The 115,343-nt window shown below is 42.1% G+C and carries 87 protein-coding genes and 2 pseudogenes (1 of these 89 running past the window's edge); 50 read left to right on the plus strand and 39 right to left on the minus strand.

Going from position 1 to position 115,343, the window contains the following annotated elements:
* Both JWR61_RS06050 and JWR61_RS06055 read left to right on the plus strand, forming a co-directional pair.
* Nucleotides 1-1,260, plus strand: partial view of an ADP-ribosylglycohydrolase family protein gene (locus JWR61_RS06050; RefSeq protein WP_301926939.1) — the 3' portion only. 276 nt of this gene lie to the left of the window's left edge; the window shows 1,260 of its 1,536 coding nt (coding positions 277-1,536); its start codon lies beyond the left edge, outside the window; the stop codon is at nt 1,258-1,260.
* A gap of 115 nt (nt 1,261-1,375) precedes the next feature.
* Nucleotides 1,376-4,111: a family 78 glycoside hydrolase catalytic domain gene (locus JWR61_RS06055; protein ID WP_301926940.1), complete on the plus strand. Its 2,736-nt coding sequence runs from the start codon at nt 1,376-1,378 to the stop codon at nt 4,109-4,111.
* A 514-nt stretch (nt 4,112-4,625) separates the two neighbouring features.
* On the opposite strand, the gene JWR61_RS06060 is transcribed toward JWR61_RS06055, so the two are convergent.
* From JWR61_RS06060 to JWR61_RS06120, 12 genes and pseudogenes are all read right to left on the minus strand, one after another.
* A complete protein-coding gene (locus JWR61_RS06060; RefSeq protein WP_301926941.1) occupies nt 4,626-6,470 on the minus strand; it encodes a PAS domain S-box protein in 1,845 nt (614 codons plus the stop codon).
* A 369-nt stretch (nt 6,471-6,839) separates the two neighbouring features.
* Nucleotides 6,840-7,244, minus strand: coding sequence for a cupin domain-containing protein (locus tag JWR61_RS06065; RefSeq protein ID WP_301926942.1), 405 nt, complete (start codon nt 7,242-7,244; stop codon nt 6,840-6,842).
* Between the two features lie 10 nt (nt 7,245-7,254).
* Complete coding sequence (locus JWR61_RS06070; protein ID WP_301926943.1) at nt 7,255-8,241, minus strand: aldo/keto reductase; 987 nt, start codon at nt 8,239-8,241, stop codon at nt 7,255-7,257.
* 133 nt (nt 8,242-8,374) lie between these two features.
* Nucleotides 8,375-8,758, minus strand: a complete 384-nt coding sequence (locus JWR61_RS06075; RefSeq protein ID WP_301926944.1) for a hypothetical protein — start codon at nt 8,756-8,758, stop codon at nt 8,375-8,377.
* 67 nt (nt 8,759-8,825) lie between these two features.
* Nucleotides 8,826-9,776 (minus strand): sugar phosphate isomerase/epimerase, encoded by a 951-nt coding sequence (locus tag JWR61_RS06080; protein ID WP_301926945.1) that lies wholly within the window; start codon nt 9,774-9,776, stop codon nt 8,826-8,828.
* 412 nt (nt 9,777-10,188) lie between these two features.
* Nucleotides 10,189-12,441: a xanthine dehydrogenase family protein molybdopterin-binding subunit gene (locus JWR61_RS06085; protein WP_301926946.1), complete on the minus strand. Its 2,253-nt coding sequence runs from the start codon at nt 12,439-12,441 to the stop codon at nt 10,189-10,191.
* Nucleotides 12,442-12,486: 45 nt separating this feature from the next.
* The gene (locus JWR61_RS06090; protein WP_301926947.1) at nt 12,487-12,945 is read right to left on the minus strand and encodes a (2Fe-2S)-binding protein; all 459 of its coding nucleotides are present in this window, start codon (nt 12,943-12,945) and stop codon (nt 12,487-12,489) included.
* A gap of 41 nt (nt 12,946-12,986) precedes the next feature.
* Nucleotides 12,987-13,394, minus strand: coding sequence for a cytochrome c (locus JWR61_RS06095; RefSeq protein WP_301926948.1), 408 nt, complete (start codon nt 13,392-13,394; stop codon nt 12,987-12,989).
* A gap of 142 nt (nt 13,395-13,536) precedes the next feature.
* On the minus strand, nt 13,537-13,773 hold the full coding sequence (locus tag JWR61_RS06100; protein ID WP_301926949.1) for a nuclear transport factor 2 family protein: 237 nt from the start codon (nt 13,771-13,773) through the stop codon (nt 13,537-13,539).
* Between the two features lie 173 nt (nt 13,774-13,946).
* Nucleotides 13,947-14,764: pseudogene (locus JWR61_RS28225) on the minus strand (aldo/keto reductase).
* 145 nt (nt 14,765-14,909) lie between these two features.
* A complete protein-coding gene (locus JWR61_RS06115) occupies nt 14,910-15,806 on the minus strand; it encodes an alpha/beta hydrolase (protein ID WP_301926952.1) in 897 nt (298 codons plus the stop codon).
* Between the two features lie 124 nt (nt 15,807-15,930).
* The gene (locus JWR61_RS06120; protein WP_301926953.1) at nt 15,931-16,260 is read right to left on the minus strand and encodes a carboxylesterase family protein; all 330 of its coding nucleotides are present in this window, start codon (nt 16,258-16,260) and stop codon (nt 15,931-15,933) included.
* 354 nt (nt 16,261-16,614) lie between these two features.
* Here JWR61_RS06120 and JWR61_RS28230 point away from each other — a divergent pair.
* Nucleotides 16,615-17,256 (plus strand): annotated as a pseudogene (locus JWR61_RS28230) (helix-turn-helix domain-containing protein); the annotation flags it as partial.
* Between the two features lie 77 nt (nt 17,257-17,333).
* Nucleotides 17,334-17,387, plus strand: a complete 54-nt coding sequence (locus JWR61_RS06125) for a hypothetical protein (protein ID WP_301927101.1) — start codon at nt 17,334-17,336, stop codon at nt 17,385-17,387.
* Between the two features lie 96 nt (nt 17,388-17,483).
* Here JWR61_RS06125 and JWR61_RS06130 read toward each other — a convergent pair whose 3' ends face one another.
* The gene (locus JWR61_RS06130) at nt 17,484-20,756 is read right to left on the minus strand and encodes a two-component regulator propeller domain-containing protein (protein WP_301926954.1); all 3,273 of its coding nucleotides are present in this window, start codon (nt 20,754-20,756) and stop codon (nt 17,484-17,486) included.
* 185 nt (nt 20,757-20,941) lie between these two features.
* Complete coding sequence (locus JWR61_RS06135; protein WP_301926955.1) at nt 20,942-22,381, minus strand: hybrid sensor histidine kinase/response regulator; 1,440 nt, start codon at nt 22,379-22,381, stop codon at nt 20,942-20,944.
* A 469-nt stretch (nt 22,382-22,850) separates the two neighbouring features.
* On the opposite strand from JWR61_RS06135, the gene JWR61_RS06140 reads away from it, so the two are divergent.
* The gene (locus tag JWR61_RS06140) at nt 22,851-23,186 is read left to right on the plus strand and encodes a response regulator (RefSeq protein WP_301926956.1); all 336 of its coding nucleotides are present in this window, start codon (nt 22,851-22,853) and stop codon (nt 23,184-23,186) included.
* A 142-nt stretch (nt 23,187-23,328) separates the two neighbouring features.
* On the opposite strand, the gene JWR61_RS06145 is transcribed toward JWR61_RS06140, so the two are convergent.
* The 7 genes from JWR61_RS06145 to JWR61_RS06175 form a co-directional block, all read right to left on the minus strand.
* Nucleotides 23,329-25,512 carry a catalase gene (locus JWR61_RS06145; RefSeq protein WP_301926957.1) on the minus strand — a complete coding sequence of 728 codons (2,184 nt, stop codon included), beginning with the start codon at nt 25,510-25,512 and terminating at the stop codon, nt 23,329-23,331.
* 305 nt (nt 25,513-25,817) lie between these two features.
* Nucleotides 25,818-25,982 carry a DUF1328 family protein gene (locus JWR61_RS06150; protein WP_290336657.1) on the minus strand — a complete coding sequence of 55 codons (165 nt, stop codon included), beginning with the start codon at nt 25,980-25,982 and terminating at the stop codon, nt 25,818-25,820.
* A 282-nt stretch (nt 25,983-26,264) separates the two neighbouring features.
* Nucleotides 26,265-26,876, minus strand: coding sequence for a DUF4142 domain-containing protein (locus JWR61_RS06155; protein ID WP_301926958.1), 612 nt, complete (start codon nt 26,874-26,876; stop codon nt 26,265-26,267).
* A gap of 249 nt (nt 26,877-27,125) precedes the next feature.
* Entirely contained in the window at nt 27,126-27,560 is a 435-nt protein-coding gene (locus tag JWR61_RS06160; protein ID WP_301926959.1) for a response regulator, read from the minus strand.
* Nucleotides 27,561-27,598: 38 nt separating this feature from the next.
* Nucleotides 27,599-29,503 carry a CHASE3 domain-containing protein gene (locus JWR61_RS06165; RefSeq protein WP_301926960.1) on the minus strand — a complete coding sequence of 635 codons (1,905 nt, stop codon included), beginning with the start codon at nt 29,501-29,503 and terminating at the stop codon, nt 27,599-27,601.
* Nucleotides 29,504-29,678: 175 nt separating this feature from the next.
* Nucleotides 29,679-31,136, minus strand: coding sequence for a SusD/RagB family nutrient-binding outer membrane lipoprotein (locus tag JWR61_RS06170; protein ID WP_301926961.1), 1,458 nt, complete (start codon nt 31,134-31,136; stop codon nt 29,679-29,681).
* Nucleotides 31,137-31,154: 18 nt separating this feature from the next.
* A complete protein-coding gene (locus JWR61_RS06175; protein WP_301926962.1) occupies nt 31,155-34,382 on the minus strand; it encodes a SusC/RagA family TonB-linked outer membrane protein in 3,228 nt (1,075 codons plus the stop codon).
* A gap of 2,073 nt (nt 34,383-36,455) precedes the next feature.
* Here JWR61_RS06175 and JWR61_RS06180 point away from each other — a divergent pair.
* The 14 genes from JWR61_RS06180 (at nt 36,456) to JWR61_RS06245 (ending at nt 52,769) form a co-directional block, all read left to right on the plus strand.
* Nucleotides 36,456-37,241, plus strand: a complete 786-nt coding sequence (locus tag JWR61_RS06180; protein WP_301926963.1) for an SDR family oxidoreductase — start codon at nt 36,456-36,458, stop codon at nt 37,239-37,241.
* 1,478 nt (nt 37,242-38,719) lie between these two features.
* The gene (locus JWR61_RS06185; protein WP_301926964.1) at nt 38,720-39,565 is read left to right on the plus strand and encodes a S9 family peptidase; all 846 of its coding nucleotides are present in this window, start codon (nt 38,720-38,722) and stop codon (nt 39,563-39,565) included.
* A gap of 120 nt (nt 39,566-39,685) precedes the next feature.
* Complete coding sequence (locus JWR61_RS06190; protein WP_301926965.1) at nt 39,686-40,408, plus strand: glucosamine-6-phosphate deaminase; 723 nt, start codon at nt 39,686-39,688, stop codon at nt 40,406-40,408.
* A 164-nt stretch (nt 40,409-40,572) separates the two neighbouring features.
* Nucleotides 40,573-41,589: a sugar kinase gene (locus tag JWR61_RS06195; protein ID WP_301926966.1), complete on the plus strand. Its 1,017-nt coding sequence runs from the start codon at nt 40,573-40,575 to the stop codon at nt 41,587-41,589.
* Nucleotides 41,582-42,256: a bifunctional 4-hydroxy-2-oxoglutarate aldolase/2-dehydro-3-deoxy-phosphogluconate aldolase gene (locus JWR61_RS06200; protein WP_301926967.1), complete on the plus strand. Its 675-nt coding sequence runs from the start codon at nt 41,582-41,584 to the stop codon at nt 42,254-42,256. The genes JWR61_RS06195 and JWR61_RS06200 overlap by 8 nt, the downstream gene beginning before the upstream one ends.
* Nucleotides 42,257-42,285: 29 nt before the next feature.
* Nucleotides 42,286-43,584: an MFS transporter gene (locus tag JWR61_RS06205; RefSeq protein ID WP_301926968.1), complete on the plus strand. Its 1,299-nt coding sequence runs from the start codon at nt 42,286-42,288 to the stop codon at nt 43,582-43,584.
* Between the two features lie 233 nt (nt 43,585-43,817).
* Entirely contained in the window at nt 43,818-45,050 is a 1,233-nt protein-coding gene (locus tag JWR61_RS06210; protein WP_301926969.1) for a DUF6786 family protein, read from the plus strand.
* A 6-nt stretch (nt 45,051-45,056) separates the two neighbouring features.
* Nucleotides 45,057-45,905, plus strand: coding sequence for a fumarylacetoacetate hydrolase family protein (locus JWR61_RS06215; RefSeq protein ID WP_301926970.1), 849 nt, complete (start codon nt 45,057-45,059; stop codon nt 45,903-45,905).
* 111 nt (nt 45,906-46,016) lie between these two features.
* Nucleotides 46,017-47,306 (plus strand): L-fucose:H+ symporter permease, encoded by a 1,290-nt coding sequence (fucP, locus tag JWR61_RS06220; protein ID WP_301926971.1) that lies wholly within the window; start codon nt 46,017-46,019, stop codon nt 47,304-47,306.
* Nucleotides 47,307-47,499: 193 nt separating this feature from the next.
* Complete coding sequence (locus tag JWR61_RS06225; RefSeq protein ID WP_301926972.1) at nt 47,500-48,660, plus strand: glycoside hydrolase family 172 protein; 1,161 nt, start codon at nt 47,500-47,502, stop codon at nt 48,658-48,660.
* A 49-nt stretch (nt 48,661-48,709) separates the two neighbouring features.
* Nucleotides 48,710-49,255 carry a GRAM domain-containing protein gene (locus JWR61_RS06230; protein WP_301926973.1) on the plus strand — a complete coding sequence of 182 codons (546 nt, stop codon included), beginning with the start codon at nt 48,710-48,712 and terminating at the stop codon, nt 49,253-49,255.
* Between the two features lie 308 nt (nt 49,256-49,563).
* Nucleotides 49,564-49,911, plus strand: coding sequence for a hypothetical protein (locus tag JWR61_RS06235; RefSeq protein WP_301926974.1), 348 nt, complete (start codon nt 49,564-49,566; stop codon nt 49,909-49,911).
* A 12-nt stretch (nt 49,912-49,923) separates the two neighbouring features.
* The gene (locus tag JWR61_RS06240; RefSeq protein ID WP_301926975.1) at nt 49,924-51,435 is read left to right on the plus strand and encodes an FAD-binding protein; all 1,512 of its coding nucleotides are present in this window, start codon (nt 49,924-49,926) and stop codon (nt 51,433-51,435) included.
* 44 nt (nt 51,436-51,479) lie between these two features.
* Nucleotides 51,480-52,769: a hypothetical protein gene (locus JWR61_RS06245; RefSeq protein WP_301926976.1), complete on the plus strand. Its 1,290-nt coding sequence runs from the start codon at nt 51,480-51,482 to the stop codon at nt 52,767-52,769.
* 144 nt (nt 52,770-52,913) lie between these two features.
* On the opposite strand, the gene JWR61_RS06250 is transcribed toward JWR61_RS06245, so the two are convergent.
* Nucleotides 52,914-53,210 (minus strand): hypothetical protein, encoded by a 297-nt coding sequence (locus JWR61_RS06250; RefSeq protein WP_301926977.1) that lies wholly within the window; start codon nt 53,208-53,210, stop codon nt 52,914-52,916.
* Nucleotides 53,211-53,825: 615 nt separating this feature from the next.
* Between JWR61_RS06250 and JWR61_RS06255 the strand changes: the two genes are divergently transcribed.
* Together JWR61_RS06255 and JWR61_RS06260 are read left to right on the plus strand one after the other, a co-directional pair.
* A complete protein-coding gene (locus tag JWR61_RS06255) occupies nt 53,826-54,776 on the plus strand; it encodes an MBL fold metallo-hydrolase (RefSeq protein WP_301926978.1) in 951 nt (316 codons plus the stop codon).
* 340 nt (nt 54,777-55,116) lie between these two features.
* Complete coding sequence (locus JWR61_RS06260; RefSeq protein ID WP_301926979.1) at nt 55,117-55,404, plus strand: hypothetical protein; 288 nt, start codon at nt 55,117-55,119, stop codon at nt 55,402-55,404.
* A 313-nt stretch (nt 55,405-55,717) separates the two neighbouring features.
* On the opposite strand, the gene JWR61_RS06265 is transcribed toward JWR61_RS06260, so the two are convergent.
* The 4 genes from JWR61_RS06265 to JWR61_RS06280 form a co-directional block, all read right to left on the minus strand.
* Nucleotides 55,718-56,626, minus strand: coding sequence for a hypothetical protein (locus tag JWR61_RS06265; protein WP_301926980.1), 909 nt, complete (start codon nt 56,624-56,626; stop codon nt 55,718-55,720).
* 14 nt (nt 56,627-56,640) lie between these two features.
* Nucleotides 56,641-56,970, minus strand: a complete 330-nt coding sequence (locus tag JWR61_RS06270; RefSeq protein ID WP_290336623.1) for a hypothetical protein — start codon at nt 56,968-56,970, stop codon at nt 56,641-56,643.
* Nucleotides 56,971-57,903: 933 nt separating this feature from the next.
* On the minus strand, nt 57,904-58,170 hold the full coding sequence (locus tag JWR61_RS06275) for a hypothetical protein (RefSeq protein WP_301926981.1): 267 nt from the start codon (nt 58,168-58,170) through the stop codon (nt 57,904-57,906).
* Between the two features lie 1,233 nt (nt 58,171-59,403).
* The gene (locus JWR61_RS06280; RefSeq protein ID WP_301926982.1) at nt 59,404-60,021 is read right to left on the minus strand and encodes a fibronectin type III domain-containing protein; all 618 of its coding nucleotides are present in this window, start codon (nt 60,019-60,021) and stop codon (nt 59,404-59,406) included.
* 863 nt (nt 60,022-60,884) lie between these two features.
* Here JWR61_RS06280 and JWR61_RS06285 point away from each other — a divergent pair.
* The 4 genes from JWR61_RS06285 to JWR61_RS06300 all read left to right on the plus strand — a co-directional run bounded on the left by JWR61_RS06285 (nt 60,885) and on the right by JWR61_RS06300 (nt 67,228).
* Nucleotides 60,885-63,749, plus strand: coding sequence for a DNA methyltransferase (locus JWR61_RS06285; RefSeq protein ID WP_301926983.1), 2,865 nt, complete (start codon nt 60,885-60,887; stop codon nt 63,747-63,749).
* Nucleotides 63,750-63,786: 37 nt separating this feature from the next.
* Complete coding sequence (locus tag JWR61_RS06290) at nt 63,787-64,353, plus strand: hypothetical protein (RefSeq protein ID WP_301926984.1); 567 nt, start codon at nt 63,787-63,789, stop codon at nt 64,351-64,353.
* Nucleotides 64,354-64,713: 360 nt separating this feature from the next.
* Nucleotides 64,714-65,733 carry a DUF5655 domain-containing protein gene (locus tag JWR61_RS06295; protein WP_301926985.1) on the plus strand — a complete coding sequence of 340 codons (1,020 nt, stop codon included), beginning with the start codon at nt 64,714-64,716 and terminating at the stop codon, nt 65,731-65,733.
* Between the two features lie 322 nt (nt 65,734-66,055).
* Entirely contained in the window at nt 66,056-67,228 is a 1,173-nt protein-coding gene (locus JWR61_RS06300) for a hypothetical protein (protein ID WP_301926986.1), read from the plus strand.
* Nucleotides 67,229-67,342: 114 nt separating this feature from the next.
* Here the strand turns inward: JWR61_RS06300 and JWR61_RS06305 are convergent, their stop codons facing one another.
* Nucleotides 67,343-68,527: a hypothetical protein gene (locus JWR61_RS06305; protein ID WP_301926987.1), complete on the minus strand. Its 1,185-nt coding sequence runs from the start codon at nt 68,525-68,527 to the stop codon at nt 67,343-67,345.
* Nucleotides 68,528-68,912: 385 nt separating this feature from the next.
* Between JWR61_RS06305 and JWR61_RS06310 the strand changes: the two genes are divergently transcribed.
* From JWR61_RS06310 to JWR61_RS06340, 7 genes are all read left to right on the plus strand, one after another.
* Nucleotides 68,913-70,496 carry a reverse transcriptase domain-containing protein gene (locus tag JWR61_RS06310; RefSeq protein ID WP_301926988.1) on the plus strand — a complete coding sequence of 528 codons (1,584 nt, stop codon included), beginning with the start codon at nt 68,913-68,915 and terminating at the stop codon, nt 70,494-70,496.
* A 232-nt stretch (nt 70,497-70,728) separates the two neighbouring features.
* The gene (locus JWR61_RS06315) at nt 70,729-71,805 is read left to right on the plus strand and encodes a PQQ-binding-like beta-propeller repeat protein (RefSeq protein ID WP_301926989.1); all 1,077 of its coding nucleotides are present in this window, start codon (nt 70,729-70,731) and stop codon (nt 71,803-71,805) included.
* Nucleotides 71,806-72,122: 317 nt separating this feature from the next.
* The gene (locus tag JWR61_RS06320; protein ID WP_301926990.1) at nt 72,123-72,839 is read left to right on the plus strand and encodes a YafY family protein; all 717 of its coding nucleotides are present in this window, start codon (nt 72,123-72,125) and stop codon (nt 72,837-72,839) included.
* A gap of 70 nt (nt 72,840-72,909) precedes the next feature.
* The gene (locus JWR61_RS06325; protein ID WP_301926991.1) at nt 72,910-73,314 is read left to right on the plus strand and encodes a VOC family protein; all 405 of its coding nucleotides are present in this window, start codon (nt 72,910-72,912) and stop codon (nt 73,312-73,314) included.
* 769 nt (nt 73,315-74,083) lie between these two features.
* Complete coding sequence (locus JWR61_RS06330; protein WP_301926992.1) at nt 74,084-74,470, plus strand: DUF805 domain-containing protein; 387 nt, start codon at nt 74,084-74,086, stop codon at nt 74,468-74,470.
* Nucleotides 74,471-74,687: 217 nt separating this feature from the next.
* Nucleotides 74,688-75,008 carry a hypothetical protein gene (locus tag JWR61_RS06335; RefSeq protein ID WP_301926993.1) on the plus strand — a complete coding sequence of 107 codons (321 nt, stop codon included), beginning with the start codon at nt 74,688-74,690 and terminating at the stop codon, nt 75,006-75,008.
* Between the two features lie 261 nt (nt 75,009-75,269).
* Entirely contained in the window at nt 75,270-75,485 is a 216-nt protein-coding gene (locus JWR61_RS06340) for a hypothetical protein (RefSeq protein WP_301926994.1), read from the plus strand.
* A gap of 1,258 nt (nt 75,486-76,743) precedes the next feature.
* On the opposite strand, the gene JWR61_RS06345 is transcribed toward JWR61_RS06340, so the two are convergent.
* Nucleotides 76,744-76,929 carry a hypothetical protein gene (locus JWR61_RS06345; protein WP_301926995.1) on the minus strand — a complete coding sequence of 62 codons (186 nt, stop codon included), beginning with the start codon at nt 76,927-76,929 and terminating at the stop codon, nt 76,744-76,746.
* A gap of 346 nt (nt 76,930-77,275) precedes the next feature.
* On the opposite strand from JWR61_RS06345, the gene JWR61_RS06350 reads away from it, so the two are divergent.
* The 3 genes from JWR61_RS06350 to JWR61_RS06360 all read left to right on the plus strand — a co-directional run bounded on the left by JWR61_RS06350 (nt 77,276) and on the right by JWR61_RS06360 (nt 79,252).
* Nucleotides 77,276-77,488: a hypothetical protein gene (locus JWR61_RS06350; RefSeq protein ID WP_301926996.1), complete on the plus strand. Its 213-nt coding sequence runs from the start codon at nt 77,276-77,278 to the stop codon at nt 77,486-77,488.
* 36 nt (nt 77,489-77,524) lie between these two features.
* Nucleotides 77,525-77,728, plus strand: a complete 204-nt coding sequence (locus tag JWR61_RS06355) for a hypothetical protein (protein WP_301926997.1) — start codon at nt 77,525-77,527, stop codon at nt 77,726-77,728.
* 891 nt (nt 77,729-78,619) lie between these two features.
* Complete coding sequence (locus JWR61_RS06360) at nt 78,620-79,252, plus strand: outer membrane beta-barrel protein (RefSeq protein ID WP_301926998.1); 633 nt, start codon at nt 78,620-78,622, stop codon at nt 79,250-79,252.
* Between the two features lie 300 nt (nt 79,253-79,552).
* On the opposite strand, the gene JWR61_RS06365 is transcribed toward JWR61_RS06360, so the two are convergent.
* From JWR61_RS06365 to JWR61_RS06380, 4 genes are all read right to left on the minus strand, one after another.
* Nucleotides 79,553-82,552 (minus strand): ELWxxDGT repeat protein, encoded by a 3,000-nt coding sequence (locus JWR61_RS06365; RefSeq protein ID WP_301926999.1) that lies wholly within the window; start codon nt 82,550-82,552, stop codon nt 79,553-79,555.
* 33 nt (nt 82,553-82,585) lie between these two features.
* A complete protein-coding gene (locus tag JWR61_RS06370; protein ID WP_301927000.1) occupies nt 82,586-82,966 on the minus strand; it encodes a DUF4907 domain-containing protein in 381 nt (126 codons plus the stop codon).
* 548 nt (nt 82,967-83,514) lie between these two features.
* Nucleotides 83,515-84,282 (minus strand): porin family protein, encoded by a 768-nt coding sequence (locus JWR61_RS06375; protein WP_301927001.1) that lies wholly within the window; start codon nt 84,280-84,282, stop codon nt 83,515-83,517.
* A 511-nt stretch (nt 84,283-84,793) separates the two neighbouring features.
* Complete coding sequence (locus JWR61_RS06380; protein WP_301927002.1) at nt 84,794-85,207, minus strand: TIGR03067 domain-containing protein; 414 nt, start codon at nt 85,205-85,207, stop codon at nt 84,794-84,796.
* 398 nt (nt 85,208-85,605) lie between these two features.
* On the opposite strand from JWR61_RS06380, the gene JWR61_RS06385 reads away from it, so the two are divergent.
* Entirely contained in the window at nt 85,606-88,104 is a 2,499-nt protein-coding gene (locus tag JWR61_RS06385; RefSeq protein WP_301927003.1) for a gliding motility-associated C-terminal domain-containing protein, read from the plus strand.
* 223 nt (nt 88,105-88,327) lie between these two features.
* Here the strand turns inward: JWR61_RS06385 and JWR61_RS06390 are convergent, their stop codons facing one another.
* Both JWR61_RS06390 and JWR61_RS06395 read right to left on the minus strand, forming a co-directional pair.
* On the minus strand, nt 88,328-88,891 hold the full coding sequence (locus tag JWR61_RS06390) for a hypothetical protein (protein ID WP_301927004.1): 564 nt from the start codon (nt 88,889-88,891) through the stop codon (nt 88,328-88,330).
* A 427-nt stretch (nt 88,892-89,318) separates the two neighbouring features.
* Nucleotides 89,319-90,449 (minus strand): FAD-binding domain-containing protein, encoded by a 1,131-nt coding sequence (locus JWR61_RS06395; RefSeq protein ID WP_301927005.1) that lies wholly within the window; start codon nt 90,447-90,449, stop codon nt 89,319-89,321.
* Between the two features lie 26 nt (nt 90,450-90,475).
* Between JWR61_RS06395 and JWR61_RS06400 the strand changes: the two genes are divergently transcribed.
* Nucleotides 90,476-90,706, plus strand: a complete 231-nt coding sequence (locus JWR61_RS06400; protein WP_301927006.1) for a hypothetical protein — start codon at nt 90,476-90,478, stop codon at nt 90,704-90,706.
* 4 nt (nt 90,707-90,710) lie between these two features.
* On the opposite strand, the gene JWR61_RS06405 is transcribed toward JWR61_RS06400, so the two are convergent.
* On the minus strand, nt 90,711-91,412 hold the full coding sequence (locus JWR61_RS06405) for a hypothetical protein (RefSeq protein WP_301927007.1): 702 nt from the start codon (nt 91,410-91,412) through the stop codon (nt 90,711-90,713).
* Between the two features lie 516 nt (nt 91,413-91,928).
* On the opposite strand from JWR61_RS06405, the gene JWR61_RS06410 reads away from it, so the two are divergent.
* From JWR61_RS06410 to JWR61_RS06420, 3 genes are all read left to right on the plus strand, one after another.
* Nucleotides 91,929-92,141 (plus strand): hypothetical protein, encoded by a 213-nt coding sequence (locus JWR61_RS06410; protein WP_301927008.1) that lies wholly within the window; start codon nt 91,929-91,931, stop codon nt 92,139-92,141.
* A gap of 36 nt (nt 92,142-92,177) precedes the next feature.
* Nucleotides 92,178-92,381: a hypothetical protein gene (locus JWR61_RS06415; protein WP_301927009.1), complete on the plus strand. Its 204-nt coding sequence runs from the start codon at nt 92,178-92,180 to the stop codon at nt 92,379-92,381.
* 342 nt (nt 92,382-92,723) lie between these two features.
* Complete coding sequence (locus JWR61_RS06420) at nt 92,724-92,885, plus strand: hypothetical protein (protein ID WP_301927010.1); 162 nt, start codon at nt 92,724-92,726, stop codon at nt 92,883-92,885.
* 128 nt (nt 92,886-93,013) lie between these two features.
* Here JWR61_RS06420 and JWR61_RS06425 read toward each other — a convergent pair whose 3' ends face one another.
* Nucleotides 93,014-95,056, minus strand: coding sequence for a multicopper oxidase domain-containing protein (locus tag JWR61_RS06425; RefSeq protein ID WP_301927011.1), 2,043 nt, complete (start codon nt 95,054-95,056; stop codon nt 93,014-93,016).
* 593 nt (nt 95,057-95,649) lie between these two features.
* Nucleotides 95,650-97,320, minus strand: a complete 1,671-nt coding sequence (locus tag JWR61_RS06430) for a gliding motility-associated C-terminal domain-containing protein (protein ID WP_301927012.1) — start codon at nt 97,318-97,320, stop codon at nt 95,650-95,652.
* A gap of 556 nt (nt 97,321-97,876) precedes the next feature.
* Between JWR61_RS06430 and JWR61_RS06435 the strand changes: the two genes are divergently transcribed.
* From JWR61_RS06435 to JWR61_RS06480, 10 genes are all read left to right on the plus strand, one after another.
* Complete coding sequence (locus tag JWR61_RS06435) at nt 97,877-98,641, plus strand: hypothetical protein (RefSeq protein WP_301927013.1); 765 nt, start codon at nt 97,877-97,879, stop codon at nt 98,639-98,641.
* Nucleotides 98,642-98,705: 64 nt separating this feature from the next.
* Nucleotides 98,706-101,537: a glycosyl hydrolase gene (locus JWR61_RS06440; RefSeq protein ID WP_301927014.1), complete on the plus strand. Its 2,832-nt coding sequence runs from the start codon at nt 98,706-98,708 to the stop codon at nt 101,535-101,537.
* Nucleotides 101,538-102,312: 775 nt separating this feature from the next.
* On the plus strand, nt 102,313-103,479 hold the full coding sequence (locus JWR61_RS06445) for a tetratricopeptide repeat protein (RefSeq protein WP_301927015.1): 1,167 nt from the start codon (nt 102,313-102,315) through the stop codon (nt 103,477-103,479).
* Between the two features lie 44 nt (nt 103,480-103,523).
* Nucleotides 103,524-104,027: a hypothetical protein gene (locus tag JWR61_RS06450; protein WP_301927016.1), complete on the plus strand. Its 504-nt coding sequence runs from the start codon at nt 103,524-103,526 to the stop codon at nt 104,025-104,027.
* A gap of 131 nt (nt 104,028-104,158) precedes the next feature.
* Entirely contained in the window at nt 104,159-104,308 is a 150-nt protein-coding gene (locus JWR61_RS06455) for a hypothetical protein (protein WP_301927017.1), read from the plus strand.
* Nucleotides 104,309-104,318: 10 nt separating this feature from the next.
* Nucleotides 104,319-108,380, plus strand: coding sequence for a right-handed parallel beta-helix repeat-containing protein (locus JWR61_RS06460; protein ID WP_301927018.1), 4,062 nt, complete (start codon nt 104,319-104,321; stop codon nt 108,378-108,380).
* Nucleotides 108,381-109,050: 670 nt separating this feature from the next.
* The gene (locus tag JWR61_RS06465) at nt 109,051-109,443 is read left to right on the plus strand and encodes a DUF302 domain-containing protein (RefSeq protein WP_301927019.1); all 393 of its coding nucleotides are present in this window, start codon (nt 109,051-109,053) and stop codon (nt 109,441-109,443) included.
* Between the two features lie 416 nt (nt 109,444-109,859).
* On the plus strand, nt 109,860-110,600 hold the full coding sequence (locus JWR61_RS06470) for an SDR family oxidoreductase (RefSeq protein ID WP_301927020.1): 741 nt from the start codon (nt 109,860-109,862) through the stop codon (nt 110,598-110,600).
* 523 nt (nt 110,601-111,123) lie between these two features.
* Nucleotides 111,124-111,720 carry a Crp/Fnr family transcriptional regulator gene (locus tag JWR61_RS06475; protein ID WP_301927021.1) on the plus strand — a complete coding sequence of 199 codons (597 nt, stop codon included), beginning with the start codon at nt 111,124-111,126 and terminating at the stop codon, nt 111,718-111,720.
* A 110-nt stretch (nt 111,721-111,830) separates the two neighbouring features.
* Entirely contained in the window at nt 111,831-113,108 is a 1,278-nt protein-coding gene (locus JWR61_RS06480; protein ID WP_301927022.1) for an SMP-30/gluconolactonase/LRE family protein, read from the plus strand.
* 306 nt (nt 113,109-113,414) lie between these two features.
* On the opposite strand, the gene JWR61_RS06485 is transcribed toward JWR61_RS06480, so the two are convergent.
* Together JWR61_RS06485 and JWR61_RS06490 are read right to left on the minus strand one after the other, a co-directional pair.
* Complete coding sequence (locus JWR61_RS06485; protein ID WP_301927023.1) at nt 113,415-114,089, minus strand: hypothetical protein; 675 nt, start codon at nt 114,087-114,089, stop codon at nt 113,415-113,417.
* A gap of 486 nt (nt 114,090-114,575) precedes the next feature.
* The gene (locus tag JWR61_RS06490) at nt 114,576-115,211 is read right to left on the minus strand and encodes a c-type cytochrome (RefSeq protein WP_301927024.1); all 636 of its coding nucleotides are present in this window, start codon (nt 115,209-115,211) and stop codon (nt 114,576-114,578) included.
* Nucleotides 115,212-115,343: the final 132 nt, after the last annotated feature.

Below are 115,343 nucleotides of genomic sequence, written 5' to 3' on the forward strand. Positions count from 1 at the left end.
ACTTTTGTTGATGTGTTTGAAAAGTACGGACTCGATGCGCCGGTAGATTCTTTTGCCAATGCCTTTGCCCACGCCGGTTATGCGTTGTGGCATGCCAACCAGGCCGGCCGCTATAATATCCTGCATGGCATGAAGGCGCCCATGTGCGGGCAATGGAAAAACAATCCGCATGCAGATTGTATTGACTACCAGATTGAGGCAGATTTTGCGGGCCTGATGAGTCCGGGTATGCCCAATACGGCTTCTGCTATCAGCGATAAAATTGGTCACATTATGAACTATGGCGATGGCTGGTATGGCGGTGTATTCGTTGGTGCGATGTATTCAATGGCATTTACTTCCAGCGACATTAATTATGTGGTGAGTGAGGCGTTAAAAACCATTCCAAAGCAAAGTGAATTTTACCAGTGCATCAACGATGTGATTGGCTGGCATAAAAAATATCCGGCAGACTGGAAGCAAACCTGGCTGGAAGTACAAAAGAAATGGGCCAATGATATCGGTTGCCCGGATGGTGTATTTGCACCGTTTAACATAGATGCCAAAGTGAATGCGGCTTATGTTGTGATGGGATTATTGTATGGCGAAAAAGATTTTACAAAAACGCTTGAAATAGCCACCCGCTGCGGACAGGATGCGGATTGCAATCCATCAACAGCCGGTGGAATTTTAGGCGCCATCATGGGGTATGATAAAATACCTGCTTATTGGAAAATGGGTTTAAAAGAAGCAGAGAACATTCCGTTTAAATACACTACCATGAGCCTGGATAATGTATATACCACCGGGTTAAAACACGCGTTGCAGAATATAGAAAGAAACGGCGGTAAAATAAATGGTGACAATATCAGCATCGTACTGCAATCACCGAAGCCGGTAAAGATGGAAAAATCTTTTGATGGTATTTACCCTGTCACAAAAATTCCGGTAAAATGGTCAGATGCTAAGGATGCACTGAACTTTGAATTTGAAGGAACGGGTTTTGTTTTAAAAGGAGAGACCGCTGCCTGGGCAAGCACAACAGATTTCGTTTTTTCTACCCAATTATTTATTGACGACAAGCTGGTGGAATCCCCGGAACTGCCCGCCAACTACACAACACGCCGTCATGAACTTTGCTGGAAATACGATCTTTCAAAAGGAAAACACAAAGTGCAGTTGAAAATAGTAAACCCGTCTAAGGAATTTAATTTTAATGCAGGTGAGGTAATAGTGTATTCTGATAAGCCTGTGAACGGATTGCTGGCTAATAAGAGATAAATGAGTGGTGAATGGTGAATGGTGAGTGGTGAATAGCCAGTAATGAGTTGAGAGTAATCCTCCCGTGCCTGGTCCTTAATTAATCTTTCAAATTTTGATGCATAAAATAAAGCAGTTGAAAAAAGTATTAACCCTCACAATCTTATGTTGTCTTTTTCTGATGAACAGCTTTGCAATACCTCTGCTACCAACCACACTTACCTGCGAATACATGGTCAACCCATTGGGGATTGATACAAAGACACCGCGGTTTAGCTGGACATTAAGCAGTGCAGAAAGAAATCAGTTGCAGTCCGCTTATGAAATTATTGTAAGCGATCAGATGCAGGAATTACAACAGGGCAAAGGCAATCAATGGACAACCGGGAAAATAATTTCAGCGCAAAGTATACAGCTGGAGTATGCCGGCAAGCCGCTGCAATCTTTTACAAAATATTACTGGCGTGTAAGAGTGGTCAACCAAAAAAATGAAGCATCGGGCTGGAGTGAAATCAATTCTTTTGAGACGGCCACGCTCAATGCAAATGACTGGACGGCCAAATGGATCAGTGATGATAGTAAGAACCCGGCGAAGGATGAAGACTATTACAAAGAAGACCGCATGCCATTGCTGAGAAAAGAATTTGCGGCCGGCAAAAAAATTGCCAGTGCCAGGTTGTACATCAGCGGGCTGGGTTATTATGAAGCATTTTTAAATGGTAAAAAGATCGGCGATCACGTGCTGGAACCTGGCTTTACTACTTATAAAAAGCAGGTGCTGTATTCGGTGTACGATGTTACAGCGATGCTGAAAAAAGGAAACAATGTAGCAGGCATCATGCTCGGCAGCGGCTGGTGGAACCCTCTGCCGCTGCGCATCTTCGGTCGATTCGATCTGCGTAAAATTCAGCAGACCGGCCGGCCATGCGTACTGGCAGAAATTCATATCACCTATACTGATGGTACAAAGCATACCATCAATACAGATGAGAGCTGGCAGACAGCGCCCGGCCCGGTGATACACAACAATGTGTACCTCGGTGAAAAGTATGATGCCAGGCTGGAACAAAAAAACTGGAATACCATTGGCGCTGGAAAGGCCGGCTGGAAAAATGCAAGTATTACTACAGGCCCTTCAGGCATAATAACAGCGCAAATAGCGCCGCCCATCAGGATTACAAAAATCATCCGGCCGGTAAAGATTAATGAACAGGGTAAGGATACTTTTATTGTTGACATGGGGCAGAATTTTGCAGGCGTTGCACGCATTAAAGTAAAGGGGCCAAAGGGAACCAAAATAACTATGCGGCTTGGCGAAGATGTGTGGCCGGACGGCAGATTGAATTTTATGACGGCCGTTGCAACTCAGCTAAAAAGCCCCGGAGCAGGCGGTCCCGGTTCGCCGGATATTGCCTGGCAGGAAGATGGTTATATTCTAAAAGGAAGCGGTACGGAAACCTGGCAACCACAATTTACATTTCATGGCTTTCGCTATGTGGAAATTACCGGCTGGCCGGGCAAACCAACATTGGCGGATATTGAAGGTCTGCGCATGAACAGCGATGTGGCACAGCAGGGCAATTTTAGTTGTTCCAACGAAATGTTTAACCAACTGCATAAAGTAATTCAGTGGACATTTCTCAGCAATATATTCAGTGTGCAATCTGATTGCCCGGCGAGGGAGAAGATGGGCTATGGCGCCGATATGGTGGTAAGCTCCAACGCATTTATTTACAACTACGGCATGGCGAATTTTTATACCAAGGCCGTAACCGATTTTGCCAATGAACAACAACCGGATGGCGGCATTACAGAGATAGCGCCCTTTACCGGTATTGCAGACAGGGGCTATGGCGGCGACTCCGGCCCGATGGGATGGGAGCTGGGTTATTCTTTTTTACAAAAGCAGTTGTATGATTTTTATGGAGATAAACAAGTCATCGAAAATAATTACCCGGCTTTTATGAAGCAAATGGAATTTCTGCAATCAAAAGCAAAAGACGATTTATTTTACTGGGACATTGGCGATCACGAAGCACTCGATACCAAACCTGATGCCTTCAGCGCTTCCTGTTTTTATTATCACCATGCAAAACTGGCCGAAGAGTTTGCCGGCATTTTACACAAGCAGGATGATTCGGTGAAATTTGCAAAGCTGGCCCGCAACATTAAAGAAGCCATCATCAGCAAATACAATGTGCGCAACACAGGCCGGTTTGACAATGCCACGCAAAGTGCCCAGACTATGGCGCTGTGGTATGGCCTGTCACCTGAAAAAGATTCGGCGCTGGCGGTGCTGATGAGCGAATATGCAAGGCACAACATGCATTTATCCACCGGCATATTTTCTACTAAAATGATGTTTGATGTATTAAGGGAAAACGACCGCAATGAGGTTGCCTATACCATCGCCAATCAAAAAACTTTTCCGGGCTGGGGCTTTATGCTGGCCAATGGCGCCACCACATTATGGGAAACCTGGGCGCCCACCGGCACCGTCTATTCGCAAAACCATCCTATGTTTGGCTCGGTAGATGAATGGTTTTACCGTTCCCTGGTGGGCATTAATCCTGCCGCACCCGGCTTTCAAAAAATTATTATCCATCCCCAACCTGCCAGCGACCTTACCTGGGCAAAGGGCAGCTACCAATGCATGTATGGCACTATCTTAAGTGACTGGGAAAAAAGCAGTAATGGCTTTGCATTGCATGCAGTAATACCGGTAAATACAACCGCATTGGTTTATGTACCCTGTAAAGAAAATGCAGTTGTGATGGAAGGTGCCGGTAAAGTAACTGTTGCACGTTACGAGCAGGGCTGTGCGGTGGTGCAAGTTGGTTCGGGTGAGTATTTTTTTAGGGTGGGGGAGTAAGTATGTAGAAATTTTTGATTCAATATATCCATTATAAAAAGTGTCGTTAGGTGTGAGCATACGCTGCGTGAGGCGCTTAAAGAAATGCTTAATTATTATAGAGTATTTTTAAAGAAATCTATCAATCTCAATCTGGCGCAGAACTCCTTTCCTGATGCCAGATGTTGCTAATGCAACAATATAGAATGTAGCTCAGTTCTTTTGTTCCCGGTCTTCAATTCAAAAACTTCTCAGGCGAAGTCTCTGCACAAGTTATTTTAGTCCTATAACCTGCCCTGACAGGTTGCAGGACTTGCCACCTGTCAGGGCAGGTTATTTGTTTACAACTCTTGCACTTTAGACGGGACAGCACTTTCATGATTTCGTCTAATAATATTTGTGTTTCCCTTCCCAATCTATGGCGAGTCCTTCCTAACTATTCTTTCTGATTGTTGGTTTAGGCTTTAAAGAGATATCGCCTGGAAACTTTAAAATTGGGCAAGAAGGGGAAACCAGAAACGGAAGAAAAGGCAACTTATATATTTCCCCCCACCGGCAAACTATCAAACCGGATATTTATTTTACAGCCCTGTCCAATGCCGGTATCAATGCATACCCTGCCCCCATATGCTTCGGCACGGTGCGTAATATTGTTAAGCCCAATGCCTCTTTTGGCCGTTTGTAAATCAAATCCTTTTCCGTTATCCGCTATTTCTACGGCTATTGAATTGTGATATTGGTGAAGTGTGATGCTGATTTTTGTAGCTGCCGCATGTTTTATGATATTACTGAATTGCTCCTGTACAATGCGATAAATATTGGTTTTCAAACTTTCGGGAATGGAGGCTTCGTTCAGTCTCAAATTTAATTGAACCTTGGCATTCCCTGACGGATAGCTTTTTGAAAGTACTTCAATGGATTCTTTTAAATTGTTATTACTGAGTGTAGGCGCAACAAGCGAAGCAGATAATTTCCTTATTTCCTCATGCGCCACACTTAGAATATCCAATGCCGTTTTAATAAATCCTTCGTTTTTGGCAGAGCTCGGTTTTACCTGCCGTATGTAAAGCCTTGACGCTGCCAGCAACTGGTTCACATTGTCATGTAATTCCATTCCAATTTGGGAACGGCTGCGTTCTTCCGCCTCAATAATTTCCTTTTGCCGGTTTAATTTTGACAGGTTTAATTCTTCTTCAATTTTCAGTTTATCTGTTATATCGGTGATGGTAATCAAATACACATTGTGGCCCCTGTAAGTCATGGGAGTGATAGTGGGTTCTACCTGAATGATGTCACCATTCTTCCTTTTATGGCTCCGTATCGACCGGTCACCTGCATAATTGTTAATCAATTGATTTTTTAGTTTTGCATGTTCGTCTTCCACACGGATGTCAAAAAGGGATAATTTCAGGAATTCAGCCCTTGAATATCCATACAGTTTAATAGCAGTTTTATTGACCTCTAAAAACCGCATCGTTTTTTTATCTACTATGCCAACTGCAAAAGGGCTGGTATTGAAAAGTGTTTTATAAAGATGCTCTGATTCCCGGAGCGAATGGTCTATTTTCTTTTTTTCGGTAATGTCCTGCACAGTACCAACGGCTCTTTTAAGATTTGCTTTTTTATCAAATTCAATCCGGGCTTCTTCGTTCACCCATTTTTCACCGCTTTTTGTTATAATCCGATGTTCAATATGATATCTCCCGGTTTTCAAAGCCTGTTCCCATTTTTTGTCTACCAAATTCCTATCGTCTGGATGAACCGCTTCCAGGAATTTATTATAAGTCATTTTCGTTCCGGGAGCTAATTCAAAAATATGATAAGTTTCGTCCGACCATTCCAACTGGTTATCTCCGGATACATCCAGGTACCAACTGCCTGTTTTAGCAACCCGTTGTGCGTCTTTCAATTGTTTTGTCCGCTTTAATATTTCGTGTTGAACCTGCAGCAGTCTTGCTTCATTTTCTTTTTGCGCCGTAATCAAATTGCGGATAGAGAGGTATTGAAAAACGGTTCCGTTTTGGTCAACGATAGGTGTAATGACAGTGTCAACCCAGTAGTAAGTTCCGTCTTTAGCTTTATTCTTTATTTCACCACGCCAGGCCTTGCCGGCGGCGATCATTTGCCACATGTTCCGGAAGAATTCTTTTTTGTGGTAACCACTGTTGATCAGCCGGTGATTTTGTCCCATCAGCTCTTCAGCGGTATATTTTGATACCCTGATAAACATCTCATTGACGTATGTAATGTCTCCATTTATATCAGTGATGGAGACAATGGCAGCTTCATTTACAGCGGCCTGGTAGGCCGACAGCATTTGTACCATGTCAGCAGGATGATTGCCCGGGGAAGGAGCTTTGCCCTTGTGGATTGATTTCATTTTGAATAAATACTTTACCTAAAGTAGGGCCAGGTAACAGTTTAAGGTATGATAGTGGACAGGTACAAAGATGATAAAAATCAATAGCATCTTTTAGTATTTGTCCTGCTTATTTTAAAAAGAAGCAGGACCGTATTTATCCATATGGAGGATGGCTGATTTAAAATAAAGCGAAATAGCTTAACTGCTATAACCGGTTTTGCGTGGAAGTAATTAAACTTGCTGACGATATAAAATAAGCGTTCAGATTGCATTTTATTTTCCGTAGAGGCGGTATTACCGGCAATTAAGATTGCCAATTTTTATTTTGGGATCCAATCATCTATTCCATACAGTAACCCGCGCAACGGTTGAGTAAGTGTCATGGATTTAGTGGACACTGTTATATTCCTCATCGGTCACCGGCGTTAACCAATTCACTGCAACGCCTGCTTTAATATTGGTGATGGCAATATGGATAAAATAGCTGTCCCTTGTCGCACCATGCCAGTGTTCAACGCCGGATGGAATTACCACTACATCGCCCGTTGCGAGCGGCCTCGCCGGATTTCCTTTTTCCTGGTAGAATCCTTTGCCGTTGGTCACCAGCAGAATTTGCCCGGCTGGATGAGTGTGCCAGTTGTTTCTGCAACCAGGTGCAAATTCTACATTTCCAATTGCATAACTGCCTGTTTCATCTTTCGGAACCAAGGTGTTCAGCCAGGCTGTGCCGGTAAAATATTGAGCAGGTGTTTTTTCACCTCTCGGGAAAATAGCGTTGTCATTTTCACTCATAAAAATTATTTTATAAGCCGGTGGATTTTTCCATGGCTTCGGTGTAACGGGTGCCTGTTATTTGTATTTGTACAGAAGCGGTTTCAATTTCCAGCAATTCTTCCTTTGTTAATTTAATGGAAGCTGCGCCATTATTTTCAGTTAGGCGATGTGGCTTTGTTGTTCCCGGAATGGGTACAATCCATGGCTTTTGCGCCAGTACCCAGGCCAATGCAATCTGGGCGGTAGTCGCATTTCTTTTGGCTGCAAACTGACCGAGTAAATCCAGTAACACTTTATTGGCAACACGTGCTTCTTCTGTATAACGTGGCAGCAGATTACGAATATCGCCTTCAGCAAATTGGGTAGTCTCATCTATTTTACCCGCTAAAAAACCTTTGCCCAGCGGACTGAATGCTACTAAACCTATACCCAATTCTTGTATCGTGGGAATGATCTCTTTTTCATGCTGTCTTGTCCATAGTGAGTATTCGCTTTGTAATGCTGTAACAGGCTGCACGGCGTGCGCACGGCGGATTGTGCTGGCACCTGCTTCTGACAAACCGAAGTGTTTTACCTTGCCTTCTTTAATCAAATCTTTCACCGTACCTGCCACATCTTCAATCGGTACATTGGGATCCACACGATGCTGGTACAACAAATCAATCGCATCTACCCGCAATCTTTTCAGTGATGCTTCCGTCACCTTACGGATATTTTCCGGGCGACTGTTTACACCAGCCATTTTTCCATCTACAATATTGAACCCGAATTTGGTGGCGATAATAACCTCACGCTTAAACGGCATCAGCGCTTCACCAACCAGTGCTTCATTTGTAAAAGGGCCATATACTTCAGCCGTATCGAAGAAGGTAACGCCCTGTTCAACGGCGGAACGGATCAGTGCAATCATGTCCGTTGTATCAGCCGCAGGTCCATAGCCAAAGCTCATGCCCATACAACCGAGGCCGATGGCGGAAACTTCCAGGCCGGTGCTACCCAATATTCTTTTTTTCATGTTGATTCGTTTAAATGAGAAAGCGAAGTTACACAGCCGAAGGCCATAACATCATACTGTAGCACTAAAAAAGCAGCCCTCTGCATCTTGTTACTGATTACAAAGGGCTGCTGTTTATCAAAAAAATCTGTTGTTATTTAGCTCCTTTCACCCGGTCGCCTTCCGCATCAAACATGCCCATCAGGCTGCCCGTTACATGGTCATCATCTTTCTTGTTCATCACCAGGTTTACATCATAACCCTGGGCGGAAAAATAAACGGTGACAGTTGTGTCTGCTAACTCAACCTTATCAAGTTTAGCGATTTCCTTTCCGGTACTATCCTGCACCGCACCAGTCAGCGAAGCATCTTTTTTGTCGAGTGTAAAAAACATTTTGGTATCACCCTGTGGCAGTGATTTTACGAGTACGTTCCATTTACCCTCAAAGTAGTCAGCGCCAGTTTTGGTTTGGGCACTTGCTCCAAAAGATAAAACCAATAATAGTATTGCAGTTAACGTTGCATGTAGCTTTTTCATTTTGTAGTTTTTAATATGCAGTTTGTAATGATGAAATTAAAATGTTGCTGATTATAATTTATAGCTATCAATACAATGTTTTCTTCAGATAGTTTAAACTATTGGTGACATTTTGAATCGGTTGCGGTGCGCCATCCTGCTCAACAAAATAATACTTCATGCCGGATTCTTTTGCATTGTCAAAAATGTGCTTGAAGTCAACAACGCCGGAACCTACTTCTGCAGGGTTCATCGTGGCTTTATCCAGGTCTTTTACATGCCACAGCGGGAAACGGCCGGGGTGCATTTTAAACAACGCTACAGGGTCCTGCTTTGCCTTGGTAGCCCAGGCAAGGTCCAGTTCCATCTTGACTAAATTCTTATCGGTGTTGGCAAGAATATAATCAAACGGGCGATGGCCTTCTACATCATCAAACTCGCTGGTGTGGTTGTGGTAGGCGAATTGTACACCTGCTTTTTTACAGGCTTCTCCCGCCTTGTTGAAAACATCCACCGCAGTTTTTATTTCATCCAAAGTACTTACTGGAATGCTGGAACACACCAGGTAACCAATGCCGCCTTCTGCTGCGGCATCCGCCAATTCCTGGTGATTTTCTTTCAGGTTAAGTGACTTGGGCATATTCTTCATCCGGTCCCATATTTTTTCCATCCTGGCAGAATCTGCTGCTGTCTTGGCCATTTTCATGAGCGATTCCATGGTAAAAGCCGCACCGCCTACGTGGGCTGAACGCCAGGTCATGCCGGCATCTTTTATCATGGCCGCCAGTTCTTTTGGTTTGTAGCCATAAAAATTCCCTTTTTGCGAACCGGCGCTTTCCAGTTCTTTATACCCGATAGCAGCCAGCTGTAGCAAAGTGCCTTTGGCATCTTTTGTCATCATATCACCGAGGGTATACAATTGAAGCCCGGGTGATGGAAATGCTTTTTTACCGGTCAGTATGCCTGCCGCGGCGGAACGTGCAAGCAGCAAACCTGCTGCCGCCATCGTACCTGATTGGATAAATTTTCGTCGTTGCATGAATCGTTATTTTTAAGTGTAGAAAATTGTTTGAATAAAGCCGGTAAGCACGTGTTGTGGTTGTTTAAAAGACGTTATAATCGTTGGATAAATATAAACCTTTTATCAGACTAAATAACTTCTGTAATCTTCAGCCAGCAAAAGAAATCAGGGCAATGTTTTCCCGGAGTATGCAAAAAAATCGTTTACAGATACGTTAAATAATTGTACGACCCCCAATACGTGTGTTGATTTAATCAACATTCGAAGCCACGAAAGGATTTAAAACTATTACAAGGGTGGTTGCTGTCTGGTAGATATTATGCGGAAAAATACAGTAACAAAAAGTCGCATAACAGTGCTCTGCAGCGGTGGAATATAAATTCAGTATGGTATGCTAAACAGCCTGGGAGATATTGTATTTTCAACCAGTTTATTTAGTGGCAAAATCCTTTGAAAAAGGCTGATTATAAAACCGTTTGCCCATGTTTTTATGCAGCGCATTTGCCACTGCACCAAATACCGGTGGAAAAGGCGGCTCTCCTAATCCCGTTGGATCAATGTTATTTTCTACAAAATGAACTTCGATTGTTTTTGGCGCCTCTTTCATCCGGATCATCCGGTAACGGTTGAAATTATTCTGCTCTGCAGCGCCGTCTTTATGTGTCAGACCACCGTACAACGCATTGCCTATTCCATCCACTACAGCGCCCTGTACCATGTTGATGGCTGCATCGGGGTTAATTACCACACCACAATCCAGTGCACTGAAAACCCGTTCCACATAGGGTTGTCCATCTTTCTTCACCATGTCTACCACATGTGCTGCATAAGAGTTATGGCAGAAATAAGCAGCTACGCCGCGGCTGTATTTTTTATTCTCTGGAGCATTCCATCCCGATTTTTCTTTTACCAGGTTTAATACACCTGCATACCGGTCAGCGTCGTATTCATTGTTTTTACCCACCGGGTTTTCTTTGCCCCGCTTTAATAATGCCAGCCTGAAATCTATTGGGTCTTTGCCTGCGAATTCAGCCAACTCATCCAGGAAAGATTGTTCGGACGCCGCATTGAAATTGGAGCCAGGTGCCCTGAATGCGCCAATGGTAATGTTGGAGGGTATTTCCCAGCCCTCTGCCAGGTAGTTGTCGACCGTACCGGCAGGAAACCTGTTTGGATGAACCGCATGTTCAGGAATACCACCGCCCTTTACATGAAAGGCGATTAAATTTTTATTGGCATCCAGCGCAGCACGGTAGGTAGCCATGTACATCGGGCGATAAATACCATACGTCATATCATCTTCGCGGCTGTACACCAGTTTGATGGGCGCTTTTACTTTTTTAGAAATCAGCGCTGCTTCTATCACATAATGTCCATATGCCCTCAGGCCAAAGCCTCCACCCATGCGGGTCATTTGTATTTCGATCTTGTCGGGGGGCAGATTTAAAATTTTTGATACCGTTGGTTCTATCCAGCCGGGTGCCTGGTGTGGTCCTACCAACAAGGCTTTCTCCTCTGTAACATGGGCGAAAAAATTCATTGGCTCCATACAGTTATGCGCCAGGAAGGGAGCAGTATAGGTGCGTTCTAAAATATGAGCTGCATTTTTAAAGGCAGTTTCCGGGTCGCCATCTCTTCGCAATTGTTTTGCTGGTTGCTTTGCAAGTGCCGTCATTTTAGCCAGCTGGGTGGTGGTACTTTCAAGCCCTGCTGGTATGGTAACTTCATTTTTGCCACGAAAGCCTGCGATGGTTTCTTTGCGTTCGGCGATTGGCTCCCAAATTACTTTTAGTTTTTTACGTGCATTCATCACTTCCCAGGTGGTGTTGCCCACTACTACCAGCAAATCATTAAATGTACGGGTATCAAAACCGGCCTGTTCAAAACCATCTTCGTACAGCTTCATGCTAAACACATCTTTGATGCCCGGCATTTTCAAAGTTTCCGTTGCGTCAAAAGATTTTAGTTTCATCCCGAATGCATGCGGATGCTCAATCATGGCTATCAGCATTCCCTCCTGTGTATGATCCATTCCAAACAGCGGTTTGCCGGTTACAATTTTCTGCCCTTCAACATTTTTCTTTGAGTTGCGCACGGTATTAAAACTCCTTATGTCTTTCAGCTTAACTCCTTTTGGTATAGCGATAGCGGAAGCCTTTGACGCGAAGGCGCCATACGTTCCCGACTTGCCGCTCTTCTCATGATACAACGTTCCCGCCTTGGTTGTAATTTCTTCTACCGGCACAGCCCAGGTTTGTGCAGCTGCCTGCATCAGCATATTCCGTGCTGCTGCTCCTGCTTCACGTAGCGGCTTCCAATACATTCGTACTGAATTGCTGCCGCCGGTAAATTGCGGTCCTAATTTCATGTTGTCATGCGGCCCCATTTCTACCATTATTTTTTGCCAGTCTACATCCAGCTCTTCCGCAATAATCATCGGCAGTGAGGTCATTACATTCTGACCAAACTCAGGGTTGGGATTCAAAATTTTTATGAGGTTATCCGGTGTAATTTTTATGTAGCCGGTCACTTCACTCCATTCTTCTGACCCATTCACCACAGTTGTTTTACCATCAAAGTTGAACTTTGCCAGCCCGCTAAAACTGATCATCAGTCCACCGCCTGCAAGTAAAGACGATTTTAGAAATGAACGCCTGCTATGGTTTGTTGTATTGTTTTCCATGTTGAAATGCTTTGAATTGTAGTTAGCGTATTTTACACAATAATTTTATTGCTGCTTTGCCGCAGACTGTATGGCTTCTCTGATGCGCACATAAGTACCACACCTGCAAACATTACCGCTCATCGCGGTATCAATCTGCGCCTCCGTTGGATGCGGATTTGCTTTTAACAACGCAGCCGCTGTCATAATCTGACCGGTCTGGCAGTAACCGCATTGCGCCACATCGTGCTCCAGCCATGCCTTTTGTACCGGATGATCGCCGTTTTCAGAAAGGCCTTCAATAGTGGTAATTTCTTTATTACCAACTGCAACTACCGGTAACTGGCAGGAGCGGACTGCCACTCCATTGAGGTGTACAGTGCAAGCGCCGCACATGGCAACGCCACAACCATATTTTGTACCCGGCATATCCAGGTGTTCTCTCAACACCCAAAGTATGGGTGTTGCAGGGTCTACATCAACCTGTTTGGTTTGCCCGTTAATTTTTAAGTTATAAACAGCCATTGTGTAAAATTTATTCGTTAAGCTAAAGTAAGTCGTTTTGTTTATTGTCTGAGCGCCTTTACCATTGCAGGTGTTACAGCAGCTGGTATTTTATTGCCCCAGCTGTTTTTACAATAATTCAGCACGTCAGCAATTTGCTCATCTGTCAAATAATCCTGGGCGGGCATGGCAATATTGTATTTTTTGCCATTCACTGTTATTTCTTCGGCTTGCCCTTTCAGTATAATATTGATCAGTGTTTTGTTTGGCTTTTTCATGTAAGCTGTTTTGGCCAGGGGAGGATTGACTTCAGCTATCCCTGTTCCATCTTCCATGTGACAATTCTGGCACTGCAATGCATATACTTCCTTTCCTCGCTTAATACTTTCGCTCAGATTCTGATTGGGCATTACACCTGCGGTAAAAACAATTGCAGATACCATTAAAGAGATCGTCATTTGTTTATTCATTGGTCTAAATTTAATCAATAATTTCTAGGGCAACACAGCTTATTATTTATTCATTTTAACCGGTCTGAGCAATTTTAAAAAAAGTGAGCGAGCCCATTTTCCATTTGCTCTTTTCTTTTATGTACACTTCAGTCACCATAAATCAGTGCACCACTTCATTTCCTCCCACCACAGCCAGCAGGTCAAGGTCGTTCAGCAGGGTGGCGGTGTTGCCAAAGATGTTTACTACCACAGAATATACTTCGGCTTTTTTATACCAGATACCGCCACTTTTGATGGTAGCCAGTTCCTGCGTTTTGCCCCAGCTTCCACCCATGTGTATAAACATGGATTTGTCATCAAAAAGCAAATTCAAAGAGTCTATATTTTTGTCTGACATCCACTGTCATTTTTGTTTGGAAAGGTTGATGACTTCTTGTTGCTCAGGTGTATTGTTGGTTGCCGTTTTTATTGATTCTGTGAGCGGCTGCTATGCATAAGATGACAGATCGCAGATAATGCCTACCAACAGACTAAGGATTTTTACTTTCATTTTTTTGTTTTAGTGATTGATTAATTATTCAACTTTCGTTCGCCTAAACATTTTACCATTGCCGGGTCACGGTGGTCAAAGAAGGCGCTTGCTTTTGTATCCAGTGTTTTAATCGCTTCCATATCCTCTGCACTTAATTCAAAATCGAATATATTGATGTTCTCTGCCATTCGTTCCTTACGCACCGATTTAGGAATCGCAACGACTGCCCTTTGCGTAAGCCAGCGCAGTACTATCTGTGCAATCGTCTTGTTGTATTTTTTACCGATGGAAGCCAGCAATTCGTTGTGGAACAAATTGTTTTTACCTTCCGCAAATGGCCCCCAGGATTCTATCTGTACATTGTTTTCTTGTAAAAACTTTTGTGTTTCGTTTTGCTGATGAAAAGGATGCGTTTCAACCTGGTTCACAGCAGGTACAATTTCGTTGTGAACGATTAAGTCCATTAACCTGTCTGGTTGAAAATTGCTAACACCGATGGCTCTTACTTTTCCTTCTTTGTACAGTTCCTCCATAGCTCTCCATTCGCCATACACGTCACCATACGGTTGATGAATAAGGTATAAATCCAGTAATCTAACTGCAGTTTTTTTAAAGAATTTTCAAAAGCTTTTTTTGTTCCTTCATACCCGCTGGATTGAATCCAGAGTTTTGTAGTAATGAATAATTCATCTCTTTTTACGCCACTGCTTTTGATTGCTTTTCCCACTGCCTCTTCGTTACCATAAGACTGGGCAGTATCAATCAGGCGATAGCCTGTTTCGATGGCGTCCATAATACTTCTTTCACATTCTCCCAGGTCTGTTACCTGGAAAACACCAAACCCCAAAATGGGCATTGCTACTCCGTTATTTAATTTTACTGTTTGCACGATGTATGTTTATTTGTTGCACAAAGTTCTTATTATTTAGCTGCTGCAATGGTATACCAATTACGGATTTATCTACCAATATTGCTGGTGGGCAATGCAATAAGCTGCTGCTTTACCTCAACTTTTCTTTCAGGAAAGCCATTACTTTATTTCTGATGTCATCGGCATCGAACATTACTCCAAAATGCGGTGCATCTTTTACGATGATCACTTCGTTTGGCACACCGGAGAGGCTTAACCAGGCGCTCAATAGTTTTGATTGTTTTGGAGATACGAGTTGATCTTTTTCTCCATGAATGATTAAGAATGGTGGATCATTTTTATCTACATAAGTCACCGGGCTGGCGGTCCTCGCTAAATCAGGACGGGCAAGCGGCGCTGCACCAATCAAAAGTCCTTCCGGTGATTTTGCATCATCCGCACCGGGAAAAAGTATCAATTCAGCAGGACCATAAAAATCTACCACGCCTTTGAAAGAAAAGGGCTTGGCTGCGCCGGCTATCGTAAATCCATGAACATTGTTATTGGCTGATAACCCCACCAATGAAGCCAGGTGGCCGCCGGCTGAAAAGCCCATCACGGCAAAACGGTTTTTATCAAAGCCGTATTTATCTGCATTCTCAAATAGAAATGAAACCGCCCGATTGCAGTCTTGTATTTGCGCCGGGAAAACTGCCTGCGTACTGAAGCGGTAATCGATAGAAGCCAGGGCAAAACCAGCGCCCACAATTTCCGCCACAGTTTTTTTCATGTAACCCATGTCGGCATATTTATCGTTGCTTAACCAGCCGCCACCATGAATAAAAATCACCAGCGGCAGTTTACCTTTTGCATTTGCCGGTAAGTAAATATCCAATAAATGTTTTTGCAGCGTGTCGCCGTTGTAAGGAATATTTCCCTTTAAAATTGTGCCCTGCGGAAATGCATCGATTACAGGATTTGTTTGAGCAAAGCAGCTGGTTGTAATAAAAATTACGCCGAGAACGACTTGAACAATTGTCTTTTTCATACCAAATTTTTTCTTACAATTTAATACTCTTCCGGATTCCGTTTATCATCTGCTCAATAAACTTTTGTGCGTACAATTACTATTCTGTTCTTTCCGTTTTCTTTCAATAAAAAAATTGGATGTTTTAATGTAAGTTTCCGGAAGTCACCGCTTTTTCAATTACGTCCAGTCTCGCCTTTTTGGGATCGGGTTTGGACGTCTTCGAGATAGAGTCAGCGCCCCGTGGAAAGCCCACCTGGGCGGCACTTGCGCCATATTGCGTGGCATCACGTACGCCCTTCCATGCAACAACTGGTTGTGGCGGGCGCCAGCGAAATTCACCCACCGGTGCCGCTGCATAAGGGATGCCTTTAAAACTGGACACTTCACCTGCCGTCACGCCACGCAAGTCGCCATTACTGGTATGAATGATAGGCCCATTGGCCGGGGTATTGGTTGCTGTTTGCTGGGCCATGCAAAGCAGGTGAAAAGGAGCAGCACTAAAGGGAATGACAATTTTTTCATCGTTAATTTTTATTTCGTTGGCAGTTTTATAAATGATGTTGTATTACGTAAAGGTCACTGCATTTTGCGGGCGGCATGGTATACCAATTGCGGTTTGTTCTACCAATATTGCTGATTTGGGGGATGCGCTGTAATGGGAGGATGGATAATGCGTTAATTTTATCAACATAAAACTTTGCATCATGAACGACCTGCGCCGTTTTGAAACCATCAATGATTACAACGCATTCAACAACAATGAAACGCGGCACCGCTGGTGAGCGTTGTGGATTTGTCGAAGGCGGATCCGCGGCAAGCCAGCAATATGTTTTTTGGTTTTTACACCGTGTTTTTAAAAGACGTAAAATGTGGCGACCTGCGTTATGGCAGGGCCAAATATGATTACCAGGAAGGCACGCTGGTGTTTATAGCACCGGGGCAAATTGTAAGCGTTGACAATACCGGCGAAACCTACCAGCCGAAAGGCTATGCATTGATCTTTCATGCGGACCTGATTCATGGTACAGCGCTTGGTCGGCATATACAGGACTATACTTTTTTTGGTTACCAGTCAAACGAAGCATTGCATTTATCCGAACGGGAGCGAAGGCTTATTTTAGATGGCTTCTCCAAAATTGAATACGAACTGGAACATGCCATTGACAACCATAGTAAGAAATTAATCGTGTCGAATATTGAACTGTTCCTGAACTATTGCAGCCGTTTTTATGAGCGCCAGTTTATTACCCGCGATATCGTGCACCAGGGCATTCTAGAAAGATTTGAAACCTTACTAAACGGATATTATCAGTCAGAAAAGCCGCAAACGATTGGCCTGCCATCTGTCGCCTATTGTGCCGGCGAACTCAATTTATCCCCGGGCTATTTTGGCGATTTAATAAAAAAAGAAACCGGCAAAACAGCGCAGGAGTATATACAGACCAAGGTGATTGATGTAGCTAAAGAAAGAATATTTGACCATAATAAATCCGTTAATCAAATTGCCTCCGAACTTGGATTTAAATATCCCAACATTTTGCCCGTTTGTTTAAACAACGTTCCGGCTGTACGCCAAATGAATATCGTCTTAGTAATTAATGAAGATTTATCTGCTGAAATACTCCCGCATTTCATCCAGTTCACGACAGTGATGAGATGAAGGGCAAGGAGGCAATAATAGAACAACTACCAAGGCTATGCGGCAGGCCTGGCATCAGGGATAGTGAAATAAAAAGTGCTGCCTTCTCCGGGTATACTCTCTACCCAAATTTTTCCATAGTGCAGTTCAACAATTTTTTTGCAGTGTGATAAACCGATACCGGAACCCTCGTATTCGGCCCGGGTATGTAAGCGTTGAAAAATATCAAATATCCTTTCGGTGTACTGGGCTTCTATGCCAATGCCATTGTCTCTAAATGCAAACTGCCAGTACTTTTGTGCTTTACTTACACTGATGGTTATATGTGGTACCATATTTTTCTTCCTGAATTTGATGGCATTCAGTATCAGGTTTTGAAACAGTATTTGCATCTCGAAAGCGTGACCATTAATAACGGGCAGTGTATCAGCCTCAATCACTGCATTGGTTTCAGTCACCGCAGCCATTATATCCTGCTTTACAGTCTTTAATATCTCATTGCAATTAATTCTTTCAAATTCTCTTTTTTCTCCTATCCTCGAAAAGTCCAGCAGGTCCGCTATCAGCACCCGCATTCTGTTTGATGCTTCAGAAAGAAAGGACAGGTATTTATCAGCTCTTTCATCTATTTTACCCTTGTACTGTTGCTGCAATAAATTTACAAAGCCGGTGGTAGTTCTCAGTGGCTCCTGCAAATCGTGTGAAGCTACGTAGGCAAATTGCTCCAGCTCTTTATTCTTCATGGTCAGGTCGTTGTTGGCAAGTACCAGTTGCATGGTTTTTTCATCTACCTGCTGTTGTAATTTTTCCTGTTGCTTTTTTATGGAGCTTACACGGTTTAAATACAACGCAACAATGCTGCCGCTAAGCACTACGAGGGCCAGTAGTTTAAACCACCAGGTTAAATAAAAAGGAGGTTTTATAAGCAGTTTAAGGGAAACAATTTTAGGCGACCATTTACCTTCATTGTTCAATCCTCTTACTTTAAAGGTGTATTCGCCCGGGTCAAGGTGGGTATAGGTAGCCAGCCTCTCTTTACCCGATTCGTTCCACTCCTTATCAAAACCTTCCAGCATGTAAGCGTATTTTTTTTTGTCTGAAGAAGTGTAATTCAGGGAGGCAAATTCAAAAGAAAAAACGGAGCTGGATGAGGGCAGTGTTATAAAATCTGTTTCAGTAATACTTTTTTTTAAAGGGGATTGCTGGCTTTCATTTGTGGCAATGGGCACTTTTTTATTAAAGATTTGAAAGTTGGTGATCAGCAGTGGGGGATCATAAGCTATGGTAGTGATACTATCGGGATTAAACTCGTTAAAGCCATTCACCCCGCCAAAGTACATCATACCGGTGTGGCTTCTACAAAATGCCTGTTCTTTAAATTCATCTGATTGCAACCCATCTGATACCTTATAGTTTGTAAATACCCTGCTAAATGGATTAAAGCGGCTTATCCCTTTGTTGGTACTAATCCAGTAATTCCGTTTATTATCTTCCAGTACAGCCAGGGTTAAATTTGCGGGCAAACCGTCTGCTACAGTTAGTAATGAAAAACGATTTGTTTTTTTATCATAGAGGTTTAAACCATTGCGGGTGCAAATCCAGAGCGTTCCATTCTGGTCCTCAAAAATAGAATACACATTATTATTGCTGATACTGTTTTTTGTATCATGGTGCAAAAAATGCCTGAAAGTGAGGGTCTGTTTATTGAACAGGTTCAAACCGCCGCCGTCCGTTGATATCCAGATATTACCATCGCGGTCCTGGAAAATGTTCTGAATATTTTCATTGGAAATGCCGTTCGGGTCGTTTGGATTATAAGGAAAATGGGTGAAGGTTTTACCATCCGCATTTAGCAAATTGAGTCCGCCGCCATAAGTACCTATCCAGATATTTTTATCCCTGTCTTCAAATATTTTCCATACGTTGTTGCTGCTGAGGCTGGTGGTATCCCCGGGGTTATGGATATAATGCCGGTATGTTTTTTTTACAGGGTTGTATACTGTTACTCCGGATGCCCAGCACCCCACCCAAATATTTTCTTTACTGTCTTCTGTAACAGAAATTACATAATCGCCGCAAATGCTTTGGCTGTTATCCCTGGCATGTTTAAAATAACTAAAATGACCGCTTTGGGCATCAAATAAATTTAACCCACCACCATCGGTACCAATCCAGATATTGAATTTGCTATCTTCAAAAATAGAAAGGACATTGTTATTGCTGAGGCTGTTTTTTTCCAACTTGTGTTTATAATGAAAAAAACTGCCTTTGTCACTATTAACCATATCAATTCCGCCTGAATAGTTGCCCAGCCACATATTTTTTTTTGCATCCCTGAAAAGGGCGTTGATAGAATTGTTGCTAATACTCCCCCCATCTACAGCGTCATTTTTGTATGTAATCATTGAGCCGCGTTCAAAATTTAAGAGGGATAGTCCGCCATTTTCTGTGCCTATCCACAGGTTTTTTTCATCGTCTTCACTAAAAGCGTACACGGCATTTGCCTGCAGGCTGTGTGGGTTGCTTTCATCTTTTTTGTAATGATGAAAAATACCTGTCTGGCGGTCGAAATAGTCCATGCCAGCACCGTCGGTGCCTATCCACAAACGTTTTTCACTGTCTTCAAACAGGGTGATGATATTATTGCCGGCAATGGATAAGGTGTTTTTTTCGTCGTGCAGATAATGAGTAAATGTCCTATTGTTTTTATTAAACAGGTTCACGCCTCCATTGAGGGTGGCTACCCATAGGTTATGCCGGGTATCTTCAAAAACGCATCTGATATAGTTGTCGGTGAGACTGGAGGTGTCACCGTTAATTTTTTTAAAATGTTCAATATGGTTCTGTTTGCGGTTCAGTAAGTCCAGACCGTTTACGGTACCTATCCACACATTTTCATTTTCATCTTCCCAAATACTATTTACATTGTCATCTGCTATACTGTTGCCGTTTTTTGCGTTGTGCCTGTATCTTATAAAACGTTCTTTATTGTGGTCATAAAGGCAAACACCCCCGCCCATAGTGGCTACCCAAAGGTCACCATTTTTACTTTTGGCTATACTTCTGATGTAATTGTTGCTGATACTGCTTGTGTCAGCAGGATCAGTTTTAAAAACAGTAAAGCGGTAACCGTCGTATTTATTTAAACCATCCGGTGTGCCGAACCACATAAAGCCACGATTGTCCTGTATAATAGCTTCTACATTATTTAATGAAAGTCCTTCCGAAGCACTGATATGGTCAAATTGTAAATGTTGATTTTGCGCATTGCTGCAAAAAAAGCAAAGTTGAAGCAAACAGAAGAAAAATAATCTTGAATTATGCGGCATTCGGCTATAGGATATTTACTGGTAAAACAAGGTTTAACTTCAATTACTGAATTGATTAGGTGAACCTGGAATTATTAAGGATGAAAGCAATGAAGAAAGCAATAAATCATGATAAACGTTGTAGAATTTACTTTATTGGGCTATAGAAAAAATTCTACAAATAAGGCTTAGACAAATTTCTGTCGCTATAGAGCAAAGTGTACCGTGAATAAAGTGCCCGCATTCAGTTGTGATTTTACATCTATTTTCGCGTTATGACTTTGAAGGATATTGAACGTGGTAGCCAACCCCAGGCCGATGCCATTTCTTTTGGAAGTAAAATAGGGTTCAAATAATTTGTCCTTATTTTCAGCACTGATGCCATAGCCATTGTCGCTGATCATTAAAATGGCCCTGTTATTTTGCACACTTGTGCTTATTTCTATTAAGCCCGTCGTATCCTCCACTGCTTCAATCGCATTTACAAGTATATTCAGAATAGCCATTTCCAGTTTTGCCGCATCAGCTTTCAGGACGGCGTCCTGCTGATCGAAGTGAAATTGTAAAGTGATATTGCGGAGCAGGAGTTTGTCTTGTACAGTAGCAACTACATTTCTAAGCAAGCTGTGAAGCGACACATCGTTTAAACTGATATCGGCAGGCCTCGAGCTTTGCAACAGCTCCGTTATAAGATCGTTAATACGCTGGCCGTTGCGTTGAATGATGTCAAGAAAAAAGTGAGTTTCCTCGTTATCAATGGTATCCAGTAAATTTTCTACCGCCAGTTTGATATTATTTAAAGGGTTTCTTACTTCATGAGCCAGGGTAAGTATAAAGCGGCCCGAAGCAGCCAGTTTCTCTGCGTGCAGACTTGATTTTTCCGCTTTTTTTAAATCGGTAATATCATGTATAATCCCCTGCAGGTAAGTATCTTCCTCACTGTCTACTTCCACAGAGGCAGATATCAGGCAGGTTTTAATTTCACCACCCGCAGTGATAAAGTCAGCTTCATAATTTTCAATTTCACCGTGTGTATGTACCGCGTTGAAAAAATAATCCATACCGCCTGGATCTTTTAAAAACGCAGTCAGTGGTCTGCCCTGGCAATCAGCAATACTGAAATCCAGGATATCTGTAACGGCATAGTTAATGTTGGTAATGGTTGTATCAGGTTTTGAAATGAACACAATATCTTTCGATTTTTCAAAAATGTTACGGTAGCGGCGTTCGTTTTCCTGGATAATCTGCAGGCTATGCAGGCGCTCCAGGCTATATCGCACAGTCCTTTCGAGTTTATCCGCATCCAGTTCTGCCTTTATCAGGTAATCAAAGGCGCCGGCCTTGGTAGCCTCTATATCTATATTATAATTGCCTTTACCGGTTAGTAAAATAAGGGGAGTAAGGATCTTTTTTGTTTTTACAGCTTTTATAAGATCAATACCGTTTTTTGCTCCCAGGCTGTAATCGCAAAAACAAATGGTGTAATTGTTCGCATACAATTCATCCAACGCATCGGCATAACGTTGTACCCATTTAATTTCAAACGTCCATACACGGATGTTTGAAAAATAGGTACTGATTAACAGAAAATCATCTTCATCATCTTCCACCACTAAAACTTTTACTAACTGCTGGCTGCTGTTCATATTTGGGGTAATTGAGATTGTATGCAGATCGGTGGACAAACTTATACCAATACCGTTTTCAGCTTTTGCAAAAATAGTGCCTTTGTAACTACAAACCAGACTGTGCAAATGTGTTTAAAAAAATAATTTGTGGTCCACACAAAAACGTTTGAAATGATCTGTTTACAAAAAGGCCGTTACCGGCGCCTGGTATTGACAAAGTAAACTCAGTAAACGCAACATGCTAATGGATGAATGACCGGGGCAATCGAATTGTTTATTTCCTACAAAAGGTTTCGTTGATTTGTCAGGCACTTCTCAAAATAAAATATTGGACTTTCCAACAGGTTCACTTAACAGTCCTGACTATTTTAATTAAACACAGGCCGATATCAGGGTAATAACTGTGCCATAGTTTACCAACAGCCCGAGGCAATGAAACCGCAGTCATGAATTAAATGAATGGCACAATGTTAGAAACATATAAGGTATGAAAAGAATACTAATCATTGATGACGAAAAAGACTTGTGCACCATAATAAAGCATTTTTTAATAAAGAAAAATTGTGACGTTGATATTGCACACAGCCTTAGCGAAGGCTATCATAAGCTGAGGCTCCGTAAACCTGATATACTGCTGCTGGATAATAACCTTCCAGATGGCAAGGGATGGTTAGCTGCCGTTGAAATAAAGCGAAAGTATCCCAATATCTCTATTACGCTGATAAGCGCCTACCGGGATAAAGCATTGTGCAATTATGATTTAAAGGAATTTAATATTCTCGAGAAGCCTGTTTCTTTGAGTAGTATTGAACAGTACATTTAAATACACTGGAAAAAATTGCCGGGTAAACAAGTACTCGAAAAACAAAATATTGTGGTATATCGACAAATGAATTTTGTGAAAAAAATAAAAAAGTTTATCCGGAGATAAACTTTTTTAAAAAAGAGGCATTTTAAAAAACTCGTTAAGCAGGCACCTTAACCTGGTTTTCCCTGTCCCAAAAACGGTGTTGGGCAATTGCCTTAATAAAAATATTGCTGTCTGCGGCACCGTCTGCGCCTATAACGATTCCCGTATTCATTCCATTGTCTTCAGGATCTTCTTCATTTAAACTATCGTAAAATGCAGTTTCTTCCAATACCTGCAGCGCATCCTTGTCGGCGGCAATGGCTTTGCAGTGCTTAAAGGCCTCGTTTAAAAAATGGATGGCATCGGGCTCTGCAGCCAGCGTTGCTACGCTATTGGTACCGCCGGGTACGTATACTGCATCATATAACACCGAAGCAGTGGTTAAAAAACTTTTCATGATGGGAAATTCAGTGTTATTGGCTGACTGGATGCTGCCTAATTTAGGTGCAATTAATTCTGCCACGGCTCCGGCCGCTTCCAGCGCATGCTGCATGTTCAGCAGTGCTTTTTCATCCACGTCATCTGCCACCAGGATGGCTATCTTCCTTGTAGCAACCGAATTTTTAGGGGTATGCTCCATACTCAGCGCATCCGACTTTTCGAGAGAGCTTTTTACCATTACCGGCTGATAATCTTCAGGATTTGCATCCGCGGGAAAGCTGCCATTCAGCAGCGCATCTTTGCCGGCAGAAGGGATAGAAAGACCAAGGTAAGTTGCTATTGGAGTAGCGAGGGCTTTATCAATGTACGACAGCAGCATCAATACTCTTTCCCTGATAGCTTTTGTTTCAACCTTACCCAGCTCAAATTTAAGCGCGTCGATAATGTGATTTTTTTCCGCCTCGCTCTGGCTGTTAAAGAATAAGGTCGCCTGGCTAAAATGGTCCAGGAAACTTTTACTGCGGCTGCGAATTTTTTGACTGTCAATTCTTTCAGGGTAGCTTGTAAAACCACCTTCCGCAGCTTTTGCCTGGAACGGACATCCGCCGCCCAAACTATTTGGCTCATAGCTTACGCGGCCTTTGTTAATTGTTTGGCGCATTTGCCCGTCCCGCTGGTTATTATGCACCGGGCTTAAGGGGCGGTTAATAGGCAGCTCCTGGAAATTATGGGTGCCCAGGCGGGACAATTGCGTGTCGATATAAGAAAATAACCTGCCTTGCAAAAGCGGGTCGTTGGTAATATCGATACCAGGTATTAAATGCGCAGGGCTAAATGCTACCTGCTCTGTTTCTGCAAAAAAGTTATCCGGGTTTTTATTGAGCGTTAGTTTGCCAATGCGTTGTACGGGTACAATTTCTTCAGGTATTAACTTGGTTGCATCCAGCAGATCAAATTCAAATTTGTGTTCGTCTGCTTCCGGTATTATTTGCACACCAAGTTCCCATTCGGGGAAACTGCCCGACTCAATAGCTTCCCACAAATCCTGCCGGTGGAAATCAGAATTTTTTCCGGAAATTTTTTGTGCCTCATCCCACGCAACGGAGTGAACTCCCAATAAAGGTTTCCAGTGAAACTTAACAAAATGCGATTCGCCGGCTGCGTTGATCAACCTGAAAGTGTGTACGCCAAAGCCTTCCATCATTCTGAGGCTTCTTGGTATGGCACGGTCGCTCATTACCCACATAATCATGTGCATGCTTTCGGGCATCAGGCTGATGAAATCCCAGAAGGTATCATGTGCCGAAGCAGCCTGTGGCATTTCGTGATGTGGCTCGGGCTTTACAGCATGTACCAAATCGGGAAACTTAATGGCATCCTGTATAAAAAACACTGGTATATTATTGCCCACTATGTCGTAGTTTCCTTCGTCTGTGTAAAACTTTACTGCAAAACCGCGTACATCTCTTGCCAGATCTGTTGATCCTCTTGAACCGGCTACTGTTGAAAAGCGTACAAATACGGGTGTTTTTTTACCGGTTTCAGTAAATAGCTTTGCCTTCGTAAATTTTTCCAGTGACTCATTCAGTTCAAAATAACCATGTGCGGCTGAACCACGTGCATGCACAATCCGTTCAGGAATCCGCTCATGATCGAAATGATGAATTTTTTCCCTAAGAATAAAATCTTCTATCAGTGTGCCGCCGCGTTCGCCATCTTTTAAAGAATTTTGATTATCATTAATTCTTACACCGTGGTTGGTAGTTAAAAATTCATTTGCATCGTTCTTTGTAACGCCTGCAAGGTCTTCTGTTTTTTTGCTTTTATATTTTCCGTTTTGCGATTGTTGTTTGGCCATGGTACCAATTTTTTAATAGTTGAAAGAGTGGGTTTAAAAATGTTGCGGTAACAGCTTGTAGAAATTTACTGCCGGCAATAGCAGGCTTACATTGGAGTAGACTAATTAATTCAGAACATGCCATGTTATAACTTTGAATGACTTGAAATGAAATTTAATTTATAGGATGTTAAAAGATTTGACAGCAGTTGCCGGAAGCAGGGGATAGGTAAAAGGTGATACCCCAATTAATTACCAGATAAAAAATGCAGACCATATTTCAGTGTTGAATAATGGTCTGCATTATACAGTTGTTGCAATAAATTTTACTCCACTGTTCTCTTACCCAGGAAGAAAGATAAAACGAACAACACAAGAAAAATATAGAATAAAATTTTTGCAATACCGGCTGCTCCTGCTGCAATACCGCCAAAACCAAAGATGGCAGCAATAATTGCAATAACCAGGAATGTGACTGTCCAACGTAACATAATAATAAATTTAAGTTGATAAAAAATGAGATGTATATGTGATAATTAAATTAACAATCATGCCAAATGTAGCTGGTCCACACTCATAAGTACTAATGTGGGTATCACACTTACTTTTCAGGCTGCTTTGTATTGAAAACCTTACCCATAAGTGCTTACATGGCGAGCCGCCTTTTTTTTAACTGATTTATTTGTAGAAATAATTCTTCAAAACGGGTAAAATGTAAACAAAAAGGGAAAGCACATGCTTTCCCTTTTTATAAATTAATACCAATGAGTTAATTAATGTTTTCCGGTAATTGCTTTTGTGCTGTCCAGGTGGGCCAGTAACACTGGTAAAGTTTTACCTGCAAACGTTTTTATTTCAGGGTCTTTACAATCCTTCGCTGCCTTTTCAAATTCTTTTACATCATTTTTGTGATCGTCCAGCATCATATTCATGTATGCTTTATCAAAATCATTCCCTTTCTTTTTCATTAAATCATCCATATCTTTTTGGGCATCTGAACCAATGCTGGAAGGCAGAGTAATGTTCTTTGAAGCGGCAATGCTTTTTAGTTCTTCGTTTGCTTTTGTATGATCTTTAACCATCATGGCGCCAAAATCTTTTACTCTTTTGCTGACAGCGTTTTGTTGCGCATAATTTCCCAACTGCACTTCCATCATACCTCCATTGGCAGCTTTCACTGCAAAGTCAGCATCATCTTTATCTACGGGCATAGTGTTCATTTTAGTTGCAGATGTTGCTGTATCCATCTTAGCTGCTGTGGAAGCACTGTCTTTGTTATCATTGGCTTCATTTGCAGCTTTCACACTATCAGTATTGCTACCAGAGTTACATGCCTGGGCCATCGCTATTACAGCAATAAATAAGGCACTTTTTACATTTTTCATAAATTTTGTTTTTAAGTTTTAAAACCATGCAAAATCAAACATTAAGCCAAATGGAATAATAGCTGTGCCGGTATAGGTGTGAGAAAAATTATGCGGAAATAACACTGCAAAAAGCGGTTTGTAGATTTATTTCCCCTGTAATTTCAATGTAGGGTAGATAAGTTGACTTCAGCAGTATATCGTTACAAGCATGGGTACAACAAATACCATACAAACGAAAAGGTGCAAACGTTGGTTGGCAGTCAGCCCTTAAATAATAAAGTCTCTCATTGAAAAAGGGTGCTTGGGCGAAGGTGGAAGTCCGACAACGATCTGGCGGAGTTTGGCACGAAATAAATCAAAATCAATTGGTTTATGAAAAAAGGCAGCAGCGCCCAATTTTCTGCTCTTTTCAATAGTGGCTGTATCATTGGCGGTTGTAAAAATAATCACCGGGATATCCCGGTAAAACTGTTCTTTTTTTAACGCTTGTAAACATTCAAAGCCGTTCATAATCGGCATATTAAGGTCCAGGAAAATCATGTCGGGCGATGGAATGGACTGTAATTTTTGCAAGGCGTCAGCACCATTTATGGCAGTATCACATCTTACACTATTGTCCACCTGTTTCAGGGCTTCCCTGAACAGCATCTGGTCGTCTTCATCATCATCTACCATCAGGATGTACCGTGCGTTGTGGGTCATTGTTTTCTTTGTTACCGGGCTGTCTACAAATTACGGAATTACTGGCTAATATCAACCAATTCATCTTGGCAGGGCAAATATAAATTAAATATCGCTCCAATGCCTGTTTGTCCGCTGGCGGTGATAAAGCCATTGTGATTGTGCATAATTTTTTTACAAATAGCCAGCCCTATGCCCGTGCCTTCGTAGGCCGACCTGCCGTGCAGTCGCTGAAAAAGTTCAAAAATTTTATGTTCATACTGCTGGTCAAATCCAATTCCATTGTCAGCGATAGCTATCTTCCAGAACTTACCCTTTACCCCGGGTATTTCTGCTTTCGATACTTCATCAGCAAGCAGTTGAGCATGTATAATAATATGGGGCGCTGAATCTTTTTTACTGTATTTCACCGCATTGTGAATAAGGTTGGAAAACAGTTGCACCAATTGCATTTGTATACCTGGCACGGTTGGCAGCTTGCCGCATTCAATAGTTACTTTTTTTTCGTCGAGTAATTCAGTGAGGTTTGTTTTTACTTCTTCTATTACCAGGTTGAGGTTGGTAGCCTTAAACTGTATTTCCTGCTTACTGGCGTTGGAATAACTCAGCAATGCATTGATGAGATTTTGCATGCGGGCGGCCGCGGAAACAATTCTGTTAAAATAATCTTTAGTAGCCTCACTAAAAGCCAATTCAGTTTCTTTGGCAAGAATCAATTTACTAAAGGATTGAATTTTTCTCAATGGCTCCTGTAAATCATGTGAGGCGATATAAGTGAAAGATTCCAGCTCTTCATTATTCTGTTCCAGTTCAAGGTTTTTTGCTGCCAGCGTTTCCCTGAGTAAAACGTCTTTGGACACGTCCTGTACTGTACCTATCAATAAGGTACTGTTTTCGTTTTCTATAAATCTGCCACTGGAGCGCATATGGCGAATGGAGCCCTGTTTGGTGATGATTCGGTAGTCATGTTCAACAAGGGTTTTGGTTTCAAATGTTTCTTTACCATCCCTGATAACCTGCTCTTTATCGTCCGGGTGAATAAACCTGAGGAAGGATTCAAATGTTGGCATAAAATCACCAGGTTCGTATCCAAGCAGGCGAAACAGGTTGTCAGAATATTTAAGCTCTCCGCTTTGCATATTCCACGAATAACTGCCGATGGAGGCGTTTTCCTCGGCATGGGCATAAATATTGTTTGTGATGGTTAGTTCTTCATTCAGGTTTTTCAATTGCTCGGTACGTTCTGTTACTTTTATTTCCAGCTCGGCAGCAAAGTTTTTTGCGGTTTCCTGAAGCTGCTGCGCCATTGCTTCGTTGTCTTCTGCCCTCACACGTAAACGCATTTCGTTTCTCAGTCTGAAAAAAGCGATGGTTACAATAATGATGGCAATCAATGAAAACAGCAGTGAGTAAAGGGGGGTTATAAAAGCGGTATATTCCTGTTGTAATTTTCTCCGGGATATTAAATCATCTTCAATTTCCAGCATGTGTGTAACCAGGCTTCTAACATTATCCATTACAAATTTGCCTTTATCAAAAAAAATATCCAGCGAATCAGCTGAGGTAACCCCGGTCTCATTCTCTTTTAAAACCAAACTTAACAATTCAAAACTCCTGACTGACAGTATCCTCAGGCTATCTGCATTTTTTTGTTGTTGCGCATCGTTTTCCAACAGTTCCTTAATTACATCGATGCTTGTTTCTACCTTATCCGAAGCCCCATAATAGGGTTGCAAAAAGGTTTGTTTTTTAGTAAGCAAAAAGCCGCGTACCCCGGTCTCTGCGTTTAACAAGTCACTCAGCACCTGGTTGACCCTGTTTTTTATTCTGTAACTGGTATTTAATAAATTGCTGGTTTCAGTTTGCGAGTTAATGCGTTGATAAGAAATAAAACTGGTGATAAATAACAGTACAAGCAGACCCGTAAAAAATATATCAGGCAACATGATACGTCTCTTGTTCATTCGCTGATTTTTGGTTTGGTGTTATTTTCGTAATTTTTTGATTAGTGCCGTCAGATAAAAATAGGGCATTTGTATTAATAAAAGTGCGAATACTGTGGCTGTCCGGAACGGCAATAACAAAAAAATCCCGGCCTGAAACAGCCGGGAAAATATATAATACATGTAAAGAGTGTAATTAAAACTTATCGAACCATAATTTCTGAGTCTTTAAATCCCCGCCAACAGCTGCTGCTGCGGCTGTGTAGTTGGCTTTGTTAAGGTTTTGTTCTACAACAGGGTAGGTGAGTCTTTTAATAACCGCAGGTGTTTCGCCATCACTGAAAAATGCACCGGATGGAATAACAAGGGTTGGATAATCCAGCCTTCTCCATTGTGTCCACGCATCGTATCCGCGGTTGTATAAAGCCAGCCAGGATTGAAGCCCGATTTTCTGCTTATAAGTACCGGTCGCGGTAGTGTATTTTACTGCCGGCTGCGTGCGGTAAATTAAGGCCTGAGCCGCCGTGCCTCCCCATTCTTCAATGGATGCATCGATGGCATTGTTGTAATGCCCCTCCGCTGTTCCGCCTACATTTATACCTCTTTCAATCGCTTCGGCCTTAAAAAATTCCATTTCGCTGTAGCTAAAAAAAGTATGCGGAAACTGGGTGGCAGAAAGGGTGGCTGACGGTGCTGAATAGTCATTGAAAGTGGCGCCGACCCCGGGTTTTTGACCAATATAGCCGCGGCCAGCTGTTATTGCCGGGTCAAAATACAACGGAATCCTGGGGTCATTTAACGGCTTCATAATATCAATGATGGTATTGGCTGCAACAAAATCATGCCGGCCGCTTTGAATCAAATCTTCCCAAACCGGGTTAGTATTGGGTGGAGAAGACAGGTAATTCATTTTAATATTTTCTGAATTATCTGTTATCACATTGGGTGCAGCAGCTAAAATCATGGTACTGGCAGTGGCGGGGTCAACGTCTGCTATCAGCATACCCATTCTCATTTTAAGCGAATTGCCGAAGCGTTTCCAGCCGGCAATATCGCCGCCCAAAATGAAATCTGCACTGCCATACCCATTTGCCGACTCATCGAGGGCAGAGAGGGATGCATCTAATGTAGCGCTGATCTTTGTAAATATATCAGCAGCTTTGTCATACTTAGGTTGCAATAGATCAATGTTCAGTGCATCTGTATAGGGCACGTCGCCAAAACTGGTTATCAGCGTATAATAACTATACACAATCAGTATATCATTAATTGCCTGCCTGTTTTTTATGGTTGCTGCACTCAGGTTCAGCGTTTCCTTGGAAACCACTTTGCTCGCCTCAGTTAAATCCTTTATTACATCCCTGTAAAAAGTCGCCCACCAGCGGTCAGATATACTTCTGCCATTTAAATTATAACGGGTTTCATCCCGGTAAATGGTTTCTGTCCAGTACTGGGCAAATAAACGAAAATTGTTGGTATTTACGTTGGTGCTCGCCATGGCATCGGCAAGGTTAACCGTTGCGTTCGAAAACAGGGAAGCCGAACTTACAGTGGAGGGTAAATTAGGATTTATATTGAGGTTGGTGATGTCTTTTTTGCAGGAGACCAGCAGTATCCCACCCAGTATAAAAATATAATAAAATAGCTTTTTCATATAAAGTAATTGATGCGTTTAAAATTTGAATTTGATATTGATCCCCATATTTCTAACTGCAGGATAAGATCCTGTTTGTATACCCTGCAGGTTACCTGAACTGAAGCCGTCTTCCGGATCTGCATAAGGCAGGTTTTTATGAAGAATGGCCAGGTTGCGGCCTACGAGGGCAATATCAATTCCTTTAAGCCCTTTGTGAAATAGCCGGGATGGCAGGGAGTAGCCTACGGATGCTTCTCTTAATTTTATATAACTGGCATCGTAAGCAAATCTTTTATCGGGAGAAGAAATATAGCTATCAAATTGTCCATAATCACTTATACTGGCTCTTATTGTATTCGTCTTGCCATCTGCAGTAACGCCTTCCCTTATAATACCACCGCTTTTGCTGTCTGAAGTTAAAGGATCACGTATCGGGTTGCCGAGATCATTGTTTACGGCGGTTTCTTCATATAGCCCGCCGGCAAGTGCATAATACATATCGGTGCTGAATACCGTTCCGCCTTGCCGTACATCTATTAAGAACCCAAGGCTGAATCCCTTGTAGGTAAACTTATTGCTAATGCCTCCAATCCAGTCGGGATTGATATTGCCGATGGTTATATTGTTGGTAGGGGTAATTAAATAATTGCCATCTGCATCCACTGTTTTTTGCCCGTTAGTGTACACATAATCTGTTCCATGAATGGTTCCGTACGGCTCGTTCAACGAAGCATTCAGTGTGATGCTGCCCTGGAACGATCCAAGTACGATGTTATCAATATCGCCAAATAACTTGGTTACCCTGCTGCGGTTTCTTGTCCAGTTAACGTTAATATCCCAGCTAAAATCGTTTGTTTTTATTGGGCTGCCATACAGCGATATTTCTATCCCCTTATTTTGAATAGTACCCGAGTTAACATATTTCCGGGAATAGCCGGTAGCTGTTGAAACTGTCAATGGCAATATCTGGTCAACCGTTTTGGCATCATAATAACTGGCATCAAAACCAAGCCTTGATTTAAAGAAAGCCATCTCTAAACCCACCTCAAAACTTTTGGTCCGTTCCGGTTTTAAATCAGGATTATTTTTAGTACCGCTTACGGAAAATAATGCGTTTCCGTTATACGAAACAACTGGCTGGCCCGAGTTGGGATCTACCTCGTTTACATAAGTATCGGTTACTGTATACAACGGGGCGTCGCCACCAACCTCTGCATAGTTGGCTCTCACTTTACCATAGTTCAGCCAATCCGGTTTTACAAGCTGGGAAAATACAAAGCCTGCCGACACTGACGGATAATAAAATACATTGTTTTTATCAGGCAGGGTAGAGGAGCGGTCGCGGCGGATAGTTGCATCCAACACATAAGTATTTTTATAGGCAAACGTACCACCGGCAAAAACACCTTCAATCCTACGGGTACCATCCAGTTCTACAGGTGGAGCAGGGGCATTAATTGAGTTTGAAATGGTGTACAAGCCTGCCAGTGCCAACCCTCCGTTGGTGCTTTGATCAATGCTGGAACGGCTTTGCACCCTGGTGCTGGAACCTAATAATGCTTTTAATTCAACATCACTGTTCAGCTTCCAGGTAGCATTGGCCAGCAGGTCATAATTTATTTCATTGTAGGTTTGATTAAACCTTCTGTAAAATGGAACACCTACACTTCCCACTGCTTTTCTTTCCTGTTCATTTTCTGCATAGTTATCCAGTGAAACCCGACCTAGCAGATTAAGCCATTTCAATGGCTGATAATTTAAATACATGTTACCAAAAATGCGGTTTCTGCCATCGGTTTCATAACTCTGGAAACGGGTGAAATAGGGATTGTCCCAAAACTCCGGCTGTAGTTCGCCGGTAGTGGGCGAATGGGGATTCCATGTTACATTTTGATAATTCCTGTAATAGGCATCCTTCAATTCTTTCAGGTCAGTATTTACAGCCCACCATTCCCTGAAGTTGGTCATTAAATTGAGCGCATTCGCGCCATCGTACCCTGTACCAAAACGACCTTTACCTGCAATTTTTGAATAGTTGGCGGCAGCCCCGGCCGTTAGATTACTGGTTAGTTTATAAGACACAGAAAAGTTCAGCAGATCCTTTACCACATTGCTGTTTGGCAATACTCCGTACTCATCGTTCCGCGTATATCCCATGGAGAAATTAGTTTTATCGTTGCCTGTCTCCACCAATATGCTACCATTGTAGGAGAGTGGTTTTTCAAAAAAGTAAGAGGGGTCATGCTTTCCGGCTACCCACGGTGTTGCCTTGCCGAAAGTAGGCGAACCTGGTACAAAAGCCCCCCATTGATACACCTGCAGGTTGGGATCGAATGCTGTTCCCCAAGATGCGTCATCCTGTGTGGGTGCCGTTTTATCCGGCACACCATCGCCGTTTACATCTGTTTCATCAAAGTAAGATCCGTATCCTTCACCATATTTCGTCTGGTATTTTGGAAAGGTATTTCTTAAAATTGAACTCACACTAACGCCGGTGTTAACAGTAATACCCAATCCCTTTTTTCCTTTTTTGGTAGTGATAAGAATTACGCCATTGCTACCTCTTGATCCATACAATGCACTTGCGGCTGCACCTTTCAACACCGTAATGTTTTCGATGTTGTCCGGATTGATATCAGCTGCAGAGTTTCCATAGTCGTAACCGCCACGCCCCGTAACCTGGTCGCTGGTGTTATTGTTGGCATTATCGTACGGAACCCCATCCACTACAAACAACGCCTGGTTACTGCCAGTGAGCGATTTGGCACCCCGCAACGTTACGTTGGTACTTCCGCCGATGGTATTGTTCTGCCTGATTTCAAGTCCGGCGACTTTACCACTGAGCGTACTGACAAAATTGTTATTACGCGACTGGCTCACATCACTTCCCTGTATTTTTTGGGCTGCATAAGGCAATGTGTTTTTAGACCTTGTAATACCCAAGGCCGTTACTACAACTTCATTGAGATTTTTACCATCGGTGCTCACCAGCGCAATGGTAATTGTTTGACCCGGTGATGCCGAAACCGTTTTAGGGGTAAATCCAATACTCGAAACTTCCAACGTTACTGGTCCGGAGGCATCCAATGCGAAGCTACCGTCTGAAGCAGTGCTAGTTCCTGTGGAGGAGTTTTTAATTTTTACTGATGCGCCTTCAACAGCAACACCGCTATTATCTGTTACCTTTCCTTTTATCTGCTGGGCAAATAAAAAATGGACGCTGCAAAAAATGAGCGCAGCCATCAATAGCATACTTTTTCTCATGCGACTTTGTTTTTTTGTGAAAGCATTTAGTTTTTTGTGAAGAATAAAAAATGCACGAATTATTTAACAAAAAATTCTATTAAAAATCATGCCCGAAAGAATATTGATGCAGGAAAGCACAAGGACTGACCGGGTTGATAACGCCTGCCAATAGCCTGTTACATGTAGTAAACAATAACTTATGGCCATGCAGAGATACCTCAACAGGAGCATTAAACTGCAGGTATTTTAAGATTATTTTAACGGATTCGATTGGTGTATTCAAGAATTTTTACGGTGTTGATTATAATTGATAAATGAGGTGTAGAAATAAATCCCGGCGGGTAAAACACAATCTGCTTCCTTATTATTGATACGATAATTTCATGTTTTAACACCTGCTGCAATGCTCTGGCGGAGCAGCCATATTTCTTTCTTAATAGGCCTTTAAAGTGTCTTAATCATTTCATGCCAGAGAATACTATCTATGATGGCAGAACCTGTATAGCGCCGACAAATTGATTTATACGGCCTTGGGTTTACGGGCCGTTGATGGCTGTTCTTGTATGCCCCATTAAATGCCCGGGGCTAAAATGGAGGCTGAAAATTTATGACAATCCTGGCCTTGCCGCCAAAACCTGCGGGAGTAAAACGTTTACTGTGCGGGGAACATGATTAATCTAACAAAATCCTTCAGCCGGCTCATCATATTGCAACCGCAATTTCTACGCGAAGTCTTTCATATCAGAATAACGGCGTCCGCAACGCTACAGGTTGCTGAAACATTGCCTGATGAGGGGCGCTTTTCCTGTTGCAGGGTGCAGGCCCTGCAAAGAAATATTATTGCGCAATTTTTTTCCGTGGTAATTGTAGCAGGGTCCAATTAAATCATATTTCAATACAGGTTATAGGCTGGTTTTTACCATCAAATTAATTAAAATAAGTGATCATGGCGCACGACGAATGGGAGTGAATTATCGACCGCGATACCGTGAGCGTAGTATACAGAAAACGAGGGGCATTTTTTCACTTTTTGATGTATGCATAAAGAAGCTTTGCCTCGTAGATGATTGTAGCGTTTCAATGGGCAATTGTCTGGCGACAGGTATCTTGATAAATGGCTGTTAATTTCGGCGGATATTATACCAGATTGAATTGAACTGACAAGACAATTGGATCTTATGCCCTTCGTTTTCCGTGGAAAGGAATAGATTAGAATTATACATTCATTGATATTCCTGGCGATAGTTTTCTTACACGTTATCTAAGTGATTGCTGTGCCTCAGGCCGTATTAAAACCTGCACCTGTAGCATTTATTAAATGAGTCTTTTGATCCGTCAGGTTTAATAACAATGCTTCGATAACACCTTTAATAGTGTGCTAACAATGGTTGAATCATAGCCCGGGTTGGCAGACTCAGGATTAACAAATGGCTATCCAATGTCCGTTAAAGGGAAAAAATCATGAAAGAGAAACTAATTTCATCTCCAATCACCATGATTGCCGGGGGGTGTTTTAACGAAGAGACTAAGACCAAATTAAAGTGCGGGCTCACAGCTACTAACCGAAGTTAGGCTTCTTTTCTTCGTCAAATCTTATCAGGTGAATCCTCGAATTTCTTATTTTTCTAAAGGAAGATGAGCCTCCCGATTTATTAAAGCCTTGTAAAACTACGGTCGTGATTATAAATACTAATGCACTACAAAGCAATATTTTGATTATCAGATTATCTGTAATAATTAAAAGAAAAATTAATGGGGGTAATAAAAAAATTAGTCGTTTCATAAATAATATTTTTCCTGTCGTTAATGAAAAGGCAAATAATCATATCAGATTTTATAGTATGGCATAACCACACGAATACGGGTATAGATGACATTTTTCTTTAGCCGTATGCTCCACTTATAGCAATATAAGTGCCGGATTTTTTTAGGTGGCGAGAAAGAAAATCCCAATATTTTAAATCTGTGTCTTTTTCGCCCTTTCTGTGATGATTTTTATCTACATAAATTACTATTTAAGAACTATAGCGTCGTGGCAACGTTTTTGACATATTTTAAAAGCCATCATGTAATAATTTTCACAATTTAAATATGACAAATAGAAACCATTATGCATTACTAACCGGTGCCACCAGTGGCGTGGGGCTGGAACTTGCAAAACTGCTTGCCCGGGATGGATATAACCTGGTGATCATTGCGAGGGACCAGGAGACCCTTGGCAATGCGGGTGATGAGCTTTCAGACAGGTATCAGGTAAAAGTTGTAACGCTTTACAAAAATATTTTTGAGCGCAATGCAGCAACCGAGATTTATGAAGAAATGCAGTCAGCAGGTATCGTAATCAGCATACTTGTTAATGACGCTTCCCAGAGCAATTATGGAGCATTTGTGCATACAGACATAGAAAGAGAATTGGTTGTAGTGCAACAGAACATCAGCACGCTGATTACCCTTACCAAGTTGTTTTTAACAGATATGGTTGTACGGGGTGAAGGAAAGATTTTGAATGTAGCCTCGGTCGCAGGAAAATTGCCAGGACCTTTGCAGGCGGTTTATCAGGGGACAAAGGCATTTGTACATTCTTTTACAGAAGCCGTGCGTGAAGAAGTGAAGCATACGGGTGTTACAGTTACCTCTTTGCTACCCGGCGCCACAGCTACTGACTTTTTTAACAAGGCAAAAATGCTGCAGGCCAATAATATAAAGGACAAAAAACTGGCTACAGCGGCTGATGTCGCGATGGATGGGTATGAGGCTTTGATGAACGGAGAAGATATGGTAATTGCAGGATTTTTAAATAAAGTGCAATTCGAAATCAGCAACATTTTACCTGATGCAAAAGTGGCAGATGCGATGTATAAACAACAGATTGATTAAACTGCTGTAAACGAAAATTAATATTTGTTTCCGTAAGCATGACAGATAATTTGTGGCGTTTGTACTACCGTTGGTGATTATATATTAACCAAAAATTTCACCTTATGGCTTTGTTGATTCGTCTGGATGTACAATATATTCGCTGGTTAGATAATAGTCGTTGCCCATGATGAAGCGGTTTCACCTTGTTAACAAAAAGCCAGTTAAATTCTTCCTTTGACATGTCAATTCATTAAAAGACATTCGTATATGCCTGCACTTAAATGGATACTCATAAGGTAGGTATAAAAATAAAAATATTTTTTGATTTAAAAACCCGGCCAGCGATACTTCCAGCGGATCTATTGCATGAAAATATCCAGACGATTTGGTTTGAATTAAGGTAATTTCACTTTGTACATTCGGAATTACACGCATAGCCGGTACGTTGAGCTGGTAAAATGAATTTGAGTGCAGAACAGATAATTTGCCAGATTGCAGCAGGTCATTCCACCAGCCATCTCAGGCAGAAAACATGACATTAATAAAAACCTTGATTACCGGCGTGTACAACTGCGGTTGATGAATCGTTTTGGCAAATGCCAGCGCAACCCCAAAGCCCCGGTTATTTGTGTTCCTCATCATTCATAAATATTATAAATAGTTTAAACAGGCCGGCGTATCAATTGGCCTAACCGGGCCTTTGAACCGCTACTGCTTCAGATTTAATGTTTCGGTGGTTAATATTTTGTGTCCATTGAATTGTAGATATCCTTTTATAGCAATTATTTTTTCATACAGTGCGAGGGGTCTGTACTACTACCAGGTCTAATCTCAGTTGAGATAAGCCAGGAATACTTATATTCATATTGATGAGTTTTACCGTTTACTTAATTATAACTACCCAATTTTACCTTTTAACAAACATGCCATTTCCTTTAACACATATTTGATAGCAGGGAGGTCAAAAATTGTAAAAAAATTATCAGTCCTATGAGTAGTTATCGTTCGCTGTGGCTGAAATTTTTCCCGGAAGGTTTTACTGCTAAAGAATGCATAATGGCAGTTGAGAGACCGGCATGGACAAGAAAAAGAGTTGACTGCCCAAATCAAAAAGGGAGGCCGGATAGAAATCCAGCCTCGTTATTTTTTTTATTCCTATGAGATCCACTGTTATAGAGATAAAATATGTGCCAGAAATTTATGTTCGTTAACTGTAGAAAGATACTGCTGGTAAATTAAAAGCTTACTTGGATTTTGCGGTATTTTATCGTAAAAAAAGACAGTTGCAAGATTTATTGTACAGGAAAAGCAATTTGGTCAATAAGACCGTTTTTCCTTTCTTTTGCCATACTAAATGCATCCAGTCAATTCCGCAACCAGTAAGGAAAAGCATACCAGAAGAAGCTGAAAAAATAGAATCGCTGTTTAAAATGACATGGTTAATTTTTAAGCGGGTAACTTCAGCTGATAAGATAGAAAACATGTAATTTTAAGCGATGCAAAAAGTCAAAAATATAGTGCTTGGTAAGCAGGGAAATTATCCGGTAACGCTGGATATTTTTTTCAAAGAGGATGCGGTACAAAAGCCGGTAGTGATTTATGCACACGGGTTTAACGGCTTTAAAGACTGGGGTAATTTTGACCTTATTGCGGAAGAATTTGCGAGGCGGGGATTTGTTTTTGTAAAGTTTAATTTCTCTCACAATGGAACCACGCCGGAGCAACCCGAAGTGTTTGCAGATTTGGAAGCATTCGGAAATAATAATTACTCAAGAGAGTTGAAGGATTTAACGGATGTGATTGACTGGACGTGCAGCAAAGGCAACCCTTACCGGCAGGCTATCGACAGCAGCCGTGTTTATTTAATAGGGCATAGCATGGGTGGCGGCATCGCCATTCTGCAGGCAGCAAAGGATGAACGTATTAAAAAGTTGGTTACCTGGGCGTCCGTCAGCGAGTGTAAAACACCATGGGGCAACTGGCCCCTCCAGCAAATGACAGCATGGGAGCAAAGCGGTGTGCAATACTACACCAACAGCCGTACAAAACAGCAAATGCCCTTGTATTACCAGTTGTATCTGGATTACTGCAACAATATGGAGGCACTGGATATCAGCAAAGCCATGCAGCACCTGGCCATCCCTGTATTGATTTGTCATGGAACAGCCGATACAGCAGTGCCCATTGAAAATGCCATGATGTTAAAAAGCTGGCAACCTGCAGCGCAGTTGTTTACGGTGGATGCCGATCATGTATTTGGCAGAAAACATCCCTGGACGGAGCAGCAATTGCCGGCGGCGATGGAAGCAGTTGTAAATGCCAGCCTGCAATTTTTATTATAGTTGGCGCTGCCTTCAACAAGTGAAAATGATGACAGTGGAAAATTGCTTTTGAAAGATGAAAAGCAGCAGGTATAAAGGGTTAAATGTTGAATAGATTGCTTACCAGATAAATTGAAAACGATGATTGCGAAGTTTACCAATTACCAGGAATTGTCTGCTTTTGGTGCAGATAAAATTATACAGCTCGTACAGCAAAAGCCCGATGCTGTGCTGTGCCTGGCCGGTGGCGATACGCCCGCGCTAACCTACGATAGGGTAGTAGCGAAAGCACAGGAAGCAGGAGTCGATTTTTCAGGCGTTATCTTTATTGGCCTGGATGAATGGGTGGGCATTCAGCCGGCAACGCCGGGCAGCTGCTACCACTTTTTGCAGCAAAAAATATTTGGGCCGCTCCATATACAAAAAGATAAAATTTATTTTTTTGATGCCATGGCAAATGATCTGAAAGCAGAGTGTAACCGTATTGACCTGGCTATTGAACAACATGGCGGCCTTGATCTTGCCCTTGTTGGTATTGGAATGAATGGGCACATAGGTTTTAATGAACCGGGTGTGGACGCAGCTTTGAATGCACATGTAGTTGAGCTGGATGAAGTAACCACGGCGGTAGGTCAAAAGTATTTTACATCCGGCGCTGCATTGGCAAAGGGCATCACCCTGGGGATGACGCAGATTATGTCTGCAAGAGAAGTAGTATTGGTAGCCAGCGGGCCAAAGAAGGCAGCCATTATCCGCGAAGCCATACAAGGCAGGATAACCAATACCATTCCGGCAAGCCTGTTGATGGCTCATCCCCGTGTATCCATTTTATTGGATGCTGCGGCAGCCGCAGAGTTGGATTGATGCAGGCAGAGCGGCAATTGTTTGGTGTGCGGGCTGCCACTAATTGAGTGCAAACAAGTTTTATTTTGTTACTTTTATTTTTCATGCGAAGAACAATTTGGAATGTATTTTTATAACCTGTTTTAATACAGGGATATTTTTTCAACTAACTAACAGGTAATTTCTTGAAAAAAAAAGTGTTGTGTTTTGGTGAGTTGCTCATGCGGTTTTCACCTGTACTGGAGGGGGAATGGATACGGCAGCAATCCATCCCGGTTTTTATCGGCGGGGCTGAATTAAATGCCGCCAATGCGCTTGCCCTTTGGGATATGCCGGTTAAGTATTGTACAGCGCTGCCGGATAATTATTTGAGCCGGGACATTATGGCTTCGCTGAACACCAACAAAATCGACACATCTTCTATACAGTTTGCTGGTAACAGAATCGGTGGCTATTATTTACCGCAGGGTGCCGATTTAAAAAATGCCGGCGTAATCTATGACCGGGCTCATTCCTCTTTTGCTGAATTAAAAACGGGTATGATTGACTGGGATAAAGTGCTGGATGATGTTGAATGGTTTCATTTCAGCGCCATCTGCCCCGCTTTATCTGCTGATGTAGCGTTGGTTTGTAAAGAAGCCCTGGAAGCCTGCGCAGGAAAAAAGATACTCATTTCTGTTGACCTTAATTACCGCTCAAAGCTTTGGCAATTTGGTAAGCAGCCGATTGAAATAATGCCTTCGCTGGTACAGTACTGCCACCTGGTAATGGGCAATATCTGGGCTGCTGAAACCATGCTGGGTATTGGCTTTGAGGAAGATGTTGCAACAATAAACCAGCAGGAAAATTATCTTCGCCAAAGTAACATTACTTCCCAAAAAATATTGCAGCAATACCCCGTTTGTAAAAGCGTAGCCAATACATTTCGCTTTGGTGACGAGGCATTGAAATACTATACCACGTTGTACCACCAGCAACAATTATATGTATCATCAACCTATAGCACCAGCTTTATAAAAGATAAGGTAGGCAGCGGTGACTGTTTTATGGCAGGTTTGATTTATGGTTTTTATAACGGCTTGCCGCCGCAGCAAACAGTAGCCTATGCTACCGCAGCTGCTTTTCAAAAATTATTTATAACAGGCGATGCTACCAATAAAACAGCAGCCGAAGTATACGCATTTATACCAACACATGACTAAAAAAGAAAGCATACAGCAGCTGGTTACACAACAGGGGATATTGCCATTATATTATCACGACAGCAGCGAAATAAGCATCGCGGTTTTAAAGGCATTGTTTGATGCCGGCATACGTGCAGTAGAATATACTAACCGCGGTGACAATGCCTTAGATAATTTTAAGTTGTTAATTGAAGCGATTGATAAAGATATGTCCGGCATGCAGCTGGGTATTGGAACAATCAAAACAACGGCTTCGGCAAAAGCATTTATTGAAGCCGGGGCAGCTTTTATCGTGTGCCCGCTTATTGACCCTGCGGTAGGGGCAGTTGTACACGATGCAGGACTGGCATGGATGCCGGGTTGCATGACCACAACAGAAATACATGCAGCTGAAGTAAATGGAGCTACGCTGGTAAAAATATTTCCCGGCAGCGTGGTAGGGCCGGGCTATATTTCAGCTATACGCGAAATATTTCCTAACCTCTCTTTTATGCCCACAGGTGGTGTGGATACCACGGCAGAAAATTTATCGGCCTGGTTTAAAAACGGCGTGTGTGCGGTAGGGCTAGGAAGCAAACTCATCACCAAAAAATTGATGGAAGAAAAAGACTTTGCTGAGTTAACCAGCCAAACGGCCATTGTTTTGCAACTGGTAAAAAACATAAAAGATCAGCAGCGAAAATAATAACGCTATCAACAAAACTAGAACGGTTTATGAAACAGCCTGCCGGAAATTATCGCTGGACGATCTGCTCCTTGATTTTCTTTGCCACTACCATTAATTATCTCGACAGGGCGGTAATCAGCCTGCTGAAATCTGATCTTACTAAAGAATTTCACTGGACGGAATCGGACTACTCCAACATTGTAATTGCTTTTCAGTTAGCGTATGCACTGGGTATGCTGATGGCAGGACGGTTTATTGATAAGGCAGGCACTAAAAGCGGTTACGCATTGTACACTTTTTTATGGAGCCTTGCTGCGGCAGCGCATGCGCTGGTGACCAGCACAGTCGGGTTCGGTGTTGCCCGTGCTTTTTTAGGCATCAGTGAATCCGGTAATTTTCCGGCTGCTATTAAAACGGTGGCGGAATGGTTTCCCAAAAAGGAGCGGGCTTTTGCTACAGGTATTTTTAATTCAGGAGCCAATATCGGCGCCATCGTAGCGCCGCTCACCGTGCCGTTTATAGCGGCAACCATGGGGTGGAAATGGGCATTTATTATAACCGGCTCCATTGGTTTTATATGGCTGGTATTGTGGTATTATTTTTATGAAACACCAGCCAGGCAGCATCGCTTGTCAAAAGAAGAATTTGATTATATCCACAGCGATACTGTATCTGATAATGAACAGGCGATGGTGGATGAAAAAACTTCCTGGATAAAATTATTGGGCTATAAACAAACCTGGGCCGTTGCCCTTGGTAAATTTTTAACCGATCCTGTATGGTGGTTTTATCTTTTCTGGCTGCCGGCTTTTTTAAAAGAGCAGTACCATATGGAAGGTACAGCTGTGGCCTTACCTGTGTCACTTGTGTATTCGCTGTCTGCTGTGGGTAGTATTTTTGGCGGCTGGTTACCGATGAACCTCATAAAGCGAAACTGGCCTGTTTTTAAAGCCCGTAAAATGGCGATGTTGCTGTATGCGCTGTGTGCTTTGCCCGTTGTATTTTCCCAATGGCTGGGGCATTTTGATAAGTGGTATGCGGTGATCATTATCGGCATTGCAGCCGGCGCCCATGCTGCCTGGAGTGCGAATATATATACTACCGTAAGCGATATGTTTCCTAAAAAAATGGTGGGGTCTGTTACCGGTATTGGTGGTATGGCGGGCGCTGCAGGCGGTATTTTGATTGCCTGGCTCGCCGGACAATTATTTGATCACTTTAAGGCAGCGGGGCATATTGAAACTGGCTATTATATTATGTTTATTATTTGCGGACTGGCTTACGTACTTGCCTGGGGCATTATGCATTTGCTGGTGCCGAAGTTTAAGCATATCAGCGACGAATAAATGCGCTCCCTTACAGGCCCGGCAATTACCGGGCTATTTGTATTGCCTTTGATAAAGGTAAAATAGTACCAGTAAAAATTCCTTTAGTGGAAATGGGGAATTGTTTAATGGTATAAATTGAGGAATTATTGTATGCATGGATTGTATACCATTTGTCAACCGGCCATATGTTTTCTGTAGCACAACAATACAGCGTTCCGGTAAAGCGAATCAAATTAAATAAAGCTTGCAATATGAAAAATTACCTGTTTTTTTACCCCTGTTTGTTACTGGGTGCTGCCGGGTGTAATCCTGCCTCCAATAATACGGAAGCGGCTGCAGTAAAAGATTCCGCAGCCAAAGGCACCTACGCTTATGACGCTGCCTTTTTAAAAAAGCACACAGCCAAAGTGATTGAATTAACCAGCGGAGACAGTTCGGCGAAAGTGCTGTTATCAGCCGATTACCAGGGACGGGTAATGACCAGTACCGCCCTGGGAGATGACGGTAACAGTTTTGGCTGGTTGAATTATGACTTGATTTCGGCGCCTGAAAAAAAGAAACAGTTTAACCCCGTTGGGGGTGAAGAACGTTTTTGGATGGGACCTGAAGGCGGCCAGTATTCCTTGTATTTTAAAGGTGGTGATTCTTTTAATATAGCGCACTGGCAGGTGCCTTCCGTTATTGATACTGATAGTTATGACGTAACAAAGTCGGATAAATCGATGGCGGTATTTTCAAAAAAAGCCAGCATAAAAAATTATAGCGGAACCAGCTTTGAGATTGCCATTGAAAGAACTGTAAGCCTGCTTGGTAAAGATCAGCTTAGTCAAAGACTAAATATTTCCATTCCTGCGGATGTTCATGTTGTTGGATTTGAAACCAGCAATAAAATAACCAATACCGGCAGCAATGACTGGACGAAAGATAAAGGATTAGTATCTGTTTGGCTGCTTGGTATGTTTACACCTTCCTCCGAAACAACGGTCATTATTCCCTTTCATGGCATTCCCAACGCCAGGAGTTTTATTACGGATAATTATTTTGGTGATATTCCAAAAGAGCGCTTGCAGGTGGCTGACAGCGTATTGTATTTTACCTGCGATGGAAAGCTGCGCAGCAAGATAGGCTTATCGCCATTGATTGCGAAACCAATCGCCGCCAGTTTTGATTTTAAAAAAAATGTGCTGACCATCATTATACCCCAGGTGAATAAAGACGCTGCATACGTAAACAGCAAATGGGAGATGCAAAAAGAACCATATAAGGGAGATGTTATTAATTCTTACAACGATGGTCCCTTGGCGGACGGAACCCAGATGGGACCTTTTTACGAGGTAGAATCTTCTTCGCCCGCACTGGAATTAAAAAAGGGTACCACCGGGGAATACAAACAAACTACCTGTCATTTTGAGGGTAGTTACGCAACATTGCAAACCCTGGCCAAACAACTGCTGGGTGTAGATCTTAACACCATCAAAAAATAAACATACATGCATTTATACAAAACTTCCAAGGGAATTATCCTTCAACTGCAGGATAATTATTTTTTATTAAAAGATGACTGGGATCTGTTGATTAACCAGCAAAACTTATACAGTCATTTGTTACAGTTGTCAGCCAGTGCTGAAGCGATGACACATGAAGATGCAGCCAATAATATTAAAGAAAATATTTTGCCACCCATTGGCAGCCAGGAAGTTTGGGCGGCCGGTGTTACCTACCTGCGTAGCCGGGATGCGAGGATGGAAGAATCTGAAGATACCGGTGCCGCGGATTGTTACCAGCGGGTGTATGAGGCAGAAAGACCGGAATTGTTTTTTAAGTCTTTGCCACACCGTGTTTCAGGCCACGGACAACTGGTAAATATCAGGAAAGATTCCAAATGGGATGTGCCCGAACCCGAGCTGGCTTTGTATATCAATTCCCTGGGAACAATACAGGCGTATACCATTGGCAACGACATGAGTTCAAGAAGCATTGAAGGCGAAAACCCACTGTACCTGCCACAGGCAAAAATGTACGAAAGAAGTGCTGCGCTTGGTCCTTGTTTGCTGGTGATCAATGAACCTATTGCCATGACCACTTCTATAGCAATTACCATTCACCGCAACGGCGAAAAAATGTTTGATGATGCCACTACACTGGCCAATCTGAAACGGTCGTTGCCTGAACTGGCGGGCTGGTTATATAAAGAAATGGATTTTGAACACGGGGCTTTTTTAATGACCGGCACCTGCGTAGTACCGCCGAATGATTTTACGCTGCAGGCCGGAGATGTAGTAAACATCAGCATTTCAGGTATTGGTACAATGACCAACACCATTGCACTGAAGCAGTAGAACTATTTTAACCAAAACATCCATTATTTTTAAAAGCGATTTTTATCATTAGCAGTACTGTATATTTATAAACAAAATTACCAGGGTTTACAAACATCTTTAACGATCACTATGCCGAATCAACAACCGCAAGCCGCAAGCTATAAGGTAGCTTTTGCTTTAATTACGAGCCTGTTTTTTTTATGGGCTTTTTTACACAATATCAATCCCATTTTAATTCCGCATTTAAAAAAGGCCTGCCAGTTGTCAGATTTGCAATCGTCGTTTATTGATACGGCTGTTTACCTGGGTTATTTTTTCGTGGCTTTACCGGCAGGTTGGTTTATGCACAAATACGGTTATAAAAAGGGGATTCTTTTTGGTTTGTTGTTGTATGCAATTGGTGCGGCATTGTTTATTCCGGCTGCTTCCGCCCGCAGCTACGATTTTTTCCTGGTGGCGCTCTTTATCATCGCCAGTGGCGCTACGTTTTTAGAAACTGTAGCAAATCCATACATCACCAAACTGGGAGACAAAGCTTCTTCTGAACAACGGTTGAATTTTGCTCAATCCTTTAATGGGGTAGGTGCTTTTATAGCGCCCATTATTGGCGGTCAATTTATTCTTTCTGGTATTGAACATACACCGGAAGAACTGAAGCAATTCTCTCCGGAACAGCTTAATAACTACCTCACGTTCGAAGCAAGTGGAATTAAAGTACCCTATATGATTATTGCAGGTGTGGTATTGCTGGTAGCATTGTTTTTTGTTTTTACCCGCCTGCCGGAAATTAAGGAAGAAGATGCGGAGGATGACGGACATGGACACAAGTCGTTTTCCTTAAGCGTATTTCGCCACAGCCATGTTACCTGGGCGGTGATTGCAGAATTTTTTTATGTAGGTGCACAGGTAGGCGTGGGTAGCTTTTTCATTCGTTTTTCAAGATATACCATGGGCATGCCTGAAAAAGAAGCAGCCTATTACTGGGGCTTTATAGCCATGGTTGGTTTTATGCTCGGGCGTTTTGCAGGCACTTTTTTTATGCGTTATATAAAGCCCGCCAAATTACTGAGTTTGTATGCAGTTATAAACGTTATATTGCTTACGGTAGCTCTGTTGGCTTCAGGTAAAGTAGCAGCGTATTCGTTGCTGGCAGTGCCTTTCTTTATGTCTATAATGTTCCCTACCATTTTTGCGCTGGGTATAAAAGGGCTGGGCGAAGAAAGCAAAATAGCTTCTTCATTCCTGGTGATGTCCATTGTTGGCGGCGCCTTTATTCCACCCATCATGGGCCAAATTTCTGATAAAACGGGCAGCATCCAGATGGCCTATATTGTTCCGCTGGTTTGCTTTTTGTTCGTGTTGTATTTTGGCTGGAAGGGATATAAAATAATTGAACCTAAAAAGGCAATAGGGAATTGATTTGATAGAACGGCGCTATATTCAATCAGCGTTGTATATTGAAGATGTTGGAAAGTTGAACTTAAGTGTTGCTGATCTAAAGCAACGCCTTCAATGATAGTGGTCAATAAATTAACAAAACCGGCATGCGGTTATATGGGTTAATAGCAATCGAACAGGTTCGTGCAATTTTATATATTTTAAACCAATCATCATGCAAAAGATTACCAGTTGTATATTTTTTTGTGTTGTTGTCTGCGCTACCGTACAGGCGCAAAAATTTAATGGCCTCGAAACAGATATGGGCAATTTGTTCCGGATGTCAGATGCTAAAACAAGGTCTGTCAGTCCTGAAAATTTTAATGGTGCAAAAGGCGAAGGCGGCAAAGCTACTACCGGCACCGGAAGCAGGGCAAGCAGGGATCTGGGGCAGGGCTGGAAAGTTAGTCCGAGTGTGGTGATTAAATCTAAAACTACTTTTACAGTGGCGGAGATCACGGGCCCCGGTTCCATACAACATATCTGGATGACGCCTACCGGTAACTGGCGCTATTCTATTATCCGCTTTTATTGGGATGATGAAACTACGCCTTCGGTAGAAGTTCCGGTGGGCGACTTTTTTGGCATGGGTTGGGGTAAATACTCGCCTTTGCAATCGCTGGCAGTTTGTGTAAACCCGGGCAGTGCATTTAACTGTTACTGGCCGATGCCGTTCAGAAAAAAATGTAAAATCACCATGGAAAATATAGACGATGCCGATATGGTATTGTACTACCAGGTAGATTATACGTTAACTGAAGTACCGTCGGATGCGGCCTATTTTCATGCACAGTTTAACCGCACCAATCCACTGCCTTACAAACAGGATTATGTATTGGTTGATAATATTAAAGGTAAAGGTCAGTACGTAGGAACGTATATTGCCTATGGCTCTAAAAACAATGGCTGGTGGGGCGAAGGAGAAATAAAATTTTTTATGGATGGTGATACCAATTATCCTACTATTTGTGGTACGGGTACAGAAGATTATTTTTGCGGCTCCTATGATTTTGATACACAGAAAAAAAATGAAGCAGGTGTAGAGCAATCCAACTATACAGAGTATTGTACACCTTATGCAGGCTTGCACCAGGTAATAAAAGGCGACGGGCATTATGAAGTAGCGCAACGGTTTGGCTTATATCGCTGGCACATCAAAGATCCCATTCGTTTTGAAAAAGATTTGAAAGTAACCATACAAGACCTCGGCTGGCGACATGACGGCCGCTACCTTCCATTGCAGGATGATATTGCATCCACTGTTTTTTGGTACCAGGCAGATCCACATACACCTTTTCCGAAATTACCATCCAAAGATCAGCTGGAAGTAAATTAGAAAGATTGATTTTATTGCAGAGGCATTAATTCAACAGTAATCTGACAAAATGGATAAAAGACACAGATTTAAATCAGGACTGTTTTTCGGAGTCTTAATGGCTGTTTCGTTCATTGTCCAAGACTTGTTAGGTCATCCCAGTCTAACGTTCCCGAATATATTAACAACAATGGCATCGGGGTTAGCGGGTGGAGCTGTAGCAGGAGTTTTGTTTGGCTGGATGATGGGACTTTTTGCAAACTCTGAATTGTTAATGAAGGGAACAAAAATTAACACACTTACAGATGAAAGCATTTTGTTTGAAACGGGTGCCAATCATTTCAAAGGTGCCGAAGGCGTAGGTGGAAAGCTATACCTGACCAACCAGCGACTCGTATTTAAATCACACAGGTTCAACATACAAAATCATGAACGCTCAATCAATCTGTCAGATATCGGGCAGGTTGAAAGATATAAGATATGGGGATTAATCAATAAAGGTTTATTGGTAACGACACTTCACAATAAAACTGAAAAATTTGTAGTACAGCAAATAGATGAATGGATTAACCAACTGCCGAAAAAGAACGATTCACAATATCTGCATTTGCAATAACATTACAAATAATCTAAAAATTTATTCCATTCTTTATATCAACTGTAGTTTAATTAAATGCTGGTCAATTCAACACAGAGTCATAAAAATACAAATGTCTTTCTGAAAGCTGTTGCACTAATGCAGCAGCTTTTTTATTGGCGGATGCTGATGAAATACCGGTGACATTCAGAAACCTGCTGGTTACTAAATAATACAACCTGCCTGTTGAAAAAATCAATAATAAACTGTAATTTAATCCGGCCAAAGAAACACCACTCTGTCCACAGGAAATAAGCAAATCATTTTTTAAGTTCAAAACTTTAATTATGCCATTACACTTTACCAGTGCCAGAAATATACTTTCTGTATGCCTTTTATCCGCGGCATTCTCTTTCAGCAGCTGTTACACTTACCGCGTTGCCACCAATGCACAGGCTGGTTCCGAACTTTCCAAACCCGTTACTGCACATGCCTTTTTTTGGGGACTGGTACAAAAACCTGCAGAGATACATACGCCCGTTTGCGATTCGCTGGAGGTAAACGGACTGTCGGAGGTGATTGTTAAAACCAATCTCGGGTATGCCGCCATAACTGTTGTTACCCTGGGTATTTGGTGCCCTGTGAAAATGCAGTGGAGATGCAGTAAACCTTGTAAAAAAACCGGTAGCTTATAAAAATCAATTAGCATGAAAATAGTTTCAATGGGCCAGCAGCAGTGGCAAAACAAGCATGAGATTTTTACAGAGAACATCAAAGAACTCTATATTGCGGGCAACGACCCTGATATGGGCGCACTGGACAGTTACAACGATGCCACCATTGCGCTGCAAAAAATGATTGGAGATGCAATACAGGCAGGCACTCCCTTTCGCTCACTCGGCGCCGGGTGGTCGTGGACAAAAATTGCCACCTGTAAAGATGGTATTATGCTGGATACCAAACAGCTGAACACCACCTTAACCCTTACCCGGCAGAGCGTAAAAAAATCGTATAAAGGGGATATCAACAACCTGATTTTTGCCCAGTGCGGCAACGGCGTTTGGGAGTTGAGCCGGGACCTGCGGCCAGAAGGGTTGTCATTGAAAACCTCCGGTGCCAGCAATGGCCAAACCATTGTGGGCGCTATGTCTACGGGGGCCCATGGCTCATCTATTGATGTAGGTGCGGTGCAGGATTATGTAGTTGGCATGCACATTATTACCGGCCCGGATAAGCATGTTTGGCTCGAAAGAAAGTCCGCCCCGGTTGTTACCCAATCATTTCTAAATAAACTAAATACCACACTGGTACAGGATGATGATTTGTTTAATTGCGCCCTGGTAAGTTTCGGCAGTTTTGGTTTTATTCATGGCGTGCTGCTGGAAACTGAACCCCTGTTTTTACTGGAGACTTACATGCGCCGGATGCCCCATGATGACACATTAAAAGGGTTGATGTCAACCCTGGATTTCAGCAATGCTGCACTGCCCTGCGGTAACGAAAGGCCGTTCCATTTTTCCGTAGTGCTTAACCCGTATGATATGGATAATGGTGCATATGTATTTACTTTTTACAAAAGACCTTACCGCACAGATTATGTTAAGACGGCCAGCAATGCAGATGGCATAGGGCCCGGCGATGATGCACCCTGTTTTATCGGCAAGCTCACATCGGCTGTGCCTGCACTGGTACCGGTAATAGTGAATAAACTGCTGGCAGGTGTGTACCAGCCGTACGAAAAGCAATACGGTACGTTTGCTGAGATTTTTAGTAATACCACCCTGCATGGAAAGCTATTGAGCGCTGCTATTGGGATACCGCTTAACCAGGTAAACCGGGTAACAGAAATATTATTTGAAATGAATAAAACGCACGGGCCGTTTGTAGGCTTGTTCGCTTACCGCTTTATCAAAAAATCAAAAGCTACACTTGCATTTACGCGTTTTGATTATACCTGTATCCTGGAACTGGATGCCGCTTTTTCCGACGATACCAAAAGCTTTTACACAGCAGTATGGCAACGGCTGGAGGATGAAGGTATTCCTTTTACTTTTCACTGGGGTAAAATGAATGAACTGAATGGTGACCGTATTGCAAAAATGTATGGCGATAATGCAATCACCTGGATGAAGTGCAGGAATAAATTGCTCGGTGCCGGTAGCCTGAAAGTATTTACCAATCCATTGCTTACTGAATGGGGGCTGGACCAGGTGATGTAAGCAATCACTCCAGCTGCCTTTATTTTGTACATTAAAATTGTTGCATGCCCCGTGTTTTTTTTGTTGTGTTGTTTTTTTTGATGGTGTATTGGTGTGCCGGCCAAAACGGCGACAGTATTGCTGCCGGAATAAGGCAGATCAACAGGGAGGTTGTTAATCAAACCGGCGGTGCAGTTATTTCCAACCGTGCAATGAATGTTTTCCTGGCAGATAAAACGGGCTACCTGGCGGGCAGTGATGCGCTGTCCTTCTTTACGAATTATGTAACCTTCAATTCCACCGATGGCATCTTTACGGTGAACCATAATTTTCAAACACCCGGCGGCAGGGACGAGCTGTTGAAAAACTTGTTAAGCGTGGGGTTTAAAGCCAATGTAAATAGTATTGGTGCTGGTTTTTTAGATAAACGATTCGATGATGAACTGGGGCTTACAATTAATTATAAATGGCTTGGAAAAGTAAAAACAAAGTCTGATGCTTACCAACAGCAATCCATGAATGCATTGCGGGCCGGGCTTGTTCATACACTCGAATCAGCTATTGAGAAAGAAACAGCCGATTTTAAAACAGCATTGAACAGGGTAGCAGCAGCTGATATCAATGGAGCAAATGCGGACAGTGCCAGGGCATTGATACAAAATAATTTTTATGCAGATTTAAAAGAAAAATACCAGGCCCTCTTTGCCATGCAACAGGCAGAACTGCTTACCAAAACGGCTCATTTTGAAACCATCTGTTTCGGGTATACCAGCTTCACAGCCACTATCCCGGTTATTGCCCCTGCTTATACCATTGCACCCACCATCAATGCTGCATTTGTACAAAAGCATAGTTATCCTATGCAATTGATGCTGGCACATACCAGGCTGTGGGAAGGCAGCCATTGGGGCAGGTTATTTGTAACGCTTGGCGGCAGCCTGCTGCTCAATAATTCCAAACTAAGTTATGGCGTTGATAAAATAAATCCGGGTGCCTATACAATGATGGGTGGTACGGATACACTTACGCTGGCTCAGAAAGAGAAAGGGTACCTGGGTCGGTATCAAACTTTTGTTACGCCGGCACTACTCGGGCGCATTGTTTATTATCCCACCAATTCGCATGTTGGTTTTAGTGTAATGGCAGAACAACATATCGGCAAAGACAATTTGCTCAATGCGAGGGTAGGTGTACCCATTGTGCTGATCAACAGCAAAAAAACACCCGCTGTTACTTTTGAATGCTATGTGTCTTTTTTTGATATGGGGCACACCGTTAAAAACCTGCAAGGCCTCGGTAAACGAACAACGGTAGGTATTGCTGCCGGTATTCCTTTTAGCAGGCTGATGTATTGATTTTGCATGCAGTTTAAAAAGTATTGCTTCGGAATGTGGCTTCGGCCCTGCTGATGAGATGCAATGGTGGCCTGCCGGAGATGTACGTTATCAGATGCGTAACAGCAGTAAAAAAAGGTAACAGCCAGCTTGATGCGGGACGGTTCATTCATTTTTAAGCCATCCTCTCTTCCAAAATACATGTTGAATTAAATAACCTGTCAATGCGAAAATGAACCCGCTCAACAGTAAACTAATAATCACAATTCCTGCAATGTCTTCTTCAGGATGGATTTTATGCAGTGTATATAGCAAAAGAAAATCAATCAGTACTCCGGCAACAAAACCTCTGATGGCCCCTGTTTTAGATTTTCCAGTTTTAATGAGCCAATATACAGTAGCCACAAAACCTGCCCAAAAGAATCCAGCTACAGGCATCTTATTTTCATAAAAACCTCCCATGCCAACGAGTATAACAAATACACAACACACCCGGTATATTGCCAGGTGTGCTATATAATGTTGCTGCAATTTGTCCACTGTGATAAGATTTAGATGTTACAGTTTGTTTATTTGTCAAAAGTCATTGTGTGTCGCTGCACAGCGAAGAAATGTTGCGCAATCTTTTGGCCGAAACAAATGTACACTTTTGCAGGCGTTCCGTTGTTATTCATACTATACATCAATTCCCTGGAACAGAGTTGTGTTTCATGACCATCCGAAGCCCTCACCCAATCCGAAAATCGCACAGAAGTTGGAGCATGATTTTTGTGATTCAATGGTGGTCATGATTGAAGATGCAGTAGCATATCAATTCACCAACCACAACAATCCAACAACCAACAATCCAACAACCCACAAATCAACAATTTAAATGTTTTGAAGAGTTGTTTGCACCCAACGGGAGATTGCCCTAATGACAGCTGGAGTTGAATAATATTGACGAATTGATTTTCATTATCATGTTTTTTGTTTTACTTTCATAATAGCATCAATATACGTCTCGTGTTTAATTTGCAGATTTTTAGATATGCTACGTGAGAGGTAATTTGGTAACGCATCTAAACTATACAAACAGTGGCGAGACTTTACTTCACGTCAGTTCTTTTGCTATCTTTTTTTGTTGCTTCCGCACAAGTCAACACAAATAAAGATAGTTCCCTTAACGGGACTGCTATAAAAGTTACGCTGCTGGGTACTGGCACACCACAACCGCTGATGGATCGCTTTGGACCCTCAACACTTGTTCAGGCTGGCAACACTGTTTTATTATTTGATGCTGGCAGGGGATGCCTGCAAAGGTTACGACAGTTGAAGATAGAATATGATAGACTGGATGCCTTGTTTCTTACACATCTTCACTCCGATCATATTGTAGGGTTATCCGACTTGTGGCTTACAGGATGGCTTATAACCGACCGAAAAACGCCCCTGCCCGTGTTTGGGCCAGCTGGCGCCAGGCAAATGACTGATTACTTGCAAAAGGCGTATGCATTTGATATGAAAATAAGGGTGGAGGATGATAACGCTGCCATTGAAGGAGGCCAATTAGTAACCACTGATATAAAGGAAGGTATTGTGTATGAAAAAAATGGAGTAAAAGTGATTGCATTTTTAGTAGACCATTACCCTGTAATTCCAGCTTTTGGATATAGAATAGAATATGCCGGACATGCTGTTGTGCTGTCAGGAGATACGCGTTATTCAGCAAATCTTATCAGGTTTGCAAAAGGAGCAGATCTGTTAGTGCATGAAGTCGTTATTGCTCCAGGCACATTAAAAGTAACTGATCCCAAATATCACGTACTGGCACATCACACAACACCTGAACAGGCGTGCAGGGTTTTTAAAGCTGTTCAGCCAAAGCTTGCGGTGTATGATCACATTGTGCGCCTGTATGGGCATTCACCCGATGAAATAATTAAACTTACCCAATTGAATTATTCAGGTCCGTTTGTAGTAGGTGAGGACTTAATGAATTTCTCAGTTGGCGATACCGTCACTATAAAACGATGGGGAGAAAAATAAAACCCTCATTGGCGTAACCAACCCTCGGCAAAAATATAAATTGTAATGATAAATTGAATATAACAGATCAACCCCCAATCCGTCAACCACACAATACTCTGAACTATGACTTTTGTGATTAAATGATTAAAATGATAAAACTACAGTCCCCTCAATCCCCCCAATCCTAAAATTCACACCAATCAAACAAATCACAGCGCTTACAACATCCCGCAATCCAACCCTTTCCACGCACAAGGTAATAGTTACCCAACAGCCGGGGCAATACCTTCCTCAGTGTACAGTAAAACATTCATGGCCGTTAATTTGCAGGCAGTATTGTGAACTAAAAAACACACACATGAAACGAAACACCATCCTCGCCATTTCAGCAATGGTTGTGCTGGCAGCCTGCAGCAACGGCGGCACGTCAGACACAAACACTACCACCGACACCATGCATACCGGTAAAATGGATACCATGCAAACGCAACCAACCGGCCCGACATCCGGCAATGGTAATACGGCCGCAGGCACATCCAACCCGGCCCCTAACTTAACAGACACCGCAGCCATAGGTACCAACCGCAACGCCGGAAGGGATACCAGCCATGTACCGAAAGACACGCCGCACAGAATGAAACACTAACCGGCAACAAGGAATGCAATTCCGGTTTGTGCCATTTACATCCCGAAAATGGAAAATAGCACGCCTGTCAAAATATATACAGCAGTTACAATCAATGTGTTGTGTTACTGGCACGGTTTAGGACTTGTATAATGTACAAGCGATGATGAACGAAGAGAGGAAAAAGAAAAGCAGCTAACAACATCACCGCAGTTAAAATTAAAAAGGATTTTCCCAAAGATATAGTCATTCAGGATTATGGTATAAAAGCGCCGTCTCAACAAATGAGGCGGCTTTTTTATGACGCTAAGGGAGAGGTGAGTGGTGAGTGGCGTCATTGAGCAGCAAACGTTTTAAATGATAACGACATATCTACACCACGCCCCACAATAAAACTTTCAATTTTCATTACGCCATAAAAATGGTTTCTTGTAATATATGCTATCAGCGTTCCGCTATTTACATAGCGCTTATCAATTGAGTTGCCCGTAAACAATCCCTTTGCCTCATTTTCTTTTAGCTGCGCTAAAGTTACATTGTCGTAGCACGAAGCGCAGGTGCCCAACAGGTAAAACCTGGCGCCATTTTGCGGAACAATGCTTGCCGTGTTTGCATCATAAACGTTCCACCAAAAATCGCCTTCCGTCGCCTGGCCGCTTTTTTCTAAATCAGCATGAAAAGTAGAATGCACGATTGTATTTTGCCGTTCAGTTAACATTGGTTCACGCAACATTGCCGCCCCCGCTGTAAGCGCATGTACCGTTAAAGGGCTTTCTGTGCCTTTCGGGCTCTTTATATCAATACGCGGAGGCATTGTTATTGGCTGGCTCGCTACACCTGCACTTTGGTTCGTATGCGTTTCCTGCACAACAATAACCGGCAGGTGCAGCATGGAGTCGGCTGCTTTTTTTATATAACGTGCATCGCCCCGGCGGTTCGGTTTTAAAGGCGGCGGTGTAAAAACAAGTGCTTTGTTTGCGTACATTTTTGCATCGGAATAACTGGCGGTATTAAAACTGGCAGCGGCCAGCATGAAATACGTAAAAGCCGCCGGCACTTCGTGTATACTATTTTTAAAACTGGTTAAGGCAGTTTCAAAATCATTGTTGTTAAAGGAGGTTATTCCCTGAACTAAAAAGTCCTGAGCCCTGGCAGTATCCTGGCCAAGCGCTTTGTTTTTGCTGAATATAACAATCAGCACAACAAAAAATAACAGCGGCTTTGTAATGTGTTGCAGTTTCATACATGTTGGTTTAATTAGTGAAACACAGATTTCAATTCATTGCTGTCAACCTTTTTCATAGGCACCACCGGCGTTGTAGTTTTGGACGTGGCTGTTGAGTCTTTAGTGATGGTAGTATTGCTTTTTGTATTGTAGTAACTGACTGTTTTGTTAATGTAAATGGCAATGGTAATCAGCATAATGCCAAGTGCTACAAACAAAAGCCCGGGCGACACACTTGCGAGGTCTGCTTTAAAACCGGCAAAGCTGGAAGAAAATTTAAATTCACCTTTAACCCCGGCCGAGATAAGGTTGTAGCCAAGCTTAATTGTTTTATACCCCAAAATAAAACAGATGATTTTCATAACAACAATCATTGAAAATGAAATAAGGTATATTGTTTCGGGGGTTTGATTCATACAATGGCTTGTACAGTAAAATGGTTGAGCAGTGGGTTTTAAACAACTTAAGAAACGATACTTTATTAAGGGCTGGTTTTTTAAAGGAATTAGCTGGTTTAAGTACCAAATAACCAGGATGGAATGTTTGTAAAAAATGAACAGCCAGGTTTTTAAAAATGCAAAGCCAGCTTACTTTAAACTTACAATAAAGATTCTACAAATGCAAGCCGGCACCCGCTTCCGCACGGGGTTTATTTTTCTCCGCATCCAATTTGGGATGTAGGGTTGTATTTTCTAATGATGCATATGATTAAAGATGAAGTGCATCCTGATTCGCTAATCCCCACAATAGTCTGAACATGATTTTTATGATTTAATGTTGCACATGATAAAATGCAGTACCTCCCCAATCCGCTAATCCCCAAATAGTCTGAACTATGATTTTTGTGATTTAATGATTAACATGATTAAATGCAGTCTCCCCCAATTCGCTCATCATAAAAATCACAAGAATCAAATAAATCACAGTTCAGACAAAAAATGATGCACATCATAAAATGCAGTACCTCCCCAATCCGCTAATCCCCACAATAGTCTGAACTATGATTTTTGTGATTAAATGATTAACATGATTAAATACAGTCTCCCCCAATTCGCTCATCCTGAAAATCACAAAATCATATAAATCCTGTTCAGACAACAAATGATCGCCCTAAAAATCAGCCCTCATCCGCCCAATCCGTGTCATCAGCGTTCCATCCTTCGCTAAAATCAGCATTCCATCCTCCGCTACAAAAAAAGGGCGCTCCACACCCTTACAGGTAGCAAAGCGCCCGCTCGTCGTATCAAAGTAACAAACCCTGCGAGGCCAGGGGTACTGGTTTGGGGGGACAGGATTCAAGTCCGCCCCATATGCTGGTTTTCCCGGAGATATTGTTGCAGCACCGCCTGATCGAAAAACACTTTACAATTCGGGCGTTTCTGGATGTATTTTATCTTACCCTCGTCACGGGTTATTTTCAGCAATCGCTCGCTGATGCGCAAAAAAAACGCGGCCTCTTTAGAAGTTAGTAAAACACTCGGTAGTGGAATATCCACCACCATATCACTATCGTCAGCAGGTGGAAGGGGTACAGCAGTTCCTTTGTTGTACGGTACAGGCATGGCAAAATTGTTTTTAGGTTTTCAATAAAAATGAACAATCTGCGGCCCAGAGGAAACGAATGAAGTATAAATAAAGCTAATTTGTTTTAAAAATGCAAGCTTTTTGAGAAAAAAGTTTAAACTGGCGCAACCAACGTTAGGCAATAGGCAATAGTTACCAGGCAACAGGCAACAGGCAATGGGCAATGGTCAATGGTCAATAGGCAGTAGTCAATAGGCAATAGTCAATCAATGTCGTTTACTTAAGCCATTAAAAATTTATCCCGATAGTAATAGGTTACAAAAAGGGCATGAAGTCTACAAGTCATGTTTCGATCCGATAGCTATCGGGTTTAACCCAGTAACTGGATAAGCTGCATCTTTTGCTTCGGTTCCGGCTTGCCGGAATTCAAAAAAATACGCAGCATTCCCGATAGCTACCGGGATTTTTGAAAGAAGCAAAAGCAGTCCCGGTAGCTATCGGGATTCCAGTTACGCAGACCGCCGGCTGAGGAGGCGAGTATTCGAATAAAAAAGATCTTCGTATTTATTTGAAGTGTTTATAATAGCCCGCAATACTTAGGTAGTCTCTATTTTCTTTTTTGTCTTGATACAAAAAAGAAACAAAAAAAATCAAGGCTGCGAATAAAAAGGCTGAAATTTTCAGCACAATCCTACAATCAAGGAACTCGCTCGAAGTCTATAATGCCTTGCAATATATGCGTGCTCAAACAGCCTTGATTGCTTAACGGATTGCACTGAAAATTTCCAGCACTTTTTATTCGGGGCCGTTTGAAGAGTATCCATTATTGTTACAGTTCATGATAAAGCCTGGCAGAAAGCGAAAGCTCCTCAAACCGTCCTTCGGGTTTAAAACAGTAACTGGATAAGCTGCATCTTTTGCTTCGGTTCCGGCCAGCCGGAATTCCAAAAAATGCGCAGCATATTTTTTTGAAAGAAGCAAAAGCAGCAGCGTTCCAGTTACGCAGCCCGCCGGCTGAAGAGGCGAAACTGACAAATTGAAAAGCAGCAACGAGTTTTAATTGGCGCCTGAATTAATAAATAAACGACATTGAACAGTCAACAGGCAAAGTAAAAAGTAAAAAGTAAAAAGTAAAAAAGCATAGCCGCAGCTGCAAAGCCAAAGCGGGCAAAAACAAGCGGGCAGCGTGATCAACCAAACCAATCCCAAACCAGGCAAACACCCCCTCCGCTAACATAAGCCTTAAGCTTTCCGCCTTAAGCCTTCAGCTTTTATTGCGCAAACAAACTAACCACCCCACTATACACCAGTTGATTCCTGCTGCCGCTCACCGCCACCCTTACCCAGTATTGCTTGCCCGGTAGCAGATCGGTAAACACATACTTGCTCGTGGTGCTCAGGTTGTTTTGCCAAACGGTTGTGTCTGTTGGTGGTTCAGTACACAGCTGATGATTGTAGCCCTTGCCACCCTTTACCGCCTGTACCTGGCTCACCAGGCTGCCACCCGTAACCCCGTTGGTGAGCGACGCGTTTTGCGGCGCCTCCAGGTACACTTTGCCCGGTTCCTTGCTCAGCGGGTAGCCGCTGCCGGTGAGCATCGTAACACTGCCGTTGCTCACATTCATAACGTACAGACCCAGCAGGCGCAGCCCCTGTTCCAGCGCCAGGCGACTCTCATTTTTTTCCGCCATACTGTTTTTACCCAGGTCTTTCGCTGCCACAAGGGCGTTGCTGTAGCGGGTAACAGCCGCATCCACAATGGCCAGCGATGGGTTGGGGTTGGGGAAGTTCGCATTGCCCTGCATACTCGTGTTAATGTGCCTTGCAGTGGTTTCAAAATCCGCGTCCGATAAACGGCTGAAGCTGGTGTTAATACCCGGCATTTTCATAAAAATAAGTTTTAAGTTAGGCCCACAAAAGCGTGGAATAAGCTATAACCCGCCGAAGTATTATTTATTGCAGCCATGTCACAAACTGCTGCAAACTTCCACAAACTGCTGCAAAATAGTTTGCGGCAAACTGTAAAAAACCGTCCGGATGCCCGCCGGGAACGCCGGAATAATCCGGCGCAACAGTAAATATTGGCCATTGACTATTGACTATTGACCATTGACCAACAACAAAAATCTTTTGACAACATACAAAGCGCCTGTGTTATATAACAAAGCCCGAAGTACAACAAACAAAAGCCTGCCGTATACCAACAAAACAAACATGCTATATAACAAAAGACTGCTGACGGTGTACAAAAGGTTTTTGACAGCAAACAAAGCAGGTTGGCTGACAAACAACAGCCCAATGCCCGCAAACAAATGGCTTTATCCTACATACAAATCACTTTTGCTAACGTACAACGGCCCATCATTGCCGAACCTGGATGTTTTAAATACATTATTGTCCCAACATTTAGGCAATGGGCAGCATCGTTGCATCGCCCTCTTGTACTGTATACCGTTAAGGGGCTTTTATCTAAGCGGTTGTGCGTTTACCAAAATAAAGGGTACGTTCACGTAATGTTTTGTTTTTGTAATCATTTTTAGTGTAAATTGTTTGCCTCTTACGTCTTATATCCCACAATTAATTTTAACCCTAAACAACTTGTCATGATGATAGATACCTCTGTCTGTTTTTGTACGAATTACGATATCAAATTGATGATGGAGAAATTAATTGAATTAAGAACCGAAGAGGTTAAAAGCAATTTCTCAATTGATTTTTCTATGACAAAGACAAATAACAACTTACATCCACTATGCCTTTAAGCTGGAATGAAATTAAAAGCCGTGCCGCCACCTTCAGCAATGAATGGAAAGACGATACGAGTGAAGATGCAGAAGCCAAATCTTTTTGGGATGATTTTTTTAACGTTTTTGGCATCAGCCGCCGCAGGGTAGCCACCTTTGAGCAGCAGGTAAAAAAAATTGATAACAAAGCAGGCTTTATAGACCTGCTGTGGAAGGGTATTATTTTAGTGGAACACAAGAGCCGTGGCAAAGACCTTGACCGTGCTTACCAGCAAGCCAAAGATTATTTTCCCGGGTTAAAAGATAAGGAACTGCCGCGCTATATTCTTGTGAGTGATTTTGTATGTTTTCGTTTATATGACCTGGAAGAAAAACAGCAGCACGAATTTAAACTCACCGAATTTGTAAACCATGTACACTTGTTTGGCTTTATCGCCGGTTATCAAAAGCGTGCAAGCTATAAAGAGCAGGACCCTGTAAACATACAGGCTGCGGAACTGATGGGCAAGCTGCACGACAAATTAAAAGCCATTGGTTATGAAGGGCACGACCTTGAGCTATACCTTGTACGTTTATTATTTTGCCTGTTTGCGGATGATACCAATATTTTTGAGCTGGGCATTTTTCACGAATATTTAGAACTGAAAACAAATGAAGATGGCAGCGACCTTGCCGCACACATCAGTCAGTTGTTTACCATTCTTAACACGCCCAACGATAAACGTTTTAAAAATATTGATGAAAGCCTCAACGCCTTTCCCTATGTAAACGGAAAATTGTTTGAAGAGCCATTACCCTTCGCCAGTTTTGACAGCAGCATGCGCAAAACGCTGATCGATTGTTGCCTGCTGGATTGGGGAAAGATATCACCTGCCATATTTGGCTCGCTGTTTCAAAGCGTGATGGATGAAAAAGCCCGCCGAAATTTAGGCGCTCATTACACCAGCGAAAAAAATATTTTAAAACTCATTGGCCCTTTATTTCTTGATGATTTGCGTAAAGAATTTGATGCCGCTAAAGACAGCAAGCAAAAGCTGCAAAAGTTTCATGATAAAATAAGCAAGCTGCGGTTTTTAGACCCAGCCTGTGGTTGCGGGAACTTTTTAATTATTGCCTACAGGGAATTGCGACTGCTTGAAATTGATATTATTAAAACCCTGTTGTTTAAGCACGAAAAATTAAGAGCAGAAGTAGCCGCTGAAGCCGGTATTGATGCCGGGCATTTAATAAAATGCGATGTAGATAAATTTTACGGAATAGAGTACGAGGAGTTTCCGGCCCAAATAGCACAGGTAGCCATGTGGCTGATGGACCACCAGATGAACCAACTGGTAACACAAACTTTTGGCGAATATTATGTGCGATTGCCTTTGCGTAAAAGTGCTACTATACGGCATGGTAATGCTTTGCGTATAGACTGGCAAAGCCTTTTACAGCCGCAGTTAAGCGATGTATGGAATAAAGAGGAGACTGATAAATTGAGATACAATTATATTTTCGGGAATCCACCTTTTATAGGATATGCATGGCAAAGCAAAGAACAAAAAGAAGATCTGACAATGACTTTCAATGGTATCAATGGAGCAGGTGTTTTAGATTATGTATGTGCATGGTATATTAAAGCCGCCCAATATCTTCAGTTTTCTAATGAAGTGTATACATATCCTGGTACGTTGGGAGAACAAGGTTTAGTGCATGTTTCAAGTTCAACATATTGTGGCTTTGTTAGCACGAATTCTATTTCACAAGGAGAGCAGGCAGGAATTTTATGGAGTGAGCTCATCAATAAATATTCGATCAGAATATTTTTTGCACATCGTACATTTAAATGGGGAAATGAAGCAAGAGGTAATGCAGCTGTTCATGTAGTAATTATTGGATTCGCCAATTTTAATTACAATCCTAAAAGAATTTTTGAGTACGATGATATTAAAGCTGAGCCGCATGAAATTATTGTAAAGAATATTAACCCATATTTAGTTGGCGGAAAAGATGCTTTTATTCAAAAAAGGACAAACCCAATATGCAACGTGTCCTCAATTAATAGAGGCAGCGATGCAATCGATGACGGAAATCTTTTATTAAATGTTGAAGAGAGAGAAGATTTAATTAAAAATAATCCCGGAGCAGAAAAATGGATACGGCCATTTCTTATGGGAAGAGAATTTTTAAATAAAATACCGAGGTATTGTCTTTGGCTTAAAAATATAGAGCCTACAGAATTGAAAGCTTTGCCGCTTGTTTATGAGAGGGTACAAAAGGTTAAAACCTTTAGAGAAAAAAGTCTAAGACCGCAAACAATTAAAGCGGCAAAATTTCCAACCTTGTTCGGCGAAGAAAGGCACCCCGATTCAGATTACTTAGCAATTCCCAAAGTGTCATCGGAAAACAGGGAGTATATACCTATCGCCTTCTGTTCAAAAGATACAATCTGTGGAGATAAACTATTTAACCTTCCCAATGCTACTTTATTCCACTTCGGAATTTTAACCTCATTGATGCACAATACTTGGATGCGTTACACCTGTGGAAGGATGAAAAGTGACTATAGTTATTCAAATACAATCGTGTACAACAATTTTCCGTGGCCAGAGAACCCAACAGATAAACAAAAAGAAACAGTAGAAAAAGCAGCGCAGGCAGTATTGGATGCAAGGGCAAGTTTTCCGGATGAACGTCTTGCAGATTTGTATGATCCAAACACAATGCCACCGGTATTGGTAAAAGCACACCAGGTATTGGATAAAGCCGTTGACCTATGTTACCGCCCGCAGGCATTCATCAACGAAACCAAACGCATTGAATATTTATTTGAGTTGTACGATCATTACACTGCTGGATTATTTGCAAAAGAAAAGAAGATTAAAAAATAAATCAGATTTGAAATTTTAAACCAGTTGAAATTAAAATATGGATGTAAAAAGCCTAAACGAATACAAACAAAACTGCTATACGGCATTAAGTAGAGACTTGACAGAATTTGAAAAGAATTTCCTGTTAATTGCAGGAGCAATTTTAGCTTTCTCGATAACCTTTATAAAGGATATAATTAAAATAGCAGAGGCGGACTATTTGTACTTATTATTTCTCGGGTGGTTGTTTATCATCGTATCCATTGGTATTATGATGCATACATTTTTGAGGTCTGCAAATGCAAGTAATGACCTATTAAAGCTTGTCGATGATTTTATTGAAAATAATGGTTTTTATATTTCAGAAACGAAATTATCAAGTGAACATAGCAAGAAGATAAAGACCGATGTGAATGCGATTTTATATCCTTGTAAATCAAAGTTAAGAGCGCATAGAAAATTTGCAGTTAATACCTTTTTAACAGGACTGGTTTCATTTTCTTTATTTGTTTCTTTAAACTTAATCGATGAAAACGGCAAAGACAGGAATACAAAAGATAAGAAATCAGTGCACACAATATTCACTAACGATACAATAATTATTAAAGGAACGAATAATGAGTAAATCAACACCTCCAAGGCCCACTCCAAGGCCCACTCCTCAACCCCAGCCAACACCTAGGCCGACTCCCAGACCGTTACCCAATGAAAGCCCTAAGCCATTCATTAGAGAACAGCCAAGTCCGAAAGGAGATCCGCCACCAATGAGAAAATAGCAACACTCACTTAGAAAAAGCAAGACATATCTAGGGAAGCATGCAATGACTTCCTTCGCAGCAACGCCTCCTTCCGAGGCAGTGCGTTGGCCAGGGACCTTGCAGACTAGGAAGCAACAAACATAATTAACTGATGCGAACATCCTCGGTCATGCTGCAAAAGATAGTTGAGAGACGGTGCTAACAAAAAATATTATTAAACAGGAGCGATGAAAGTATTTTCAAACAATAAAATATACAATGAATTTCCATTCGACAGAGAAGCTGATTTTGAAAAAGAGGTAGTAAATAATTCTAAATTATTCTTTGGCCCGAAATCAATCTATATCGACGCAAAAAAGAAAATAGAAACTAAAAGTTTGGGAAATTCTATTCCTGATGGTTTCTTATTTGATATGAGTGATATCACAAGTCCGGAATTTTATATTGTTGAAGTTGAACTGGTCAGGCATGATTTTTACAATCATATATTTCCCCAGATAACGAAATTTTTTAGCTTTTATAGAAATCACAAAAGCCAAATTGATCTGGCAGAAAAGATTTATACTGTGATCAACAATGACCCCTCTTTAAAAGCGGCTTTTAAAACATTTCTTGGCGAACAGGAAATTTATAAATTTTTAAAAGACACCATTCAACACAGCCAAAATATTTTATTAATTATTGATGGCGACAAAAAAGAACTGCCAGAGATAATGGATACTTATGGCGATACCTGGGGCAAGATGGTTAAATTACTATTGGTCAAAAAATTTGCAAACGGAGGCGATATCATCTACACAATGCATCCTGAGTTTGAAAATATTGAATATGCTGAAATTGTAGATGCTCCTTTAAAAGATACAGTAGACAGTGTGGACTATACAGAGCAAATGCATTTGGACGGCGTGTCTGATGAAATCCGTGATATATATCAACAAATAAAAAAAGCAGTTTTTGAAAAGTTTCCGTCTCTTATTATAAACCCAACAAAACACTACATATCAGTAAAGAAAGACAGGAATATTTTTTTTATGAAATTCTCTACAAAGAAAATGATAGTAGTGTTGCCGCAAAGTGAAACAGATACTGCAAAAGATATTTTATTTCATCCCATTAAAATTTTGCCGCCAAATGTCCAACGTTTTTGGTTTGGCAATGGCGCAGGTTCGTCAATCATAATTGATAATGCTGCGCACTTGGATGAAGTGCTCAAAGTGCTTTTTAAAAGCATTGAAAAATTTTCTTAATGATGTGCGGAACCTTGATTGTTTGCTCATCGGACGCGGTAATACATTTGCTGACAAAATGATAAAAGGCGCTGGAATGAATAGAAGGATTGCAATGTCAGCAGATTACTAATTTCAGGTAATGTAGGTTTGCTGCATTAAGATCTTGTAACAAGAGGGCAAAGGAAAAGGACACCTGCACCAGGTGGTGAATTTAATACTTGGTTAAAGCTGCAGGTTGAACGGGAAACCAGTCAGACCTGGCTAACGTTATACTTTGGACAGAGACAAATGTTTGCATTTATATTTTCAGTTTTTAACTTTTTTTATTAAAGTGTGTTCATTGATTGATTTAATCGATTTTAAGTATCTTCCTTCTATGTTTGAATCAATTATAATGCGACCAAATAGCGATAGAAATTATCCTTTAGACTATGGCCAACTAATTGAAAATTTATTTTTTTATAAAAATACTAGTGTTCACATTGGAAGGGCTGAAATAAAATCTTTATTTGATTTAACCGATTTAGATGTAATTATAGAGCTATTAAAGCATCATTCTTTAAATGTTTATTATAATAATTCACATACTGGAATTATTAACAAAGATGAAATACGGTCAGTGGACTCCTTTGGGTTATCTAACTTTGATTTGGAAAAGGAGTTATACCAAGAGAGCTTTGATCATGGTAAAGATGCTCTTAAAAGTAAAAAATTCGCAAAAAAATTATCCAGCTTAATTAAAGTTCACGAGTTGCCTCAGCCATTTAATTTGGTAATGAATGAGCAATTAAAGGATGACGTTTTTCGAAATAGAGTCGTTGCTGAAATGTTTAAAAATTTTTATCCAGATATTCAAGTCCAACAAAGTTCCCAATATTACAATATTGAATTCTTAAATGATATCGAGTTTAAAATTCATACTAACATTGATTTTAAGCAGTATGATAAAATCAGTATAGACGGCCCCGTGCTGGCAATCATCAATGGATGCGAAGACTTACATGTAATGTCTGAAAATAAATCTGAAATTTCTTTGCCTGAATTTAATTCGAGAATAATACGATTAAAGATTAACAGTGCACTTGAAAAACGTAATAACTCGCAGGTTGAAATAGATGGATTTAATGAAAAAATATTTAAAAATTCATGGGCTTTACGTGAGGCGATAAATTCACGAACCCTTTTGATTAAAGGCGCTTTAAGGGCTTTAGAAAAAGCTGAAAAGTATAAGGATTGGCTGCAGGATCTGCCTGACAATAGTGATTTGATGTATGAGTATTTAAATGCTGCACAAGAGAAAAGTGTGTTAGAAGGATTGCCTGGTAAAACCATTCGTTTTTTCATTTTCAATACAATAGGTGTAGGACTAGGGGTTGTAAATCCAATAATTGGAATTCCTGCGGGGATTGCAGTGGCAGCCTTTGACACTTTTATTTTAGATCACCTAATAAAAAGTTGGACACCAAACCAGTTTATTGAAAAACACTATAAACCTTTAATAACAAATGATTGATCGCTTTTGCCCACCAGCGCCACATTTTGAGGCGGTAGTCAAGAGAAACAAACTAATTGATGCAGTGAAACAGTAACGATGTTTGCCGCGTTAAGAAAGAAGTTCCGGTGGCGATTATTTGATATTTTCTTGGAAGTCAATATCAAGAAATTTAATTGATTGGATTCTGTCAATTCTAAAAAATCTTTCCTCGCAGTTGCTTAAAATGCATTTTGCTTTTAAATAGTCAATAGATATAGGTCTTCCATTTTCTGTTTTTGAGTTGGCAAAAAATGAAACTTCATATATTGTTCTAATTGAAAAGTTATCGCTCACGTCTTTGTATTTTATTCTCCAATAAATTTTTTTAGAAAATATTTCGAGCTCTTTTTTGCCTATTCCAATAATGTTTAATTTATCTTTCTCAAGAGTAAAATTTGGCAAATGGTCGAACTTATTATCCAAAAATTGAAATTGATTTTCTTTACCCTCAATTAAAACTTCAACTGTTCTATTTTCTAAATAATCAATTCCATCTAAAAAATAACATCCGGCTTTATAGACTATATGCCTCGGCTTAATAAACGTTTCTTTAAATCGGGGTGATTGTGAAGCAGTCATTAAAAAAGTTTTGTCAGCAATCGCTTTATTTAATGTAACCAATAGCGTTGAACTTATTTCATAACTTTTTTGAAGCACTTCGATTGGAAGCACTACATCAGAAAATTTGTCAGCGGGGAAATTGAAAAATTTACATTTCACCAACTGTGAAGAAATTATTCTTCTAACCTCACCAGTTTTGATATCGATTAACGGCTCTTTACTTTCACTTTTCAAAAAACCTATTATTTGCAAGACAGGGCTAGTGAACGGAAGAATTCCTGTTATAGTTCGATTTAATTTTTGAGAACTTGTGTCTGCATTTAACGACATTTTTTTCTTGCTCAATTCAATTGAGACAGTTTTAAAAGTTACTAAAGCTCCATATTCCAAATCTTTAGAACCCAATGAGATGGTATCCGTTTCTATCAATTTTATTAGCCTTGATGAAATCCACGATTCTTCGAAGTGTCCCGATTTTGAGGAATACCATATACACTTGTATTGGAAAGTACCTTTTTTGATTATTTCTGTGCCAGTACTTTCATCATATGCAGATTTACTTTCGGTTAAAATTTCCGCTACTACCATCAATGGAGATAAAATTGCTTGGTCACCACTAATGAAGGTTGTATCCTTATCAGATCGTTGAAAAAAAGGATGACTGTTCAGGGCAACAATTGAACCGATTTTGGGTAGAGATAATTTAGGGGTGGGCATAATTTTACTTCAAATATAATTATTCTTTTATTAAAACTATATTTGTATTAACCCTACAGGGAATTGAAGATTGTAGACATTTGGTTAGAACTATAAAATTTCCTTTTGGAAATTTACTTTGCGATTAGTTTACTAAGTCAAAAAGGAAAGGTATTGATAATCGGCTCCACATTACTTCTAAGAAGGTCTAAATCGTGGTACACGTGTCGTACTGTAAATATACATGAAATCAGGGATATTATTATGTTCATCATAATTTTCGCTTTGAAAGTGTTTATTTTATTCAAAATTTTGTGACTCAAGAATTTGGGTACTAGTTCGCCTCTTATAAGAGTGTATGTCTACAAATTAAATCTACTACACATACCCCCTGTGGGGTCATTTTATGAATGATCTTAATCAGCCTTCATGGCTTAAATCAAAAGGGTATTTACATGTAACTGCTCAAATTGATGTAAATAAAAGAGCAAAAGAGTTAGTATCAAAAATTACAAATCCTGACTTTGTCAGCAAGTATGCCTTTTTCCCATTAATTCATACAAATATTAGTGAAAGAAAATTTAAAAAAATTGGAATAGACTCGACCTTACGTGCTCATTCTTATAAAAATGAAAATGGCGAATTCAAAAAAAATAAAAAAGTCAGACCACTACATTATGCAACACATTTGGATGCGTTAATTTTTGGATACTATGCAGAAGTCCTGCAAAAAAAATACGAAGAATTAATTTCTCGATGTGAAGGGCTAGGTAATTGTATTATTGCATACAGGAAAATTTTTAACGAATTAGATGGAAAGAATAAAGGAACCATCCACTTTGCGAAGGAAATTTTTGACGAAATAAAAAAGCAAAGTAATTGTGGGGACGAGGAATGTGTGGTTTTAACCTTTGATATAAAGAGTTTTTTTTCATCTCTTGATCATGAACTTTTAAAAAAAGCGTGGGCGAAATTAATAGATGTTTCTTTACTGCCCGATGATCACTATAATGTTTTTAAGGCTGCAACTCAATTTTCTTATATATTTTTAGATGACCTTAGAATTAAGAGCAAAAACGAATCAAAAAAGAATGGATTTGATGAAAGAGACTTAGCCAGAATTAGAAACAAGTATGGTGTACAAGCATTATTTGCTAACCCAAAAGAATTCAGAGATCAAGTAAAGAACGGAAGTTTAAAGCTCTATAAATATCCATTTCGTGACATCAAAAGCAAAATTCCGATCGGTATACCACAAGGCCTGCCTATTAGTGCTATTCTGGCAAATCTATATTTATTAAGTTTTGACCTGCATATTTTTAACACTGTAGTTAATAAACTGGGTGGCTATTATAGAAGATATTCTGATGATATTGTTATTGTTTGTTCTAAATCCAATTCAACGTTGATAGAAGGTATCATTCATTCGAAAATAAAAGAAAACCGAGTTGAAATTAGTGTTAACAAAACAGAAAGATTTATTTTAAAAAACATTGCTTTTGGAAAAAATACTCCACGGCTTACATGTTTGAAAATGCTTGAAAATGGCAAAGAAGTATGTATCCCATTTAATTATCTTGGTTTTGAATTTGACGGTCAAAAATCGTTAATTAAGTCTACAAATATTGCAAAGTTTTATAGGAGAATGATTTCATCCGTGAAAAGTAAAGCAAAAAAGGCTAAACTAATTGCAGAAAAAAATCCTGGGTCTAAACCGGTAATATTTCGCAGACAGTTATATAAACTTTATACTACGCGACCGCTTAACAATGTGAAAGTGCGTAATAGGTGGAAGAAGATTGTCAAAATGGATAATGGAAATTTTAGACTGGTAACAATTAAGAAACAGAAAATTTTGCGCAGCAATTACCTGAGCTATGTTCAAAGAGCTTGTGAAATTATGGAAGAGCCCCATATTGCAAAGCAAATAAGAAAGCATAAGAAAGTTTTTAATGATTCAATAAATCGGCACCTGAAAAATAAAGATTAAGGTTGTTTTACCATGGTTGGTAACCCATTCTCTAATTCTCTGCTTCCGTGGTTGGTGTAAACGCTTCGATCTCCAAGCTCGGTGTTCCCACTGACCTGTAGCAATAAAGGCACGCCCATTCGCTGCAGCTATACTTTGAGGATTTTCATAAACAGTTGTTTTTTTTCATAAACTTCGCATATCCGTAAAACGTTAGCCGTACCTATTTAATCACTTAAACAATCTAAACTTTATGAACAAGTATTATTTATTACTTTTTATTTTTTTCATCTGTTGCTTTTGTGCCTGTAACAAAGACAAGCCTAATTCAGGGCTGTTTGATGCAACCGCATTTGTAGGTAGCAATGATGGTAAACTATATGCCGTTGATCTGCAAGCCGGCAGCAAGAAGTGGGAGTTTGCTACCGGCATGGGTATATTTTCAAGTCCGCAAGTATACAACAGTAAGGTTTATTGTGGAAGCGGCGATTCCAGGCTTTATGCTCTTGATGTCGTCACCGGCGCAAAGCAATGGGAATTTAAAACGGGCAACGGAATTTCTTCCAACTTTACAATTGCAGATGGAGTGGTGTATGTAGGAAGTTATGACTTTAAAGTTTATGCGCTCGATGCGCAGACAGGAGTAAAAAAATGGGAATTTGCCACTGGCAGCTATATCCAATCCACCCCGGCAATCTCAGGGGGTGTTTTATATATTGGAGGCACCGACCAAAAGTTGTATGCTATAGATATATCTACGGGATTGCAAAAGTGGGCATTGACTGTAGGAGGCTCTGTTACTTCTTCTCCGGCGGTTGCGAATGGCCTTGTGTTTATAGGATGTGCTGACCAAAAACTATATGCAGTGGATGCTGCTACTGGTGAAAAAAAATGGGAATACCTCACTGGAGGCAGAATTGATTCAGACCCAAAAGTTCAAAACGGAGTAGTTTATATTGGAAGCCGTGATAAAAAATTATATGCGCTCAATGCTTTGGACGGCAGCAAAAAGTGGGAGCTATTAACCGGGGGTGAATTTTTTGCAGCTCCTGCTATTAAAGACAACGTGTTGTACGCCGGCTGCAGCGACAAAAAACTCTACGCCATTGACCTGGCCTCTGGTTCAACGAAATGGACTTACACAGGAAATGATATAATAGGAGGTCCCTTAGTTACGAATAATTTCCTTTATGCCGGCTGCTGGGATAACAGCCTGTATACATTTGATATATCGTCTGGAAAGGGCACTAAAAAATTTACCTCAGCCGGAGCCATCTACACTGCCCCTGCTATTTTAATGAGCGATGGAACTATCATTAACAGTAACTAAGGAGGGACAATATGTGCCCAAGTCTGGTGCTGGGTCCGTGGTTGGTGTAAACTCTTCGACCTCCTGGGGTGCGCCCCACCGACGGGTAGCAAAATGAATTATCTTACAAATAAAAAGTGAAAGCCAGCGACTTTAAATACAACGGTCATCGTAATTCGCACACCTGATAAAATGAAGTATATTTTTGGACTATAACCATCAATCAATGGCAGCATTAATTAAAGCCGGATGAAATAAAATGATTGTCATCACCCCGTTGGCAGAAATCCTGCGACCGCCCTTACTGACATCAAATGACCACCTTTGAATAATAAAGAATGAATGATAACGACACCAAACGACTTTCGAGGCTCACTGCAATGCTAACCCAATTGCAAACAAAACGGGTCTTGACTTCAACAAAACTTGCTGAAAAATTTGGAGTAAGTGTGCGCACAATTTATCGGGACATAAAAGCATTGGAACAAGCTGGTGTGCCAATTGTAACGGAGGAAGGAAAAGGGTATATGTTGATGGAAGGTTACAGTGTTCCGCCAGTGATGTTTACCGAAAGCGAGGCAAATGCCTTAGTGACTGCTGAGCAACTGGTGTTGAAAAATAGAGATAGTTCTCTCAGTAAGGAATATACAGAAGCGGTAAATAAGATTAAAGCCGTGTTGTTATATACAACAAAAGAGAAAGCAGACTTACTTTCCAAAAGAATTGCAGTTAGTGCAGCCATGCCAGGCACAAGCATCAGTAATTCACTGACCTTTATCCAGAACGCCCTGACGGATTTCAAAGTTTTGAAAATTACTTATCAGTCTGAACACAAACAAGAAAAAACAGAACGAAAAATAGAACCATTTGCATTGTATTATAATCTTGAGGAAAGCTGGACACTGATTGCCTATTGCAGATTGAGGAAGGATTACAGAATGTTTCGGTTAAGCAGAATTTCAAAACTGATAACGCTTGAAGAAAAGTTTACGCCGCACAAACTGACACTAAAAGAGTATTTAGACAGCAAAGAAAAAAATTTTCAGCACCCCTGACATACCCTTGTCATAGCGCCATTTTACTTTTGTGAAATAAATAATTCTCAGGCAATTAAAACAAAAGAAAATGCAAAACAGGAATGTGGTATCAGTAAGAATAATCACCGCTGACATACAACGTTTGGTTCAATTTTTTGAAAAAGCAACCTGTATACCAGCTAAGTGGTCGACAGACGACTTTGCTGAAATAGTTACCAACTCCTTCACCCTGGCAATTGGAAGCACCCGGACACTGGCTTTTTTTGGAGAAGGAATAGCCCGGGCGGCCGCTAACAAAAGCGTAATCATAGAATTTCTTGTGGAGAATGTGGATGATGATTACGAGCGGATTAAAGATTTAACTACTGACATTGTTCAGCAACCGGCAACAATGCCATGGGGTAACCGTTCATTACTATTTCGTGACCCGGATGGAAATTTAATTAATTTCTTTACTCCGGTGAGTGCCGAAGCGATTAAGAAATTCGCTTAGTCCCTGCTTCCACGGTTGGTGTAAACGCTTCGATCTCCCAGGTTGCGCCCCACCGACGGGTAGTAAAATAAATTATCTTCCAAATAAAAAGTGAAAGCCAGCGACTTTAAATACAATGGCAATCTCAATTCGTACCCCATAGGCGCAAGAGTGCATTAAGCGAACGAAATAATAACAAGCACTGGAATGAAGCAATAGTTTTGCAGGCGGTTTTCCAGTGTCAGCTTGTTACTACTATTCGGTAATGTAAAGCTGCCCTCACTAAAGATTAAGAACAATAAGGCACAGGAGAAGGACACATGCGCCAGAGGGAGTTTGATTTTTTTTTCAGGCAATGTACCATGGCCCGCCGGTAAATAAGATTGGCAATGTTGCGGCAATTGTAAAAACCGGTGCACCTATTACCATTTATAGTACAGTTACAGAATGTAAGGCTGTATGGTATATGCTAAGCTGTATATTTGAATCAACGATTTATTTGAGCCAGTATTGCCAATGATGTAACCAGGTACTTCTTAACTACATACTGCAAAAACATAACCCGCAATTTAGCAACAGGATAAAGTGAAGCGCAGGCAAAAGCTGGTGTAATAACCAAGGGGCATAGCCGGGTGCCACGATTTAGTTAGCTTAAGTGATAGCACACACCAAAGATTAAAAATCAGGTAGTGGTTATTAAACAAAAAGCCATGGCGAAACATTGAGTTACCGGTATTAAAGGAGTACGACACAGATTGTATAATAAGTAAACCTGATAAAACCTGACACCATGTTTAAAGCACCATTTTCATTTGAAGGGCGTATAAGGCGAACCGAGTATGGTTTAACCTACCTTATTTACATTGCAGCATCAGTGGCTATAACCCTGCTTACTGAAGGCGGAAGTGAAGCTGCCAAATTTTTATTGCTGGGGTATGTGCCGCTTTTGTGGCTGCTATGGGCCCAGGGATCAAAAAGGTGCCACGACAGGGGCAACAAGGGCTGGTACCAGTTAATTCCCTTTTACGCTTTCTGGATGCTTTTTGCCGACAGCGATGTAGGAGCAAATGAATATGGATTAAATCCAAAAGGAATCGGCAACGTAGATGAAATTGACGAAATAGGTGATTATCTCTCGCCCGAAGGTGATCCCTCCACCCGCTATCATCCCAATTAAGTTCAGTCACAGTGCTGCAAACTTTTTTGCTGCGTGTACCAGATTTACTTCCCGGCAACGTCTCCTCCCGGGCCAGGGCGTTTGCCAGGCACGTTGCGTACTATGGAGCAACGAACGCAGTCAGCCAGGCGCAACGTCCCCGGCTATGCTGCAAAAGCCGTTGAGAGACGTTGCTGGAAAGCGAAATACTGATTGTGGTCAGTTTAAATCTGCGAATATGCATTTTACCGTATGTTCCATTTTTCAAAATTTAATGATAGTATTTAAATCCCAACATTCCATTTTTAACAAGGCTAATGAAGCCGTTATTGTTGATTTTAACGATCAACAAGCCGTGGGCATTATTGAATACCGGGCCTGCCAATCCCTCCGTGCAGAATTTCCTATAGCCTGTTCCCTTCACCCCTTGATTCCTTCTGCAATTTTTGTTGATGCGGCATCTGGTGCTCTTGAATATGCTATTGGGGAGCATTGCTGTAAACCTTTCAAACGAACATTGGAAGGTTTCATTCTATTGAAAAAAAATAGGAGATATTGATTTGTTCTTTCTCCATGCAAAAAAATTAAAGGTATTTATTTCAATATGCACATCATTATGCCTGACTCTGGTTATGTACGAATGCTTGTTATTTAGCCTGTCCGGAATTTAACTGCTAATCAAAGACGGGGTTTATTTTCTTCCATCATTTTTGGATAGAAAATTGTGGCATTGATAGACGGCAAGGGATTGAATCTCTGGTTTGCAGCCTAAGCAACAGCTATTTAAACGCCCGTTATTGCTATCGCCTCAATTGCTTTTATGGTATACCTTTTTAAATTTGGAGACCATGTTCGCCACATTACCACAGGTCGGGAAATGTACATAGTAAGGATAATTTTACCGGGAGATCGTGCCTGCCCTTTATCGGCGATTAACGAAGGATATGAATGCGGCTGGATGATTGATAATAAGGTATATATAGATACTTTTGACCAGGAAAGTTTGGTTCTCCTGAAAGGATTTGAGGATTATTAGCACTTCTTAAAATGCATTACAAACCAGTTTGCATGGCGATGAGGCAGACTTTCGCATGAGTTGGGTTACTAATTCTTGACTACAAAACCCAACATCCGTAGCGAAAAGTGTAGATTGTGCATAATTAGGGTTTATGATAAAATTTAAACCGGTCCATTCTATATCTTCATCTGCTCATAAGGAGTCCATCACAGATTACCAAAAAAACATCCCCGCAATTATTGAGCATCAAATATGTCTCAATCTCAATAAAAAAAATCTGCCGCTTAAATGCCAGATGCATCCTGACATTGATTCTTACATCAGTGTGAATGCAAAAAATATTAGTTGCATATTTTCAGTTGAGAGTTGTTGTTGTGAGAATTTTGGTGCAATTCTAAAAAATACAATAGCGTACAATAAGCATTAATAATTCCTTTAAAATGCCGGCGGAAATCTTTTAAATTTTTCAGGCACACCGTAGCATCTTATTTATAATACACGAGAATGTGCTGTGAGCAAGAGTTATTGAAATTGAATAGGAACATCAGGCGATAAATCAAAAATAAAACATTTTTGAGCATGCAACTTTTGATTTTTAGGTTTAATTTTTCCATAAAATTTGAAAAACTAATTTTATTTTTTTTGTATCTTAGGTATGGAAAAGAGGTTTCTAAAATAATTCTGTGTGGATGATTTTTTATATGGTGTTTTGGAAATGATAAACAGGAGAAGGAATAATAAACCAATAGATAAGGACCTCATTATTGAGTATTATTCATCTACTTGCTACTTGGATTCCGTAATGATCCATCAACAATTTAAAAGTATACCGGTAAAATATTCGATTATAAATATTGATTGAATTTAGATTCTGCACCAACCTAACCATACTGAATCTTTTAAGTTTCCTTTTCTCCAAGGAAAATTTTATATGAAAAGCTCATTTAGGCCAGTTACCCCACAAGCACTTACAGCTGGAGTGTTATTATGCGACTCTCTTACTTCAGAAATATGGGAAATACTTTGTGCTGACGATTTATCGCTTAAAATGAAATCGGTGAACAGAAATTGCATTATCATCATGCCAGCTAGTGAGTTGAAACCAGACAAATGGGTGATATGCGAAGGCAAATAAGGAAACTTGTTGTGTCGGCCATGTAGTAACTTTGAAATAAATAAGTTTGTATAAGTTTTTGATACATTTCGTATGTGATGAAGTTTGGTAATTACGTATGCTCTTGAATTGTGCCGCGTTGTCCAGCTCGCTAAGAAAAGGCTAAATGACAAACGCCATGCGCTGTTGGAATGTGGGGTTGTAACGCCCCTTTATGCTATTAAGCAATTTAGAAGTACATTCTACATTTTCACCTAAACAAATCCATCCCTGGTCAGTTTTATCTTTAACTTTGATGGCTAAATCAGCTTCATTCTCTGCTGTTAGCAATATATACAGGCGTTCCATTTTGTATAATTTAATGAACAGTACAACCTATCAGCCAATAAACGTACCATGTTAAGGGAATTGCTTTCCCCGGAACCTAAGTAACCTGACTAGCAAATGGCCGCTCTTGGCACAAGCTTCTCCAGAAGTTAAGTCCGCGGTAGTCCATTGATAGGAGAGTGTGCCCCTGGCTATTATCTGCCAAACAACGAATGCACTAACACTAATAATGCAGCCCTCGAAACAATCAATATAGCAGCGCAGGCAGGCTGCGGGTGAATTACCTGTGAATTTTACAAAATTCCATTTTAATTGTACAACGACACCTGGTTGCCGGTACTTACCTTGTGGAGTATAGAAAATGGCCATGATACATTTATATAACATTGGAGATCACGTTCAGCAAATATCCTCCGGAAGGCAACTGTTTATTGTAAAGTTAACCGGCACAGGTAATTTGAACAGCTATTCCGGCGAAGTGCAACCGGAGGGAAATTATGAATGTGCATGGGTAAGCGGGATAGAGGTTTGCAGCGATTATTTTATGGAGTGTGATTTAAGCCTGGTTCAATCTGCATAATCCTTACATTTACTTCATCAGTTAATAAACATACTTATGGAAAATATTGAAGCGGGAGATTTTGTACTGCATCAAAAACAACGGCATATGAATCACGGGATTGCTTTTGTTGTTTTAGAAATTCATGAAAAGGCTGCGTTATGCGAATATTTTGATGCTGACCTCGTACTGACACAGTCCCTTTTTGCCCTTGCAGACCTTATCCCTCATAGAAAAATTGCCTACAGGAACTCCGATTAACATTGATTTTGTTTGCTTCCGTGGTTGGTGTGAATTCTCCGATTCCCCGGATTGCGCCCCACCGACCTGTAGCAAAATGAATTAACTTACAAATAAAAAGTGAAAGCCAGCGACTTCAAATACAATGGTCATCGCAATTCGTACACCGGGTTAAATGAAGTGTATTTTTGGACAATAACCATCAATAACAGCAGCATCTGTTAAAGCCGGATGAAAATAAAATGATTGTCATCAACAACTTGCAATAGTTGGTACAAAACCTTACAACGGTCCGGTTTTATGAAGGTATGGAAGATGAGCCCGGCATACTAACACATTTCGGCGAAGTGTTCTAACCGAAGACGTGGTCGGTGAGGACACCGGACCACGGGAGGAAGAAGTTTGGGTAATGGACGATGTATCAAAACACGAAAGCAATTCTACAGAACATTCAATATGAAAATTGCAACCTGGCATTTAGAAAGACCGGCCAGAAACGGTAAAAGAAGCGCCGCTATTTTAGAATACCTGAAAATATGAGATGCAGACATTTTAGTCTTAACGGAGACAAATGAATTCATAGATTTAGGCATAGCCTATCAATTAGTTCATACAGAAGTTCTTTCGGGCAACTTCTATAAACAAGGCGACCGGCAAGTAAGTATTTTTTCGAAGTATCCAATTGTTAAACACATTCCGACATTCAGAGAATAGCGGGATATTTTTTATAACCTTCACTTGCTATGAATGGATTTCAGTGATTGATAAAACAGCTGGCTACGATATTGTTTACAGCTGCCCGTCCGAAAGAGACGTTGCCGGGAATGAGAATTAGTCCCCGGTAATATTTTTTGATTAGCCATTTTATTCGATGATCGCAATTCTATAATTTTTATACTCAAATGCTGATATATGAAATACGCTGTTTGTATGATCATTGCAATAATTACTTTGTCGCATAATGGCCTTGCACAACGCAGGTCGTCAAAAAGCAAAACCAGGTTTGGTGTAAAAGCAGGATACAATTACGTCAACTCAACCAATATATCATCTATCGCCGTAGATAATACAAACGGGTTTCATGCAGGAGTATTTTTTTCTGGTGAGGAGGATAATGTAAAGGCAGGCAGTGATTTTCTTTTTTCAAAACAGGGCTACAAATATAAAAACGGCAAAGTATACATGAATTATTTAAGCACAACTGAAACTGCAGATTTTTTTGTTGTTGAAGATATCTTCAAATTACAGATTGGTCTGCAGATTGGCTATTTGCTTTCTGCGATAGCTGACAGCAGTGGCATTACTTTTAACACCCCATCTAAAAAGGCAACTGATTATTTTACCCGCTTTTCATTTGGCATAGCTGGAGGAGCCGAATTAATTAGTGAGTCAGGATTATCAATAGGTATGCGGTATACAGTTGGCCTGAATAATCTTCTGAAAACATACCAAACCAACCGCCCTGTACCGGCCTTTTTACCTGCTCTGCCCAATGCCATCTTAAAAAGCAATATATTCCAGGTATATGCAGGGTTCAGGTTTTAGTTGCATTTTTTTGCAATCTAACAGGCGCTGGTTCTGATCGCTTTCGGATGATACAATGGTTTTGCAGGGAGGTTTGCAGTGTAGGCACGTTACTAATACCCGGTAATGTAAAGTTGCCCGCATTAAAGAGTAGTAACAGGAAAACAGAGGAAAAGTACACCTGAGCCTGGGTATATGAAAGAGGTGCCATACAGCCCACACAACGCACCGGCTATGCCCAGGTTAGTATTTACAAATAAATTATAAAACAACAAAACCCCGAAAGCCTTGTGCCCCGGGGTTTTGTTGTTTGTAGTTTTACTACTGTTTTATAAAGCGGCTGAGTAAGGTATTATCTCCGCTTATTACTTTAATAAAGTAAATACCACTTGCCAGCGAAGCAACATCCAGCGATATGGTTCCGGCTATGCTATTATATTGCTGACTTTTCAATACCGCACCCGAAGGGGAAATTAACAGCAACGTCGCCGGCGTATTTTGTTTAAGCCCGGTACATGCAACTTGTACAGTATTATATGCAGGGTCAGGGCTCACTTGTAATGATAACCGCGTTGCCTGGGTATTGACAGGAGCAGCGATTGCGGCAAGTCTTTGCGTTGTTGGTGTTCCCATATTTCCAATATATAATTCCTGGCCCACTGCATACGTGTAGGCTGAAAAATACAATTTACTGCCCGCACCAAAAAGGTTGGTAATGTTTTTTAAACCGGGTAAAATGGCGTCATTTACCGGGGTAACATCGGTGCCACTGCTTTCCAGCAGCGTATTATCATACGTTACAGCATACAGGTGGTCGTTTACGCTAATAGCGCTGGTAAAGTAATACCAGCCTGGTCCTTCAACTAAATCTTTTATTAACCTGGTACCAGCACTGGTGCCATCCGATTGCCACCACTCCTGTCCAAACTCATCTGTTGTGGCAAGAAAATACAATATTTTTTTACCGCTTATCAACGCAGAAGGGCCTAAATAAGCAATTGACGACGAGGCTCCCGGATTGATATCTTTTACCATTTTAGTACCTGCGGCAGTACCATCCGTGGCATACAATTCATCGCCAAGGCTACTCACATTATCGTGAGCGTAAAAAAACAATTTGCCGTTTGCTTCGCCAAAAGGTTGCTGGTAAACCGATAAATCTTTTAACACGATCGTACCTGCTTCTGTTCCGTCAGACTGCCATATCGCAGCGCCCACGCCGGAGTTAGCGGTATATGCATTAAAATAAAGCTTTCCTTTAAAATTGTACAGGTTGGATAGTGGATTAAAATTATAACTGCCGATTGTTTTTACAACCCGGGTGCCTGTAACAGTACCATCTGATTTCCATAACTGGCTGCCTAGCTTGCTATCTACGTTAGCAAAATATAATGTACTGCCAACAGTTACCGGAAAAACATTGAAGTCTGAATTGATGTCAGTCTTCAAAATATAAGTGCCTGCTTTTGTTCCATCGGTACGCCACAGGGTGGTAGTGTTGGTTTGAAAACTATAGGTGGTTGCATATAGCAAATTGTCTGCTGCAACCAGGTCTGAAATAAAACCAGCGTTAGATTCAATCAGTGAAGGCGTGGGCAGTACGATGGTTCCTGTTTTTGTTCCGTTGGTTTTACATAGCCTGCGGCTTTCATTAAAGAAATAAGCCTCTTTTTTAAAAATGACAAACGTTTTTTGAGAAAAGCCCAAGCTTACCACATTGGTAGCAGAATCTAATATTGTGGTGCCATTTTTACTACCGTCGCTGATGTACGCTTTTTGGTAGCCAATGCCATTGTATGCACCAAAAATTACTTTATCATTAAGCGTTGTAAATGCAGAAGGTTGCCCATCTCCGGTAGTGATCGTGTTGATGTCTTTTACCATCATAGTTCCCGCTGCTGTTCCATCCGTGCGCCATAGTTCATTGCCTGCGGCACTTAAAGCACTAAAAAGCGCAATGTTTTTATCAGGGGTGATATCATTCGGGCCGGATCCCTCTTTACCTGGCAGAATATCTTTTAGTAAAAAAGTGCCGGCTGCTGTGCCATCGCTGTTCCAGAGCTCGGTTCCCAAAGTGGCACTGGTACAGGCAAATAGCAGCTTGCCATTAATACTGGTGAAGCCATAAAAAGGATTGCTCCAGGTGGAATCAATATCAGTTAAAAAATCTTTTACTAAAACAGTGCCCCCGCTCGTGCCATCCGTTTTCCAAAGTTGAGACAGGCGGCCATTGGCAGTGGCAGTAAAAAACACATTGCCATTTACACTGGTGAAAGCCCCGGGCAATGAACCGGCATTGCCTGGAACAATATCTTTTACCAGCGTTACATTACCAGTTGGGTCTGCCGTATTAAACTTACACAATTCAAAGCCGGTAGATGAATTGGCACCATCAAAAATTTTTCCCTGGAAGTAGATGGTGTTATTGGCGGTGGCAAATAAATTACCTCCATTACTGGCATCTGTAGCAAGCAAAATATGATCGCTGTTCTTCACCTTATAAGTTCCATTTGTCGTACCATCACTTGCCCACAACTGGTTGCCTGTGCCGTCATCTGCAGCAAAATACAACAGGCCGTTTACCGGTGTTAAATGAACAGGTGTGCTGCCGGTATAGGGGTTGGTATTAATGTCGGCCACCAGCCCCGTACCGGCTGCGGTACCATCACTGGTATACAATTCGCTGCCGGAGTTGGTGCCGTAATCGTAAAAAGAGTAAAAAAGTCGCCCGTTGGAACCCACCATTTCCTGTATATAACCGTTAACGCTTGTTACCAGCACAGCGTTTTTGCCGGTGGCATCTGTTTTATACAGCTCAGCAAAATTGCCATTGCTATTGTAATACGTGTAGGTAAAAAAAAGTGTTCCGCTTACATCTGTTAAATAAGAAAAAAATCCATAGTATGCAGCGGGCAAATTCGCAATTGGCACAGTGCCTGCATCTGTGCCATCCGAAACCCAAATGGTTTGAGCGTAGTTTTGATTATATGAGATAAAGTAGAGTTTACCTCCCGACGTCATTGTATAAGCAAAAACAGAGGAAGCTGAACCAGGGTTGATATCTTTAACAAGATGGGTGCCATTGGCGGTGCCATCACTGGCGAATAATTCCCGGCCATGTATACCATCATCGGCGGTAAAATAAAAAACGCCGTTCAATACAGCAAATAAAACTCCATTGTCAGCCTGGTAGTTACTGGGGTAACTGCTCTTTATTTTATTTATATCCGTAAGACTAATTTTTTGCGCAGTTAGCGATGTGCCAATACCAATGCAGGCGAGGAACATCAGTACATAGGGCAACAGGTATGTTCTTTTCATACAAATTTTTAGGGTGTTATTAATGGTGAACAATTAGTGTGTGGTAGCCTGTAACAATTCAGCAGTCGTAAGCTCTGCCGGCTGACCACTTTTAATTTTTTCAATGGCTATAAAGGCCGCTTTGTCTGCCTGCATCTTTTCAGTGAGCGTTGGCTGCTTGTTGCCGGCAGACTGGGGCATGGCAGGCTGATGATAAATGATTTTACCGTTCTGGAAAATATTGTACCCATACACTTTATTGGGGGCAATAAACAGGGTATAGGTGTACAGGCTGCCATCTGGCCCCCTTGATACACGGCTGTTGGCAGGTGGCTCAGGCCTTGCTGGCTGAGGGGGCTGAGCGGTGCTTTTTAAAGCAAACAAAAGCAGGGATAGCATTGCACAACTGCAATACTTCAAGATGAAAGTTTTCATAATTAGACAAGTTTAAATGTAAGTGACGGTTTTTTAGTTAAGCAATCAGTGGCAAATGAAGCACGAACAAGATAGGAAATTTCTAAATAAAAAACTTTGTGACAGATAAATTCGCTAAAAAATTTCAATGTACTCAATGTGTACAGAAAAAAAGGTGTTTCAAAAAACAGCCAATCATACAAATTAAAGCAATCCCCGGCAGTCACACGATTGCATTAGACGTACGAAATAATGATAGGCGCTGGAATGAGGTAACATGAAGGCACAGGAGACGGATCTTTGTGCCTGGCTGAAATGATTAATAAGGTTGTCCTCAACAGCCTGCAATAGTTGGTACAAAACCTTACAACGGCCCGGTTTTATGAAGGTCTGCAAGATGAGCCCGGCATGCTAACACATTCAAGCAAAGTATTCTAACCGAAGACGTGGTCGGTGAGGACACCGGACCACGGGAAGAAAGGGTATTCGGTGATGGAAAATGCACCAGCTATGGAAGCAAAAAGAGGTTGCCTTTTTAGACAACCTCAGCAAATTTTAAATAGTATATTTTAAAATCTAAAACCAGCACTTAAGGCAATAACCTGATTTTTATAAGCCGGTACTGTACTGCTGCCATCGCCATTATTCTTTTGGAAATCCAGGCTGTAACGTAAATCAAAAATTACGGGGCCTGCTGCCGCCTCTAAACCTATTACTCCGCCTAATATGTTTTTTCTCAGGTTTTCATTGTCGTTTTTAACCAGGGTTTCATGGGAGGCATTTGCAACCGTAACTTTGGTTTTTGTTGATGTTAAAAAAGAAAATTGCGGGCCTATTACAACGCCAAAATTCTGCGTAGGTTTAAATTTTGCCAGCAATGGTACTTCAATAAAGTTAGTAGTTTGTTTGTACTCATAGGGTGCATTTGAGTAGGTGCCTGTAGCTTTATAACCTTTTTGCGAAAATTGTACTTCGGGCTGAATACTAAACGCAGGAACGACTGGTATTTCTAAAAATAAGGCTGCATTAAAACCCGTCTTTGCACCTGTCGTTAAGTCAATGTTGGTACTTCCGCTCTTCTTTATATTGGAAGAATTTACACCAGCTCTTACACCCAGCCGTAGACCGGTTTTTTCTGACGTTGTGGTAACGTGCGATGTGTTTGATACGGTAGTAACGCTTGTAGATTTCGTAACAGTTGTTCCGGGTGCAGCGATCGTGGTATCCTGGGTAGTTATAGTGCTATCAGACTTTTTAACCAAAGTGTCTGTTTGCGCTGTCGTTTTCATGGCAGCAGTCATTAATACGACTGTTGTTGCCAACCAGATGTGTTTCATAATTATTTGTTTTGTTTGTCTAACAACACGAAAACGGTATGCCAAACCATTTTTCTGCGTATTTGTTAGCGCAACTGATCTTCTTTTGACGAACTGCTTCCACGAAACGGGAGTAAATTACTCAACGGTTAACTACAACGTTTGCCGGCCTGCGTGTATGTACAACTTCCCCGCAAACGTCTGCTACCGGGCGAGGGGGCGTTAACCATGGACGTTGCTTCCGTGTTTGGTGTAAACGCTTCGATCCGCCGGTTTGCGCCCCACCGACGGGTAGCAAAATGAATTTAACCTGCAAATCAAAAGTGAAAGCCGGCGACTTCAATACAATGGTCATAGCAATTCGTACACCGGATAAAATGAAGTGTATTTTTTTGGCAATAACCTTCAATCAATGGCAGCATTTATCAAAGCCGGATGAAAATAAAATGATTGTCATCAACATCCGGTCAAGGGGGTACAAAACCTTACAACGATCCGGGTTTGCGAATACCCCGTCGGGGCACAATGTTCATCAAACTTTTCGCTTGCAGATAATCAACTCCTGATCGTTTTTGTCTGATATTGCTGCAGGGCGCAAACCGGCAGGTGCCACTACAATCTTCAGCGAATCTCCGTTCAACTCATAAGCAACGCTGACAGGCGTCGAATTGGCCTCCGCTGGCTGGATAATAAGCAACCTGGGATTGCCGGTAGTATCCAACTTGAACGAATACTTCATCTCCTTTCCAGTCTCGTCTGTGAAAGTAACTTTATCTCCGCTGAAGACATACACGTAAGTCACGTTCTTTTTGATGCTGTTTTGGCTTTCTGTTTGCGCCAACCAGGTTCCTTGTATGTTTACCTGGTCGGTCAATTTTGCCGCATCGCTGGTGACGCCACATGACCGGGCGCAAACAAGACCCAATAGAATGAGGAAGAATTTCATAATGTGATATCATTAAAACGCATTAAGAAATCAATATGTTACAAACCTATCAGGTTTTTTCCCGCCCGCGTCTTTCATCAAAACGCAGGTGCTTTTCCGTCCCGGCAACGTCTCCTCCCGGGCCAGTGCGTTGGCCAGGGACCTTGTGTACCACGGAGCAACGGATGTAATCAGCCAGGCGCAACGTCTTCAGCCTTGCTGCAAAGGCCCGGTGAAAGACGTTGATGGAAAGCAATTTCAGTCGGTGTGTGAATCCTGGGTGACATACACGTGTGCGCCAGATGAGATGGGGAACTCCGCATTGAAAAAGGTTACTGGCGGTTGTTAGCATTTAAATCATCTTTTTTTTATATCTTCCGTTTAGTTTTATATTGCTTGCAAAACCCTACCCGCCAGCCATGAGAAATAAGTGCTTTATATTGATCATTTTCCTGTTCAACTTTACAAATGCTGTTTCGCAAAAGCCCATATTTCAATGGGCCAAAGCTTTTGTTGGAAACGGTAATCAATCGGCTTACAGTAATGGAAGATCCGTAGCGGTAGATAAACAGGGTAATGTTTATTCTGCCGGCCTTTTTGGTTACACTGTTGACTTTGATCCCGGCCCTGGTGTATTTATGCTTGCAGCCGGCAACTGGGCCAATACAGCAATTTACCTTTCCAAGCTCAGTCCATCTGGCGATTTTTTATGGGCCATACAAATACCAACTTACGTTGAGTTTGGGAATATCGAGATAAGGGTTGACAAAGACGATAATGTATGTATAGCTTCCGAATTGCGGCTCCCTACAGATTTTGATCCGGGAACAGGTGTATATATGTTATCGCCTACCGGGGGGTGGGATGCTTTCGTAGCGAAATACAATCCCAGCGGAAATCTTGTGTGGGCAAAGCAATTTGGTGGCCCGGGAGATACGGTGCCCCGTTCGGATGTGTTGAGTATTGATAACGACAATAACGTGATTGTTTGTGGCAATTTTAATAATACAGTTGATTTTGATCCGGGCCCCGCTGTTTATAACATAACCTCCACAGCCCATATACAGGCGTTTATAGTGAAATTAACAAGTAACGGCGATTTTATTTGGGCCAAACAATTTGGAACGTCACCGGTCGTGTATTCGGGTTCTAATATTGCAGATGTGAAATCTGATTCCGGGGGGAACATCTATCTCACCGGGGATTTTGCGGGAGAATGTGATTTTGACCCGGGCCCGGCGTCTTATTTATTGAAAAGCCATGGGCTCAGGGATGCGTACATTGCAAAATTAACCCCTGACGGCAACTACATATGGTGCAAAAGTGTTGGTAACACAACAGGCGATTATTACCAATATTCTGACACCCATGGCATTGCTGTTGATTCAAAACAGAATGTGTATGTGACCGGCGATTTTATGGGAACTTTTGACTTTGACCCTGGCGCCGCTACGCACATTATCAGCAGTAGTAATTACGACTGGTATCTTCTTAAACTAAATGTAGCAGGTGAGTTTGGGTGGGTAGATGCATTTGCAGGAAGCGGTAGTGATGGTGGTGCCGATGTGGCTATAGGTAATGATGGGATGGTAAACGCTGTGGGATTTATTGGTCAAACTACTGATATGGACCCGGGGCCTGGAGTATATCCTGTTACTACCCTGAATCAATATGGTGGCTCTGCACTTGTCAAAGTAGACCAGGACGGAGGTTTTATTTATGCTGTGCCTTTCGATCAGCCTGCTACAGATTATGGAGATTGCCTCACACGCCGGATGGCACTTGACGATATGCAAAATATTTATATCACAGGATATCTATCCGGCACCGTTGATTTTGATCCTGGCCCGAATGTGTATCCGCTCTACAGTGGAAACAGTGAAGCACCTTTTGTGTTAAAGCTATCACGGTGTACAAACGTCACAACATCCACTTTAAATATCAGCACCTGCGACAATTATATGCTGAACAACGAAACATTTGATTCGACCGGAATATACATACGTAGGATTACTAACAGTATAGGCTGCGATTCGATCATTACACTTCATCTTACCATCAACAAAAAGTACACACAGCAAATTAAAACTATTTGCCAGGGTGAAAGTTTTTTTGCTGGAGGAGCGAAGCAAACCGTTTCCGGAATATATTTGGATACGCTTGCTTCCTGGACAAATTGTGATTCAATTGTCACTACCAGTTTAACGGTATCTCCCAAACCAGCGCCAGCCTTAGGCCCTGACACCGACTTATGTGCTGGTACACAACTGGTAATAAGTCCGGGATCTTTCACGAATTACCTGTGGCAGGATATGTCTGCGTCGGGCAGTTTTACAGTGAAAGCTGAGGGTGTTTTCTGGGTGCGGGTTACCAATAGCTTTAACTGCAGCGCAACCGACAGTTTTATAGTCAGAAATATATTGCCCACACCAGCAAACTTTTTGAAAAAAAAGGATAGCATCTGCAGTTACGACAAACTTAATATTATCGCATTGCAACCGTATAAACAATATCTGTGGTCTACGGGATCTTTTGAAAATGGTATTGTTGCAGAGCAGCCTGGTGAATACTGGTTAAAGGTAACAGACGTAAATGGATGCGTTGCGACGGATACCGTTACGGTTTATAAAAAAGATTGCATGAATGGTGTGTATATTCCGACAGCCTTTTCACCCGGCAATGATGGCAAAAATGACATTTTCAGGGCAAGCGTTTTTGGAAGACTATTGTCATTTAAACTCCAAATATTCAACCGTGCCGGCCAGGTCATTTTTCAAACAACTGATCCAGCCAAAGGGTGGGACGGCACGCACAATGGTACAAAGTATTCTACCTCCGTTTTTGTCTGGCAATGTTCGTATCAGCTGGATCAGCAGAAACCTTCTTTTCGAAAAGGAACAGTCACAATCGTGCGTTGAAAGGTTGTTTGATTTAGTACTTTACATACTACTTCGCAGCAACGTGCTCCGTCCCGGCAACGTCTCCTCCCGGGCCAGTGCGTTGGCCAGGGACCTTGCTCACCACGGAGCAACGGATGTAATCAGCCAGACGCAACGTCCTCAACCATACTGCAAAAGCCCGTTGAGAGACGTTGCTGGAAAAAAGAAGCGTTGCCGGAAGAAATGGTAAATGCCAGTTATCTTACCAGTTCCTTTTTTCGGCAATTGAGTTTGTTTCTTTCTCCAGGTGCTCCACCAACAAAGACAGCTTCCTGTAAAAAGCAGCAATTAACCGTATGTTATCATCGTCATATTGCCATTCATCTTTAATGCTGGCAGGATGCATTTCATGTTTTATTTCACAAAGCGCTTTTATCGCTTTTTCTGTACGACTGAGTACTTCCACAGTCAACCCAAAGATGACAAGTCCGATATCTTTATTAACCATCGCTTGTTTTTTACCTTTCTCTTCGTACGTTTCATCAATATCACTATGATCAAGGTCGTCTATAAACAATTGATTTCTTTCCTCCAGTTCATTCAGCAAAATCTCAGCATCGTCAATACACGCCGTTATTGTTTTCACCATAACGTCATCGCTGTCATCGAAGATACTCATGTCCATTCCTTCAGCATTCTCAAGGTAATAGTCCATTTCTTTTATTCCTACATCGTTGTGTATCATAAAAGCGCCCTTGAACAAAAGGAATTGGGCAGCCATTATATAAGAATAGCTGTTGATAATATTTTGCCGGTAAGGAGTCATGCGGTTGTTTTTTTGCAGGCTGTTATAGAAATGAGTTTTTTTTATTACCATTGCGGGTGCTCCTCAATCATCACTTAAGTCAACATCTCCATTCGAGCGCCGCCGGCAGGTATCCCGGCCAGCAACTGGACTGCAATAATGCAATAAAAATTTACTTTTGCAAGTATTTGTGTAAAACTGTTTTATAACAAGACAGTTCGTTCAATTTGCAAGGGGGGCAGCAAACCAGATGGAAGCTTCCTTTCCAGCAACGTCTCCTCCCGGGCCAGTGCGTTAGCCAGGGACGTTGTGTACTACGGAGCAACGAAAGTAATCAGCCAGACGCAACGTCCCCGGCTATGCTGCAAAGGTCCGTTGAGAGAAGTTGCTGGAAAGCGGTAAATATTCCGTGTGCCACGAAACTTGACGCTGATAAATTTTAACACCATTATTTCATTGCCTTAAGCAGTTTGTCAGCTTTTTTCCAGAACGCCGAATACGATTTATGAAAGCCGGTTATTTCGGGAAACATCCAGTCTCTTTCATCTTTTATGCCGGGATAATGAGTGCACGATGGATGCTCTTTGGAAATAAACACAGGGTCTGTAACGCCTGTTTTTTTATAAAATGCTGTAAGGGCCTTTACTTCACCGCTAAAAATTTGTATGCCTTTTATATTTTCCGCCAGGCCAGTAATGAATGTAATAACATCATCACTTACCGGGAATTGTTTAAAGTGCGATGGTTCCAGTAACAGAATGCGGTTTGCTTTTTCTTTCTTTCGCCATAATGGGTCGAGATTGTAAGAATTATAAATAAGCGTTGGCAATGCTGTATTTATTTTGGGAGTTATTGTTTTGGGCAGGGTAGTAGTAAGTGTAAGCGTAGTACGCTTTTTAAACCCTTCAGGTATATCCATCTTTACCAATACATCGTAAGGTTTATCCAAAAATGTATCCTTCTGTAGAGTATGTGTATAACGGTTAATATTGTCCTGGTTGCAATAATATTGTTTCCAGGAAAATGCGCCGGCAACCCATTGCCAGCTGCACGTATTGCTTGCAATATCACCGTCAAGCAAATGATAATACAGCCACCTGGAAGGTTGTAACCAATAGGTTTTGGCGACATTGCAAGTGATGGATGCCATGTACATGCGCACGTGGTTGTGCAGGTAACCTGTATTGTAAAAGCGCCCTAATAATTCATCTAACACTGTAATGCCTGTTGTTGCATGCTGTATTGCATAGGGCATGCTTTTGTATTTTGCATTGGGTTGTTTGTAAGTGATGTCTTTGAGTATATCATTGCCAAGCGATTTGTATACCAATTGAAAAAAATCCCGCCAGGCAAGCTCCTGTATCAACTTGTACACACCGTATGGTTTTATATCCTGCTGTTTCAATACAAGATCCAAAACCTGTTTGGTGCTGATTACACCTCTTGAAATATAGGGTGAGAGCCAGGTTACCTTCCCATCAATAAAGTTTCTGGTGTTGCCATACTGCGTTGGCTTTATGCTCTTCATCCGTTTTACTATGGCAGCATAGCTGGTTGGGAAATGTTTTTTTGTAGCCATCTGTTTACAACATTTGTGGCGGCACATTGTTGACCATCATTATGGATATCTACCAGCTCCTTCCCGGCAACGTCTCCTCCCGGGCCAGTGCGTTGGCCAGGGACGTTGCGTATTACGATGCAACAAGCATAATCAGCCCGGCGCAACGTCCTCAGCCATGCTGCAAAAGCCCGTTGAAAGACGTTGCTGGAAAAATACCGGCCAGGGCAGCAAAGCACCATATCACCAGGCCCACACCCACTCCGCCGCCCCCGTGATTTATCAATAAAACAGGCTGGCATAGGTTTTAGCAAAGCTTTGCCAAAAAGCACTATCCCTTAATTGCCAGAGCAGGGAACCGATGAGCAATATCAAAAAAATGGTAAGGAAGGGTTTGTAGTTTTTCTTCCGGTATACATCAAACCCAAGCAATACGCCAACGATTGCCAGGTCCAGCGCATCAGCAATGGTTATGGCATCGCCTATGTTCATTCCGGCACTATATATCAGCCCCCGCCCAATACCGGGCCCGATGGCCAGGATGCCTGTAGCAATCATATACCGCATATGTGTGTTGGGCGTTTTTCGGTAGATCATGGCCAGGCTCCAGAAAATGGCAAAGGAAATAAAACCCCGCATATCCAGCGCAACAAAAGTGAGGTTTTCATGTTCGGGCACAGTGCCCAACCCCCTTGTATACCCCGACCTGCCGATGAGGAAAAGGAAAGCGATAACAAGCGGCCCCAGTACCCAGGAAACATTGCCTATTTTTTTGTGCAGGCTGGCCCTGCCTGATTGTATGAGTAAGGGCTGCACTATCAGCAGCAGTATCCATGTCATCAGCAAGGCACCATGAATATGTATTACTGTTGTGGCATTTTTAAAATGTGGAAACTGGCTGGTGTAAGGATGATAAAATCCCCACTGTACTCCTATAAAGACAAGAAATACAAAAATGGAAGTGTTGCGGTACACTTGCAGCATAGGTTGTTTTTTAAGTGTTGTGATTGGACAGGGTGAAACTAACTATTTAAAATAACAATTGCAAGTGCTTCGCCTGCATATAGCGATTTCCTTCCCGGCATTCTATCTTTTTTCGCAGCAACGTCCGCAGATTACCGCTTTTTATCGGCCAGGTTTTATGAAGGGCAGGAAGATGAGTTCGGCATACTAACCCATTTTGGTGAAGTATGCTAACAGAAGACGTGGTGGGTGAAGACGCCGGACCACGGGAAGAAAGGGTTGTCGGTGATGGAAGAGGCACGAGCTACGGAAGCAAAAATTAAGTCCGCGTTGGTGCATTGACAGGAAAGTGTATTTCTAGCTATCATCTGCCAAACAACAAATGCATTAACAATAATAATGCAGGCATCGAAACAATCAATATGGCAGCGCAGTCGGTTTACAGGTGAATTACCTGTGAATTTTACAAAATTTCATTTTAATTATACAAAAACGCCTGATTGCCGATACTTACCTTGTGAAGGGTAGAAAATAGGCATGATACATTTATATAAAATTGGAGATCACGTTCAGCAAGTATCCTGCGGAAGGCAACTGTTTATTATAAAGTTAACCGGCACAGGTGATTTTAACAGCTCGTCCGGCGAAGTGCAGCCGGAGGGAAATTATGAATGTGCCCGGGCAAGCGGGATAGAGGTTTGCAGCGACTATTTTATGGAGTGTGATTTAAACCTGGTTCAATCTGCATAATCCTTACAATTACTTCATCAATTAATAAATGTACTCATGGAAAATATTGAAGCGGGTGATTTTGTACTGCATCAAAAACAACGGCATATGAATCATGGGGTTGCTTTTATTGTTTTAGAAATTCATAAAGCGGCTGCCTTATGCGAATATTTTGATGCTGACCTTTTACTGACACAGTCCCTTTTTGAAGTGGCAGACCTTATACCTCATAGAAAAATTGCCGACTGGAACGCCGATTAACATTGATTTTGTTTGCAGCTAAGCAGGCAGGAGAAGCGTACAGCGTGTGCCCTCTTTGTTTGAAATGCAGGTTAGTGTTGCATTATAAGTACGGGCAAATTTACGCTTCCGTGGTTGGGTGTGTCACGAATGAGAGGATTGGATAGTTCGGCTTCCGTGGTTGGTGTAAACCTTCCTTGCCGGCAACGTGTCTCCTTCCCGGCAAAGTCTCCTCCCGATCCAGTGCGTTGGCCAGGGACGTTGCGTACTGCGGAGCAACGAAAGTAATCAGCCAGACGCAACGTCCCCGATTATGCTGCAAAGGCCCGGAGAGAGACGTTGCTGGTAAGCTAACTAAAATACATGCATAACAACCCGTGCACAGGCAAACGGCAACTGGCAGCCAATCTAATTGACTACATTCATAGCCCGGCAAAATTTTATCTCACTGGTGTACAGGGCATTTATCCGGTTCCCAATTTTATGGATATGGAAGAGGTAAACTTTAATTTAAGCAAAGCGTAATTCAACTTGACGCAAAGTCCTCAGCTATGCTGCAAAGGGCCGGAGAGAGACGTTGCTTGAAAGAGGTGTACTGCGTCTGGGATGAGCACAACATATCCGTGACGCCACCGGAAAAAGATGGGCCCTCCTCATTTATGCAAAATCATTTTTTTCGTCCATCTTTCATTGTCACTAATTACTTCACAATAATAAATGCCGGCAGTCCATTGAATACCTGCTACATATAATTGCTGCGGTCCGTGACTCATTGCGCCACGATAGATTTTTTTTAACAGGCTTCCTTTTGCATCATATATGTTAACCGTAACCATGGATGATTTTGGCAGATTGAACCTGATACTAAACTGGTTGCTGAAGGGATTAGGAGCCGTTTGTAATTGTAACTGTTCCACGGCCGGTGCAGCCTTCACAAAAGCACGCATCCCGTTCATGTGATCCCGCATTTCTCCCACATAAAAAGACCGCATCATTTCGTGGTCTTCGTGTGAAAGAATATGACAGTGCCATGCATACAATCCCCCAATATCAAAATTGGCAATTACCCTGGTTACCTCGCCGGGATACATTACCCAGGTATCTTTCCATCCCTGTTCCTCGGGTGCCGGTGTTTGCGGTTGCCCTACCAATCTGATACCCGAAGGTTTGCCATTTTCCATATCAACGCTGGCATTGAATTTCTCGCGGTTGACAAGTTGCATACTTACCATGTGCAGGTGAATGGGGTGTGCATCCATGGTTTCGTTGTATATTTCCCAGACTTCTGTACTGTTCAGCATCGGGTTTTCAGTGATGGGATCGTGCCATTCCAGCACACCATTTTCTACCGTACCGAGCATAGGTTTTAAACGGCCAAATTCATCCCTTGCTTCAAACAGAATGAGTTTGCGGGGCGGCAGAGAAGTTTGTAATGCGGTGATAGGTGCCCGCAATACGGCGGGTAATTTAGTTAGCGGGTAATTTTTATTCAGCGGTCTGTTAACCCTGAACGCCATGATGCGTCCTGTTGTTTGCGGGTTTACTGCATCTCCTTTTGGATAAGGCGTTTTTGCATTGTTATGAAGGATAATAGTTTGTCCCCATAAAGCAGGGTTGGCAAAATCAAGCACTATATCTTTCCTTTCACCCGGGGCAATCAGCATTTGTGTCAGGGAAACGGGTGACGGTAACAAACCGTCATCGCTGCCAATTTGTTGTATTGGCTGGTTGGCTGAAAGAAATAAATTATAAAAACGGGAATCTGAACCGTTGAGTACCCGAAAGCGGTACTGCCGTGGTTCGACATCCAGCACAGGCCAGGTTTTGCCGTTCACTAAAATAAAATCTCCGAAAAACTCCGGCAATGCGGTGGGGTTGGGCTGTGGTCCTCCTTCTTCTTCGTCCTCGGGCTTGGAAGGATAAAACAATTGGCCCGCATTGGTAAACATTTTGTCCTGAATAGCTAAACCCAAATCATAAGGAGCTGCAGGTAGCTTACCGGTGTTTTGCAAGTTGGTTTCATTGTCATCGGTAATTAAATAATACCCTGCAAGTCCGGCATAAACATTTAGTCTTGTCATTCCCAAAGCATGGTCGTGGTACCAGATGGTAGCAGCTTCCTGCGTGTTGCTGTAATGATAGGGTGTTACATCACCTTTAATGAAACCGTGTCCTTTTAAAGAAAAACCAGGGGTAAACCAGGCATCGGGTAAACCATCGCTGGCTGACTCGGTATGGCCGCCATGCAGGTGGGTCACAACAGGTACGCCGTACTGCTGCCCGTTGGGAACATAATCAAGGGCATCATGCACTGTATAATCTACCGGTAATAAGTGTGGCAACGGCCGGTTGTTTCCGTCCACCAGGTTATTGCGCCAGAAAACATCAATCGGTATATTTTTTTTAGCAAGGATTGTAGGGCCGGGATAGCTGCCATTGTAGCCCCATACTTTGGTTGGCATCGGTTGTTGGGTTACAGGATCAGTCAAACCTAGCCATTGATCGAATTGCGAAATGCCGATGGTAAATAAGCCACCGTTGCGCCCGTCAATAACCGATGGAACAGGTAATGGATTTACAAATTGAGTTTGTGTTTTGGGATCCAGCAACAATTGTGCGGATGCCTGCCAGGTGAATAATGACAACAGAATGGTTACTATTAAAGACCGTTTCGAATTAATGTATAACTTTTCCATAATGAAATATTTGCTTGCTTACGATGACCAGGTTATAAAAATATCCGGCAGCCAAAGCGAATCAAATGTTTATGGTCATTAAGATAAGTGATCGTTATCATAACGTAATTCCTTAATTGTTGTACACTCTGCTTCCGTGGTTGGTGTAACCCCTTCCACCGCCAAGGTTGCGCCCCACCGCCCTGTAGCAAAATAAATTAACTTACAAATAAAAAGTGCAAGCCGGCAACTTTAAATACAATGGTCATCTCAATTCGGACTCCGGATTAAATGAAGTATCTTTTTTGGACAATAACCATCCATCAATGGTAGCATTTTTTAAAGCCGCATGAAAATAAAATGACTGTCTTCAATAGCCTGCTGTCGTTGAATAAGACTTTACAACGTATTGGTTTTACGAAGGGATGGGAGATGAGTTCAGCATACTAACACATTTTGGTGAAGTATGCTAACCGAAGAGGACACCGGACCACGGGAAGAAAGGGTTTTCGGTGATGGAAGATGCACCCGCCCCGGAGGCAGACCCAGGGCTTTCGCCTTTGGGGCAATTTTATTTAGCCAGGCATTAGCTGCAAGTCGGACACGCACTCAACTTACCGATGTAAAACTACCGTTCCTTTTATCATCACCGGTTTATCAAGCACCCTTCCTTTCACCAGGTAAACATAAACACCCGTAGCCAGCGGCTCACCTTTTTGCGTACCATCCCAGCCCTTTGTAATGTTACTGGTTTTGAAAACAATATTTCCCCAGCGGTCAAATATGGAGAAATCCTGTAAGCTGAGAGAGGCACCGGGCGGTATGCGGTACACATCGTTTTTGCCATCATTATTCGGCGTAAAAGAGGAAGGCATAAATAAGCTGTGAATCACCTTAACCACCAATTCTTTGCTGGTGGGGCAGCCGTTGGTATCTGCAACGTCTAATGTAAAAACAGTGTTCTCCGTTAATGGAACGGTGGAAGATAGCAACGATTGCGGCTTTACTACCAACCCGGCGGGGGTCCATTTAACCGAACCTGGATGGCCTGAAACAACAGCCTGTAGCTGCGCCGGCTCTCCCGATAGAACGGATACCTCAGGAGGAGTAAAGCTGATTTCGGGAACACTTTTTACCCTGACCACTTTTTTATTGGACAATACGCTTACCGGTAATGCACAACCCGGGATGCTGGTTGATACTATGCAGGAAACCGTATCGCCATTTGCCAGTTGATCATTGGTGTAGGTGGCGGAGTAGCTGGCTTTATTTTGGCCATTTACCTGCCATTGGTAGATTGTATAATCCCCTGCGTTTTGCGTGGTGGCCGTAAAGGTTACGGGCTTTCCCTTACACACATCCGGCGTGGAAGCAATCGTTACAATTGGATCTATAAAATCCCGCACATGCATCACTATTTCATTTGAAGGGGCACTTGTGGTGGTATGACATCTTGAGTCCTGGTCAATGGTCACCGTACAACTGATAATATCACCCTCCTTCAATGTATCGCTAACCAATGTTGGTGCGTTCGCGCCGGTTGATATGCCATTGATTTTCCAGGCAAACGCAGGGAAGGTTCCGCCGTTTGCCGTTGCTGTAAAGGTGACGGTTTCGCCCCTGCAAATGGATGCTTTGCTGGGGGTAATTTTGATAGCCGGATGAATCATTGGATAAACATAAATGGTGAGTTGAGAAGACGTAGATTTTGTTAAGCCCGGGCAAGCTGGTGACGACGCAGTGAGTACACATTTTATCCTGGAACCATTGGTAATGGTGGTAGTGGTAAAAACCGTGCTATTAGTTCCTACCAGGCTATCATTTACAGACCACTGGTAAAACGGCACCCAATTTCCATAGTAAGCAGTTGCTGTAAAAACGGTCAGTTCGCCCTCACAAATAAGCGGATCGGTATTGGCAACGCTAATGGTAGGTTCAATATCATTGAGCACATGCAGGGTAATTGCATTGCTAACCACAAGGGTATCTGCACCGCAAGCAGTTGTACAACTGTATTCACAAACTACTACATCCGCATCGTGCACATTTGTGTCGGTGTAAACGGCACTGCTGGTGGCACCTGTAACAACGTTATTTTTTTTCCATGCGTACACGCCGTTTGTTCCGCTATTGGCAACCGTTGCCTGAAACGTGACGGTAGAACCGGGGCAGATATTGTTTTTCTCTTCAGCAATAGTAAGTACAGGAATGCAATTATTTGGCGGGGTTTGGGCAAACAACTTACCGGATAATATCAGCAATATAATGATGCAGCACTTTACCATAACAAAGCAGTTTGGCGGAAAAACGCAGTTGGTTATATCATCAGCCTGGCTGGCCCTTCATTATAAACAGGCACCTGCAGCTTGGAGTTATAATAAGAACGGTGTTAATCAAATTGTCATCACCGCAACTTGCAACCAGCAGGCTAATTTGTTTAAAATAGTGCACTTCAGGTAACAATATCCCGTAAAGAAAGATAAGAAAAAAAATGGTACTGCGTGAAAGTGAGTTTACGGCCGTGGACGGTGTACCACCGTTTGGGGCAAGCGGGCTGCTGAAGTAAAGTCTTCGTTGGCGAAGGGGTGCAGGGCGGGGCAGGAGCGTTGGCTATCCTTGTGCCAGGCAACAAATGCGCTAACAATAATAATGCACACATTGCAGCGATCATGTTAGCTGTGCAAACAAAAAGCAAGCATATAAATTATTGGGAAAGTCTTACTTTGCAGAACCAGCAATGACACAAGGATAGGCCAACGAACATTTACCAACGTTAAAGCCTTGCGCTAGTTCAGGGGCTGCAATTTTAGATAGTGTAACCTTAAAAACAAATGAACCCTAATGACAGACAGCCTGGAAAAGATTAAGAAGCAAATCCGTTTTTTATCAGTATATGCAGTCTTTTCATCGTTATTGCTAATTTTTGCCTTGTTCTTAATTTTTAGAATGGAAAAGCAGACAGAAAAGCTATCAGTTGAGGAACTAACTGCAAAACGAATCAATATTATTGAACCGAACGGGCAATATAGAATGATACTTTCCAATAAGGAAAAATCACCTGAAAATCTATTTTATGGAAAACCAATTGGCATGCCGGGAGGCAATCGGCCGGGTATAATATTTTTTAATGACGAAGCAACAGAATGCGGAGGACTGGTTTTTTCAGGGAGAAAAGATAGTAGTGGAAAATATTTTGCATCCGGACATTTTTCGTTTGACCAATATAATCAAAATCAGGTTCTATATTTTCAATATCTTGACGATAATGGAGACAAGAAAACAGGTTTGTATGTAGACGATTGGCATAACAGTCCAACTTTTCCAGAATTTCGCAACCAATATAAAGCCACAGAAAAATTACCCGCCGGACCAGATAGAGACCTTAGACTCAAACAATTAATGGAACCATTGAACGGCGATCCAGCATTTGCTCACCGTGTTTTTATTGGTAAAGACACAGATAAATCAGCATTAATAAACTTAGCAGACAAAAAAGGTAAAACAAGAATTCAGCTTATTGTTGATTCTACGGGAGCAGCAAAAATTAATTTTCTCGACTCTGCAGGTAAGGTTGTTTACAGTTTACCTGATAAAGAACATCACTAAAAAAACGGCAGGCCTCCCCGTTTTGGCGCAACCGTTCTACTGAAGTGAAGTCTAATTTGTTAGCATGAAAAAAAGCGGTTTAATTCTATGGGTTGTATGTTGCTTTGGCCTGCATACGCAGGCCCAGATAAAATGGCCACCCATCACCCAAACCACCAAACCCTGGACCCGCTGGTGGTGGGAGGGAAGCGCTGTAGATAAGCCCGGCTTAACCGCTGCCATGCAGTTGTACCAACAGGCAGGCCTGGGCGGACTGGAAATAACACCCATCTACGGCGTAAAAGGGGCAGAAGATAAATTCATTGATTTTCTTTCACCCAAATGGATCCGGATGTTGCAACATACGTTGGCAGAAGCCAAACGATTGAACCTTGGTATTGATCTGGCCAACGCCACCGGCTGGCCGTTTGGCGGGCCATGGGTAACGCCGGCAGATGCCTGCAAAAACATAAATGTAAAATCATACAGCCTGAAAGAAGGAGAGCAGTTGAACGAAGCGGTTAGGTTTACACAGCCAGCTTTGGTAAGAACTGTCAGCGGCGCACCCGTTGATATCAAAACATTGTCATACCCGGTTGCTACCAATAAAAATCTGCAGTCCTATGCGTTTGACCAGCTCCGTTACGAAATGCCTTTGGCCCTGAATACTTTGATGGCCTATAGTGATAAAGGCGATATTATTGAACTGACAGGAAAAGTAGATGCTTCCGGAAAACTAAACTGGACGGCACCCGCCGGCAACTGGAAACTTACCGCCTTGTTTATTGGGTGGCATGGCAAAATGGTTGAGCGGGCAGCGCCGGGTGGTGAAGGAGATGTGATCGATCATTTCAATGCAGATGCCTTAAAGCATTACCTGGATAAGTTTGACACCGTATTCAAGAACAAAGATATTAGCGGTATCCGTGCCTGGTTTAATGATAGTTACGAAGTAGATGATGCAAGGGGACAGAGCAACTGGACACCTGATTTTACCGGGCAATTTAAGCTGCGCCGCGGCTACGATATTAAAAATTATTTGCCACAATTATTTGCAAGGGATTCTACTGAGATAAGTCGCCGGGTCTTGAGCGATTACCGTCAAACAATTTCAGAACTGGTGCTGGATAATTTTACCAAACCGTGGCAGCATTGGGCTGCCGGTCAAAAAAAACTGGTACGAAACCAGTCGCATGGGTCACCGGCAAATATTCTTGATTGCTATGCTGTAGTGGATATTCCTGAAACCGAAGGTGAAGATATTGTACGTTTTAAGTTTGCTACTTCAACAGCAAATATAATGGGCAAGCCACTGGCTTCATCTGAAACGGCTACCTGGCTCAACGAACATTTTCAATCATCACTGGGCGATGTGAAACAAGCCGTAGATAAATATTTTGTTGGCGGTGTAAACCATGTGTTCTGGCATGGCACCAGTTACTCCCCTCAAAATGATCCATGGCCAGGATGGCTTTTTTATGCTGCTGTTCATTTTACACCGGCCAATCCTTTCTGGAAAGATTTTGGCACACTCAATAATTATGTAACCCGCTGCCAGAGCTTTTTACAACAGGGCAAACCAGATAATGATGTATTGCTTTACTTCCCCTTCAATGATAAAAATGCACAACCCGGTCGGGATATGCTGAATCATTTTGATGGCATGGAAGGTTTTGAAAAAACGATCTTTAAGGAAACCGCAGAATGGTTGCTGAACAAGGGATTTTCCTTTGATCTTATTTCTGACAAGCAGGTGATAGAGCAGGTGAAATCAAAGGGAGAATTATTGCAAACGGCTAAGCGTGATTACAAAACCATTCTTTTAAGTGATGTTAAAATCATTCCGTTGGAAACGATGCAACAACTGGTTGACCTGGCAACAGGTGGTGCAACAATCATGTTTCATCATCATATACCCAATGATATACCTGGACTGTTTCAATTACAGCAAAGGCAGGAAAAACTAAACGCAATCATCGCATCTTTAAACTTTACAAACACAGGTAGTGGATCAAAAATTGCCCCGGTGGGGAAAGGATATTTTTTAACCGGCGATAACCTGGATGAACTGATGGCAACAGCAAAAGTGCAGCGGGAAAAACTGGTGGATATGGGGTTGCAATATAACCGGCGAAGCTACCACGGCGGTCATTACTACTTTATCAGCAATCCGGGTAAGCAGGCTGTTGCAGCATGGGTGCCACTGCAAACCACTGAAAAAAACATAGCACTGTTTAACCCGATGACGGTTAACAACGGTCTTGCAAAAACAAGGGTGCGCAACGGTGTTGTAGAAACCTACCTGCAACTGGAAGCCGGCGAAAGCTGTATTTTACAGACAGCAACATCCGCCATTACCGGCAAACAATATGCCTATTACAAAGACTCCGGCGAACCAGTAAAAATAGAAGGCAACTGGACGATACAATTTATAAAAGGAGGTCCTTCGCTTCCTGCAAAAACTGAAAGAACAGCGCTTGGCTCCTGGACGGAACTGGCCGGTGAAGAGGTGAAAAAATTTAGTGGCACCGCCACCTACAGTATATCATTTGATCGCCCTGCAGGCATCGCAAAGGCATTTGTGCTGAATCTCGGCAATGTTCAGGAAACTGCTGAAGTATGGCTCAACAATAAAAAACTGGCAACATTAATCGGACCAACTTTTCAACTAACCATTGATGCTGCAGTATTGAAACAGCAAAATTTATTGCAGGTAACAGTCACCAATGGCATGCCCAACAGGATACTCGATCTTGAGCAGCAGGGTCTTCAGTGGAAGAAATTTTACAACACCAACTTCCCTGCAAAGCTTGCGGTAAACCGTGGCGCAGATGGATTATTTACTCCCATTAAATGGCAACCAAAAGCTGCGGGGTTAATAGGTCCCGTAACGTTAACCCCTGTAATTTTACAGTAAATTTTCGATCAGTTAAAGACATCGAATTATGAAATGTCTTTTTCTTCGCCTCGGTTCGTGGCACGCGAAACGTGGCTGGTTACGCATCTATGATTGTTTCCGTGGTTGGTGTCAACGCTTCAATCACCAAGGTTGCGCCCCACCGCTCTGTAGCAAAATGAAATAACTTACCAATAAAAGGGAAAGCCAGCGACTTTAAATACAACGGTCATCGCAATTCGTACACCGGATTAACTGAAGTTTATTTTTGGACAATAATCATCCATCAATTGCAGCATTTGTTACAGCCGGATAAAAATAAAATGATTGTCATCAACAGCCTGCAGTGGTTGGGATAAAACTTTACAACGGACCGGTTTTACGAAGGGCTGGTAGATTCGTTCGGCATACTAACGCATTTTGGCGAAGTCTTCTAACCGAAGCGGACACCAGACCACGGGAAGAACCAGGTTTCGGTGATAGGAGAGGCACCTGCCACGGAAGCAATAATCGGAATTAATGACCCCGGGAAAGCATTTCATTTTATTTTCCGGATGTAGCATGATCAGTTGGATGTTCCCGAACCAGGTTTTAACAAGCGATGGCAAATAGGGTGAATGAAGTTCTCAAATTCAATTCAGCAATTATTGTTACCGGGATGCAACAATTGGCACAATATAAACTACTGCTAAAGATGGCAATAAACTCCTGCAAACCGCATCCTGTTTCTTCCACTTCGTGTTGCCACAATTGCTGAGAAAAAAATCTATTTTTACAACCTACTCCTGGTTAGTTTATGGGAATAAAAAACAGCTTTCCTGCTTTATTGCTGCTTTTAATTGTATCAACGGGCGAACGAACATTTGCCCAGCCAGGTGATATGCGTACCTGGCGTGCTCTTTTTGAAAAGCCATTTGATAAAATACATGCTGCCAACCGCTTTTTGTGGGATGCTATCTGTCAAAAACCTCCATCAGAAGTTAAGGGAATCATTCATGCACTGGACGATGATAAAAAAGTAAATAACAGCGATAAAACTTCAGCGAGGATGAGCCTGTTGAAGAGTATGTACTGCCGCGTGTACGATTCGCTGTATGATAACGAGGGCTGGGAGTATTGGGGAAACCGCTCAGTTTCGGGTGCGAGGAATACTGAAGACGATTATATTATGCAGGGTTGTTGTCTTTTTCTGGGAGACGCCTACCTGCGGATGAACAATTATGATACCGCCATTTTTTATCTTTTGAAAACGGTGGAACTTTCTGAAAAACTCGGCTACAACGAAGATTTTATCGTGGCTAATAAAATTGCGGTGAGTAATGCCCTTTACCGTACCCAAAATTACCGGCAGTGTATCAACTTTTGCGTAAGCAATTACGATATTGAATCCAATTTAGTTCCCATTACAGTGATGTCCGCATATAACAATGCCGGGTTAAGTTACCTGGAACTTAACAACCCCGATTCTGCCATTTATTATTTCAACAAAGGGCAGGCTTATGCCGCCCGGAAAAAATGGGGTGTATGGGAAGGAATTATGTTGGGCAACATGGGCATGGCGCTGCATCAAAAAGGGGAAGACGACAAAGCCATTATTTACTGGCAAAGAAATTATGACTCCTCTTTTAAATATAAAGAATGGGGAAATGCGGCGTCAACACTGGCTTATATCAGCGAATACGAATTCAATCACGGCCGGCAGGCACAAGCCATCAGCCACCTGCAACTGGCTACCGCAGCGGATTATAGCGACCGGGCCCCGGATCCGCAGCGGCGCATCTTAATTTACAAAGTAAAAAGCTATTGCTACAGGAAGTTGAATCGTCACGATTCTGCCGACTATTTCCTTGATGAACACTACAGGATACTTGATTCCGTTCACCAGGTAATAAGCCGTAATAAATTCAACTGGTTGAGTTTCGCCTGGCGTTTGAAAAAAGTAATTACGAATATCATATTTTAAAAAAAGAACGTACAGCAGAAGTTGAAAGACGCAACCTGTTGGTGGTGGCTTTGCTGGCGTCCCTGCTGGCAGGCTTGCTGCTTTACAGTCGCGAGCGTTTAAATGCCAGGCTGGCAAAACAAAAAACAGCAATTGCAGAAGCGGAAAAAAAATCTGCCCATGAACAACTACAAACTTTTACCCAGCTGCTTTTGGAAAAAAACGACCAGATAGAAAAACTAACTTTTTCACTGGAGCAACAAACCACTACCAACGTTGATGAACTGATACACCAGTCGCTGCTAACCGATTCTGACTGGAAACGTTTTAAAGACTTATTCGAAAAAATTCATCCCGACTTCTTCTCACGCCTTCGTGCAATTTCGCCCGGAATTACGCAATCCGAAATGAGGCTTGCCTCATTGATGAAACTCAACCTCGGGAATAAAGAAATGGCTTCTATGCAGGGCATCAGTGTAAGCAGCCTCAGGGGTAACAAGACCCGCCTGCGTCAAAAACTGGATATTTCCGCCGATACCGGCCTGGAAGAGTTTATAAAACAGTTGTAGTTCCCCGCTAAAAAAATCCCTTACCAGTAAGGCTTTGCACCTGTTGCAGCGCATTGCAGCGCTTATTGCAGCCGGTTGCAGCGCCTTTTCTTAGGGTGGCTCCCCGCTGCCTTATAAGTTTGTGTCCCAACATGAAAAGGAGATATCACCGCATTTATTTTCGGCTGGCTTTGGCGCTGTTGCTTATGCTGATCGGGGCCATTCTGTACGCTATCTGGATCAGCCAGCAAAAGGTAAACGTGATGGATAAAGAACTCATGCAAAAACAGGTTAATCAATAAATTAATTATTATGAAGAAAGTACCATTTGCTAACGGAACAAGGCGCTTATACTTTGCCGTTATGTTTTTACTCGTATGCTGCAGCGCTACTTTAAATGCCCAGGTTGTTTATTATGTGGATGCATCCAAAGCTGATAATGCAGGCGCCGGAACCAGTTGGGCTACAGCTAAAAAAGATTTGCAAAACGCCATCACTATGGCGACGGCAGGAGATGAGGTTTGGGTAAAAGCCGGCACTTATCTGCCAACAGAAGATCCGCTGGGAAACACCACGCCCGCAGACCCGCGGGACAAGACTTTCTTTTTAAAAGATGGGGTAAAAGTGTATGGCGGTTTCAACGGAACGGAGACGGCATTGGCGCAGCGTAATGTTGCGGTTAACGTAACCAAACTGAGCGGGGATATCGGCATTGCCAACACATTCTCCGATGACTGTTACCATGTAGTAGTTGCTGCCGTAGCCGCCTCCATTACACCTGCCTGCACACTGGATGGTTTTACCGTTGAGGGCGGTTATGCAGATAACAACACCTCGCTTACAGTAAATTCAATAAACATTGCGAGAAATGTTGGCGGCGGCATTTATACCCGCTATGGAACAAACACCATTGCCAACAATACCATCACCAGCAATTTCGGAACAGCAGGCGGGGGCATAGCAACCATCGGCGGCCCGGGTGGGCTCATGAGTTCCTCAAATAATATTACCAATAATATCATCACCGGCAATACCGGCAACAATGGCGCAGGCATTTACATGGTTTTATGCACCAACACGCTTTTGAATAACAACATCTATGCACAGCTGGCCGCCAATGGCGCCGGTATTTTTATAAACGGCGGAACCTACACCATCAGCCATAATAGTTTCGACAATAATTCGGCGGGTAATGGTGGCGGCCTTTATATATCCAACGGAGCGGTTAGTACGTTAACGGCCAACAGCATTACCAATAATTCTTCAGGAACCAATGGCGGCGGCGCATATCTCAACTCAGGCACTACTTCCTGTATCAATAATATTTTTAATGGTAACTCGTCTAACAACGGAGGGGCTATGTATGCGACCACTGAATTTAATGATGTATTCACCAATAATACCTTTCATGCCAACGTTGCGCTTGCACATGGCGGTGCGTTCTATTCCAACGGATGTTTAAACTTTCAATTGCAGAACAATATTTTCTGGGCTAATAAAATAAATGCGGATTCCACTTTACCGGGGTCAGACTATTTTGAAGGCGGAACGACCGGCAATACTTTTACCAACAACCTGCTGCAACTGATCCAAAGTAATTACAGCACTGCGGGGAGCGGCTCTTACGACCTCGGTACGGCCGCTTCGGGAAATGTTTTTGCGACGGATCCTGCTTTTGTAAATCCTGCTGATCCTGATGGTGCTGACAATATCTTTCGCACGGCAGATGATGGATTGAGGCTGCAAGCCGGAAGTCCTGCTATCAACGGGGGCGCTCTTTCCGTGACGGCTCCGGCTACCGATATCATTGATGCCATCCGTGGTGTGGCACCTTTCGATCTGGGAGCTTATGAGTGGTTCATCTGCTCTGGCAGCAGCACCTTATTTGTTGATGCCGGCGTAAGTACAAGTGGTTCCGGTTATTCATGGTCCACCGCATTTAAAACCCTGGATGAAGCATTGTTTGTGGCGCAAAACTGTCCCGTTGTTACCACCATCAATGTAGCTACAGGCATATACAAACCCACTAAAAAACCTTATGAAAATGGCATCCCTATAACCACTGCCGATGGCCGGGATGTATGCTTTTTTCTGCGTGACAGCCTGAAGTTATATGGAGGTTTTCCACCTGGCGGCGGCCAGCGGAATGTGCAGGCTAACACCACTACACTCAGCGGTGATATCGGCGTGGTGAATGATGCTTCGGACAACGCCTATCACGTGGTGATGATAGCATCTGCCGCCTCTATAACGCCAACGGCTACAGTAGATGGATTTACAATAACCGGTGGCAAAGCGGATAATAATACTTTTCTAACCGTACATACTTTAAGCATCGCCAGGAATATCGGTGGCGGCATTTATACCCGTTATGGTAAAAATGATATTGCTAACAATTTCATAAGTGGTAATTCAGCTGCAAGCGGAGCTGGTATTGGTACTATTGGTGGCCCCGGATTATTAACAGCCACTTCAAATAGTATTATACATAACATCATCAGCAATAATACGGCAACAACCGGGGGTGGGTTGTATATGGTGCTTTGCACCAATACATTGATGAATAACAGCATCACCAATAATACAGCAACCAGCAACGGGGGAGGCGCTTATATCAACGGGAGCGGTACCAATATTAATCACACTACTATTGGTAGCAATACGGCAGGCAATTCTGGAGGTGGTATCTATGCCATCAACAGTATTGATACGCTAACGGCTAACAGTATCATTGGTAATACATCGGTAACAGGCGGCGGTGGGCTGTATTCTTCCGCTAACACAATCACTTGTGTCAATGCTGTATTTACACAAAACACAACTGCCAGTGGTGGCGGCGCTTTTATAGTTGGCGATTTTAATGATGTATTTACGAATAACACGTTGCAGGGAAATACAGCTTCTGCTGGTGGTGGTGGTTTATATACCAATGGATGTATAAACTTTCAATTACGGAACAACCTTTTCTGGGATAATAAAAAGGGCACTGATGCCACCGTTCCGGGATCAGATTATTTTGAAGCCGGTACACCGGGCAATACCTTCACCACCAACCTGCTTCAATTGCCTGGTGCAGAGTATAGTTTTTCAGGAAGCGGATCATACGACCTCGGCATTCTGGCAGCGGCAAATATTTATGCCACGGATCCCCATTTTGTAAATGCCGCCGACCCAGACGGGGCAGATAATATTAACCGTACCGCTGATGATGGATTACGCATTCCTTGCAGCAGTGCAGCTACAGAAGCGGGTTCCGGCATAGCGGTAACCACCGATATACTGGACAACACCAGGAACGGATCGAGAGATATAGGCGCCTATGAGTCCAATGGTGCTGCTGCCCTTAATACATTGCCCACGTCAGCTACAACGGTTTCCCTGGTACAAACCGCAGCCGTTATGGATTATACCAGTTGTCTTGCTGAAATAGTAAAAATTGATGGCAGCAACCTTTACACTATTTTGGGTAATACCACCGCCAAAGTATGGATTGAAAGCAGCCAGCCCCCAACCTATGTTAAGCGGCACTATGAAATTACCCCGGCAAATAATGCAGGCGCCGCAACCGGCAGCATTACCCTGTATTTTACCCAGGCCGAGTTTGATGATTTCAACGCGGTGAATTTGATAAAGCTACCCGTTAACAGTACAGATGCTGCAGGCAAATCGAACCTTCGCGTTCATAAAATATCCGGTGCCAGCAGCGATGGCACAGGGCTGCCTGCCTCCTATTCCGGAGCTTCCACGCTTATTGACCCGGCTGATACGGCTATTGTATGGAACAGTATCGCTTCAAGGTGGGAGGTGTCATTTAATGTGACCGGCTTTAGTGGATTTTTTACAGAGTCATCCCTGACAGTACTGCCATTGCACTGGCTGGGTATAACAGGAAGTGTAAACGAAAAAGACCAGCCAACAATCAGCTGGCATGTAAATGAAAATAGTGTTGCCGTCTACTCCATCGAAAAGAGTGTTGATGGTAACCACTTCGCCGGCCTGGCCACCATCAACAGTAAAGGCAATGGCGATCACCAGTACAGCTTTACTGATAGGATGGGTTTACAAGGCATCACCTATTTTAGGGTTAAGCAAACAGGTATTGACGGAACATACAATTACAGCAGTATTGTAAGGTTGTCGGCAAAAAATACCTCTGTCCGTATTTATCCCAACCCGGTAAATGACGTACTTACCATCAGCACCGGCAAATCATTAACAGGTACTACCGCGGTGTTAACAGATATAAGTGGCAAGATATTACAACGGGTAATCATCAGCCAGCCCACACTTACAATCGATATGAGCAGGTACACCAGCGGCCTGTATATTTTAAAATTAGATGACAGTACGACCCAAAAAATCATAAAGGAATAAACATAACCAGGAAAAACCAGGATCACCAGTTTTTGTTCCTCTTGCTGCAGTCCTTAACCAATCCCCGTTTTAAACGGGGATTGGTTTGTATGCGAACCTGCCTGTCTCCATTGGCGCAGGGTGTTTCGTGAATCGATTACCGAAAGATATGCCGGTATACGAATGTTGTATAAAAGATGGTAGAAGGCCTGGCACAGTCGCTGTGCAAGCGGAGGCTGTAAACCGCCTCCCGGTGCTTGTTTAGTAATAATCAGGTGGTGAACAGAAAGAAGAAAAGGCTGCAAAGAGCAGTCAGGTATGTGTAAGAGAGATGAAGGCCAATGAACCACCGATGAAATGATGTGATAATGGTACCTATTGTCAAAAACTACTGTTCTTGCATGCTAGTGAAGGTTACAGCGGACACTTGCATGCTGGCTGTAAGGCAATCGTCATAGAGGTGGCATAACTCTTACTCAGGCTTTTCCTTCGTAGCAACGTCTCCTCAGCCATTGCGTTAGCCAGGGACGTCGCGTACTACGGAGCAATGAACAAAATCAGCCCGGCGTAACGTCCTCAGCCTTGCTACAATAACCTGTTGAGAGATGTTGCTGGAAAGAAAGTAATTGATCCATGGATCAATCAATTGAAGTAATTTACTGGTGATTTTTCACCCATAAAAAAACACATAATGAGTTACTATTTTAACAAAGTACTTGCCGGTAAAAATTTTGAAGAAGCCTTAGAACAGGTAACAGAAGAACTGAAAAAAGAAGGGTTTGGCGTATTAACTGAAATTGATGTCAGCGCAACCCTGAAAAAGAAACTTGATGTCGATTTCAAAAAGTATAAAATCCTTGGAGCCTGCAATCCGCAATTTGCTTACAAATCATTACAGGCTGAGGATAAGATCGGTGTTTTTCTTCCCTGCAACGTTGTTGTGGAAGAACATGAAAACGGAGAAATTGAAGTTACAGCCGTTGATCCCGTAGCCTCCATGTTGGCAGTTGGCAATGAAGCATTATCTGCTTCTTTAGCTGAAGTAAAAGAAAAACTGATACGGGTAATCAGCAACCTCAACTGAGTTGTTTCTATCACATCCCCCCTTTGGTTCAGGCGTTCTGCTGAAGTGAAGTCTCTGCGTTGAAACAAGGGTGCAGGGCGGGGCAGGAGCGTTGGCTATCCTTTCGCCAGACAACAAATGCACTAACAATAATAATGCACTCATTGCGGCAATCATATTAACAGCTCAGGCACAACAAAAAGCCTGTTAAATTATTGAGAAGTGTTACTTTACAGAACCAGCAATGGTACAAGGATATCCAGAACACACTACCAACGCTGCGGCCTTGCGCCAAGCGGGAGTAAATGCTTCCGTATTGTAGCGTGAAACAACCTGACAACTACAAGCGGCGAACTACAAAAAGCCACAGCCTGTAACATTGGATTGAATGTTGCTGCCCATTTTTAAACAACCCAACTAATTAACAAAAGCTAAGTATGGAAAATAGTATTAAAGACAAGGTAATTATCATTACAGGAGCCAGCAGCGGAATTGGAGAAGCGATAGCACTTGCATTGGCTAAAGAAGGAGCTAAAGTTGTGCTTGGTGCAAGAAGGGAAACCCGCCTGGAAAGTTTAGCTGAGCGGATCAGGGAATCCAATGGCGTAGTTGAATACATAGTTACTGATGTAAGAAAGCGGGATGACCTGGTTAATCTTGCAGGACTTGCATTGACTAAATTTGGAAAAATAGATGTATTGATTAACAACGCAGGAATAAGTCAACTTTCCCGGATTGACGAACTTGATGTTGAAGGTTGGGAAGATATGATTGATGTCAATATCAAAGGGGTTTTGTATGGAATCGCTTCGGCTATGCCCATATTCAAAAAGCAAGGGTATGGTCATTTTATTAATATAATTTCCACATCGGGAATAAAAATCGTTCCGCTGCAGGGGATTTACGCCGGAACTAAAAATGCGATCAGGACAATTACGGAAGTTCTGCGGCAAGAATCAAACGGAAAATACCGGGTCACTGGCATTTCACCAGGTTTTGTACAAACTGAATTTATCAGTAATCTGAAAAATCAGGCGATGCGACAAGCGGGGCAGCAAAGAATGGACGAAATCGGAATTCCTCCAAAGGCTATTGCAGATGCGGTAATGTATGCTATTTCGCAACCAGACAACGTAGATGTTGGAGATATCGTTATACGACCGACAGTGCAGGATTAATAAAGCTCAATGCGGCTACCGTGGTAAAACTGCTCTTTCTCCGCAACATCTCCTCCCGGGCCGGTGTGTTAGCAAGGGGTGTTGCGGTACTCCGGACCAACGGGCATATTCAGCCCGGCGCAACGTCCCCGGCTATACTGCATAGCCCGCTGCGAGACGTGGCTAGCGAACCCTTGCATACTACGGGGGGATAACCTGTTTAAAATTAGACTACGTTTATAGGAGTTGTTCAAAACCAGCATTATCTTTATCCCATGCCGGTTAAGCGCATCATACTCTATAACAGCGGGATGTTTGTTATCACCTTCACTTGCAACGAACGGATTTCATTGACTGATAAAACAGCTACGATATTGTATACAATCGTTTTGATCATCTAAAATTAAAAGGATAGTCTACTGTGTCTGTATTTGCTCCCAAAATAAATAAATAGTTTAACAGAATAATACTTTACATATCACCCGATGTAACATTGCATTACAGGAAGATTGATTTATTTGTTTATTTAAGTAAAGCCGAAGAATTGGAAAAAGCCATTTTGTTACCTTTATATAGAGAGAAAATTAAAAGTTACATTACATTCACTGATGAAGAATGGGATGTATTTATTGACTTTCTCAACATTAAAAAACTTGACAGGAATGAATGTTTTGTAACAACCGGGAAAATTTGTGAAGAATTGGGTTTTATTTTTAAGGGCTCGGTGCGTTATTGCAGTATCGTTGACGGAGAAGAAATAACAGGATATTTTACTTTTGAGAACAACTTTGTTACTGCTTTAAAAAGCTATCTTACAGGCGAACCCTCTTTATACGATATCAAAACGCTGGAAGAAACATTTTTAATAACCATTTCGAAGCAGCACATGCAGGCTATGTTAGAGCATCCTTTGCTGTGTTGTAAAATGGAAAGATTGGGCAGGTTAATAGCAGAACGGTTTAATGTACTTTTTGAAGACCGCATAAAATCATTTATCATAAAAACACCTGAAGAAAGATATCTTGATTTATTAGAATCCGGGCAAGCCATTGTACAACGCATCCCACTGCAATACATTGCACAGTTTATAGGCATTACGCCAGTGTCACTTTCGCGTATTAGAAAGCGAATCCATCCCTAAACAACCTCCATCATTACATTGATTTTAAATAATGTTGAACGCATTATTTCTTATCTTTTGTTTAGTAGTTTTTATTTGCCTGCTTCTAATTTTGAAAAAAAATTAAAGGCATGAACATCCTTATTATTTCATTTCAGTTAGTACTTTGTTTGGCACTATTAATCGCCGCTTCCATTATTTCCTTTCGGTTGAAGCTGTTTAAGCAGTCAGAAAACATCATTCCAAAATCACGTGGGTGGCGCATTGTGCAGGCTGTATTTTTGTGGATTGCTTTTATTGCAAACCTGGCAGGTATTGCAGTACCCTTTCTTGTCTTTTTTGCATCTTGCATAGCTTTTGCCACTGCCATTCCTTTGGTATTTAAAGCTGCCCATGTAAAGCTTTCCAATTTGTGGGCATTGCCTGCTTTGTTAATGATCTTATCCGTTACAGTTGGTATTGCGAAACCGCTTGGCCTCAAAGTGATAGCCCTGCCTAAAGCGGACGAACTACCTTTAAATATATGTTCGGCCCGTGTTATCAAAACCTACGACGAAGGCCTGTGGTTTGAAGGAATTGCTGCAGGAGATGATGGGACTCTTTATTTATCAGGAAACCGGAATATCGATTTTTCAAGAGGCGATTATTATCACACTGCACAAGGAGAGTTGATTGAACGAAAATCAGATGGCTCAGAGCATATTTTATTCAAGACCCCAATGGGAAATACATCTGGTGTTCCTTTTTTAGCACCTGACAAATCAATCTATCTCACCAGCCACGGAGCAACATCTTGTATATGGCGCATCAATAACAGCAACCAGCCGGTTCAAATAGTTCAGTTTCCTAAAGGTGCATGGCCCAATGGTTTGGATGAAGGGCCAGATGGTATGCTTTATTCGGCAGACAGCCAGCTTGGTGTAATATGGCGAATCGATCCCAAGACTGGTAGTTTAGAAGAAGCAATGCGTGACCCTGCATTACTGGCCCGGCCGTTTATTTCACTGGCGCCCGGAGCCAATGGATTACATTTCAAAGGGCGTGATCTCCTGGTAACTGTATCTGATCGTACCACACTGCTTAAATACACTGTTGATGAGAAAGGCAAGTTGGGTAAGTCATCAGTTATAGCCACGGGTATCCCGGGTGATGACTTTGCTATAGGTCAGGATGGTTCTTTATTTGTAACTACTCATCCTTACAATACAGTTGTTAAAATATCACCTGCTGGTGAGCGAACGATTATCGGAAAAATGGAACAGCATATCAATGGCGCTACAGATGCCATTTTTGGTAAGTCGCCACACGACATTAATACCCTTTATGTGGTAACAGATGGCGGAGCTTTCACTGGTGGTCCCAAGACCCGGGGAGAGCTTGTTGTCCTGGAGCCTTACAGTAAGAAATAATTTCGCTGCGAAAGTCACATGCAGGTAATTGCCGGTGCTCATTTTTATTCATGAAAGGGTCAGCATGTTCCTTCCCAGCTGTCTTCTTTAGAGCCGGTGCGTTATTGAGGACGCTGCATACTATGTAGCAACTCCTACGCGACAACGTCTCCTAACAAGTCAGTGCATTAGCCAGCGAAAACGTTGCGTACTACGTGGCAACGAGTGTAATCGGCCAGGCGCAACGCCCTCAGCCATGCGGCAAAACCCCCGTTGAGAAACGTTGCTGGAAAGGCGAATGCCAACTTGGTTAAATATCACTTGCGATTACTGTTTCTTAATTTCAAGGCTCCCTTCATAATAGTAGAGTTCTGATGTTGGAACTTCAGGTGTTCGGTTCCACAGCCTTCCAACCGTTCCTGGCGGGAAACTGATCGTCCAGGTTGTATTCGAAGTGCGGGAAACGATCGGCCTTGTACTTCCTGCGCCGTTTATACCAGGATGATGCATTACGCTGCTATTCCCGAAAAGTATACTGAAGTACTCGGTGCAGTCTGAATTGCAAAAGCGAACCTCTGTTGATAAGGGCGACAGGGAAGTACCAATAGTCATATCAGTAAAGCTGTTTATAGTAGCAGTTAAAGGTTTCGATATCGCAATATCATTTCCCCCGCCAGGACCAGTAAAAACACCTAATGATTTTCCTCCTCCCCCCGGCACGGGGTTAGTGATATGATGCAAAAGAGTGCGATTGCCCCTGGTGCCAGTGGGAGCCGGGGCAGTGGCACTGTCACAGGTCTTGAAAAAGTTAAACGGCCAATTCATGCAAATATGGAACGCCTGATCAGGCCATCGGGTTGGATTCAACCACACGCCAATCCAGTCTTTACCAGTGTAGTATGTTCCCTTTCCGTCGTTGGTAAGATTGCCTGTTGAGCTAACTGTGGCGTTCAATCGAATATCGCATTCCTTCTGCTGCGCTTGTGCGTGGAGTTTGCACATAACACTGGTTATTGTCATAAAAAAAACAAGTGCCAATTTCTGATTACAAACACCGCTAATCAATTTTTTCTGAATCTTGCATTTCATAAATAAATATGGAATACTAATTTAAACAAAAATAAAATTAGTCAACAACGTTTTATAAATAGTAAGTTTTGCGGTGTTGGGTTTTCTGTTTTCCCTTCGCAGCAACGTCTTCTCCCGAGCCAGTGCGTTGACCAGGAACGTTGCGTGCTATAGAGCAATGAGTGTAATCAATCCGACGCAACGTCCTCAGCCATGCTGCAAAAGCCCGTTAAGGTACGTTGCTGAAAAGAAGCAAGGATCGATGAGAGACTCTGCTGTAAAGAAGTGTCTCATCGTTACGGTTCGTGGCGTACGAAACAAATTAAATCAAATACCCTGTTTGACATGCCAGAACAATAGCGGGGAAAAAGCTATAGCTGCTCTTGTTCTGGCATATGCAGCGTTCAATCATTGTGATGATCAGGATTTAGCAGCAGGTGGTGGCAGCAATACAGCCTGTGGTGCAATATTTTTAACTGGTGTTGTTGTTTTTAAATAAGCAAAAATGGCTTTCAGTTCATCATCACTCATTTTGGTTGCAGGCATCAGTGACATAGGTGGCATGAGTGGCCTCGTGTTGTCAAGCCCCATCCATTTGCGTTCGTGCAGCGCTTTTATAAACTGCTCTTCCTTCCAGCCGCCGATACCCGATGCGTCGGAAGTAAGGTTTACGGCATAAGTTGTACCCCATGGTCCGGTCCATGATGTGAATGATTGCGTAACAATCAACCCCTTTTTTGCAGCTTCTTTCGCGTCAAAATCAGGAGGGGGCATTTGCGCAGGATGGCCTGAAAGCAACAGGCTCATATCATCTTCAGGTCCGTTGGGTCCCATTTTTTTAGGAGTATGGCAATCGTTACAACCAGCGTTTTTAACGATGGATTCACCCCATTTTACCTGGCTTTCAAAACCACCAAAATTGTTTTTGGCATCGGCGGTAGCGGGAGTTGCTGTGTTTGAGGTGGTAGCAAGGGGCTCTGTTTTTGAATTGGTACAAGCGAAAAACAGAACAAAAGAGAAAGTAAATAACACGCGTGTTACAGTCCATTTTTTCATAAAAATTTTTTTAAGGTTAAAATAAAAAAAAGAGAATATTTTCACGAGGTTATAATAGATCATTTCAGGAGGAGCGGATAAACCGGGCGGGAAGCATTCGGTTAGAAAGATAATATTTTTTTTATAAACTTC

It is taken from the genome of Ferruginibacter sp., from assembly GCF_028288465.1.
In the GTDB taxonomy this organism is placed as follows: Bacteria; Bacteroidota; Bacteroidia; order Chitinophagales; family Chitinophagaceae; genus Ferruginibacter.

Coding starts and splice junctions, on each gene's coding strand:
- JWR61_RS06060 (WP_301926941.1), bottom strand. CDS start 6,470: ATGAAATCAATCCACAAGGGCAAAGCTCCTTCCCCGGGCAATCATCCT.
- JWR61_RS06065 (WP_301926942.1), bottom strand. CDS start 7,244: ATGAGTGAAAATGACAACGCTATTTTCCCGAGAGGTGAAAAAACACCT.
- JWR61_RS06070 (WP_301926943.1), bottom strand. CDS start 8,241: ATGAAAAAAAGAATATTGGGTAGCACCGGCCTGGAAGTTTCCGCCATC.
- JWR61_RS06075 (WP_301926944.1), bottom strand. CDS start 8,758: ATGAAAAAGCTACATGCAACGTTAACTGCAATACTATTATTGGTTTTA.
- JWR61_RS06080 (WP_301926945.1), bottom strand. CDS start 9,776: ATGCAACGACGAAAATTTATCCAATCAGGTACGATGGCGGCAGCAGGT.
- JWR61_RS06085 (WP_301926946.1), bottom strand. CDS start 12,441: ATGGAAAACAATACAACAAACCATAGCAGGCGTTCATTTCTAAAATCG.
- JWR61_RS06090 (WP_301926947.1), bottom strand. CDS start 12,945: ATGGCTGTTTATAACTTAAAAATTAACGGGCAAACCAAACAGGTTGAT.
- JWR61_RS06095 (WP_301926948.1), bottom strand. CDS start 13,394: ATGAATAAACAAATGACGATCTCTTTAATGGTATCTGCAATTGTTTTT.
- JWR61_RS06100 (WP_301926949.1), bottom strand. CDS start 13,773: ATGTCAGACAAAAATATAGACTCTTTGAATTTGCTTTTTGATGACAAA.
- JWR61_RS06115 (WP_301926952.1), bottom strand. CDS start 15,806: ATGAAAAAGACAATTGTTCAAGTCGTTCTCGGCGTAATTTTTATTACA.
- JWR61_RS06120 (WP_301926953.1), bottom strand. CDS start 16,260: ATGGCCCAGCAAACAGCAACCAATACCCCGGCCAATGGGCCTATCATT.
- JWR61_RS06130 (WP_301926954.1), bottom strand. CDS start 20,756: ATGCCGCATAATTCAAGATTATTTTTCTTCTGTTTGCTTCAACTTTGC.
- JWR61_RS06135 (WP_301926955.1), bottom strand. CDS start 22,381: ATGAACAGCAGCCAGCAGTTAGTAAAAGTTTTAGTGGTGGAAGATGAT.
- JWR61_RS06140 (WP_301926956.1), top strand. CDS start 22,851: ATGAAAAGAATACTAATCATTGATGACGAAAAAGACTTGTGCACCATA.
- JWR61_RS06145 (WP_301926957.1), bottom strand. CDS start 25,512: ATGGCCAAACAACAATCGCAAAACGGAAAATATAAAAGCAAAAAAACA.
- JWR61_RS06150 (WP_290336657.1), bottom strand. CDS start 25,982: ATGTTACGTTGGACAGTCACATTCCTGGTTATTGCAATTATTGCTGCC.
- JWR61_RS06155 (WP_301926958.1), bottom strand. CDS start 26,876: ATGAAAAATGTAAAAAGTGCCTTATTTATTGCTGTAATAGCGATGGCC.
- JWR61_RS06160 (WP_301926959.1), bottom strand. CDS start 27,560: ATGACCCACAACGCACGGTACATCCTGATGGTAGATGATGATGAAGAC.
- JWR61_RS06165 (WP_301926960.1), bottom strand. CDS start 29,503: ATGAACAAGAGACGTATCATGTTGCCTGATATATTTTTTACGGGTCTG.
- JWR61_RS06170 (WP_301926961.1), bottom strand. CDS start 31,136: ATGAAAAAGCTATTTTATTATATTTTTATACTGGGTGGGATACTGCTG.
- JWR61_RS06175 (WP_301926962.1), bottom strand. CDS start 34,382: ATGAGAAAAAGTATGCTATTGATGGCTGCGCTCATTTTTTGCAGCGTC.
- JWR61_RS06180 (WP_301926963.1), top strand. CDS start 36,456: ATGACAAATAGAAACCATTATGCATTACTAACCGGTGCCACCAGTGGC.
- JWR61_RS06185 (WP_301926964.1), top strand. CDS start 38,720: ATGCAAAAAGTCAAAAATATAGTGCTTGGTAAGCAGGGAAATTATCCG.
- JWR61_RS06190 (WP_301926965.1), top strand. CDS start 39,686: ATGATTGCGAAGTTTACCAATTACCAGGAATTGTCTGCTTTTGGTGCA.
- JWR61_RS06200 (WP_301926967.1), top strand. CDS start 41,582: ATGACTAAAAAAGAAAGCATACAGCAGCTGGTTACACAACAGGGGATA.
- JWR61_RS06205 (WP_301926968.1), top strand. CDS start 42,286: ATGAAACAGCCTGCCGGAAATTATCGCTGGACGATCTGCTCCTTGATT.
- JWR61_RS06210 (WP_301926969.1), top strand. CDS start 43,818: ATGAAAAATTACCTGTTTTTTTACCCCTGTTTGTTACTGGGTGCTGCC.
- JWR61_RS06215 (WP_301926970.1), top strand. CDS start 45,057: ATGCATTTATACAAAACTTCCAAGGGAATTATCCTTCAACTGCAGGAT.
- fucP (WP_301926971.1), top strand. CDS start 46,017: ATGCCGAATCAACAACCGCAAGCCGCAAGCTATAAGGTAGCTTTTGCT.
- JWR61_RS06225 (WP_301926972.1), top strand. CDS start 47,500: ATGCAAAAGATTACCAGTTGTATATTTTTTTGTGTTGTTGTCTGCGCT.
- JWR61_RS06230 (WP_301926973.1), top strand. CDS start 48,710: ATGGATAAAAGACACAGATTTAAATCAGGACTGTTTTTCGGAGTCTTA.
- JWR61_RS06235 (WP_301926974.1), top strand. CDS start 49,564: ATGCCATTACACTTTACCAGTGCCAGAAATATACTTTCTGTATGCCTT.
- JWR61_RS06240 (WP_301926975.1), top strand. CDS start 49,924: ATGAAAATAGTTTCAATGGGCCAGCAGCAGTGGCAAAACAAGCATGAG.
- JWR61_RS06245 (WP_301926976.1), top strand. CDS start 51,480: ATGCCCCGTGTTTTTTTTGTTGTGTTGTTTTTTTTGATGGTGTATTGG.
- JWR61_RS06250 (WP_301926977.1), bottom strand. CDS start 53,210: ATGGGAGGTTTTTATGAAAATAAGATGCCTGTAGCTGGATTCTTTTGG.
- JWR61_RS06260 (WP_301926979.1), top strand. CDS start 55,117: ATGAAACGAAACACCATCCTCGCCATTTCAGCAATGGTTGTGCTGGCA.
- JWR61_RS06265 (WP_301926980.1), bottom strand. CDS start 56,626: ATGAAACTGCAACACATTACAAAGCCGCTGTTATTTTTTGTTGTGCTG.
- JWR61_RS06270 (WP_290336623.1), bottom strand. CDS start 56,970: ATGAAAATCATCTGTTTTATTTTGGGGTATAAAACAATTAAGCTTGGC.
- JWR61_RS06275 (WP_301926981.1), bottom strand. CDS start 58,170: ATGCCTGTACCGTACAACAAAGGAACTGCTGTACCCCTTCCACCTGCT.
- JWR61_RS06280 (WP_301926982.1), bottom strand. CDS start 60,021: ATGAAAATGCCGGGTATTAACACCAGCTTCAGCCGTTTATCGGACGCG.
- JWR61_RS06285 (WP_301926983.1), top strand. CDS start 60,885: ATGCCTTTAAGCTGGAATGAAATTAAAAGCCGTGCCGCCACCTTCAGC.
- JWR61_RS06290 (WP_301926984.1), top strand. CDS start 63,787: ATGGATGTAAAAAGCCTAAACGAATACAAACAAAACTGCTATACGGCA.
- JWR61_RS06295 (WP_301926985.1), top strand. CDS start 64,714: ATGAAAGTATTTTCAAACAATAAAATATACAATGAATTTCCATTCGAC.
- JWR61_RS06305 (WP_301926987.1), bottom strand. CDS start 68,527: ATGCCCACCCCTAAATTATCTCTACCCAAAATCGGTTCAATTGTTGCC.
- JWR61_RS06310 (WP_301926988.1), top strand. CDS start 68,913: ATGAATGATCTTAATCAGCCTTCATGGCTTAAATCAAAAGGGTATTTA.
- JWR61_RS06315 (WP_301926989.1), top strand. CDS start 70,729: ATGAACAAGTATTATTTATTACTTTTTATTTTTTTCATCTGTTGCTTT.
- JWR61_RS06320 (WP_301926990.1), top strand. CDS start 72,123: ATGAATGATAACGACACCAAACGACTTTCGAGGCTCACTGCAATGCTA.
- JWR61_RS06325 (WP_301926991.1), top strand. CDS start 72,910: ATGCAAAACAGGAATGTGGTATCAGTAAGAATAATCACCGCTGACATA.
- JWR61_RS06330 (WP_301926992.1), top strand. CDS start 74,084: ATGTTTAAAGCACCATTTTCATTTGAAGGGCGTATAAGGCGAACCGAG.
- JWR61_RS06335 (WP_301926993.1), top strand. CDS start 74,688: ATGCATTTTACCGTATGTTCCATTTTTCAAAATTTAATGATAGTATTT.
- JWR61_RS06340 (WP_301926994.1), top strand. CDS start 75,270: ATGGTATACCTTTTTAAATTTGGAGACCATGTTCGCCACATTACCACA.
- JWR61_RS06345 (WP_301926995.1), bottom strand. CDS start 76,929: ATGGAACGCCTGTATATATTGCTAACAGCAGAGAATGAAGCTGATTTA.
- JWR61_RS06350 (WP_301926996.1), top strand. CDS start 77,276: ATGATACATTTATATAACATTGGAGATCACGTTCAGCAAATATCCTCC.
- JWR61_RS06355 (WP_301926997.1), top strand. CDS start 77,525: ATGGAAAATATTGAAGCGGGAGATTTTGTACTGCATCAAAAACAACGG.
- JWR61_RS06360 (WP_301926998.1), top strand. CDS start 78,620: ATGAAATACGCTGTTTGTATGATCATTGCAATAATTACTTTGTCGCAT.
- JWR61_RS06365 (WP_301926999.1), bottom strand. CDS start 82,552: ATGAAAAGAACATACCTGTTGCCCTATGTACTGATGTTCCTCGCCTGC.
- JWR61_RS06370 (WP_301927000.1), bottom strand. CDS start 82,966: ATGAAAACTTTCATCTTGAAGTATTGCAGTTGTGCAATGCTATCCCTG.
- JWR61_RS06375 (WP_301927001.1), bottom strand. CDS start 84,282: ATGAAACACATCTGGTTGGCAACAACAGTCGTATTAATGACTGCTGCC.
- JWR61_RS06380 (WP_301927002.1), bottom strand. CDS start 85,207: ATGAAATTCTTCCTCATTCTATTGGGTCTTGTTTGCGCCCGGTCATGT.
- JWR61_RS06385 (WP_301927003.1), top strand. CDS start 85,606: ATGAGAAATAAGTGCTTTATATTGATCATTTTCCTGTTCAACTTTACA.
- JWR61_RS06390 (WP_301927004.1), bottom strand. CDS start 88,891: ATGACTCCTTACCGGCAAAATATTATCAACAGCTATTCTTATATAATG.
- JWR61_RS06395 (WP_301927005.1), bottom strand. CDS start 90,449: ATGGCTACAAAAAAACATTTCCCAACCAGCTATGCTGCCATAGTAAAA.
- JWR61_RS06405 (WP_301927007.1), bottom strand. CDS start 91,412: ATGCTGCAAGTGTACCGCAACACTTCCATTTTTGTATTTCTTGTCTTT.
- JWR61_RS06410 (WP_301927008.1), top strand. CDS start 91,929: ATGATACATTTATATAAAATTGGAGATCACGTTCAGCAAGTATCCTGC.
- JWR61_RS06415 (WP_301927009.1), top strand. CDS start 92,178: ATGGAAAATATTGAAGCGGGTGATTTTGTACTGCATCAAAAACAACGG.
- JWR61_RS06420 (WP_301927010.1), top strand. CDS start 92,724: ATGCATAACAACCCGTGCACAGGCAAACGGCAACTGGCAGCCAATCTA.
- JWR61_RS06425 (WP_301927011.1), bottom strand. CDS start 95,056: ATGGAAAAGTTATACATTAATTCGAAACGGTCTTTAATAGTAACCATT.
- JWR61_RS06430 (WP_301927012.1), bottom strand. CDS start 97,320: ATGGTAAAGTGCTGCATCATTATATTGCTGATATTATCCGGTAAGTTG.
- JWR61_RS06435 (WP_301927013.1), top strand. CDS start 97,877: ATGACAGACAGCCTGGAAAAGATTAAGAAGCAAATCCGTTTTTTATCA.
- JWR61_RS06440 (WP_301927014.1), top strand. CDS start 98,706: ATGAAAAAAAGCGGTTTAATTCTATGGGTTGTATGTTGCTTTGGCCTG.
- JWR61_RS06445 (WP_301927015.1), top strand. CDS start 102,313: ATGGGAATAAAAAACAGCTTTCCTGCTTTATTGCTGCTTTTAATTGTA.
- JWR61_RS06455 (WP_301927017.1), top strand. CDS start 104,159: ATGAAAAGGAGATATCACCGCATTTATTTTCGGCTGGCTTTGGCGCTG.
- JWR61_RS06460 (WP_301927018.1), top strand. CDS start 104,319: ATGAAGAAAGTACCATTTGCTAACGGAACAAGGCGCTTATACTTTGCC.
- JWR61_RS06465 (WP_301927019.1), top strand. CDS start 109,051: ATGAGTTACTATTTTAACAAAGTACTTGCCGGTAAAAATTTTGAAGAA.
- JWR61_RS06470 (WP_301927020.1), top strand. CDS start 109,860: ATGGAAAATAGTATTAAAGACAAGGTAATTATCATTACAGGAGCCAGC.
- JWR61_RS06480 (WP_301927022.1), top strand. CDS start 111,831: ATGAACATCCTTATTATTTCATTTCAGTTAGTACTTTGTTTGGCACTA.
- JWR61_RS06485 (WP_301927023.1), bottom strand. CDS start 114,089: ATGTGCAAACTCCACGCACAAGCGCAGCAGAAGGAATGCGATATTCGA.
- JWR61_RS06490 (WP_301927024.1), bottom strand. CDS start 115,211: ATGAAAAAATGGACTGTAACACGCGTGTTATTTACTTTCTCTTTTGTT.